The following is a 115,343-nucleotide window of genomic DNA, read 5'->3' as shown; positions in this document are numbered from 1 at the left end:
AAAGATCTTTGATTTCTCATCTGTCGTTCTTTGTTTATTGTTTTTCGTTCATCCTCTATCGAATAACAAACAACGACTATCGAAAAACGAGCAACGAAAAGCAATCGAACAATGGATATTACAAGCAGAAAGGATATAGAAAACGTCATCAACTTATTTTACGATAAAATTAAAACTGACAAAACACTTAGTTTCTTTTTTACAGAAGTAATACAAGTAAACTGGCCGAAGCACTTAGCTGCTATGACTGATTTTTGGGAGAATGTGCTTTTCTTTACGGGTGACTATGAAGGTAATCCCCTCGAAACGCATAAAAGTATTTATCAAAAACAGAAAACAAAATTGGTACATTTTGAAAGATGGCTGAAGATTTTCTACCAAACCATAGACAAACATTATAAAGGACCAAATGCAGAAAAGATGAAAACCCACGCTAAAGGCATTGCATATGTGATGCAGGAGCGGTTAAAAAAGGAAAATATCTGAATCACAGATATAGGGATTAAATGATTTCACGGAAACTGGTACACAGCCATACTTTCAGTCAAGCTGAGGTCCTCGATGCCCTCAATCTGTGTAATCCAATAATCTTTTTTAAATCCGTGATCCAGAATATTATTTGTCTGAATCACAGATGGCACACAGATTAAATGATTTCACGGATACTGATACACAACAAACATTCTCCCTGTCAGGCTGAGGCTCTCGATGCCCCCAACCTGTGTAATCCTATAATTCTTTTTTAATCCGTGATCCAGACTACTACAACACCAATCTTTTAAAAGTTAGACTTTTACTTCCAAAGTTGATAAGCAGCCCTACTTCTAATTTATAAGCTTTTAAATAATTCAGAACCTGGGCTAAATGTACATCCTCTAATTGTATAATGGCTTTCAGCTCTACAAGCACTTTTCCGCAGACTACAAAGTCTGCTCTTCGTGTGCCTATAGGCTCTTCTAATTCTTTATAGTAGATCTGTTGTTCTATTTCTCTTGCGAACTCTAACCCCATCTTATACATTTCATAAGCCAATGCCCGCTGATAGATTACTTCCTGAAAACCGTTCCCCAGAAACTTATGAACTTCAAAAGACGCTCCAATAACTTTTTCTGTTATATCTTTATATTTCAAATCGACAGTCACAATAAAACACTTAAAACCAACACTATAACATTAAAGTTAGTCTTTTATTTGTTTGAATCACAGATTATAGGGATTAAATGATTTCACGGAAACTGGTACACAACCACACCTTCTGTCAGGCTGAGGCTCTCGAAGCCCCAATCTGTGTAATCCAATAATCCTTTTTAAATCCGTGATCCAGAATATTACTTGTCTGAATCACAGATGGCACACAGATTAAATGATTTCACGAAAACTGGTACACAACCACCCCTTCTGTCAGGCTGAGGTCCTCGAAGCCCCAATCTGTGTAATCCAGTAATCCTTTTAAATCCGTGATCCAGAATATTACTTGTCTGAATCACGGATGGCCCACAGATTAAATGATTTCACGGAAACTGGTACACAACAAACATTCTCCCTGTCAGGCTAAGGCCCTCGAAGCCCCAATCTGTGTAATCCAGTAATCCTTTTAAATCCGTGATCCAGAATATTACTTGTCTGAATCACAGATGGCACATAGATTAAATGATTTCACGGAAACTGAAACACAACCATACCTTCGGTCAGGCTGAGGCTCTCGAAGCCCTTAATCAGAGTAATCCAATAATCTTTTTTAAATCCGTGATCCAGACTCAATATTTTATTACCCTATAAGTCTTCGTTTCTTTGCCTTGTAACCTGATCAAATAAACTCCGCTAGCATAGCTACTCAAATCAAGCTCTAGCTGTTTCTGGTCAGCTTGTATTTCCAATACCTTTAATACACCACCATTCACATCTGCCACTATAATAGCGGTATAATACCCCTCCTTAAAAACAACATTCACCTTATCTGTGGTTGGGTTGGGATATAAGTTGACAGGAGTAGGTTGAAAGTTAAAAGTGACTGCTCTTTCTCCTAAATCTATGCTTTTGCCATCATCATCAATCTGAACCAATTTATAATAGTTATTGCCGTTTAAGGGTTGCTGATCGGTATAAGTATAGTTAAAAGTAGAAAGTGGAACATTTAAAGAAGTACGTACATCTCCTATTTTTACAAAGGCTTTATCATCACCACTTCTGTAAACTTCAAACCCTTTGGCATTTTTCTCGTTAGCGGTTTCCCATTGCAGTTTGGCGTGGTTGCCATCGGCTTTGGCCGTAAAGTTTAACAATGTTACAGGCAGCGTACCAGTAATTTGTAGTACTTGCGATACAGCGGTAGCGGCAGCATAATCGCCATTACCAGACTGTGAAGCAATAATATTAGTGTTCCCCGAGTTTTTAATGCTTACTGTATTACCAATAACAACTGCTACGCTGGGATTGCTGCTGGTATATGTTACAGGCAAATTGCTACTGGCTGTTGCTGTTAAGTCAAAATCGGCATCGCCAACACTTCTGCCCTGCAGCGCATTAAAGGTAATACTTTGCGGCAACAATTCCTGATATTCATAAGCTCCCATATCAATAGTTCCGTTATTGGCATGGTTATAAACCCTCGGGTTTCCTGCTAAATCTTTAGCATCGATAGTCAATCCTGAAAAATAGCTATTATTACCTTTGGTTATGGCGGTACTGCCTGTCTGCAAACTAAAATCCCCATTAACAGCGTCTGTAAACAACGGATTGGTGCTTCCGTTGAGGTTGCCGTTATCGGTAGTCGTGATACCCTGCACCAAGCTGTGGTAATATTCGGGTATGCTTGTGGGGTTTCCTCCTCCGCTGTTGAAAATATTGTTGGTGCTTCCGTTGGCATTTTGGTTGCCCCAAACGATGGTATTGTAAAATTTAGGGTGCGAGGTTATGTTACGCATTGCCACTCCGTTGTTGGCGTTGTCTGTTCCGGTGTTGCCCGAAAAGGTACTGTTGATGAATACAGGCGAAGAAACGTTATTATAAACCGCTCCGTATTGGGACGTATTGCCCGTAAACAGCGTATTCACGAATGTTGCGTTACTTCCTGTGCTGTGCGATACCACACCTGCATACGTTCTGTGTCCAGTAAATAGTACGTTGCGTATTTGCGGAGAGGAGGCGGTAAGCGACAAGCCCGAACCACGCTCATACCGAACCAGCGAACCGTTTACGGTAATTCCCGTGTTCCCGTCTGCGGAAGTGATATAGCCTCCGCTTACGGTAAAGCCGTCCAAAAGTGCCGAACCTACGTTACCGACCGAAACCATAACGTGATAGACATCGTTTGCGGAAAGACCGTTGGTGCCGTCAATATCTCCGCTCAGAATGGTTGGGTTTGTGGCATAGTTTCTTTCTTCCAAGGTGGTTTCGTTACCTGCAAAACCTCCGAAGATTTGTACGTTTTTGACCATTACGAACGCATTGTCCCTGTCCTGCGGATTGCTTCCGTCTAAATTATCTGCCCTGTAAAGCGGTTTGTACGTACCTGTTGCCACGTAAATTTTTAGCGGAACGGCATCAAAAACGGTATTATCTGCATCGTATTTTTGTTTTGCCCATTTGAGGGCAACGGCTAACTGCGGAATGGCATTTGCCCAGCTGTTTCCTGATTGGGTACTTCCCGATACGTTGTGGTTTACGTACAGAATGTTATCGTCGTCGGGAGTGATGTTGCTCCAGAAACAGGCATTGGTTACCGCCTGTACGCTGATACAATCTCCTGCATTACCGCTTATGGTTCTCGCTCCCGAACCTTGCAGGTAGGTACAGAAATTAGGCAGGTTACAAACGGCAAGCTGTGGGTTGTCGGTAATCCTCAAACCTATTGTTCCTGTTATGGTAGCGGGATTGATATTTGCTAATCCCGAAATATCGGTTAAAGCATTATTTTCTCTAATATAAAGCCCCCCTCCGATACTCGTTAAAGCCGACAATCCGTTTAAATTGGTTAAAGCATTATTACTTTTAATATAAAGATACCCTCCGATACTCGTTAAAGCCGACAAGCCGTTTACATCGGTTAAAACACTATTTTGTCTAATATAAAGATCCCCTCCGATGCTTTGCAAAGCTGATAATCCGTTTACATCGGTTAAAGCATTATTATCGTAAATATCAAAATACCCTCCGATGCTCGTTAAAGCAGATAATCCGTTTACATCGGTTAAATTGGGGTTGCTTCTTATTCTTAAATATCCCGTAACTGCCGTAATGTTCTGCAAAGGCGTAAGGTCGGTAATGTCAGAGGTGGAGGCTCCCGTTGCGTAACCGATAACCACATTGCCCAAGGTAATATCGCTACAATAACCGTACAATGCCCCGAACTCATCTATCTGTGCCTGTGTATTGAAAGTGTAATCTCCCGTAGGGCAGGTGCAGGTAGCCTGTATGGCTGTTACATTTAGGCAGGTGGCTTTGTTACCGCTTATGGTTCTTGCTCCCGAACCCGAAAGATACGTACAGAAATTAGGCAGGTTACAAACGGCAAGTTGTGGGTTGTCGGTAATTTGCAAACCATTTCCTGTTATGGTAGCGGGATTGATATTTGCTAATCCCGAAATATCGGTTAAAACAGCATTTGATAGAATACGAAGAGACCCTCCGATACTCGTTAAAGCAGATAATCCGTTTACATTGGTTAAAGCAGGATTACTTTCAATATTAAGATACCCTCCGATGCCCGTTAAAGCCGACAATCCGTTTACATTGGTTAAAGCATTATTTTGGAGAAAATAAAGACTCCCTCCGATGCTTTGCAAAGCCGACAATCCGTTTACATTGGTTAAAGCATTATTATTGTAAATATCAAGAAACCCTCCGATGCTCGTTAAAGCAGATAATCCGTTTACATCGGTTAAAGCAGGATTATTTTGAATAGTAAGATACCCTCCAATGCTCGTTAAAGCCGACAATCCGTTTACATTGGTTAAAGCATTATTTTCTTTAATATAAAGAAACCCTCCGATGCTCGTTAAAGCCGACAATCCGTTTACATCGGTTAAAGCAGGATTATTCCAAATATAAAGACTCCCTCCGATGCTTTGCAAAGCCGACAATCCGTTTACATTGGTTAAATTGGGGTTGTTTCTTATATATAAATATCCCGTAGTACCCGTAATATTCTGCAAAGGCGTAAGGTCGGTAATGTCAGAGGTACTACCTCCCGAGAAGTAACCGATAACCACACTACCCAAGGTAATATCGGTACAATAACCGTACAATGCCCCAAACTCGTCTATCTGTGCCTGTGTATTAAAAGTCCAGTTTCCCGTAGGGCAGGTGCAGGTAGCCTGTACGGCAGATACGTTTAGGCAGGTGGTTTTGTTTCCGTTTATGGTTCTCGCTCCCGAACCTGCAAGGTAGGTACAGAAATTAGGCAGGTTGCAGACGGATAGCTGTGAGTTGTTTTCTATATACAAACCGTAACCTCTGCCTATGCCTGACGGGTTTACGTTTTGCAGTCCTGAAATACCGGTAAGCAACGGATTTGAAATAAGGGCAAGATAACCGTTTATGCTTGACAGAGAAGACAATGCGTCAAGGTTGGTAAGCATTGGGTTGTTACGGATATCAAGGTGCTGACCTATGGAAGTAAGCGATTGTAATCCGTTCAGGTTGGTAATACCTGTGTTGTTGATGACGACCGAACCTCCAATAGTAGTAATTGACGACAAACCGGCTATATTGGTCAGCAAAGGATTGTCAAACAAATTAAGATACTGTGGGATACTTGTCAGGTTATTTAATCCGTTGAGATTGGTCAACGCTGAGTTATTATGGAAAGAAAGATACCTTCCGATGCTCGTTAGAGCCGACAAGCCGTTTACATCAGTTAAAGCATTATTATTTTGAATAAGAAGATACCCTCCGATGCTTGTTAAAGCCGACAAGCCGTTTACATTGGTTAAATAGGGGTTGTTTCTTATCAGTAAATATCCCGTAAGTGTTGTAATGTTCTGCAAAGGCGTAAGGTCAGTAATATCGGTTGTATTGGCCATCGGATCTCCGTAACCGATAAGCACATTGCTTAAGGTAATATTGGTGCAATGGGCATACAATGCCCCAAACTCGTCTATCTGTGCCTGTGTGTGAAAGGCAAAACTCTGTGTGGGGCAGTTTACCTGACAGGCGTTGGTTACGGCAGATACGTTTAGGCAGGTGGTTTTGTTACCGCTTATGGTTCTCGCTCCCGAACCTGAAAGATACGTACAGAAATTGGGCAGGTTGCAGACCGAAAGCTGTGGGTTGTCGGTAATTCTCAAACCTGTCGGTCCCGTAATGGTGGCAGGGTTTATGTTCCGCAATCCCGAAATATCAGTCAATGCAGGATTACTGTTGATGATGATGTTTCCGTTGATGGCGGTTACGTTTTGCAGTCCGTTGAGGTTTTGCAAAACCGGGTTATCAAACACCTCTATATAAGTGCCTATGCTCGTCAGTGACTGAAAAGCATCTAAATTGGTCAGCTGTGCATTACTGCGGATATACAAATAGCCCGAAGTGCTTGTGAGGTTGTGCAGTCCGTTGAGGCTGGCAAGCACCGCATTGTCCCTGATGTTAAGAAACCCTACCGAAGTGATGTTTGACAAAGCGGAGATGCTGGTAAGCAAATCGTTTCCTTCTATCCTTAAATTACCGTTAAACGAAGTGATGTTTTGCAGTCCGTTGAGTGTTGTCAGTTGCGGATTTCTTCGGATAATCAGCTCTCCCGTAATGCCCGTGATATTCTGTAAGGGTGTAAGGTCGGTAATATTGGAAAAGCCGTCATTTGTTGCATAACCGATAACGAGGTTGTTGAGCGTGATGTTGGTACAATGGGCATAGTTTGTGGCAAAATCGTTTATCTGCTGTTGGGTGTTGAAAGTGAAATCCTGTCCTGTAGCCGTATTACAAGGCAATGCAAAACCTTCCAAATAGTGGACTCTACCATAAACTGCGCTGTTGGGGGAGTTTATTCCCTCCCCAAAAAGAGCACTTTTGGCTATGCCACCGGTAATATCCAAATCCGAATTAGTTGCAATTGTTGAATTTGACGTTTCTGAAGGTCTGTACACTGTCCCAGCAACACCACCCTCAAGTTCTCTATTGATGTAAAATCCATACGTTTGCCCCGCAGGAATGTGTACATACACGTCAATTGGAATAGGTGTTAGGCCTCCCAACGCAGTCAGACCACTAACTTCTCCCGCTTTAATCCACGAAGCGGAACTGTTCTCATATCCTTGAAAAGGGCCTTGCCTGTAATAAATCTCGCAGACTCCTGTATGGGCCAAAGCGATATCAAAACAGGTAATGGTAAGATTTTTCTTTGCGGTAATATTAAACATAATACCGCTACCGTGAATATGTCCACCCGAATTGGTTGTAGCCAATGAAGAGCCTTCTGTGGTACATTGTGCCTTTGTTTGTGTGCTACATAAAAGAGCAAAAAAGGCAAAGCAAAAAGACTGTAAAAATATTTTCATAATTTAATGAGTGTATCTAAATAAGAGTAATCCTGAGATTTATTTTTTGATGTATAGATTTTCCTTTTTTCTTTCTACAAGTGGAATATCATCTCCACCTAAGTAAAAAGCTATCAATACTACAGGCTCTGCCCCATTGTTTATTCCCTGATGGTAGGTATCCATTATTTCGGCAATGGCTGTACCTGCTTCAAATTGCTGATATTCTCCGTTTTCACGCGCTACGGTCAATACGCCTTGTAAAACATAAGCAAACAAGGGTATCTGGTGTTTATGCCAGCCGGTTGTTACCCCAGGTTTTAAGGTTATTTTCAACATACTTACCTCAGCCCGCTCAACCTGCGGATAACTTATCCGCTGACCTATTATAGTGGTATCGGTTTTCAATAAAGGTTCTATGATTAGGTCATCGGTATATGGTGTTTTTGTCGTAAATGCAAAAACAACAGAAAAAAGAAAGGAAAGCTGCAAGAGTAATTTTAGTTTCATACCTGGTTCTAACTAGGCTATCTGTAGCTAGTATAATTTGAGGCAAAGTAAGAGAAGACTGTACAGAAAGAAGATTAAACAAGATGAAAGTCTCTATAACGGTTGAACGGTTATAGAAAGTTTTTTGTCTGAATCACGGATTATAGGGATTAATAGATTTCACGGATACTGGCACACAACAAAACCTTCTGTCAGGCTGAGGCTCTCGAAGCCCCCAATCTCTGTCATCCAGTAATCCTTTTTAAATCCATGATCCAGAATATTACTTGTCTGAATCACAGATAGCCCACAGATTAAATGATTTCACGGATACTGGTACACAAACTATACCTTCGGTCAGGCTGAGACTCTCAAAGCCCCAATCTGTGTAATCCTATAATCCTTTTTAAATCCGTGATCCAGAATATTACTTGTCTGAATCACGGATTATAGAGATTAATAGATTTCACGGAAACCGGAACACAACCATACTGTCCGTCAGGCTGAGGTCCTCGAAGCCCCAATCTGTGTAATCCAGTAATCCTTTTAAATCCGTGGTTCAGAATATTGTCTGAATCACGGAGGATACACAGATTAAATGATTTCACGGAAACTGGTACACAACAAAACCTTCGGTCAGGCAGAGGCTCTCGAAGCCCTCAATCTGTGTAATCCAATAATCCTTTTTAAATCCGTGGTTCAGAATATTATTTGTCTGAATCACGGATTATAGGGATTAATAGATTTCACGGATACTGGCACACAACCACATCTTCTGTCAGGCTGAGGCTCTCGAAGCCCCCAATCTGTGTAATCCTATAATCCTTTTAAATCCGTGGTTCAGAATATTGTCTGAATCACAGATGGCACACAGATTAATAGATTTCACGGAAACTGAAACACAAACTATACCTTCGGTCAGGCTGAGGCTCTCGAAGCCCTCAATCTGTGTAATCCAGTAATCCTTTTAAATCCGTGATCCAGAATATTAGTTATCTGACTCACGGAGGATACACAGATTAAATGATTTCACGGAATCTGGGACACAACAAAACCTTCTGTCTGGCTGAGGCTCTCGAAGCCCTCAATCTGTGTAATCCAGTAATCCTTTTAAATCCGTGGTTCAGAATATTACTTGTCTGAATCACAGATGGCACACAGATTAAATGATTTCACGGAGACTGGTACACAGCCATACTTTCAGTCAAGCTGAGGTCCTCGAAGCCCCCAATCTGTGTAATCCAGTAATCCTTTTAAATCTGTGATCCGGAATATTATTTATCTGAATCACAGATAGCCCACAGATTAAATGATTTCACGGATACTGGTACACAGCCATACTTTCAGTCAAGCTGAGGTCCTCGATGCCCTCAATCTGTGTAATCCAGTAATCCTTTTTAAATCCGTGGTTCAGAATATTATTTGTCTGACTCACAGATGGCCCACAGATTAAATGATTTCACGGAAACCGGAACACCACAAAACCTTCGGTCAGGCTGAGGTCCTCGAAGCCCCCAATCTGTGTAATCCTATAATCCTTTTTAAATCTGTGGTTCAGACATTATTATCCGCAAAATAAATTTTTGGCATTCGTCCGGTTTCCTTTTTAAAAGCATTATAGAAAGTAGCGGTATTTTTAAAGCCTGACTGTAAAGCTATTGCTTCTACCGTCATTTTATCAGCTAACATCGGATACTCTTTAATAAAGTACTGTACACGATAGCTATTGAGCCAATCTCTAAACTTCTTTCCGATAATATGGTTAATCACTAATGAACAGTGATGTACTGGAATATCTACTGCTGTTGCCAGATCTTTCATCTGAAAATCGGGCTGCAAAAACAGCTGTTCCTTTTCCATCAACTCCTGTATCGCCTGTACATATTCCTGATGCTGGTGTCTATTCAACTTTTCTTTCTGAATAGGAGCCTGTTTTTTACTTTCTTTCTCAATCTCATTTATTAATAAACTATTGCTACCACCTGCCGATACCATAATATAGCCATATAAAATACGTGGTTGGTACAATACAAACACCATCATAAACAGTATCACCAAGCCACTGGAGAGTAAAAACAACGGACTACTAAAAAATGAACGTTCTGCTGTATTGGACAATACTGCTACAAAGCCTAATATTTTGAAAAAAGATCCCGTTATCAGGTAAAAAACCAACCATGTCTTACTTACGTCCCATCTTCCATCCCACAAGAAGCCTGATTTCAACAAGACATACCATGTTGCAACTAAATACACTAAAACAATAAACAACAAACTTTTAGCATAAATTATCTGCGGAAAAAGACCTGTGGTTTGGGTAACAGAAAATTGCCCTCCGTCAATAATTTGCTTAGCTACCACCTCCCAGTCTACAACAGCCGTAAAAGATATTGATACGTGTATAAGTGCCAATACTAAGGGTAAAAAATGCCATAAATCTTTTTTATATAATGCAGTTTCTCCCTTAATAAATTTACTGGTATACAAATAAGTACAGACAGGAGCAGCAAAAAACAGCGTCATACTTAACTGTTGAAAAAAAGGAAATAGATCGAGATGATTAGAGAATATCAGAAAAAAGGCACAAACCTGTCCAAGGCGCGCCAAAAATGGAACACTCAACAATCTGTTGAGTATAGGAACACCTTGACGGGTAAATAAAAGGTGCAGGGAAAACGTTAATAGCAAAAATGCTACCGCACTCAATAAAAAGCTAAAAACATGCATAACCAGCATGCAATATAAGCTTAAAATTAAAAAACAAATAATTTAAAGTAACCGTAATTCAGAAAAACACCGTAAAAAGCGAATTTATTATTTATGCTTACACCTAACCAGGTCTAAAACTTTTCTCTTATCTGCGAAAGAAACATTCCTAAAGCCCCACCAAACAACATTATAGCAGCAATAAAGAGTAATTCATTAACATAAGGAACCAGCATCAGAAAAAAAGATGCAAAACCTTGTATACCTAACAGAATTTCATTGACAATAACCCCTATCACAAATAAACAAATGGTAACTATAGCCAATTTATTCAAATACACCCATTTATTTGCAAGCATATAGCCCATAAAGAATAAGGAAAAGCCACCTAATAATACCAAATGCAGATATGCAATGACTATAGACCGCATTCCAAAAACAAAATGGCTTAATTGGGGAATAACGGATATTGCCTGAAGCACAAATTTAATAGTAATAGCTATTGCCGAAATATAAAACAATAATACTATGGATTTGGGAGCATTAGTACGCTTTTCCCAAAAACTGCTTTTAATTTTAGTCAGCATAGCCAGCCAGGCAATCAATTGCATCAGTGCCGCAAAAACAGCTATTGAGTAAAGCCATACCGGCAATTTTACCCAAAGTATAGAAAGTTGAAATGTGGGGATAATGGTCATTAAAAACCAACGAAAATATCGTTGGAAAGCTGTATCAATTTTTGGCAGACTATGAATAACTAAAGCCATTGCACCAAAGAAAAACCATCCGTTATACTGAAAATGGAGGTAGTAATATACGGAAGCCAGGTAAATATCTTGTTGGATATGCTTTGTAGCCATCATGTATCCAAGTGAAAGTGGCCCCGCAGCAGAAACTATATTAAGCAGTAATCCGGCTACTGCCCATGCCCGCGCTGGTAATACAGCAGACAATGCTCGGGTATCTCTGATAAACAACCAGGCATATACTACTGCGATGATGATCGAAAATGTTGAAAAAATAATAGAGATATTTCCATACCCTTGCCTGGTAAAAAAAATCAACATCCCAAAAGCCGCAATTAAATTAGCCCCTATAAGTAATTTGTATTTTTTATGCCCGGCTGCGCTCAGCTTATTTTTAATAATCAGGAAAAGTCCAATATATAGTAAATGATTTATCCAACCACTAAACGCAAAGTGAGAATGTGCATGTAACAGGTTCTTTTGTTCAAAAAAAGGAAAATCAAAGGCAATTTTGTAACGCATTAATACGCCGTATAATGCCACAAGTGTTAAATTGAACAATGCAATTTTACACCAGTTGCCTATAGTATTATCTCTCATTTTACCAGCTAACAATAAACCTTGTGATCTTTAATGAACACTTTTCCTTCTTCATGCATTTTTAAAAGGGCTCTTATAACCGTCTCTACACGTAAATTGGTATAATCGGCTATTTCCTGACGTGTATAAGGCATCAGTATTTTTTCATTACAATCTGCAGATCTGACTTTATTGAAAAAGCCCAATATTTTCTCCTCAGGGGTTCTGCCAATCAATATTTTTGTGGATGTTGCTTTATTATAAAGCCTTCTGGCAAAAGTTTGCAATAAACTTAAAGCTGTACTAGGGTAATCCTGCAATATGTTTATAAACTTATCTTTTGATATTTTAACGATTACGCTGTCTGCACTTGCTTGTGCAGTACTGGGATAACATTTTGATGCCAATAACGGAGGTTCACCAAAGCTGTTTCCTCCGGTAAAAACACCCTGAATAAATTCTTTCCCTTCTATATTGGTTGAAAACATCTTCACCTCACCTTCAACCAGTTGAAAGAAAAAGCGGGGAGTGTCGCCTTCCATAAAAATGAAAGAACCTTTAGAAACCCTCTTTGATACACCTCCGTAAGCTATTAGTATGTTATGATCTATTTGCATTTACCATAAAAAGCTTAAATTCAAAATACAATCTAGCGGAATTCAATAACATACTATTAAATTATTCTACAATTAAAGTTCCTTTCATAAGTCCCACATGTCCGGGAAAAGAACATAAGAACTCATAAGTACCTTTAGCAGGCGCAGGAAATTCAATAGTATCAGACTCGCCTCCCCCTAATAATTTGGTATGTGCGATAATATCTTTTGTATCTGCCGGTATATAATCGGTAGCTTTATCGCCAATAACTTTCATAGCAAAATCTGTTGCTGAAACACCAACTGCCAACAGTACAAAATTATGTCCCATCACATCTTTCGCCATTTCACCAGTATGGTGTAATGTCAATTTTACGGTCTGACCTTCTTTTACGGTAAGCAAAGTCTGATCAAATTTCATGTCATCACCTGCGTTTAAGGTAATTACTGCTTCTTTAGATGATGGCTCAACTGTTTCCTGAGTAGTAGCGGTAGTGCTTTCTGTTGTACCCTCTTGTTGTTTATTCGAATTACTACTACATGCAGCCATAATCATCATGATGGCACTCAAAAAAATTGTTGTTTTTTTCATTATATTATTTATTTAGTTGTTTTCCTTTTAGTTTATTAGTTGAATTAGTAGCTGGTTCATGAGTCCTGTTCTCGCTTTAATCATAGGTATCTTAAGTTTCACTATAAGCCATAAACTATGGTCAATGGACTATTGACCATGTACCAATCAAACCAGTTCTTCTTCTAAAGCTACTGCCTTTGGAAAAAGTATATTATTTTCTAAATGAATATGTAGATGCAAATCGTTTTCAAAAGCCTTTAAAGCATCCATAGCTACTTTATAAGTACTACATCCATCTGCCGGAAGTGCGTATTGATTGGAAAGTTGAGCTATTTTCCGGAAACGCTCTCCCTCTGCATCATGTTCATGCATCATCATACCTATAGGATTTTGTACTGTTCCAAAGGGTACTGTCAAATTAGCATCAGCAGATTGTTTAACGGAAACCATATTGCGCACAAAAGGGAACAATACCTTTTCTTCCTTTTGCATGTGTGAAGTGAGCTCTATAGCACACTCATCAAATAGCATCTTGATTTCTAAAAGTTCGGGATGCCTGTCACCATGTACGTTGCTTATTTTTTCAAGATAAGCTTTTAATAAAGGGATTTGTTGTGAGACATAACGGTGATGAGTTTTCTCTATATAATCAGCCAAAAGATCTATGGGCCATGCGTTATAATCAATATTGGATTTATTTTCTCCTTCTATTTGTTTCAAAGCTGTTAGTAAAGATTCTACATCTACACCAGATGCATCACAAGCCGACTCTATAGATTGATTACCTCCGCAACAGAAATCGAGGCCATATTTTTCAAATACCGGGGCTGTGCGAAAATCTTGTGCAACCACCTCGCCAATGGTTTGTTCTTTAGAAAGTGTCATCATTCAATTTTTATTTTGTAAAACCGCAAAGGACACGAAGTTCTCAAATGTTAAAATCCATATTTAATTCTTTGAGTAATCTGCGTTCTCTATGGTTAATAAACCTTTTTTATTTAAATAAATAACCTTTTACTTCTCTTTCCGAAGTATAAAGTTAGTAAAGCATTTTTAATAAAAGATAAAAATATCTTTTATTTTATCGTTACTCTCCTATTCTACGATGTGATAAAGATATTATGATATTCTGTTTACAAAAATGACTTCTGTCACGGTGAATAGTGAGGAAAAATAAGTTTTGGTTCTCAAAAGAATCCTACCAACTAGTGTTAATTTCATAATGAGCAAAATGGCTATCCTTACTTATCAACATCAGTTTATTATTAATAGCTTGTGCTATAATTATTCTATCAAAAGGATCTCTATGATAAAAAGGTAACTCAGTTATCAATAAGACATCCTCAAACCCAATAGGGAGAATCTGAAAACCATTATCATCAATAAGCTCTTTAAAATTGTTAAAACTACCGTGTAGTATAAGCTTCCCTAAACTGATTTTAATTGCTACTTCCCATAGAGAAGCTACACTGATAAAATTGGAGGCTGGAGAGCCTTCGATAATCTGTCTCGCTGTCTTTGAAATAGATGCATCACCAAACATATACCACAAAAAAGTATGAGTATCCAATAAGTTTCCTTCCATTTACTTATAATACTCTTTAAAATCGTCTAATGGTTCTTCGAAGCCTTTTTCAATAGTAAATAGACCTTTAGCACTTCCAAACTTTGGTTTAGGTCCTAAGTTTTTATTTTGCTTTTTTTTGGCTTTGCTTTCTAAAAGCTCTATAAAATCTGCAACTTCTTGCTTCATAGCAGCAGGTAATGCACTCAATTTCTTATATAGGAATAAACTATCCATTATAAATTCTTTTTATTAAAATGCCATCCTTAAACAAATATACTCAAAATCAACATAAATTGGTAATTACCAATGCATAAGGATTCCTGGAACAGCCTCATCTTAAAAAACAAAATCACATATCTTCAATCATCTATATCCCCAATTGCTCTTTACCTTCAGGTGTCAGCATATCATAACCCCACGGCGGATCAAATACCAAATCAATCACTACTTTTCTGTCAGGAAAAACAGCCTCTAACGCATTCTGTACTCCATTGGTTATGGCTTCACCCATTGGACAATGTGGTGTAGACAACGTCATAGTAACCTCAACAAGATCGCTTTTGTCAAAAACTAAATCGTATATCAAACCTAAATCTATTACATTAACAAACAGTTCAGGATCTATCACCTTGAATAAGGCTTGCTGCGCTTTCAGCTTTTCTGCTGAATATGGTTCTGTTAAAGAAATTATCATGACAAGATTTGTGTTTTATGAAACAATACCTTCATTACATTGAAAACATATAGTACCGATAAAGTCAGCCAAATAAATGCCGAAAAACGAATAATCCAGACGTCTGCCAATGCAACCCCTATTATTATTGAAAGCATAGCCGGAGCAAACAAACGGACTTGCCACATTAGCAGTTTCTCGCTATAAAGATCTTTTGGTAAAGGTATTTTAACCTTTCCTGACAGGTTTTTATAATGTTCATTCCACACTATAAAAGGCAGAGTTTTAAATGTTTTCCCTAAAATTAATCCGGTTATCCATCCCATAAACAATAAAGTGCCATACAATACTGCCCATTGATTCCCCTGTACAAAATTTATAACAGGTATCATCAAAACTGCCATTATCAGGAATATAAACGAGGAGAAACTTTGCTTCATTTGTATATCTATTTTTTTACGTATTCTGCTTTTAAAGGCATCATATAAATAGGACAACCATAACAAAATTCCAACTGCTACTATCGCCATGTAAAACATTACTCTTGTTGCTGCTATACCCAAAAAATATCCATCGCACAGGAATAGTATCAAGCCTGCATTCTGTAATATAAAAGCATATTTTAGCCTGCTTTCTTTTTTTGATTTACCAAGCAGAAACATCGGGACTAGTTTACTGCTTATACCGACTATCAATTGCAGAAACCATCCCACAAGTCCGGCATGTGCATGTAATTTGAGTATCTCCAGATGATTTCTGCTAAAAAACGGATATTGTAAATTAATAGTCAATAATAATCCAACGGTTACTGTAAATAACAGCCAGAGCGCAGAACTCAGGATAAAAAGTTGTATGGTTGAATGGTGTAACTGATGTTTGCCTGTAAACCATGTATTTATGAGGAAACAAGCTGCTGATAGCCAGATTAATGTTCCGCCACTAATCATCATCCAACCGGTTCTAAAATTCCAGAAAGAAGCAACCAATAGCACTGTACCAAACAACAGCATATACCAACTTAAAATTGCCATTTTTGGACTGAATAAATTACGTTCGCTAACTACGGGCAGAAGTTGATAAGCTGCACCAAAAATAATCATGGTACCCCAACCTAATGCAGCAGTATGCACAATGGTTAACAAATGTGGATTAAAATAATGAGTAGACAGACTATCTGCTCCAATGAATAACAGCAGGCAAAGCACACAAAAAACTACGGAAGCCGTTGCATAAAACGGAAGCACTACGCTCCCATCTACCGTTTTTCCTATATCTATATCTGACATTTAATTACTGGTTGTTCGTTTTCGTTTTTCGATGCTCGTTATTTGATAAACGATAGACGATAGACGATAGACGAATAACGACATTTAAAATAAAAGCATCTTTACGTTTCCTTCTTCTATATTGTGGATGTGGATTTTTAAATCTCTATCAGCCAGTTCTTCTAAAAGATATACAGGTACACGTTTATGATGAACAAATAATGCTTCGTCTTTAGCTAAATCTTCCAGATTACTCAAAATAGTTTGCATAGGTAAAGGCATTTCCAGTTCCCTAACATCAATTTCTCTTACTTTTTCCTTTGCAAAGCTTTGACAAATACGATTAAAGGAATCGGCATCATCCATAATTATCTTATCATTGCTTCTTTTCTTATCCAATTGAGATTCGGCTTTTTTCAAAAAATAAGTGTGATATTCATTATCATTAATGGTATCAACAAAACTTGCTTCTGCCTTTTCCTGTTTTAACAAATGAATTAATGGCGTAGGAATAAAATTATTGATAATGCATAAAATATTTCCAGGTTTCACTTCTTTAAAAGCAGCCAGTATCTCTTTTAAAGGATCTGTCCCTGATTCTATAATAGAACGGACATCAAACCATTTAATAGCTTCCCGATTCGCACTTGTTAACCATTGCGGTTTTATTTCAGCCTGCTCTGTTTTCTTATCAAGTATTTCATATTCAAACCCCAGAGGCTCCAATGCTTTCACAATGTTGGCCACCGTAGTCCCTCCCATTTTTGCAGCTTCGGCAATACTCACCCTTGAAGCCATTACTTTTCTGAGCACTGGAATTTTTAGACGTTGCAGCGGCTTGGAAACCTCTGCAATGGCATCTATTGCCGCTGTTTCAGCTTTGATAATCTCGGAGATCCTGGTATTATCATTTATTTTCATTTTATTTTCCATAACACCCTATTTTTTGTCAGGTTTTAAGACGCTAAAACTTCCTGTTCCAGAGCCTCTACTTTAGGAAAAAGAATATTGTTTTCTAAATGCATATACTGTTGCAGATCATTTTCCAATTCCTGTAATTTATGATATAAATAGGCGAACGAATTACAGGCATCTTCCGGTAGTTGATAATTGTTAGCCAATTTTCTGAAATATTGAAGATCTTCTGCAAAAATAGAATGTTCTTTCTCTAACAATAAAGCTGATTGCTTTAGAAGTGCCGGTTCTGTAACATGAACAGATTTATCGATTTCCTTAGCCACCAATTGTTTGATTATCGGAAAAATAGCCTGTTCCTCTTTCCTGATATGCACTGTCAGACTTTGCAGAAAAAGCTTAACGGATTGTTCCAAACGAATCAGCTGAGGATGCTGTTCGCCATGATGTTGTGCCACTTTTTCTGCCAATCCGCCAATAATTTCCAGATTTTCCATTACATAACGATGATGAGTTTTACTGATATAATCCGCTAAAAAGTCCAGATCCCAATCATTAAAATTCTGAGAAGCTGATAATGATCTGTTCACTGCATCTTCCAAAGCTTGTTTCAATTCTTCTTCATCTATATTTACTTCGGCACTCACTTCTTTCAAAGTTTTATTACCTCCGCAGCTATAATCAATACCTTTTTCTTTAAACACGGCAACTTTCCGCATATCTTTAGCCGCAATCTCGCCTATTGTTTCCCCATTATCTTCTTTAGTACGCTTTGCTATCCGTACCTGCCAGCGAACTGGCCCTTGCGACAGGTATTCCCATGTAAAAATATTTCCACGTTCGCCTAAAAGCTGGTAATACAAAGGTTTCGGGTCATGGTCATTGTCTATAATGAAACTTTCGCCCGCATCAAGCTCATCAAAGTGTTTAAAAATAGTTGGATGTTTGAGCTTTGGCTCTATTTGCGTCACATCCAGAATCTCAACTGTTACCATCGTTTTAATTTTTAATTATTATTTCAGTTTACTACTCTACAAAGAGAGGTATAAAAACAATAAAAGACAAATTTGTCTTTTATTGTTTTATCATATTAAAATCATTTATTCAATAGATTAATTTCAGAGATTAAACCTTCGATATTTACATAGTTATTTATCTATCCTTCAGTCTCTTTAGTTAAGCACTGGTTTATTGAGGAATCATTGGAGTATTTCCATCCTTCGTTCATCTTTCGTTAAGAGATGCTTTAGAGATGCTTCATTATAATAACAAAGCTTACTTGTTTAAAGTATTATGTATTATTCTATAATCTTGATATATTACAAATTAGGCTTGTTTTACATATATTTTTCCAATATTAGCTGTTTAATCCTAAACCAAAGATGAATAGTACTAGTCCAGGAGCTTTAAATACAAGACAGCATTTCCAAATTCTTGATGGCTTAAGAGGTCTTGCAGCTATATGTGTCGTAATCTTCCACTTTGCCGAGTGCATCATTTTTGATTACAGCAAACTATTTATTGGACATGGTTTTTTAGCCGTCGATTTCTTCTTTTGTCTCTCTGGTTTTGTAATAGCTTACGCTTACGACCAACGTTTAGAAAAAATAGGTGTGTGGCAATTTTTTAAGAGGAGATTAATCCGCTTGCACCCTTTGGTTATAATAGGCGCTATATTAGGATTATTAGGTTTTCTGTTTGATCCTTTCTCTGCTATTGACCAAACTTATAGTATTGGCAAAACTGCTTTGCTATTTCTTTCTACCTTATTTTTAATTCCTCTTCCTATAATGGAAGATCGTTATTTTAATCTGTTTGGATTAAATGCACCGGCATGGTCGCTCTTCTGGGAATATATCGCCAATATTGTATACGTTTTTGTACTTTATAAAATAAACAGAAAATATCTTCCCGCATTGCTCCTCATTTCTGCCATTGGGTTAATTTATGTTGCTTATACTTCTGGCAACCTTGCAGGAGGCTGGAGTGGCGATAATTTCTGGCAAGGCTCTGCCCGTATTTCCTATTCATTTCTAGCGGGATTATTTATTTACCGAAGCAATTGGATTTTAAAAAACAATCTGGGCTTTTTAGGTTTATCTATTTTATTAATTGGTGCATTTATAGCGCCTCACTTTTCTTTTAATTGGTTAACAGAACTATTAATTGTCTTGATTTATTTTCCACTTTTAGTATCACTGGGAGCAGGGGCTACAATTTCTAAAGGTAAAGCTATTTGCAAATTTCTGGGAGATATATCTTATCCTCTTTACATGACCCATTATTGGGCTTTATGGATCTTTGTTGGTTACTTAAACACCTATAAACCCGATTCTACAACGCTTACTTTTGTGGTTATTGGTGGGGTTATTTTCTTAATACTTTTCGCATACCTGATTATGGTATTATATGATAAACCTATCCGGAAATATCTTAGCAACCGAAATCAGAAGTAATATTCTTTGATTTAATACAGCTCAACGCTCATTTTTCATCAGAAAGAAATTCATCTGTAAAATGGGCGTTATGTTTTGATTGTTCAAACTTGTGCTCGTTATATGTTTGAGAGTTTCCTTTAGGTATAGATAAACTTTGCCATGTATGCTTAAGCAATGTTTTACCGATATAAACAATCTGACCAATATGATATGGATAATGCGCCAGTTGCCTGTTAATTGCATCTATAACTGTATGACCTTGATTTCTTATAAAAACAATACGCTCCAAGTCCTCGGGTTTTAAACTGTCTAGCACATTAAAAAAACAATCCCAGCCATTTTCCCAATGATTTAAAAGCTCTGATCTATCCAGCCTTCTATCTTCAAATTCCAGATCTCTCTTACGCCATTCTTTCTCTCCATCAGACTGAAAGAAGTCTGTCCATCTGGATAGCATATTTCCTGAAAGGTGCATGATTAAATTAGCAATGCTATTGTCAGACTCATCTGCCTTCCAGTACAACTGTTCTATAGTCAGTTGATCAAAAGTTTTATCAGCAAGCAGTTTATAATATCTAAATTGTTTTTTCACCCCATTTAAGTATTCTTCTTTCATAGCTGTTTTTTTTCGGAAAGCCCAGATAGGCTATTCACTCGGTATATCCATAAAAATAAGTATTTCTTTAAACCAATACATCCAAAAAAGAGTCATCTTTTGGGATGACTCTGAAAAAGAGCAGTGCTCTTTTATACCACCAATTATCTGCCCCGCAGAGGAGTAGTACTTGACTTATTGCGGGATATTTGAGAGAGGGAATTTTATATTCTTAATTTATTTTTTTATAACCTGTTTCTGACATACAGCTAATGAATCGTCTATAGACATTCTTAATAACCTGAAAATTTTCCTTTAAAAAGCATATTATTTATCACATTTATTTTGCAGCAATATCTTTTCCCGTTAACCTCAAAGCCAATTGAGCTTCAAACAATGACTGAGGTTTTACAGCTTTATTGAATGAAACATTCATTCCCTCATTCTCGAAAGTCACTTTTGTATCTGCCTGAAAACCTACCAGAATTGGATGGGCCATAGTATAATTTCTTCTTCTTTGCAGATCCCAGAAATTGTAATGAAAATCTTTAGATGATTTATGCTTGAAGTTCCAAAAAACCATAAACTGTCCATGATGCGGATGCCCTGCTTCCGGACCACCCAAATTGGTAAATATTCCACCATCAATATCATCAAGCAAAGTAGCATAAGGCTGTCCGCCATGGCTATCAAAATGCTGATCTTTATCCATTTGACATTGCGTAACCACAGTTCCTGCCGCGCTATATCCTGTTCCGGGACCATGATGCTGAGCCCCATTGAAACTGCATTTTTTCACTAAAACCCCATATCCAGACCTTGCATGCAAAGACGTATGTCCCTTTTTACCTGTAAATCGTACACTCTCTACAGTAACAGCATAACCAGCTCTAAAAAACAAACAGTCATTCCAATCTCTAAACTCGCAGTTTCTAACCCAACTGTTCTTCACATTTTCCATCCCAACAGCTATATAAGCATTATCATGAATAGCATTTTTATGATGTACAAACTCTTCCGGATAAGATTTCCAATTGGAAGAAAACAGAATGTCTTCTACTCCACATTCTTCTAAAGCCGAATAGCTATATAGTTCGAAAGGAGCTGATTTTACTAGGGTAACATCTAAATGCAACGGATTATGAAAGGTCACTTTATTTCCATTGATACTTTTTATGGTATGTATCTCGATAATTTGCATTCCTCCTTTTTCTCCGACTAATCTTGTCCATTGAGGCTTCAAATCCTGAGGAGCAAAATATTTACGCGTATATTCCTCACTTCTATGACGAACAATAACATCTTGACCAGGTTTTAGTTTACTAGCATTATCGACTTCAACTACAAAAGTTTCTCTTGGTGCATCTTTTACTATAGTTGCTAATTTAGCAGACGAATTGGTTTCTGCTTTAAATAAAACAGAACGATTATTCACCCACATTTCAGGTTGATAAATCTCCGTCCCACCAACTCCTGCACCACTTCCTTTTAAAACAATATTACTTTTCTTTATTCTAATCTGATGTCGTTTTAAAGTATCTCCATTGATGATGAACTTACCCTTAGGAAAAAACACCACAGCACCTCCCGGATGCTTTTCTGCTGCATCTATTGCTAATTGTATAGCCTGCTCATCAGATAGATCATCATTAGGCTTTGCTCCAAAATCCACTACATTAAAATATTTGCGTATGCTAACGTCCGGAATTGGCTTTTCTGAGAAATGATATCCTGCATAAGAATAGTCGGGAAGAAAAGGTATTTTGCCTTCTTTTTTATCCCTCACATAATCTGACCAAAGCGGAGCTACGGTTTGTGCCTGAATAGCTCCAACAACAGCCAATTGTATTATTATTGTTGATATAAATCGCATTTTTTTATTACCTGGTTACTTTAACTCTTTTTCACACTCCTCAATTGATTATTAACAACATATAGAAACAGTTCTGACATACCTATATTTAATTTCGGCATACTTATCTCCTTTTCCTATTTTTAATGGGATATAATCATAGAACAAAACCTCTTACTTACTTTATGCAAGGAGGTGATTTTTACGCTAAAAACACTTAGTGATTTTTACAATTCATTATGCTTTATCAGCATTTTTTCTTTCTAACATAAACTGGACATCCCCCTCACAGGGGAAAGCTTAGTCAGTAATTGAAAATCAATTATCAAATAATAGATAGATATACAAATTCTTTAAACAGGTAAAAAGGCCAATTTAGCCAAAGGTGTGTTGTCCACTCGGACAAAGCATCCTTGTTCGTTCGGACAATGCGCTCTTGTCTGGATATTTTTTTCATCATGTACTATAAAGTTTTTCTCACCGCCCCCTATGAAAAATAATTATCTCACCTCTCATTAACTTCGGACTGTGGCCTTCCGTCTTTATCCAACTTATAAGGCGTTCCTTTCCATCTCTCACTATAATACACCGCATTTTTCACGCTAATATTATCCGCATCTTTCTTACCTATTAACTCTTTACTGTCTTTTCCTTTCATCATTTCAACGTCCGTTATTTTAGCCCCTTTTACGTCATCAAAATAAAAAACATATCTATTATCATTTGTCTCAAAATTGAAAGAGCTATTTTTGATTTCGACATTTTTTGCATGACGAGCCCACAATCCATAAGATGGTTGTACTCCTAAATTAGAGACGTTATATTGGCCCACCCCCAACTCTTGAGGTACTCTCTCTTTATCCGATGCGAGATTTCCCCCTTTATACAAAATATGAACATCATTAAAACTAATATTCTGAATATAACCGGTATGTTCGCCGTTAGGCAATTTAAAACCTAAACCACCCTCTACGGTAGAATTATCTGGCAAAGCATATCCTGCTACAATGGCTGTCGCTTTTCTTTGTTTGCCATCATAAGCTTTCCATCTTACCGTTGCATTTCCAAAAGAACTGCCGCCATAGACTTCAGTAATGTCGACGCCATTTAAAATGATATTTTCAACTTTACCGATGCCTACATTATTCACCAAAAGCTCATCATGCTTTACTCCATTTTCATCAAATTTGTGTCTACTCACATTGGCTCCCAAAATTCTGGCTCTATTAGAAATAGATATAAAAAAGGGAGTAGTCGTTCTTCTCATTTGTGAACGAGAATGTAAAGTCCCAGTATGTCCGCAATTTAAATGGATATCTTTAATATGAGCACCGTCATTGGTAGAAATTGAAAAACCAGCTTTGTTCGCTCCAAGTACAAAAATATTATCCACACAGGCATCCATAATATCATCCGCCGTTTCCGATCCGATTTGGAATAAATTACAATTGGTGTCACCAATGATGTTTCTTACCCTGAATTTCTTTGCCGGACGGGTAAAGCCTAAAGAACAGTCAGAACCAGGTTTTACAATATCATCGGAACTTACTTTGCAATAAATATTGGTCGCCGTAACATCATTACAAGCCATAAAATCGTAAATATCACGTACGTTAGATGTATTGTATTTTCCAAAATAGGTATTATGTACAAAAATATGATCTGTTCCGGTAGCCAATAACACGAAATGTCCGCCTCGATCAATATCCAACATGTTTTCTACGTCAAAATCTTTCGCTCCGTTTGCTTTTATATAATATGGTTGATCCTTACCCTCGTCATACCACAAGTCTTCTTTACGTTCTATCCCCCCAATTTCTATGTTTGTACAAAGTTTTAAAGCAAACATTTTATCTGCCCTGTTATTAGGTTCGTTGTTCATCACCTTGTCACTGGTCACCAAATTCCCATCTCCGGTAATTCGGCCATTTCCTATAATTTTAATATTATCTTCCCTTTCGGCAGAGAACATTGCATTCTTAAAATAAGTATGCCCAACATCCTGCTTCGTTAGCCAATTTTCTGGGTTTTCATAAGGACCTCTGTCCGTTGGTGATAAGCCCGATCTATATTTTCTATCACTAAACCAGGTTAATTCAGGTGCATCTGCGCCTTTTATCGCTTTAATAGTTGCTTCTTTAGCAACATACAACCAAACATTACTTTTTAGGTGTACTGTTCTCACCAAAAAAGTTCCTTTATCAAACAACAGAATCCCACCGCCATGATTACTGATTTTGGCAATTGCCTCGTTTATTTTATCAGTATCATCTGCAATACCATCACCCTTTACACCAAAAGTTTTCACATCTTGCTTTCCAACGAAATGCGATATGATCTTAGAAACAGGCTTTTTCGCTGCATTGAGTAACTGAAATTGATATTGCCGTCCTTCTATCAAATCTATTACCCGAGTTTTTGCATTACCTGTTGCAGTTTTACTTACAATCCAATTTTTCCCATTATCAGATGATTGATAAACCCGAAGCCCTTTTTGCGATGATGTCCAATCGAAGTCTAGCGATTTACCGCTTTGCTGACTAAATGGAGCACTTGAGATTACTTTTCTAAAATCTGCAACTCTGTTTACAACTTGTATAGTTGCAGTTTCTGATCCATTTCCGGAACTGGAAAGCTTTTCCGGTTCAGTTACAAAATATCGAGATTTAAAAATATAGTTTCCTGCTCTAGCAGCTACAACATCTTTAAGTTTCAACTGTACATCTATTCCATTATCAGGCCTTAAGTCTAAAGCATTTAATTTGATTAACTGCGAACCGTCTGTTTGCTTCTCGATTTTGGAAGTTCCTACTTTACTATAAGAATAATTTGTCCCGACACGACCAATAGACTGCTTATCTAAATTTGCCAGCAGAACTTCTCCTCTACCAATAATATTGACATAAATATTCTCTGCTTTAACCTGAATTCCTTTAGGAATAACCAGCTCAAAACTTGCATTGGGACTACGCTGTCCTGCTTTGAAATTTAAAACTATTTCTTGCTTTTCTGATTGCGAAATCTGTGGATTAACTATTGACAAGATTCCATTTAATGCTCCTTTCTCTAATTTAATTAACAGTTTTTTACCATTCGGGAATTGTAAAACATCACCATCTTCTACTATAGATAAAGTTTCTTGCTTTTTTCCATTTCGATAAACAAAAAGACCTCTTCCTTTTACCTGACTTAAAAATGCCTTTATTGTTGGAATAGTTGAGATTTTTCCTTCCCCATCTTTTGTATCAACACTATAGCTAAATGTTTCTGCATTTGATACTTTGATAGTTGTTGATGAAATACCAATGATATTTACCGCAGGATTGATGGTTTCTGTAAAACCATTTACAAATACATTCTGTCCAAACGATTTGATAAAAAAAATTGTAATTAATAACAAAAGCGACAAACACTTACACATAGTCCAGATTAATTTAATAAGAAAGGGCTGTATCAAAAGTAAAAGTGTTGTCATTTCGATGAGTACAGCGAAAAGAAATCTCTTTCCTAAGTACTTCTGAAAGAGATCCCTCGACTGCGATCGGGATGACAAGGTACTTTTTGATACAGCCCCCATCCCTTTTAAAACTTAATTTTTATTTCGTCATCGCAGTAAAACTCACCTTTCCAACAGTATTTACTTTACCTTTTACTGGAGAAGATATTGATCCTTTTAGTTTACCATTTTTATCTTTTTCTACCTTTATCGTTCTCCATGTAAAATCACCCTTCTCATAATTGAATGTCTCACCGTCATCATCATATAATTTAAATTCACCCGGTTTATTTCCGTAATAGCGAATTTCCAAATCTACTTTCTGATTGGATTTTGGTGAATTTAATAAGGCTGGCATCATAGGTATAATTCCGCCATCTCTAACATAAACCGGAATTTTATCTAATCCTGGAGTAACATCTAATACTTCTCCGTCACCAGCATACTCTCCTGTATAGAAATCATACCATTTACCTTTAGGCAAAACAACTTTTCTAGATTTTTCACCAGCAAACATTGGAGCCACTAAAAGATCGTCCCCCGCCATATATTGATCCTTAATCTCTTTAGAAGCTGCCTCTGCGTAAGGGTTCTCTTCTAAATTCACCTTGTTTAACTTTTCTACCTTAGCATCTTGTCTAAATCCTTCTTCCAATCCCATTCCTCTAAAAGGCGGCATACCTTCAAAATGATACCTCGCAAAAGCTGAATACCAATAAGGCATCATCTGCATTCTCAACAAAGCAAACTTTTTCACATCTGCCTCAACTTCCGGATAAGACCACGGCTTTGTTCCGCTAGCCCAGGCATTAATCATTGCCATTGGAGAAAAGACATTGGATTGGAATCTTCTTAACCATTCTTCTCCACTCTTTGAAGCTCTTACTTCCGGAGTCCATAAAACACCCGCAAAACCACTATTGATTAAAGCAGTAATAAAATCCTGGTGATTGTAATAGTCATTATAAATTACATAAGGGAACGACGTTCCTCCGCCATTAGATGCTCTTACTAAACCAAAAGTCCTTTCATTTCGTTGTTTATAAAGCTCGGCACTATATCTTTGAACCAATAAGCCGTAAGTTTGCCTCATTTGCTCTGCGCTCAAACCAGACGGGAATTTTGCAGCATCTGGCCATAAATAATAATCATAGCCATCTACTTCGTCAATTTTATAGCCACTAACGCCTCTTTCTATCTGATCTTTTAATAGTTGATTGAAGAAAGGTTTTCTGGCTTCGGCCATCGTAAAATCGGGAACCAAACCTAACCAAACTGTATGTGAACCGGTATATGGTTTAATTTCCTTATAAAATGGCGCATCGGGTGAAATATATGGATTGATCCATAAATTCAGACGAATCCCCTGATCTTTCATTTTCTTCACAAAAGACGTTGGATCTGGATACCTGTTTTTATCCCATGAAAAAGTTCCTGGATAAGCTTTGCTCTGCCATCCTGGTTCCAGGCCAACAAAATCCAATGGATATCCCTTTTCTTTAAAATCATTAACCTCTTTCTCTACATCTTTATCCGTATAACGTGTCATCACACGCTGCGTAAAACCTAATCCCCAACGCGGAGGTAAATAACCGCCACCGTTTAAAAGGTTATATCTTTTCACTGCATCTATCGGTTTTGGACCACCAAAAACGTACACTTCTACCCCTTCCGCAGGGACCAAAATTTCTACTGCATCAGAGTAAGGTCTCGAACTCCACGTTTTATCTGTATTCCTGTCTTTAGGCGTCGGAAAATTCTCGCTATCTTTTCTCACTCCCGTTCCCGCCCAAACCTTAATATATCTGGCCGAGTTTATAAAAACTCCATATCCATTTGAAGAAACATAAAAAGGTGTTGGCGCATGTGTTCTTCCGTTATCCTTACCTCCATAATGGTCTACATGCAATTCTAATATTTTCCCTCTTTGATGTACAGTTTGAAAGTTTAGACCGAAACCATAAAGCTGTTCTTCTTTCTGTAAAGGAAACCTTAAAAAGGTTTTTCCGCCACTCACTTCTAAACTAACTCCACCATTTGCAAAAGGGAAAGATACTTTTTCGGCCTTGGAAAGCGCATCTTGATTAGGTTGAGCTCCCGCTGCTTTCAACAGATCATACGACTCTGGCTTTCCCACAATAGCCTTCCATACACCGGGATAAATTTCTGTCCAGTTAGCTGTTTGCGCACTCGAACTTTCAAAACACAAAACAATAAACAGTAAACAAAACAATTGCGATAATTTCTTAAACTTATTCATTTGACCTACAAAATACTTAATACAAAGACTATTACATATCAACCTACAATAAAAAAGATTTTTCTTATTTATTTATTCAGCTATTTTGTCTTTTCGATATACTTTATTTACACCTTAGTAGTATTGACTTACCAATGTCTCTACAACAGAAAGGAGAGTTAAAATCCCCCTCAACTCTCCTTTCTGTTATAATTACTTTAAAAATTTATTGCCATCCAGGATTTTGATCCCAAATTCCCTTCATAATATCCATTTGTTTTAAAGGTACCGGAAAGTAATATGACTTAAACTTTCTTTTTGCATTTGCACTATTGTGAATAAGTGTTGGTATTATCTGTTCCGCAGTTTCCCAACGTATTAAATCATTATATCTCAGTCCTTCAAAAGCTAGCTCTACTCTTCTCTCGTTCCTGATAATATCTCTGGTCAAGCTTGTTTTTTCTGGCATATTCACTCCCGGTCTGGTTCTAACATCATTTAAAGCTTTTAATGCTCTTGGATCAGCTCCCTGTCCATCTTCAAACATGGCCTCTGCATACATCAATAATAGGTCAGCATAACGTATTTTCACCATGTGTTGATCGCTCAATGTTGCGCCGGAAGCGTTTGCTTCGTTAAGATTAACCCATTTCTTAAATGCTAAATCGTTAAACGGGATTGGACTTTCTGCTTTGCTTCCCTGTCTTTGAAAACCTGCCGGATTATATGCCCAGGGCTGACCTGGTTCCAGAATTGTCATCAGTCTACGAGGATCATTGGGTTCATAAGCGTTTAGTAACTCAACTGTAGGAAACACAGCCATTCTTGACCCCACTATCTGATCTAAAGAATGATAATCATTAGGAGCTTTAAATTGAACGGAAAACATTATTTCCTTATTATTATCCTGCTCTTTAAAGAAAATACCCGCATAATTATTATGGAGAGCAAAAGGGTTAGCAGGACTTCCTATTAAAGACCATGCTGTTTCTGCTGCTGTCTTAAATTTTTCATTATTTAATAAAACTCTCGTTTTCAACACAATTGCAGAGCCTTGTACAGGCCTGCCATTTGTGTATGCTGTTTTTGGCAAATTGGCAATGGCAAAGTCTACATCTTTCAATATCTGATCAACAACTACACTTTTAGGTGAACGAGGTTGTTTCAATTCCTCTGTTAATGTCGCTGGTGTTAATCTAATCGGTAAATCACCATATAATTGAGTTAATTCATTATAATAATAAGCTCTTAGAAATAAGGCTTCAGCCTTCATTTTATCTTTCTTATCTTGAGCTAAATCTGGAACCTTATCTAAATTCGCTAAAAAGTAATTACAATCACCAACTCCACTAAAAAGTATATTCCATGTTTTTTCAACTATACCTCCTGTAGATGGAGTGTGCTCCCCTCTCATTACTACATCAAAAGATTCATAATTAGAAGAATTCAAGGCATTATCAGAAAGGGCTTCCCACATCAAAAAATTCCCACTTTGATTTGGACCATTAGATATAATTGGTTGTTTTAATGCATTATAACAACCAATTAAAACCCTGTTTGCTTCAGCTTCATTTGTAAAAAACTTACCGGAATTGGTTACTGTCAGAGGGTCCTTTTTTAAAAAGTCAGAACATGAACTTAGTACCCCAACAGTCAATATATATGTTATTAGTTTATTTATCTTTTTCATAATAGTTTTTTATAGAGTTGCTTTCAGACCAAATGTATACAACTTGGCTTGTGGATAAATTGCTCCTCTGCTTGTTGCTGCAGCCCGTTCAGGATCAATACCATCAAAGAATTTAGTAAATGTTAATAAGTTATCACCCGACAAATATACTCTCAGTCTATTAATACCAACTTTTCTTGTCAATTCGGATGAAAAATTATATCCCAATTGCAGATTCTTTAGCCTTAAATAAGAAGCATCCTGCAACCACCATGTTGAAACCTGGGTATTTGGTGTATAATTCTCATTAAAGATATGAGGAATGGTATTAGATGTCCCCTCTCCATCCCAGGCCCCTCTCCAAAATGTAGACGGAACGGATCCTTGCCTGAACGGTGCAATTCCCCATTCACTGATATAGATTTTCTTTCCCTGAACACCTTGCCAAAACATACTAAAATCAAAATTTTTGTACTCCGCAGTGAATGTTAAACCATAATTAAATTTAGGGAAAGCGCCTCCAACAACAGTTCTATCATAATCATCAATAATACCATCAGGCACTCCATTGGGACCACTGATATCTTTATATTTCATATCTCCTGGTTTAGGTGTCCAACTTGCCGTTTTAGGTGAATTAGCGATATCTGCTGCATTTTGATAAATACCATCAAACACAAACATATAGTATGAATTATAGGGTAAGCCTTCTTCTCTCACAACTCCCGTTCCCGTTTCTCTCGCGCCAAATTTCACTAAAGTATTTTTATAGGTCTCAAAATTGGTAGACACTGAATATTTAAAGGCATTAGCTCTATTTTGATATCCTATTAAAAATTCAAATCCTGTATTTTTCATTTCCCCATCATTTACCATAGGACCATCTACACCAATATTTGATGGTACTTGTAAAATCCTTAATATATCTGAAGTGTTTTTCGTATACCAATCTATATTTCCAAATAATTTAGAACCGAACATATCAAAGTCTATCCCAAAATTGGTTATGGTTGTTGTCTCCCATTTTATATTTTCATTATTTATATAGGGATATCTTAGACCTTGCTGAAGAACACCATCGATATAATAAGTAGTGGGTGTTAATATTGATTGATATGGATAAGGCTCATCCTCAGCAACTAATTTTCTATTTACATTTTGGTTACCTAGTTGTCCCCACGAAGCTCTTAATTTCAGGTTATTTAACCACTCGGTTTGCTTCAGAAATTCCTCCTGATTAATTCTCCATCCGGCTGATGCTGACGGAAAAAATCCCCACTTATTAGAACCTATAAATCTGGAAGATCCATCATAACGAAAATTAGCTTCCAAAAGATATTTTTCTTTATAGTTATAATTAACCCTTCCAAATAAAGAACGTAAAGCCCATTCCCATGCATACCCTGTTACCTCTTGACCAATTGGGGAATAACCAACCAGCTCTGTCATATCTGAAGTAGGTGCATTTCTTTTAAAACCTTGTATTCTATCGTATTTATAGTTTTCCTGGCTAACTCCTAATAAAGCATTAAAGTTATGTACTTCATTGAAAACCTTTTTATAATCCAAAGTTCCAAACAAAGTATATTGAATATCCCGATCTGTTCTGATTGTCAGATTATTCTCTCCAACTGTACCATTTATCTGACCATTACGTGTAAAGTCATTTGTCACCGCATCAGCAATGTATAAATACGTAGGTACACCAATAACATGCACATTCGTCTGACCTGTATTAAACTTAACTCCCCCTCTTACTTCTCCGGTCAAACCAGGAAGTATATCTACTTTTAAATTAGAAGATGCCAAAGCATAATAATTCAACAAATCTCTACCTCCATTTTCTGCAATAGCCACAGGATTTTTATTTCCTCCTTCTTTTAAAAATGCTTTACTGGTAAAGCGCCCGCTTCCATCTGGTAAAGTGGGTTTATAAGTAGGATGTGCTGCCAAAGCACTTAAAATTTGATCTTCAGTAGGGTTCCCTTCAAAATTCCCGTTCAATGCCGACTCATGTCTCCCTCCCTGAGAAAACGCAATATTTGTCCCAAAAGTTACTTTGTTGGATAGATTACTATTTAAATTAAATTGAGCATCGTACCTCTTATAATTAGTGTTAATCAAGATACCTTCCTGATTAAGATATCCTAATCCAAAATTATAAGTTGTTTTTTCTTGCCCACCATTAACACTCAAATAGTGTTGTTGCATAGGCGCTGTTCTAAAAACCGCATCCATCCAATTATAACTAGGGTATAATTCAGGATCTCCGTTTCTATACAAATCAATCTCTTGTTGAGTATAAGCCTGCGTCGTACTTAATCCTGTATGAGCTATTGCTTTATTTAACAACTCCATATATTCAGGAGAGTAGGTAATCCCATCATAAATCGAAGTTGCTTTTTGACTACTTAAATTTAAAGTATAATCTACATTCAACTTTCCGGCCTTTCCATTTTTTGTAGTCACCAGAATCACTCCCGCCGCAGCCCTTGAACCATAAATTGAGGCAGAAGCAGCATCCTTTAAAACCGATATACTTTCGATCATATTCGGATTAACATTATTTAAGCTTCCTTCAACCCCATCTATCAATACTAAAGGGTTATTTCCTGCTGCTGAAAATGTTCCTTGCCCTCTGATTTGGATATTAGCACTTTCGGCACCTGGTTGTCCCGTATTTTGAACAATTCGTACACCAGACATTCTACCTTGTAAAAGAGATGTTGTATTTGGTGCTTGTCTCGTAATTAACTCATCTCCTCCAATCGCACTAACCGCCCCTGTCAAATTCACTTTTTTCTGTGTACCATATCCTACAACAACTACTTCATTTAGTGCTTTAGATTCTATTTTTAGCTGTATTTTCAGGTTTAATAAGTTGTTAATTTCAACTGTCTGCGTAATGTAACCTATATAGCTCAATGTAAGCCTACCTTTACTCAACGCTTTAATAGAAAAGTTACCATTAACATCCGTAATAGCCGTATTGCTTGTTCCTTCTGCTTTTAAAAAAACTCCGGCCAAAGGCCCCTGTTCATCAAAAACGTTTCCTTTTACAGTAACTTCCTTATCTTGAAATTGTCCTGTAATTGCCGTTTTGGTTTCATTATCCAAAATATCTTTTGGTTTCATGTGAGAACTTGCATTAGCGCTTAAAATCCCTGAAAAAATAACGAATGGGATTTTAAAAACTAACGAAAGTGGTTTCCATGTTTTTCTCATTTTTTAGTAGTTTGATAATTGTGGTTTAAACTTGAGAAGCACTAAGCTTCGGTCAAACACAATAATGATGGTTTTAAAAACAAAATTAATCTGAGCTATAAGCCAAATTGTAAACTATATTGGCATATTTAAAACATAGTTAACTTAATGCTAATGATGAATTAGTTAAATTTGGAAAACACTTATTTTAAAACAATGCTAAAACAACTTACTGTACTTCTTTTCCTTTTCATAAGCCCGTATGCTTTGAAAGCACAACAACTTATTGTAGGTTCTTTCAACCTAAGACTGGATATTCCCAAAACGGATGTTGGCAACGAATGGAGCAACCGATCTCCTATGGTGAACTCGTTAATACAGTTTTACGAATTTGATATTCTAGGGACTCAGGAAGGTTTATATAACCAGATTATAGATCTGGAAAAAGCACTTCCTAATTACACCAGATACGGTGTTGGACGTGATGACGGAAAAAACGAAGGTGAGCAATCCGCAATATTTTTCCGCAAAGACAAATTCGAGCTGCTGGATAGTGGTACGTTCTGGTTATCCGAAACTCCTGAAAAACCAAGTTACGGATGGGATGCCCAAAAATACAGACGAATATGTTCCTGGGCATTGTTAAAAGATAAAGCATCTAAGAAAAAATTCTATGTTTACAATTCGCACTACGACCATCAGGCTAACATCGCCAGAAAGGAAAGCAGCAAATTAATTTTAGATAGAATAAAGAAAAACAGCAAAGGTTTACCTGTAATTTTAACGGGAGACTTTAACGGAGGATATGATACAGAATGGTATAAGGAAATAGCTAACTCCGGTGTTTTATTTGACTCTCAGACCAAAGCTGCTATAAAACTGGGAGAAAACCCTAGTTTTCATGAATATGGTGAAGCCAGACGCTTAAAAGGCAACTCTATTATCGACCATATTTTTGTAAGCTCTAATATTAGTGTTAAAAAGTGGGGTATTCTATCCAACACCTTTCATGGAAAGTATCCATCAGACCACTTCCCTATCATCAGTGTGATAGAGCTAGGTTCTAAATAACTGCTGGTGAGCTGAACCTTGATCATACTAATATATATCCAATATCAGTCCATAGTGAGTCCATGTTTTTAATATAAAACATGGACTCACTATGGACAAAACATAGATTGAGTATGGTAACTATACGAAGATGGTACCCTTCTGACATGATGAATCTGTACCATACCTTATGCTCCATATCCATCATGATGAGGCTGTCTCAAAAATAAAAATATTGTCATTTCGATGAGGACAGCGAATAGAAATCTCTTTTCTGGATACTTCTGAAAGAGATCCCTAGACTGCGCTCGGGATGACGAGGTCATTTCGATGAGGACAGCGAATAGAAATCTCTTTTCTGGATACTTCTGAAAGAGATCCCTAGACTGCGCTCGGGATGACGAGGTCATTTTGATACAGCACCGTCATGATCTGTATTTTTCTGTGAAGATTCTTTTAAATAGAAATTTGTTTTATCGTCTCACACACCTGAATCCTAAATTACTGGTTCCTGAATCTGGTGAGGTTTTCATTCTTCTGGCTACACGATAGCCGGAGCAGTAACTATCATTACACATAAAAGAACCTCCCCTGGATACTTTTTTAGCAATATAAGGTTCATCCGGATCGTGGCTATCTGCCGGTCCCTTGGGATTATTTATACCATTGGGCTGATTTGCTGTTTGGTAATAATCATTACGATACCAATCAGAGCACCACTCCCAAACATTACCTGCCATATCATATAAACCATAACCATTGGGTGCAAAAGATTTTACTGGTGCTAAACCTTCAAAACCGTCTTTTTTAGTATTGACATTTGGGAAATGGCCTTCCCAGGAATTAGCCTTTGGTTTTCCTTTAGAAATATGTTCATTACCCCATGGGTAAATATTATTGGTTAAGCCTCCACGGGCAGCAAACTCCCACTCTGCCTCTGTAGGCAGGTCTTTTCCAGCCCATTTGCAATAAGCCATAGCATCATCCCAACTCACCTGTATTACGGGATAGTTATCTTTGCCTTTAATATCGCTATCCGGCCCTTCTGGATGCTTCCAATTGGCTCCCGGAACCCATGCCCACCATTGCGCATAGTTATTTAAATCTACGGCTTCGGAGGGTGGAGTAAATACTAACGAAGCAGGAACCAGTTTACTATCATCGGGTTTTGGTGTTCCGGGAGGGAGTTGTTTTTTGATTTCTTCCCAATCCGGTTTTCTTTCTGCTGTTGTAATATAACCTGTTGCTTCTACAAATGCCGCAAATTGAGCGTTTGTTACTTCATGTTCGTCAATCCAAAAAGGAGAAACTGTTACTTTATGTTTAGGATACTCGTCTTCACTGGCCTGATCATTATCGGCTCCCATCATAAATGTTCCTCCGGGAATATAAACCATCCCTGTGCTTGAGGTATCTCCATTAAACTGGATATCTATTTCTGATGCCTTAACCGCAGTATCTCCTTCTTCCGAAGTTTTGTTTTGATTATTGTTGCTACAGGCTGCTATTATAAATATTATACCACAAGTGGCACTCAATAGCATTTTTTTAATTTTCTGATTTTCTTTCACTTCCTATTTCTCCTAAATGGGTGTATTTAAATCCTTTATTATATTTTAGACCATAACCAAATAATCTGTCCATGGCACTATGTCCCCAAAGAATAACACCTGCCAGTGATATTTTTGGATCTAATAATAAATAGCCAAATGCAATCAGGAACAACGCTACTCCCTGATGATGGAACAGATTATATAAAAATGCCCCAATTTTATTATTAACGATATAACCTAACATACTGATATCCGGTAATAACAATAATGCAAAAAACAGCCACCATTGATATCCCAGATAGAGGGTTAATAAAAATGCCATGATCAAAATGGCTAACTGTTCTAATTTCAGTAGCGTTTTCATGGGTATTTAGTATTTTGTTAATTCTCCTCTAATGGATGTACTTAACCTTCTTAACAATCTATCTTTTGGATATTTACGACCTAACAGATACATGAGTTTGGTTACTGCGGCTTCATAGGTCATATCATAACCATTGACTACTCCCATTCTCATCAGCTCGCTACTGGTTTCGTAGCGGCCCATTTCTACTGACCCTACTTTACATTGGGAAATGTCTAATATAATTTTCCCTTTTTTGATGGCGGCTTCCAGTTTATCTAAAAACCATTTGGCTGTTGTTGTATTTCCGGTACCAAAACTTTCCATAATAATGGCTTCGGCATCTGAGTTTAATACGGCATCTACAATTTCGGGGCTAATACCGGGATAAAGTTTTAAAACCCCCACATTGTTACTTACATTGGAATGGACTTTTAACAAACAGTTTTCACATTTACCTATAGCGGCATCGTTATACTTAATATGTACTCCTGCTTCTACTAAAACGGGATAGTTTGGCGAACGAAATGCTTCAAACTTGGCTGAGTTATATTTAAAGGTTCTGTTACCTCTGTATAATTTATTTTCAAAATAAATACATACTTCGGGTACTCTTGCTTTGCCATCTATTTTTGCTGATGCAATTTCTAATGCTGTAATAAAGTTTTCTTTTGCATCGGTTCTTACTTCTGATATTGGCAATTGGGATCCTGTAAAAATAACGGGTTTGGTTAACCCTTCCAGCATAAAACTTAAAGCAGATGCTGTAAAAGCCATGGTATCTGAACCATGCAGGATAAGGAACCCATCATGATCGTCGTAATTATCTTCTATCAGCTTTGCTAAAAATGCCCATATCTCCGGCGTCATATTGCAGGAGTCTATAATGGGATCAAAGGAATGAATGGTAAGTTTGCAATTCATCCGTTGCAACTCGGGAACGTTTTCTTCTATCTGTTCAAAAGTAAAGGGTTTCAACGCTCCCGTTTTCGGATCTGTAATCATCCCTATTGTTCCGCCCGTATAAATCACAAAAATCTTAGTCATACTTTCCTTTTAACTAGGTTTAGTTACAAATTAATACAAATTGGACTCACGCCCCAAATATTTTAACAGAATTAGCTGTTGTTACTTCTGCTATATGCTCTATGGTTGTTTCGTAAATTTCGGCTACCTTATCTGCTACATGTACTAAATAAGCGCTTTCATTCTTTTTTCCTCTATGCGGAACGGGTGCCAGGTAAGGCGAATCTGTTTCCAATACAATATCTTTCAGGTCTATTTCTTTCAAAACGGAATCTAGCCCGGCCTTTTTATAGGTTACTACTCCACCTATTCCTAAATAAAACCCTAAGTCTATGGCTCTTTTAGCCTGTTCTAGATTTCCAGTAAAGCAATGAAATATTCCTCTTAACTTTTCGTCTTTCTGCTGTTCCAGTATTTCAAACACTTCATCAAATGCTTCTCTGCAATGAATTACTATGGGTAATGCTAAAGATTTTGCCCACTTAATCTGCTCTGTAAAAGCAATACACTGCATATCGAGGGTTGATTTATCCCAATACAGATCGATTCCTATTTCGCCTATAGCATATACTTTTCTGCCTTCCATTGCTTTTTTAATGATAGCAAGCTCCTGCTCAAATCCATCTTTTACATCGCAGGGGTGTAAGCCCAACATTCTGAAACAATGAGTGGGATATTCATTACACAATGTATCTATTAACGCAATGGATTTGCTATCTACATTGGGCAAGAACAGTCTGGACACCTGGTTATCTAAACACCGTTGTATAAGCTGCTTTCTTAATTCCGGATCTTCTTCGTAATAGGTATGGGTATGGGTATCTGTCAGTATCATTACTATTCTTGATTTGCTGTTTTAAAGCTATAATCTTCTGCTCCGTTTATTTGCTTTATCTGGGTTCAAATATAGATGATAAAATTTTAAGGAATTTACCTAAACAAAAAAACCCTTTCGAGAGGAAAGGGTTTTTATATTTTTAGTGGTTGTGTCCTGCGTGTGCATCAGCCGTTGGCGCTGGCTGTGGAGTTGCTGCTGGTTTTCCCGGTACCACATCTACCAATTCGATTTCGAAAATCAAAGGGGTATATGGACCAATCATTCCACCTTGCATTCCGTGTTCACCGTAACCCAATTTAGAAGGGATAATCAGTATAGATTTTCCACCTTTTTTCATGGTTAACACACCTTCATCAAAACCTGGAATTACGTTTCCTTCGCCAATAGCCAAATCAAGTGTATTGTATGGTTCTCTGGCCGGGTTGTAAAGGTTGTTCTTTTTAGCTACTTCAGGGTTGCTGGTATCAAATACTTTACCTGTTGTTAGTTTTCCTGTATAATGTACTTTTACAGTATCACCTGTTTTTGGTTGTACTCCAGTTCCTTCTTTTTCAATAGCTACTTGTAAACCTGAAGGATATTTTTGTGTTTTCAGACTGTTTGAAGACACATATTTATCTATTTTAGGTTGCTCTGCTTTTTGCAATTTGTCGCCTTCTGCTTTAAAGAAAGCTTGTATTTTTTCTTCAAAACCTTGTTCGTTTGCAGTATCTTTCTTAATAATATCTTCTACTTTAAGAGTATATATTACATATTTACCTTTGATACCTTGTGGTCTAGGCTGACCTTTTTTCTCTGCCGAGTCGATGTCTATTTTAATAGTAGCACTATCGCCTTTAGACATTTTCATAATAGCATAGAACAAATCTCCATCGTACATTGGTTTTGGTACGAATGTCTGAGAAGCTCTGCCCATCTCATAAGAATTGTATAGCACAGAGTCTGCATCTGTTTTTGCTATAATATTAAGGCTGATGAAATCTCCTTCTTTGATAGAGTCTCCGGCAGCATGGTGATGAATTTTGTAAAGCAAACCAGAAGGTCCTTTTTCATAACCTCCCTGACAAGCTGCAAAACCCAATGCAGCCATACTCATGATTAATAATCCTTTTTTCATTAATTAGCGTTCGTTCTGTTTTATTTTTGTTTTCTAAATAAAGGCTTTATTTTCAGCCTTCACATTTTTTAACTTTATTTAACTTGTTTATAAAATCTACTGCAATAATAAGTTTTTATATTCAGGTAATATGGCCTTAAATTTCTCTAAAACTTCTAACAATGGCAAATCTGATTGACCACCGGCAGCATTTCTATGTCCCCCGCCTTCAAAATAGCGTTTACATATTTCATTGGCAGGAAAATCTCCTGTAGATCTTAAAGAGAGCTTTACTTTATCATCACGCTCTACTATAAAAGCGGCTAAACGGATTCCGTTAATAGATAAAGCGTAATTAACAATACCTTCTGTTTCTCCTGTTTTAATATTAAACTTTTTGATTTCTTCTTTAGAAATATGGATAACAGCGGTATTATACTCACGTAAAACTTCCAGTTTATTGCTCAGACAATATCCCAAGAATTTTAATCTTTCTTCTGATGAGTTGTCGTAAACCAATTGGTGTATTCTCCAGTTTTCGGCTCCTGCATCTATTAAATCTGCTACAATACGATGCAATTCTGCAGTTACTGTAGGGAATCTGAATGATCCTGAATCTGTCATTATCCCTGTATACAAACAGGTTGCAATATCTTTATTGATTGCTTTTTTATCTCCCAGTTGATGTACTATAAAATCATAGATCAATTGTGCTGTAGCACAGGCTCCAATGTTCCAATGTCTGTAGTCATCAAATCCTTCCGGTTCCAGGTGATGATCGATCATTATTTTTATACCACTGGCTTTTCTTACTTCGTCTCCTAATTCATTAATTCGTGACAGGGTATTGAAATCTAGACAAAAAATCAGATCAGCTTCGGCTACCAGCTGATTACTTTTCTGAACCTCGGTAGGGTATATAATAACTTCAGGATTATTAGGTAACCAGTGTAAAAAATAAGGGTAGTCTGACGGAGCTATTACCTTGACAAAATGTCCTTTTTGTATAAAGTAATTGAACAGACCCAGTGAAGAGCCCATGGCATCTCCATCCGGACGGTGATGCGTCGTGATTACTATTTTTTTTGGTTCTGCTAATAAATTCTTAAGCGTTTCTAAATCAATCATCAATTACAAAATTCTTGCGAAGTTACATAATAGATTGGAATAATAAATGCATTACTTTATGTTGTAATTTTAAAACCTTATTTTTGTGGCAACTTTTAAAATTATGGCGACAAACAGAACTTTTACAATGATTAAACCTGATGCTGTTTCTAACGGGCACATCGGAGCTATTTTAAATGATATTATTGCGGCGGGATTCAAAATCGTAGCAATGAAATATACCAGCTTAACTGCTGAAACTGCAGGTCAGTTTTACGCGGTACACGCAGAGCGTCCTTTCTACGGTGAGTTGGTAAAATTCATGTCATCAGGACCTATTGTGGCGGCAATTCTTGAAAAAGATAATGCTGTTGAAGATTTCAGAAAATTGATTGGTGCTACTGATCCTAGTAAAGCTGAACCGGGAACTATTCGTAATAAGTATGCAAAATCTATTGATGCAAATGCTGTTCACGGATCTGATTCTGACGAAAATGCAGAAATTGAAGGTCGTTTCTTCTTTAATGCTTTCGAAAGACATTAAAATTCTGCTTTCTATAAAATTTAACACAAAGAGGATTTCTGAACAGAAATCCTCTTTGTGTTTCCTTATAGCGCTTGATTCACTATAAAGTAAAAAACACTTCAATAAACTTTCTTTTTAAATACAAACTGTGTACTAACTACATTTAGGACATAAGCCTGATACCGTAAAGTTTACTTCATTAACTTTATATTTTTCCGGTAATTTAAAAACCGGTTCTACGCCTTCTAAACAAGTTACTTTTTTACATTTCTCGCAACTGAAATGAATATGGTTATGGCGATGCATTTGCGAACATTCATGACAATAGGCATATTTAACCACGCCATCCATATTGATAATTTTATGAATCAAGCCTTCTGCCGTTAACCTATCTAAAACCCTGTAAATAGTAACTCTATCGCACAGACCATCTAAAGCAGCTTGAATCTCGGTATGTGATAAAGCGGCTTCCGATTTATTGATTAATCCTAAAATCTCTGTTCTTGCAGCGGTATTTCTTCCTGGTCTCATTTTTAAAAAAACAATATCGCAACATAGTTGCACTTACAAAGATAAGATTTTATATTTGCAACATAGTTGCATTAATAGATTCTTTATGATACCACAAACTTTTGACGAATGGAGAAACTGCATCACTCAGTATTGCAAGGTTAACCTTAATAAAGACTTTGCTCTACAACGTCTGGTGGTTTATCTGGACGCTGATCATCCGGAGACTCAAAAATTTACAGCTTTATATGGCGAACAACACCTTTTAAATATCATTCTATGGCTCAAACAAATATGACTAGTACTCAAAAACTACCTGTAACTGTCTTAAGCGGCTTTTTAGGGAGCGGAAAAACGACACTACTTAATCATATCCTGCACAATAAAGAAGGTATGAAGGTTGCGGTTATTGTTAATGATATGAGCGAGATTAACATTGATGCCAGACTGGTTGACAATGGGAATACTTTATCGCGCACCGAGGAAAAATTGGTAGAAATGAGTAACGGATGTATCTGCTGCACACTGAGAGAGGACCTGATTTCCGAGGTTAAAAACCTGGCTAACGAAGGTCGTTTTGATTATCTGCTGATAGAAAGTACGGGAATAAGTGAGCCTATCCCTGTGGCTCAAACTTTTTCTTATGTGGATGAAGATAGTGGAATTAACCTCTCTGATTTCAGTTATATAGATACCATGGTTACCGTGGTGGATTGTTTTAATTTTTTCAATGATTTTGGTTCTAACGAATTGCTACAGGATCGTAATATAACGGATATGAAGGATGATTTCCGAACTATAGTTAATCTGCTTACCGACCAAATAGAGTTCGCCAATGTTATTATCCTGAATAAAACAGATCTGGTACCTCATGATGTTACAGGTCTTTTAAAGGCTGCTTTACATAAATTAAATCCTACAGCTAAAATTATTGATACCAGTTTTGGTAAAGTGGCCCTTTCCGAAATACTACACACTCAGCTATTTGATTTTGAAATGGCTCAGCAATCTGCCGGATGGCAAAAAGAACTGGAGACAGAAGAACATACTCCTGAAACGGAAGAGTACGGTATTGGCTCTTTTGTATTTCGCAATCCTAAGCCTTTTCACCCCGACAGGTTTTGGCAATATTTAAACCAAAATTATCCTGGTAATATTATAAGAGCCAAAGGTTTGTTTTGGTTAGCTTCCAGACCAAATGTAGCAATCAATTTCTCGCAGGCTGGTGGTTCGTCCCGATTGGAATATGCAGGTGTTTGGTGGTGCAGTATGCCTTATTCTGATCGGCTACATTACCCGGATTACATTTATAACCAAAAGTTTATAGAAAGTAAATGGAGTAAACAATGGGGAGACCGTATGAACGAGCTGGTTTTTATCGGACAAAATATGAATCAAGATGAAATAGCTTCGGAACTGGAGAAATGTCTTTTACAGGATCACGAAGAGTATCTTTTTGAAAAGGGGATTTATTTTAATGATCCTTTTCCCACAAATATTTAGATCTCTTACAAGATCAATGAAACGGGTTATCAGTAAAAAAATTAAAAGTCTGCTCAAGTGTCATTCAAGAACTTGATTGCTTCGTTGTACTTTCTCCAAAAACGAAAATGAGAAAGTAATAGCGAGGCATACAACAGGCTCTGATCTCCTACATTTTAAATTGTTCATTTTTTAAACAGGATTTAAGGTAATTTTAATTTTATGGAAAAACAAAAACATGTTGATGTCATTATTATCGGCGGCAGTTATGCGGGTCTGTCTGCTGCAATGGCCTTAGGCAGATCTCTACGACAAGTGGTAGTAATTGATAGTGGCTTTCCCTGCAACAGTCAAACGCCACATTCACATAATTTTATTACTCAGGATGGAGAAACACCTGCTGCTATAGCCCAAAAAGCGAAAGAACAGGTATTACAGTACTCCACTGTTTCTTTTATAAAAGATATAGCTATTGGCGGAGAAAAAACAGAGAGTGGACTAAAAATAGTTACACAAAAGGGTGAAATTTTTACGGCAAGAAAGCTGATTTTTGCCACAGGTATAAAAGATTTAATGCCCGGTATTAAAGGTTTTTCCGAATGCTGGGGAATATCGGTTATACATTGTCCTTACTGCCATGGCTACGAAGTCAGGAATAAAAAAACGGGGATTATCGCTAACGGAGAACGGGCTAGTCATTATGCTCAGTTAATTTACAACTGGAGCAAAGACATCACCATTTTCACCAACGGACCGATAACTTTTCCGCCAGAACTGGTTACTAAATTCAGACAAAAAAACATAGCAATAGTCGACACGGAAATTGTGGAGATACAACATAACAATGGTCAGTTAAATCATATCCTGTTTAAAGACGGATCTATTTTTAACCTGAGTGTTATATACGCTGGGTTGGATTTTATTCAGCATTGTAAAATTGCAGAAGAATTAGGTTGCGAATTAACAGAACTGGGACATATAAAAGTAGATGCCTTTCAAAAAACAAATATGGCCAATGTTTTTGCCTGTGGTGACAACTCGAGTATGATGCGATCTGTAGCCAATGCAGTAGCTACAGGAAATTTAGCGGGTGCCATGGCTAATAATGAAATGGTTAGCGAAGATTTTAAATAAAACACCATACTACAAAAATGTTGAGACTAATCTATTTTACGATGAGTTGCTGTTTTAAAAACATGTTTTTGAGTAAATAGGTTTATAAATAATGACGGATAAATGCCTATCAGCATCAATATCTGGTTTAACATAAATCATCAATAGAAATGACAAATACCTGGCTACAAAAATGGAATGAAAGATATAAACAGGATGGATATGCGTATGGCATATATCCTAATGAGTTTTTAAAAAATCAATTAAAGAAATTAAAACCCGGCAAGATTCTTTTCGCCGCAGAGGGCGAAGGCAGAAATGCTGTATTTGCAGCAAAAGAAGGATGGGCAGTATCTGCTTTTGACATTAGCCCTTATGCCCAAAAGAAAGCCCTACAACTGGCTTTAGACAATAACGTTTCTATTGATTATAAAACTGGTGAACTTCCCGATTTAGATTATACCAAGGGAGAATTTGATGCTATTGCTTTAATTTACGCTCACTTTCCATCCTCTATAAAATCACAATATCATAAGTTATTAGCGCAACTTGTGCGTAGTAACGGAGTTATTATTTTTGAAGCTTTCAGCAAAAAACATCTCAAGTACCAACAATTAAATAAAAGTGTGGGCGGCCCATCTGATCTGGAAAGCCTGTTTTCTATGGAGGAAATACAATCTGATTTTGATGATTTCGAAATTATCGAGTTAACCGAAAAAGAAATTGATTTAAAGGAAGGAGCCGGCCATAACGGAATAGGATCTGTGGTAAGATTTGTTGGACGAAAGAAATAGTTATTTGTTATTATACTATAAAGCTAAAGACTGTTTTTTATCATTAAACAATATCTTTAGCTTTATATATTTTTCTCTTCAAATGGCGCTTTAATGAAAACTTACGAAAGCTTACATGAAACATTGTCTTTTTATGGTATAAACTGCCATCAGCCCTATTATATTTCTTCTGGTAATCCTATTTTTAATTTTCCAAAGACACCTTTTCGGATAGATTTTTATGCACTTTGTATTTGTACTGCCGGCAACATTACGGTTGAAATAGATAACCGGGAATACCATATCAGTAAAAACGGATTGTTAATATCGGCACCTTCCACTATTCTTAAGTTTTTAAACATAGGAAAGGAGTTCAGGATGAAACTGCTTTTCTTTGAAAAAAACTTCCTGCTCAAAAACATATCCAATCCATTCTTTTTAGAAAGACTGGGGTTATTTAACCAGGCATCTTTTAACGTAATCACTTCAGACGACCAACATTCAGACAAACTGTCTAAATTATTAGAATACCTGCACCTTACCACTAAAAGAAAGGGAAGGTTTACAGAAGACATTATCCGCACCATTATATTTAACCTGTTATTAGAAGTAGCCGAAATTGCTCTTGTGGATAAAGACAATACTATCCAGGAACAGGACGACAACAACTGCCTTTTTTTCAAATTCTCGCAATTAGCCCAGCAAGAAGCTTTTAAGCATAAGGATGTTAAATATTATGCAGAAAAATTATTCGTTTCAAACAAATACTTAATCAATATTGTTAAGAGAGCGTCTGGTAAAACACCTCATCAAATTATTGATGAGTGCTTACTGAAAGAAACCTATATTCTATTGGCTAACCCCGAGTTAACCATCTCGGACATTGCCTACGATGCGGGATTTAATTCAGTATCGGCTTTTGGCCGTTTTTTTAAGAAATATGCTTCTATCTCTCCTTCTGAATACCGGAAGCAGCAGCATGTCTAGCTTAGAAAAGCAGCACAACATTAGCGAATTTGGGGATAACCAGACATTTGGGGATATATCTAACTTTACATCTATATAAAAACAGTCAAACTATGAAATCAATTACTTCAAAATTCGACAAAGTACTCGATACCTCAACTACTTACGGACATGTTGACCATCAACCGGATGCAAGCAAGGAAAGACAAAGGAATACTCCCGAAAAGTCAATGCCTTTTTCGGATCAGATTGGTAATTATCAAAGAAACAAAGGCATACCTACAAAGTCTTATGAAAACAGTAAAATTTATATAGTTGGGAGTGGTATAGCAGGTATGGCCGCCGCCTATTATTTTATAAGAGATGGACATGTTCCTGCTAAAAACATCACTTTCATAGAACAATTGCACATAGAAGGAGGATCGCTAGACGGAGCAGGCAATGCCAAAGACGGCTACATTATCCGTGGAGGGCGTGAGATGGATATGACCTATGAAAATCTGTGGGATATGTTCCAAGATATCCCGGCTTTGGAAATGCCCGCTCCTTATAGTGTTTTAGACGAATACCGTTTGATAAACGATAATGACTCTAACTATTCAAAAGCAAGGTTAATACACAACAAAGGTCTGGTAAAAGACTTTAGTAAATTTGGTTTGAGCAAAAAAGATCAGCTCACCATTATCAAACTATTACTAAAAAAGAAAGAAGAACTGGATGATATTACCATTGAACAGTATTTTGACGATTCTTTCTTAAACAGTAATTTCTGGACTTTCTGGCGTACCATGTTTGCTTTTGAAAACTGGCATAGTTTGCTGGAATTTAAACTCTATATGCACCGCTTTTTACACGCTATTGATGGTCTGAACGATTTATCGGCACTGGTATTCCCTAAATACAACCAGTACGATACTTTTGTGACTCCACTAGGAAGGTATTTAAAAGAAAAAGGGGTAAAAATACAGTACAATACTTTGGTTAAAGATTTGGATATGCAAATTAACACCGAAGGAAAAGTAGTTAAAGGCATCATCATAGAAGAAAATGGGGTAGATAAAACTATTGCCATCGGAGAAAATGATTATGTGATTGTGACAACAGGTTCTATGACGGAAGATACCGCATACGGAGATAATAAAAAGGCTCCTATTCTGGCTATCGACAATAGCACCAGCGGACAAAGTGCCGGATGGAAAATATGGAAAAACCTGGCTGCAAAATCAGAAATATTCGGAAAGCCGGAAAAATTCTGTTCTAATATCGAACAATCTGCATGGGAATCAGCCACATTAACTTGTAAGCCCTCTGCATTAATTGATAAGCTAAAGGAATATTCTGTTAACGATCCTTACTCCGGAAAAACTGTAACCGGAGGTATTATTACCATCACAGACTCTAACTGGTTAATGAGTTTTACCTGTAACCGTCAGCCGCATTTCCCCGGACAACCGGATGACGTGTTGGTACTTTGGGTATATGCTTTATTTATGGATAAAGAGGGTGACTACATTAAGAAAACAATGCCTGCATGTACCGGAAATGAAATTCTGGCAGAGCTATGTTATCACTTAGGCATTATTGACCAGCTAGACAACGTAGTAAAAAACACCATTGTACGCACTGCTTTTATGCCTTATATCACGTCCATGTTTATGCCCAGGGCAAAAGGTGACCGTCCGAACATAGTACCGGACGGATGTAAAAACCTGGGGCTGGTGGGTCAGTTTGTAGAAACTAATAATGATGTGGTATTTACTATGGAAAGTTCGGTACGAACAGCCCGGGTAGCTGTTTACGAATTATTGAACCTGAACAAACAGGTTCCGGATATTAGCCCATTACAATACGATATCCGACATCTATTGAAAGCAGCAAAAACACTTAATGATGATAAGCCTTTTGTAGGCGAAGGTTTACTCCGTCGTGTACTGAAAGGGACTTATTTTGACCATATTTTACCGGGAACCCCAGACGAAAAAGAAGATCACGAATCTTTTATAGCAGAACAGATGGGCAAGTTTAAAGACTGGTTAAAAGGGATAAGAGGATAAATTATATTAACTAAACGGTCTGCATAAAACCAGACCGTTCCAAAATCACTTTGGCTTAAATAATAAATAAAATGGAATTTAAAAACGTAACAATAGCAGGTAGTGGTGTATTAGGCTATCAGATAGCCTTTCAAACAGCTTTTCATGGTTATAATGTCACCGTTTACGACATTAACGATGAAGTACTGGAAAAAGCAAAAGCTAAATTCGACGGCCTGAGCCAGGCCTATAAGAATGATCTTAAAGCAACTCAGGAACAGCTGGACGCTACTTTTAAACGTCTCGCCTATAATTCTGATCTGGCTATTGCAGTAAAAGATGCAGATTTAGTTATAGAGGCCGTTCCGGAGAATCCGCAGATTAAAATAGACTTTTATCAGAAGCTAAGCAAAGCGGCTCCTCAAAAAACAATATTTGCAACCAACTCGTCTACACTTTTACCAAGCGATTTTGCAGATGCAACAGGTCGTCCAGAAAAATTTCTGGCACTGCATTTCGCTAACGAAATCTGGAAACATAATACAGCAGAAGTTATGGGGCACCCCGGAACTGACAAAAAGGTTTTCGATAGCGTGGTAGCATTTTCCAAATCTATTGGCATGGTGGCCTTACCTTTACACAAAGAGCAACCGGGATATATTGTTAACTCTTTACTGGTTCCTTTGCTAACTGCTGCTACTGATCTGTTGGTTAACGAAGTGGCCGATGCAGAAACTATAGACAAAACATGGATGGTAGCCACCAGTGCTCCTATTGGTCCTTTTGCTATTCTGGATATAGTAGGCATTACAACGGCATATAATATCAATAAAATGGCTGCCGATGCTACAAATGATCCTTTAAAAATAAAAACAGTAGAATATCTGAAGAAAAACTTCATAGACAAGAATAAACTGGGAGTTTCTACAGGAGAAGGTTTTTATAAATACCCAAATCCTGCTTATTTAGATAAAGATTTTATGAAATAGCATTTAGAAAATTAGTTTAGTGTTCATATTCAGGCATGAATTATAAGCCACTTTTGTTAGAGCTTGTTTAAATTTATATTGTAAATTTTAAACAGGCTCTTATATTCCATACTAACTAAAAGTGGCTTTATTTTTATTTAACATGATTAATTATAGATATGAAGATTGGTTTGAAATACAAACTTGGAATAGTTAGCTTCATACTGTCTTTTGTTTTAACAAGCCAGATTTACGCAAAAAACTCTAAAAACATGGTTATACAAACCTCGGGTTACAGAAAGCAAAATATAGATAGCAATAATGCGCAACAATTGTATTTCAGACTTTTTAAACCTGACAATAAAGAAGTTAAAGCCACTTTACTAATTTTACATGGTATGCAGGAACACAGTGGTCGTTATACTGATTTTGCTGAATACATGGCCAAAGAGGGCTTTGCTGTAATTACCTACGACCATATAGGACATGGCAATACTGCACAGACCTCAAAAGATCTCGGCTTTTTTCAACATAAAAAACCTGCTCAGCAATTAGTTAATGATGCAGAAAACATGACCGATTACCTGTCTGATCTGTTCCCTGATGTCCCCCATTTTCTTTTAGGACACTCTATGGGTTCTTTTATTGCCCGCTGCCTTTTGCAACAAGCATATCAGAAATTCAACGGTGCTGTTATTGTAGGTACCGGAGGTAAAACACCGGGTGCCGGATTGGCTAAAACCTATTTTGCTTTGATGAATCAGCTTGCGCCAAAACATCGCAGCAATTTTGTCAATCAGTCTTTTTCTAAGATGAATAACAAACGTTTTAAGAATGAACCGAACAGCGATGGAACAAACTGGTTAAGTGCTGACAAAAACAACCGCATTGCATTTACTCAAGATAGCTTATGTGGCGTACCTTTTAGCTATAATGGTTTTTACGCTTTACTTTCATTAAATGTAAAGTCTACTAAAAAAAATTGGGCTAAAAACATTGATCATGATTTTCCTCTTTTATTTATCAGCGGAGCTGATGACCCCATCGGAAATTACGGAAAGGGCGTTACAGAAACCGTATCTAATTTAAAACATAAAGGTTTTACCAATGTAGAAATGAAGCTATACCCTCATATGCGCCACGAAATCCTTAACGAAGGAATAAAAGAAGAGGTTTATAATGATATAGATTTGTGGTTAAAAGGGCGTTAGCTGATTCATAAGACCTACATTATTTATATTATTGTTTTGGAGAATTTCAAATAAAAACTACATTTTTGATACTCCCGATTAATTCTTTTATTTTTGCGCCACAAAAAAATCCCCTGTACTAAGATGACGTTGGAGCAAGAAATCGGTAAAAGAAGAACTTTTGGTATTATTAGTCACCCCGATGCCGGTAAAACAACCCTTACCGAGAAATTACTTTTATTTGGAGGTGCCATCCAAAAAGCTGGAACTGTAAAAAGGAATAAAGCAGAAAAAACGGCTACCTCCGACTTTATGGAAATTGAAAAGCAAAGAGGTATTTCTGTTGCTACATCTGTAATGGGATTTGAATATAAAGATGCCAAAATCAATATTCTGGACACTCCCGGCCACAAAGATTTTGCCGAAGATACTTACAGAACTTTAACTGCGGTAGACTCAGTAATTTTGGTTATTGACTGTGTAAAAGGAGTTGAGGAGCAAACCAGAAAGCTAATGCAGGTTTGTAGAATGCGTAATACTCCTGTTATTGTATTCATCAATAAGTTAGACCGTGAGGGGAAAGATCCATTTGATTTACTGGAAGAAGTAGAAAAAGAGTTACATATATCTACCCGACCATTAAGCTGGCCTATTGGCATGGGCGACAGGTTTAAAGGTGTTTATCAGCTAAACAATCAGGTTTTAAACTTGTATAGTGCCAATAAAAAAGAAATTGCCAATGATAATATTACCTTTAACGATTTATCGGATCCCAAGCTGGATGAAATTATAGGTGAGCAAGCGGCAGATAAATTAAGAGAAGAGGCTGAACTGGTAGAAGGTGTTTTTGAACCTTTTGATGTAAACCTTTACCGCTCGGGATATTTAGCCCCTGTATTTTTCGGATCGGCTATCAATAACTTTGGTATTAAGGAACTTCTGGAAACATTTATTCAGATTGCTCCGTTTCCGCAAGCCCGTGAATCCGATTTAAGGATGATAGAGCCTATGGAAAAGAAGTTCACTGGTTTTATCTTTAAGATACATGCTAACCTGGATCCTAATCATAGAGACAGGATTGCTTTCTGTAGAATCACGTCCGGGAAGTTTGAAAGAAATACATTTTATCTCCATACCAGACTTAATAAAAAACTAAAATTTGCTTCGCCTACCAGTTTTATGGCAGATAGTAAAAGTTTGGTGGAAGAGGCTTACCCCGGCGATGTTATTGGTTTATACGATGCCGGAAACTTTAAAATTGGAGATACTTTAACCGAAGGGGAAAAGTTACAGTTTTTGGGTATTCCTAGTTTCTCCCCAGAGATTTTCAGGGAGTTGGAGAACACCGACCCAATGAAAACAAAGCAACTGGAAAAAGGTATTATGCAATTAAGTGATGAAGGTGTAGCCCAGCTCTTTATTGTAAATCCGGGAAACAGAAAGGTAATTGGTACAGTTGGAGAACTACAGTTTGAGGTTATTCAGTTCCGCTTATTACATGAGTATGGGGCTTCTTGTCAGTTCAGAGGTTTAAATTACTCCAAAGCCAGTTGGGTTTCTGCTGAGACACCTACTGATATGCAAAACTTCTTAAGAACACAGGCTTCCAGAATTGGATTTGATAAAGAAGATAGACCTGTATTTTTCTCTTCGTCTGCCTGGGATTTGGAATATACAGCAAAACAATACCCTGCTATTTCATTCCACGACAACTCGGAATGGGATAGGTAAAATATAAAATCAGAAGCCTAAAACTAAAAGTACTTATTAGGTGTAAAAACTTTAGGCTTCTGATCATTTTCTCTCAACTTCAGCTACTACTTTGTTTTAAATTGCGTTAAACCGCTATCTAGAAAACCTAAATAACTTTCCGGATTATAATCTGCTCCGGTAGGCTTTACCAGCATTTGCCCATCATGATCTAAAAGAACATAGAAAGGTTGCGAGTTGGCATTATATTCCGCTGCCTGAAAATCGCTCCACTTGTTCCCTATTGTTTTAATTTTCTTTCCGCTAAAAGTCGAAACAACTTGCTCTTCTACAGGTAAGGCTGTTTTATCATCTACATAAAGTTGAATAATAACATAATCATTGGCTAAACGACTGTAAACATTTTTATCCGGCCATACGCTTGCCTCCATTTTTCGGCAGTTAACACAAGCATGTCCGGTAAAATCAATCATCACCGGCTTATTAACCTCTTTGGCATAAGCCATCCCCTCTTCATAATCGAAAAAGACATCTAAATTTAATGGTGCATGAAAAATGTCGCTATACTTTTTGTGCTTGCTTACTTTTTGAACAGATGCAGCTCCTCCCCCAGTTAAAGAAGGCGTATACAAATCAAAATCCTGGGTGGCTTGTGGTGGTAAAAAAGCTGAAATTGATTTTAAAGGTGCTCCCCATAATCCCGGAATCATATAAACCGTAAAAGAGAAGGTAATAATGGCTAAAAACAACCGGGGTATTGAAAGATATTCTAATTTACTATCATGCGAAAAACGGATCTTTCCTAATAAATACAGTCCTAAAAGTCCAAATATCACAATCCATAACACTAAAAAAACTTCCCTATCAAATAGTTTCCAATGGTAAGCGAGATCTACATTACTTAAAAATTTAAGTGCCAGAGCCAGTTCTAAAAAACCCAGTACTACCTTAACGCTGTTTAACCAACCTCCTGATTTAGGCAGACTTTTTAACCAACCTGGGAACATCGCAAAAAGAGCAAATGGAATAGCTAATGCCAGTGAAAAGCCAAACATACCTATTGCTGGCCCTAATAATGCCCCCATAGAAGCTGCCTGTACCAGTAAGGTTCCTATAATAGGCCCGGTACAAGAGAAAGAAACCAATGCAAGGGTGGCTGCCATAAAAAACAAGCCCAACAATCCTCCTTTATTAGATTTCTCATCAACTTTATTCACCCATCTGGAGGGCAATGTAATTTCGAACGCACCTAAAAAGGATACCGCAAAAACTACCAGTAAAATAAAAAACAGGAAATTAAATATGCCGTTAGTTGATAATTCGTTTAAAGCATCGGCACCAAAAGCAAGGGTTACCAACAAACCAATAGCTACATAAATTACAATAATGGAGGCTCCATATATTAAAGCTTGTCCTACTGATTTAGACGTGGTTCCGCTTTTCTTGGTAAAATAACTTACCGTCAGGGGTAACATAGGAAATATACAGGGCATTAAAAAAGCAGCAAATCCCCCCAGGAAACCAGCAATAAATATGGCCCATAGAGACGACTCGTCCGATGTATCTGTATCCTGATTAAATGAAAAACTTTCTGCTTTTACACTATCTACCTGCGATTGGGTCTGCCTGTTTGCTGTAACGGTATCTGTAATATCTGTTGCATTTTCATCTATATCTGTAAACTCAATATTTTCGTATGATATTGTATCTGCACTCTGCTGGGCATAACCCGGCATAACTCCCCATAACAACAGTATACAAAATAAATAAAACCTTATTTTCTCCATTTTTTAACAGCTACTTCTTTATTTTATTACTACACTAAATTTCACCTCTTTTGGCGGAAGGCACTGTTTATCATTACACGCCATATATTCCAAAGTACCATCTACTGTAGTTTCTTTAGCATTCAGTTTTACCTTCTGCTGAAAAACAGCTGAATTTTGAAAATATTTAACATTCATATTAAAAGTCTTTTCAAACTTTGAAGCAGGTTTAGGTTCACCCGTTTTTCCTACCAGACTATAGTTCTTTGAAGGGCTAAAAACAAAACTCGTTGGTACAGGTCCTCCCTCGTCCACAAACTGCGAATAAATATTCCATCCGGGCTGAATGGTAGCTTTAAGAAAAACAACAGCCTCTTTATCGTTTATTTTCTTTGCCGCATAGCTCCATTTTACAGGATTTAGAATTTGCGACTGCACACTTAAACTAAAAAACAACAGAAATGTAAAAGATAGAATATTCTTCATAATGTGAGATTAATTTTTCAAACAATCTATAAATTTATAAATTTTAGGAGAGCTTGCTCGCTCCTTGTCTGTTTTTTAACGGTTTTATGATATAATTATGTTAGCAAGAGGACTATATTAGCATAACATTTCGGTTACAATATGATCTCGCTCTGAAAAACCTGCAAATTATGAATGTAACGAATTATTTTTATTTTTATCCAGCATATTTGACAAGTATCTACAACAAATGAAGGTTATTTTATCTATAGATGGTGGTGGTATAAAAGGTATTATTCCGGGCATGGTTCTGGTAAATTTAGAAGAAAGACTCCGTATCAAAACAAATAATCCCAAAGCCAGTATTACAGATTATTTTGATTTTTACGCCGGTACCAGCACAGGTGGTATTTTGGTAAGTCTTTTACTTTGCCCTTCGGAAGAGGACCCTACCCGCCCAAAATTCTCTGCTCAGGAAGCACTGGACCTTTATTTAAAACATGGCACAGAAATATTTCAAGCTAAAGGTTTTAAAAAAATACTCGCAAGCTTTGGTTGGGTAACAGAAAAATATAACGATAGGGCGTGGGAAAACATACTTGAAAAATATTTCAAAAAAACAAAGCTTAGTGAGCTGATAAAACCCTGCATTATTACTGCCTATAATATTGAACTTAGAAAAGCTCATTTCTTTAGACAAACAGTAGCCAAGTCCAGAGGTACCCACCGAGATTTTTATGTAAAAGATGTATGCCGGGCCACGTCTGCAGCTCCCACCTATTTTAGTGTAGCAGAAATATATTCTCTTGCAGGAGTGAGATATCCACTCTTAGATGGCGGTATTTTCGCCACCAATCCTACTTTAAGTGCTTTTGTAGAGATAAAAAAAGATCCTGAAGAAATTGTAACTAAAGATGTTTACATTCTTTCGTTAGGTACCGGTATTTCAAAAAAGGCTTATGATAGTGACGAAATAAGACAAACTAAAGCTCTTTTTGTAGTACCCGCTCTGTTAGACATGATGATGAGTGGCGCTACAGAAATAAGCCATTTCTATATGATGCAGATTTGCGCTTTCTTAGGTATTTCCAGACAATATGTACGTCTTGAACCTAAAGACATGCAAAGCGTAGATGAAAGTTTAGATGCTGCCAGTCCTAAAAACATCAATAAACTGGTTTCTCTCGCCGATAGGTTAATCAGCGAAAGAAACTTATTACTTGATAGAATTGTAGATAAATTAATTGATTTGAGAAAACACCCTGAAGAATTGAAGATTTAGTTATTTCTCCAGAGAAGTAAATTTATTCCAAAAACCATCCCTAGGGAGTGGCGCATTAATAACTACTTTCTCTTGCTTTACCGGATGAATAAACTCTAATTGCTTTGCATGTAAAGAGATACTTTTGGTACGACTCCCTCGGGGATATCCATATTTGTTATCTCCTACAATAGGGCTGCCTAAGCTAGCCAACTGAACACGTATTTGGTGCGGACGGCCAGTGATAGGATCCACTTCTATAACATAATATCCATCGATATGAGCTATAACCTTAAAATTCAGTTCAGCTCGTTGCCCGTTAGAAACTTCATGATTATAGGCTGTAGTAATATTCTTTTTTGGGTTTTTAACCAACCAATGCACCAGGTTGCCATTCATTTTTGAGGGTTTGTTTTTAACCACCGCCCAATAAGTCTTCTTCATTTCCCGCTCTTTGAACATTTTGTTCACCCGGTCTAATGCTTTAGATGTTTTGGCAAATAAAATCACACCACTTACCGGTCTATCCAGCCTGTGCACTACTCCTAAAAAAGCTCCATTAGGTTTTTTATATTTTTCAGCAATATAGGTCTTTACCATCTCATCCAATGGCTTATCTCCTGTATCGTCTTCCTGCACAATCCAACCTGCTTTTTTAAAAACCCCAATCAGGTGATTATCCTCGTAAAGCACATCCTGATCTGCTAACTTATAAAAGTTTTTATCCATTATCCCCCAACCCGCTCTTAATATTGTTCCTTTTCGTTAGGAAAACTCCTGCTCTTAACATCGCTTACATAACCCTCTGCCGCACCTTTTATTTGCCCGTACAGATTAAGGTACTGACGTAAAAACCTTGGTGTAAAACCTTTTGTTAATCCCAACATATCGTTAACTACCAAAACCTGTCCATCACAATCAGGACCTGCACCTATCCCTATTGTTGGAATATTCAGGCTTTCCGATACTTCCTTCCCTAATGCAGCAGGTATTTTCTCAATAACAACAGCACAACAACCAGCTTCTTCCAATGCTTTGGCATCACTTTTTAGTTTCTCTGCTTCGGCTTGCTCTTTTGCCCTTACGGTATAAGTTCCGAATTTATAGATTGATTGCGGAGTAAGTCCTAAATGTCCAACTACGGGAATGCCAGCAGTAATAATTCGTTGTACCGACTCAACAATTTCTACTCCACCTTCTAATTTAACACCATGTGCACCAGATTCTTTCATTATGCGTATTGCAGAATTCAATGCTTCCTTAGAGTTTCCCTGATAGGAACCAAAAGGCAAATCGACTATTACCAAAGCTCGTTTTACGGCCCTTACCACAGACGAAGCATGATAAATCATTTGATCCAACGTAATCGGTAAAGTAGTTTCATGTCCAGCCATAACATTAGAAGCCGAGTCCCCAACCAACAATACATCCACACCCGCATCATCTAAAATAGTTGCCATCGAATAATCATAAGCAGTAAGCATCGCAATTTTCTCATTCCTAAGCTTCATTTCCTGCAAGCTAAATGTAGTTACTCTTTTAACTTCTTTATGTACCGACATAATATTGCGTTTTTAGGTATTAACAAATTCTAATATTTCATTCTATGCAAAGGTAGAAATTTGAAAATTGTTTCAACATTTTATTCCAAAAGGTATTTCTCTAATATGTGCCTGTAAATGCATTTTAAGCATGTTCATAAAAATTTGTTAAAGATTATTTAAAACTTAAGCCAAAATCCTTTAAATTTGCACCCCGATATGAAAAATAAGGAAGCTCTTATTTCTACTCTTAAGATCGGAGGTTTTACTTCGCAATTTCCTTTTTTTCAAAACCACCAGCATTTTAATAATTTAAAATATAACGATCAGCAATGAACGCAATTTACACCAAATTACCTGCGGTTCTTTTATTAGAAGATGGTACAGTTTTTTACGGAAAAGCAGCCGGAAAAATTGGCACTACTACAGGGGAAATCTGTTTCAACACCGGCATGTCTGGGTATCAGGAGGTTTTTACCGACCCATCTTACTTTGGGCAAATCATGGTAACAACTAACGCGCATATTGGTAATTACGGAATCCACTCAGATGAAGTGGAATCTGATGGAATTAAAATTGCGGGCTTAGTTTGTAAAAACTTCAACATTACCTACAGCAGAAAACAAGCTGACAAATCTATCCAGGACTATTTCCAGGAAGAAAACATAGTGGGAATTTCTGACATTGATACCCGTGAACTGGTAAGATATATCAGAGACAAGGGAGCTATGAATGCTATTATTTCTTCAGAGATTACTGGCATTGATGAATTGAAAGCTAAATTGGCTGAAGTTCCATCTATGGAAGGGTTAGAGCTTTCTTCTGTGGTTAGCACAAAAGAACCTTATACATACGGTGATGAAAGTTCAGCTATAAAAGTAGCAGTACTTGATTTAGGGGTTAAGAAAAATATTCTAAGAAATTTTGCCGATAGAGGTGTTTTTGCAAAAGTTTTCCCTGCAAAAACTTCTTTCGAGGAAATGGAAAAATTCAGCCCTAACGGATATTTCATTAGTAATGGCCCTGGCGATCCTGCTGCAATGCCTTATGCTGTAGAAACAGTTAAACAAATACTAGCAACAGAAAAACCATTATTTGGTATTTGTCTTGGACACCAATTATTAGCTTTGGCTAACGGTATTGGCACCATGAAAATGTTTAACGGACACCGTGGCGTTAACCACCCGGTAAAAAACATTATCAAAAACAGCTGCGAGGTAACTTCTCAAAACCATGGTTTTGGTGTTGTTCCGGAACAGGTAAAAAATTCTGACAAGGTAGAAATCACTCACATCAACTTAAATGACGAGTCTATAGAAGGTATCAGAGTTAAAGGTAAAAATGCATTCTCTGTACAATACCATCCTGAATCATCTCCAGGTCCTCACGATTCCAGATATCTATTCGACGAGTTCGTTGCTATGATGAAATAAAAAACTAAAGCCGGGACAAATGTCCCGGCTTTTTTATTGAATTAATTTTCCATGCTGTATTACTTATTTATAATCTTTCAATGGTAAATCCTGTTTATCTTTAAGATATATAACATCAAAACAACAACATCATGCCTGAAAAAGAAATAGACAAGTATTTGGCTCAACATTACATCCATAAAAGCAATTGGCTCCGCGCAGCGGTATTAGGTGCTAACGACGGCATTCTATCCACCGCAAGTATTGCTGTTGGTGTTGCTGCGGCAAGTACCACCAGAGAACCCATAATTTTAGCTTCATTAGCTGGATTAGTTGCCGGAGCTCTTTCTATGGCTGCTGGAGAATATGTATCGGTAAGTTCCCAGACAGATATTGAAAAAGCTGATATAGAACGGGAAAAACGTGAATTAAAAGAAATGCCAGAAACGGAACTAAAAATGCTGGCCAACATTTATGAACAGAGAGGCTTGAAAAGAGAAACGGCTTTATTGGTTGCAAAAGAGCTTACCGAACATGACGCCCTGAATGCACATGTAAGAGACGAACTGGGAATTAACGAGCTACACCAGGCTAACCCTTTACAAGCGGCACTGGCCTCAGGAGCTTCTTTTACTTTTGGCGCTGCTTTCCCTCTGTTGGTTTCTATTTTCTTCCCGCTTGACAATATGGTCTATTACCAGTATGGTTGTGCTATCTTATTTCTGGCAATACTTGGTGCTTTAGCTGCTAAAACCGGAGGTTCTGGCATGGGAAAAGCCATTATACGTATTACATTATGGGGAACCATTGCTATGGTTCTGAGTGCATTGGTAGGGTATTTATTTGGAGTAAATATTTAAGATTTTCAACAAATAAAAAAGGGTTGTTTTAAAATAAAACAACCCTTTTTTTAAATCAGTATATTATATTGAAATATTAATATCTATAATGTTCTGGTTTAAATGGTCCTTCTACAGAAACACCTATATAAGCAGCCTGATGTGGATCAAGTACATCCAGCTCAACACCTATTTTCTCCAGGTGTAAACGAGCTACCTTTTCATCTAAATGCTTAGGTAATGTATACACTTTGTTTTCGTAAGCTGAGGTATTTGTCCATAACTCTAACTGCGCCAATGTTTGATTGGTAAAAGAGTTACTCATTACAAAACTTGGGTGACCAGTAGCACACCCCAGATTTACTAACCTACCTTCTGCTAAAAGAATAATATCTTTTCCATCGATAGTATATTTATCTACCTGAGGTTTAATCTCTATTTTGGTATTACCATAGTTTGTGTTTAACCAGGCTACATCTATTTCGTTATCGAAGTGACCAATATTACAAACGATGGCCTTATCTTTCATAGATTTAAAATGCTCTGCCCTTACAATATCGCAGTTTCCTGTAGTAGTTACAATAATATCTGCTTCTTTTACGGCATTAGCAAACTTCTTCACTTCATAGCCTTCCATTGCAGCTTGTAAAGCACAAATCGGGTCTATTTCTGTAACAATAACACGTACACCTGCACTGCTTAAAGATTCTGCTGACCCTTTACCCACATCTCCGTAACCTGCAACAACAGCAACCTTACCTGCTAACATCACGTCTGTTGCTCTTCTGATAGCATCTACCAAAGACTCACGACAACCGTATTTATTATCGAACTTAGATTTAGTTACAGAATCATTCACGTTAATTGCAGGTAAATGCAATGTTCCATTCTTCATTCTTTCATACAAACGATGTACACCTGTAGTCGTTTCTTCAGAAAGTCCTTTAATACCAGCTATTAACTCAGGATATTGATCAAAAACCATATTGGTTAAATCTCCACCATCGTCTAAAATCATATTTAACGGTTGACGTTCTTCTCCAAAATAAAGCGTTTGCTCAATACACCAGTTAAATTCCTCTTCATTCATACCTTTCCAGGCATAAACAGAAATACCTGCTGCTGCAATAGCTGCTGCTGCATGATCCTGAGTTGAGAAAATATTACATGAAGACCATGTAACCTCTGCACCTAACTCTACCAAAGTTTCGATAAGAACAGCTGTTTGGATAGTCATGTGTAAACATCCAGCAATTCTAGCTCCTTTTAAAGGTTTCGCAGCACCGAATTCCTTTCTTAATGACATTAGTCCCGGCATTTCTGCTTCTGCTAATTCAATTTCTTTTCTTCCCCATTCCGCAAGGGAAATGTCCTTAACTTTATAAGGTACGTAAGTTGTCTCTACTGATGACATAGTATATATATTATTTTTTTGCCAAAGTTACCCAATAAGCTCATCAATACCAATGCTTTAATCAATTATAAATCACCCCTAAACTATTTTTACATTCGATTGATAAGCTAAATCATTTCCAAACAGAAAATTATGTAATTTTGTGTATTAAATATAATTGAGTTAAAAAAATAACGCTAATGTATCCAGAATATTTAGTTGCTCCTATGAGAGCAGACCTTACCAATGCTGGTTTTGAAGAGCTTAAAACCGCTGATGAAGTAAAAAATGCTATTGAAGGTGAAGGAACTACTTTTGTTGTAGTAAATTCTGTTTGTGGTTGTGCCGCAGCAAATGCCAGACCTGCTGCCAAAATAGCTGCTGAGAATGCAAAAAAACCCAACAAACTGGTTACTGTTTTTGCAGGGATGGAAAAAGATGCGGTAGATGCTGCCAGAGAATATATGCTTCCTTTCCCACCTTCTTCTCCGGCCATGGCTTTATTTAAAGACGGTAAATTGGTACACATGATAGAAAGACATCAAATAGAAGGCAGAGGTGCACAAATGATTGCTGATAATTTGATCGGTGCTTTTGAGCAATACTGCTAAATATTACAAGAAAAGACTATCTAAAAAGATTTTTGTCTTACTCAACCCCGAAAGTTTTCGAAAAAAGGTGGAGACAATATTTTCTAGCTTTTTAGATAGTCTCCCTTCTAAACATTTTTTTTATTCATAGAGAAATAAAAAGTGGTACCTTCTCCCAATTCACTTTCCACACGTATCTCACCTCCATTTAATTCTACAAATTCTTTACATAACAGCAATCCTAAGCCTGTGCCTTTTTCTTCATTTGTCCCTTCGGTACTATTCCCCGAAAAAGCAAATAACTTAATCAACCTATCTTCTGAAATCCCAACCCCGTTATCTTTCACATAAAACTCATTCAATCCGTTTTCGGTATGCCCTATTGTAATTGCACCATTTACCGGAGTAAATTTTATAGCGTTAGAAATTAGATTTCGTATGATAAACAAAAAATGGTTATAATCTGCTGTTAGCACTAAATCATCAGGCACATGATTATAAACCGATATATTTTTTTCCCTGATATTCCCTGAAAGGAATTCTATATTTTTATTTACTAATTCATATGCCCTGATAGCAACCGGGTTCAATTGCCCTCCTCCCTTAATTTGTGCATACCCCCACATCAGAAGATTGTCCAGTGTCTCAATAGCGCTATAGGATTGGCTAATAGCCTGATTGATCCATAACTCCATATCTTTCTCATTAAGTTTCTTCTCTTTAATCATCTGTAAAAGCCCCAATGTTCCAGAATATGTACTTCTCAGATCATGCCCTATAATAGAAAATAATTTATCTTTTACCTGATTACTTTCCGAAAGCTGGTTTTTAGTTTCCATATTTTGCTTATTCAACTGTCTTATTCTATGATAGGCTAAAGCAAAAACAAGCATAAAACCAAAGACAAAAACAGAAAAAACTATACTTAAATCTCTCTGTCGGGTTCGGGTTTCATTCATCTCATTAGCTATCTGCAGTTTTTCTTCCGTCTTCTCTAGCTGATACAGACTTTCTAATTCTTGAATATCCTTCTCATTTTTACTTTCATTATAAGTATTCAGCTTCTCGTAATATTCTGTTGTAAAACTTAACGCTTTCTTATATTCACCTAATTGCGTATAATTATCTGTAATTAGCTTCAACTGACTCATTTCACCAACTTCGGAGCTTATACTTCTACTTTTCTCTAATGCCAGCAAAGCATTTTTAAGGCTATTTTGGTGGTCGCCCAAATCGTAATATATAGTAGCTATATTCTGGATACTTTTCAATTCAATATCTGGTACATTATATTTTAATGACTCGTCCAATGACTTTTTAAAATAAGACATTGCCTGATGGTAATCTTTTTTGCTTTTATAAACCATTCCTATATTCAACAAAGCTGATGGTTTCTGAAAATCATCTATTTCAGGATTATTTTGTGCAATCTCATAGATCCTGTTAAACATAGCTAAAGCTTTATCCAACTGTTTTAGCTCTGCGTAGGCAATTGCTTTATTATTCACAATCCCAATTTCCAGTTCTTTTCTTTTTAAGGTTTTATGATTTATAGAGTCGGCTATATTAGCATAGGTAATTGCTTTATCGTATTTCTTTAAATCTACAGATATGGCACTCAATTTCATATATGATGCAATTATTCCTCTTTTATCATCTAATTCCTCATTAACCCTTAACGATTTCAAAGCAAAATCAGTAGCCTTTACATAGTCCCCTTTTTTCCCGTAAACTACTGTAATAAGATTATATCCGCGGGCTAAGTCTTCCTGAAAACCGTATTTTTCTGCTATTCGTATTCCCTCCTTACAATAACGCTCTGCTTCTGCAAATCCGCTATGAAATAGCATTACGTTTCCCATATTCAGATTCACCAAACATTCTCCTTTATAATATTTTTTTCTTTGAGAATAAGCCAAAGCTTCTTTTCCATAAAACCTAACGGAATCTATAGCTTTAGCATCAAAGCTTTTCATAAGTCCGGTATAAGCTGCTACAACAGTAGAATCATCTTTGGGATGTTTAATGATGGCTTTAAAGTCTTGCCCATGAGCTAACCCAGACACAAAAATCAGTAAAGCAAGCAGAGGTGAATAATTATTAACCATTATTATACAATAATAACAAAAAGCGACTGTTTAAATTAAATTAACAGCTACAATAAAAAATTTAAAATATATTCGTTATTTCAAATGAAATCTGAATGAGTACATCCATTATAAAACATTTATTACTGAGTTTCCTCCTATCAATATACTGCAGCTTTACATGGGCACAGGATGATAAAAAGGACAATCTACTTGTTTACAAAGCCGCTAATGAAAAGATAAATGAACTTGTACATACTAAACTTGATGTATCTTTCAATTATCCAAAAAGACAATTAAACGGTAAAGCCTGGATTACCCTAAAACCTTATTTTTACAGTACAGACTCTTTAACCCTGCATGCCAAGGGAATGGATATAAAACAAGTAGCACTTATTACAGGAAATACAAAAAAAACACTTCGATATTCTTACGACAGCCTTTTTTTAAAAATACAATTAGACAAAAAATACGAAGCTACTGACCAGTATGATATTTTTATAGATTACGTAGCAAAACCGGATGAACTAAAAGCCAATGGAAGTCGAGCTATTACATCTGCAAAGGGCTTATATTTTATTAATCCGGACAGCACCATTTCGGGTAAACCTGTACAAATATGGACACAGGGAGAAACAGAAGCTTCTTCTGTATGGTTTCCTACCATAGATAGCCCCAACCAAAAAACTACTCAGGAAATTTATATAACGGTTCCCCGACAGTACAAAACGCTTTCTAATGGTTTATTACTGAAACAAACTGAAAATAAAGATGGTACTCGAACGGATTACTGGAAAATGAACCATCCGCATGCTCCATATCTTTTTATGATGGCAGTGGGCGATTTTAAGATCGCAAAGGATCGATGGAAAAACATTCCGTTAGAATATTACCTCGAACCCAAATACGCACCTTACGCACAGGCTATTTTTGGGGATACGCCTAAAATGATGGAGTTTTTCTCTCAGAAACTAGGCATTGATTATCCCTGGGAAAAATATGCACAAATAGTGGTTCGCGATTATGTAAGTGGAGCTATGGAAAATACAACTGCAACGTTACATGGCGATTTTGTACAACAAACGGACCGGGAAATTATAGATGAGCATGCGGGAGAAGAGGTCATTGCCCACGAACTTTTCCACCATTGGTTTGGCAACTATGTAACGGCAGAAAGTTGGGGCAACTTAGCTATAAACGAATCTTTTGCCAATTTTTCTGAAATGCTTTGGATTGAGCATAAACATGGAAAAGATGAAGGTGATGCCAAAAATTATGAAGACATGCAAAGTTACCTGAATGATTTATCTGCTATTAACAAATCTCTCATCAGGTTTTACTATAAGGATAAAGAGGACATGTTTGATGTGGTAAGCTACCAAAAAGGGGGACGAATTTTGAATATGCTGAGAAACATCATAGGAGAAGATGCCTTTTTTAAATCACTCCATATTTTCCTTAAGCAGCATGCATTTAAAACAGGTGAAGCCCATCAATTCCGTTTAGCAGTTGAAGAGGCCACTGGCAAAGACATGAACTGGTTCTTTAATCAATGGTTTTTTGGTGCAGGCCATCCCAAACTGGAAATCAGATACCAATGGAATGAAACTGCAAAAAAACAATATGTTTACCTAAAACAAACTCAGGAGAATAATACGTTTACTTTACCTTTTAAAATTGATATTTACAGAGGTAAAGACAAAGAAACACTGACTTATACGCTACAAAAGAAATCAGATACTTTAACTTTTTCCCTAAACGCTAAGCCTGATCTGATTAATATAGATGCTGACAAAGTGTTACTTGTAGAAAAAGATGACGAAAAGTCTATGGAACAGTACCTGTTTCAACAAAAAAATGCACCTCTTTATTTAGACAGATTGGAAGCTTTGGAAACAGCCATAGCTAAACCTCATGAAAAATATGCTAATGAAATTATTTTGAATGCTTTAAACGATCCTTCGTACAGGATCAGGATTAAAGCCATAGATGCATTAAATTTCCAAAAAAAGGCGCATTCTGCAGCTATTCCTTTACTTAGAAAAATAGTAGAAAACGACCCAAAAACTATTGTACAGGCTACTGCTATAGATGCTTTGGCAAAAAAAAGAGATAAAAATGATCTCCCTTTATTTATGAAGGCATTGCATAGCAACTCCTACAGTGTACAGGCTGCTGCCCTCGCCGCTATTACTTCTTCTGATTTTAATGTTGCATTGGATAAAGCCAAAGAATTAAAAAACCAGGCCGAAGGTTCGCTGTCAAATGCTATCGTGTCTATACTGGCCAGCAATGGAGATATTAATGATTTCGACTTTATTGTTCAGGCTTTTAGAGAAGCCTCTCCGCAAAGTAAAATTCAGATGTCACAAGATCTGATTCTGATGCTTGGAAAAATAAATGACACCCATCTTGTAAAGAGTAATATTGATGAGCTCTATAATTGGGGATTACAGTACAAAAATTACGGATTGGATAAATATGCTGTAGGATTAATGGATACGCTCATATCTTTCAAACAAGATTTATTAAAAACATCTATTCCACAAACAGATAAAAAAGCGATTCAGGAACAAATAGATTATACCGAAAAAACAATAGACAAACTCTTGAAATAATCACTTTATTACTCAACCCGGAAAAGGAATAAATACACATTCTGTAGATATTATCTACAACAACTTTAGCAATTAAATTTTATAAACGATTTAATGTCGCTATTTCCACCAGATAATTTCAGTCTTTCTTATGACCATAAAACAGGATAATAGCATAAAGGAAGCGGATAAACACCTATTACTAAAACGGTAACAAACATATTATTCTATAAAAAATAAAGATATAGAAAACAGGTATATTCCTTGTAAAGTCAGAATAATATTAATAACTCAATTCAATATTTTTTATGACAAAATCAAATTTCTATCGGTTTGTATTCCTTTCCAGTTTCGTATTTGGAGCTTTATTTCTATTGGGAAGTTGTAGCAAAAGTGACAACAACACATCAGGTTCTGTAAAGGTTACTTACAAAATCATCGGTTCTTCCGACACTAACATTACAACGGTTGTATATTACAGTGGTAACAGCGCTGTAACGGCTACAGGCGATTTTGGTTCTTCATGGGAAAAAGAAGCCACCGTTGATAGCAAACTATTAACTATAGCAACTGCAAATGCCTTAGGTGGTTCAGATAACTCAACGCTACAAGGACAAATCTTAATTAACGGAGAGGTTGTTAAAGAAAATACCCCTTCTACAGGAAAATACCTTTCTACCACTATTTCTCTGGGTAATTAATTTAAAAATAACTCCTACAAGAGAGGTATAAAAAATAAGCAGCAGATTTTAAAATCTGCTGCTTATTTTTTACACCTCAAACATCAATTATTTACTTCTTATTGTTTTTCCTGATCATTTGCTCTAACTGATCCCACATATCATCCGGAACCATTTCTAAAGCACTTAACTGTCCTGCTCCCTGCAACCACTCTCCACCATCTATAGTAATCACTTCTCCATTAATATAATTAGAATAATCTGACAATAAATAAGCGGCAAGATTAGCCAATTCCTGATGATCGCCAACTCTTTTCAATGGAACACGATTTTTAAAATCAAACTTCTGTGCCATATCTCCCGGCAACAATCTATCCCAGGCTCCCTTTGTAGGGAAAGGTCCCGGAGCAATCGCATTTGTTCTTATCTGATGCCTGCCCCATTCTACCGCTAAAGAACGTGTTAAAGCTAACACACCTCCCTTTGCACAAGCAGACGGAACAACATAAGCCGATCCTGTAAAAGCATACGTAGTAACAATATTTAATACAGAAGCAGGCTGTTTTTCAGCAATCCAATGTTTCCCAAAAGCTAGTGTACAATTTACCGTTCCTTTTAGTACAATATCTATGATGGTACTAAATGCATTGGATGAAAGTCTTTCTGTCGGAGAAATAAAATTCCCCGCAGCATTATTCAGTAAACCATCCACTTTTGTAAATGTTTCCAGCGTTTTTTCCAGCATCTGCTGTACCTGTTCGTCTTCCCTTACATCACAAGCAACGGGCAAAACCTGACCTCCTGTTTGCTCTTCCAGCTCAGCAGCCGTTTTTTCAAGAACATCCATTTTTCTGGATGTAATCACCACATTTGCACCTAACTGCAATAAATAGGTCGACATCGAACGCCCTAAACCCGTCCCACCACCGGTAACCACAAAAGTTTTCCCCTTTAGTGCGTTATCTCTTAACATAGGTTGATTGTAAGCCATAAATATCTTTATTTTACAAATGCAACAGCTAAATTAATCTTATTGTTTAGATTTTAGATTATCTATAATGGTTTTCACGATTAAACGAGTGCGTGGTGCCCACCATTGCTCTAAAACCTTATTTAAAGTTACCGATTGATCTGCTGTAACTTTCTCTATCAGTTCTCTTCTCAGATTAAGCTTCGTTTGCTGCCAGGTAGTGTAATCGTATTGCAGGTAACTTTGTATCTTTTTCTCTGCAACAGTCATCAGGTAAGAAATATCTGCAACCTCGTCCACCAAACCTGATTCTTTTGCTTCTTCTACCGTTAACAATTTACCCTCTAAGATATATTGATATGCTTTACGCTTTCCTATCCAAAATGCATAAAGCTCAAAAATACTATCCGGAACTATAATACCTACAGGCACTTCGTTAAGGCCGATAATATATTTACCTTCCGCCATTACCCTGTAATCGCTACACAAGGCCATAACACATCCTCCCGCAGGACTGTGCCCGCTGATTACAGATATCAAAGGTTTTTTAAAGCAGGTCAAGGTAGAAACCAATTTTAGAAAATCCTCCCAAAACGCTCTAATCTCCACTTCGTTGTAATCATACAATTCAATCAAATCCAATCCCGCTGTAAAAAAACCACTTTTACCGGTTAGTATTACACCTGCAATATTCTGATCTTGCTCTATGTTTATTATCAGATTTTGCAGTTCGTTTACCAATTCCCTATTCATTGCATTAGACGAACCTCTGTCCATAGCAACAATGGCTACTTTTTCTCTTATAGTAACTTTCAGTGTATTCATTCTTTATCCTCTCAACTGTTAATTCACATTATAGCGAACAACTTTCCTACCAATATGTCCATTTAAGTCCGTTCCTTCTATAACAATTCTGTACGTACCTTTTCCGTCCGAATTGACGATATTAAATTTAGCTGTTCCGTCCTTTTCTGTAATCACTCTAGGGTTCCAGTAAATGGTACTTCTGTAATCCATCATCGTACTGTTGCTGTGTTCTGGTTTATCATAAACCGGCGAGTAAAACTCTTTACCCCTAAACAACCCCAGAGGCATATAAGATATGATTCCCGGCGAATAGCTATTGGAAAAACCACCACCACCGCCACGCTTGGTATTGATAACAATAACACCACCTCCTCCTCTGGAACCATAAATTGCCGTATAACTAATACTTTTCAATATCTCTACACTCTCCACATCATTTGGATTAATCGAGTTGAGCATTTCTGACTCTACATACATTCCATCCAAAATAATCTGTACCGGGGCATCTCCTCCATTACGCATAAAATATGGTTCGCCATCCCTAAACATCAACCCAGCTACTTTTCCCATTAATGCAAATTCCATGGTAGGGGCATTTTCCAGTTCACTAGCTGTTATAATACGATCCGCATTTCCCGGACCATTCAGATTTGAAGAATTATCTAAAGCCTGAGTGGCTTTATCTACCACCCTTACCTCGTCAAGCATAATTGTTCTGTCTGCTAAACCAAATTTCAACAGTTCCTCGTAATGTGTTTTGCTGTTTTTCAGATAAGCCATCATAGAACTGCTTATGTTTACAGACAGTTCACTTCTATCTATTTTAGGAATTTCCTGAGTAGCTATATCATCATCCATCTCTATCTCAACAAATTTCTTCCCTTTTTCTGACCTTGCCTGTATTACAAATTTGGTACTATCCGGGAATAAAAGACTATCTATCACAAACTCTCCCATTTCATTGGCCTTGGCTTGCAATATGGTGGATAGTTTTGTACCGAAAACTATAATACTTGCATTTGGAACAACTTTTTTGTTGTTTTTAACCTGACCACGTAAAGCTAACGTAAGTTCTGGTTTGTATTTTAATGGAGCAGGAGTAGCTCCACCTATATCTACCCAATTAAATCTTCTCCATCCTTGTGTTAACATTAACACATCTAACTGATCTCTTTTATCTCTATCGTAATTAACAAAGTAATAATTTGGCGTTTCTATATTACCTCTCAAATCTGAATTGAGCAGAATTTCTGAAAAAATAGTCACTTCTTCTTCCTCTTTTACAGGCACTTTTATTTCATCTGTTACTGCTACCGAGAACGACCCTATAAATGGATTACCTGCTTTATTCTTCACTTTTAACTCAAGTCCTACCTTCTCTCTTGTTTTATAAGTCTTTTTCAAGCTTTCGCTGACATCTAAATTCAGAAAATCATCTTTATAGATAAATGCCAAACGCTCTGCCAACGGCTGCTGCTGATCATTAAAAAGCGTAAACTGCGCTATTCCTAACGGAAACTGCGAAACCGGAAACCTAACTACAAACCCTCCTACTTTTGAAAGTGTGGAAGCAGCCGAATAAATCAGGTTACCGGATGACTGAGCGACCAATGACAAATTTCTTCCGATATTTTTTTCGGAAAATGACTGATTGGACAATACTCTGATAATGATACTGTCAGCATTTTCATTAAAATTAGCAGAAAGGGTTATTCCTTCTGGTTTTATTGATGGCAGATTATATTTTTTCTCGCTGCCATCTGCAAATTTTAATACAGCATAATAGTTTTTTCCAACCTCAGGGACAAGAGAGAAAAAGCCCATCCCTTTATACTTCGGGTTAATGACTGCAATGGCATTTCCTCCTTCTTCCTCTACAAACCCTTTAACATCTAATCCCAATCCGTCTGATTTCACAATTTTAAATCCTACTCTGGAACGTACACCGCTTATTAAATCACCACCTTCCGGAAAAAACTGCATATCTACTTCTCCGGAAATCTGATTAATAGGAATCCATTTATTTACCGTTGTCCTATCCGATATTTTAATAGATGTGGCAATTAAACCTGTACCAACTTTCTCCGATTTAGGCCTGCTAAACTTGACTATAATATTTCCATTGCTATCGGTTACCCCTTTTCCTTTAGCTATTTCTTTTCCCTCCAGATCTACTTTATATACAACCTCTTTATTACCGTAAGCATTGCCTTCTATATTTTTATAATTTATTTTAGCAGTAACCTCTTCTGTATTACCTGCCGGTGCATAGGTATATTGGGTTTCTACAATAGTCTGATTGGTTCTTACATCGCCAACTTTATAAACATGATCAAAAAAGTAACGGGTATCAAAATTCCTCATCCAATTAGTATAGGCTCTGATACGATAATTCCCTTCTTTCAGGGTATCTGGCAAAGTAAAATTTCCCCAGCCGGTACCTGCGGCTAAAGAAATCTTTATACGATTTCTCACTTTATCTTTCTGATCCAGAAACTCTACATACAACAAGTTACTTTTAGGTGTAGGGCCTAATGTTTTCGCATCAAATACGTAGGCTTTAAACCAAATATCATCTCCTGCGGCATAATAAGGTTTGTCTGTATGTAAATAAACCTTTTCTTGCACCCGTTCATCATTGTACTTTTCAAAGGCGCTAATCAGATTTTCTAGTGAAGTGATATTGCTGCCCGCAAATCCTAAACATATTGCAGCAAACAAGCCGGCTACAATATATTTTGCTTTTGTTTTCATTGGCCTATAATTAAAATATTTATTGAGTTGATTAAATACAAAGAAGTTTTTACTGAACGGGCACTTAAATTCTAATGATTATAAATAACAAAAAAACAGCTCCTTCATATCTCTTATATTTTTAAAATTTATTCTTCCACATCATGCTTTCAACAGGCTTTGTAGTTTTATTGTTGTACTTTGCGTTTCCTTTAGAATTGTACATTGTTTCTATATCTCCCTCAACCACAAAATAAATCAACTGACCTATAGGCATTCCTGTATAAACCCTAACAGGCTGTGCTACCGATATCTCCAACGTCCAGGTATTACAAAAACCCACATCTCCTTTCCCGGCAGTGGCATGTATATCTATCCCTAACCTTCCCGTACTGGACTTTCCTTCTAAAAATGGCACATGCCTATGTGTTTCGGTATATTCTAACGTAACTCCCAGATAAAGCGTATTGGGTTGTAACACAAATCCATCCTTAGGAATCTCAAAATGCTCTATTTCATTATGCTTCTTTGCATCCAACACCCTGTCTTTATATACTGCCAGGTATTTCCCCAGATGAACATCATATGAATTTGTGCCTAAACATTCTCTTTTGAAAGGTTCTATAATAATGCTGCCTTTTTCTATTTCTTCTAAAATCCTTTTATCGGAAAGAATCATCTTATATGCATATTTAATTCTCTAAATTATGATTTATTTAAAATAGTTTTGTGCAAAATATTTAAATTTAACAAATGCCCCTGATACACCTTGAGGAAGTAGCCAAAGAAACTTTTTTTGGACTTTGGAAGATAGAAGAAACTCCCGGAGAGCTTGAAAAGCAGCTTCAACTGAAAGAACATGAATTGCTTGTTTTACGGTCTTTACAAGGCGAAAAACGTAACTTGCATTGGTTAGCTACAAGAGTACTTTTAAGGAAAATGTTATCTACTGATGATTATATAGATTGCCAGGCTGACGAAAACGGAAAACCTGTATTAATTAATCTTCCTCACCAGATTTCTTTAAGTCATTCTTATGACTATGCTGCGGTAATGATAAGCCGAGACAAAAAAGTAGGCATAGACATAGAAGTAATCAAAGATAAAATTGATCGGGTAAAACATAAATTCCTTAATAACTACGAGCTTAACTTTATCAATCAGGAGCATAAACTCGAACATTTATACGCCTGCTGGTGTGCAAAAGAAGCACTATATAAGCTGAATGGGAAAAAAGAAACTTCCTTTAAAGACAATATCCGGCTGGATGCTTTTGACTATACTGAAACGGGAAAAATATCATCCCGTATAGAGAAAGATGGCGCTAAAATGAAGCATTACACTGTATATTATCGTAAATTTGAAAACTATATGTTAGGCTACGTTAATGAAGATTAATGAGGCATTTATTCACATGCAGACATATTATTAGCTAAAAACATATTGGGTGAGATTATTTTGTAGATATGCAGAAAAATAAGCGTGTTATTTTTGAAGATTGGGGTCTGACTTCTTATGAAGAAGCCTGGCAAAAACAGGAAGATATTTTTTCTAACACCATTGCTATTAAAACAGCAAATAGAAATAATCCGGATAATGAAGAACCAACCGACAACTATCTGATATTTACGGAACACCCACACGTCTACACTTTAGGAAAAAGTGGAAAACCCGAGAACCTGCTATTAGACGAAAAAGAGCTGGAAGAAAAAAATGCCACTTACCATAAAATAAACAGAGGTGGCGATATTACTTACCACGGTCCCGGGCAAATTGTTGGTTACCCCATTTTAGATCTGGATAATTTTTTCACCGATATACATCTGTACCTAAGAACATTAGAAGAGGCTATAATTCTTACGCTTAAGGATTATGGTATTAATGCTGGTCGCTACGAAGGATATACAGGTGTGTGGATTGATGGCGACAATGACAAAGCCAGAAAAATCTGTGCCATGGGTGTACGTTGTAGCCGTTGGGTTACCATGCATGGTTTTGCTTTTAATGTAAATGCCGACTTAAGTTATTTTAAAAATATTGTGCCTTGTGGTATAGATGATAAGGATGTAACCTCTATGGAGAGGGAGTTAGGCTCTAAGGTTAACATTGATAAAGTAAAAGAGGTGCTACAAGGACATATTTTTGCGCTATTTGGAATGCAAACTCCCTAATAAAATCTTTAATAAAAAAGAGATCGTTTCAAAAAAGTAAACCTATCATCCCACATCCTGAAAGAAGTCAAAGGATTTCTCTTTGCTAAACAGGAATAGTCACTCCTAAATCTTGTGCTAAGCTATCGGGATAACTAAGTTTTTATTATTTCTGAAACGACCCCTTTAATTTTTAAAACATTGTGTAACTATTAATGAGAATTAGGACTTTTAAAGTTATGTACATCACCCATTGTCATTCCTAAAGCTTTTGCTACCCCTTCCCCATATGCAGGATCTGCTTTATAGCAATTCAAAATATGTCTTACCTGAATAAACTTTTCTGCCTGACCTACTTCTGCAGCTGTATTTTTAAACAGTAATGCTTTTTTCTCATCTGTAAGCAACCTGAAAAGATTACCTGGCTGAGAATAGTAATCATCATCGTCCTCTCTAAAATTCCAGGCATCTGCATCACCATAAAGTGGCAAAGGTGGCTCTCTAAACTCCGGTTGCTCCTGCCATTCTCCGTAACTATTAGGTTCGTAATGCTTAGTTCCTCCAAAATTACCATCTACACGCATAGCTCCATCTCTATGAAAGCTATGATAAGGGCATTTCGGCGAGTTTACAGGTATCTGATAATTATTTACCCCTAATCTATAACGTTGTGCGTCTCCGTAAGAAAACAAGCGTCCCTGCAACATCTTATCCGGAGAAAAACCTATACCGGGTACTATATTTGTAGGATTAAAAGCAGCCTGCTCTACATCCGAAAAATAATTTTCAGGATTTCGGTTTAGCTCAAATTCACCAACAGGTATCAGTGGATAATCTCCTTTTGGCCAAACCTTAGTTAAATCAAACGGATGGTAACGATAGGTTCTGGCTTCATCTTCAGTCATAATTTGCACATACATCTTCCACTTAGGAAAATCGCCACGCTCAATAGCATCAAATAAATCCCTCTGATTACTTTCTCTATCCGTACCTATTGTCTTTATAGCTTCTTCATTACTCAGGTTTTCTATACCTTGTTGAGTCACAAAATGAAACTTAACCCAAAAACGCTGATTTTGTGCATTATAAAAACTAAATGTATGACTACCAAAACCATGCATATGACGGTAGGATTTGGGTATTCCTCTATCACTCATTACAATAGTTACCTGATGTAAGGCCTCCGGTAATGAGGTCCAAAAATCCCAATTATTATTGGCACTTCTGAGGTTTGTTTTAGGGTCACGTTTTACAGCATGATTCAGGTCCGGAAACTTCATAGGATCTCTAAAGAAAAATACAGGCGTATTGTTGCCTACCAAATCCCAATTTCCCTGATCTGTATAAAACTTCATGGCAAAGCCACGAATATCCCTTTCAGCATCAGCAGCTCCTCTTTCTCCTGCTACAGTAGAAAATCTGACAAACATTTCCGTCTGCTTTCCTATCTGCGAAAAAATGCTTGCTTTCGTATATTTTGTAATATCATGGGTAACAGTAAAAGTTCCAAATGCGCCCGATCCTTTTGCATGCATTCTACGCTCAGGGATAACCTCTCTATCGAAGTGAGCCATTTTTTCAAGGAACCAATAATCCTGAATTAACATAGGACCTCGTGGTCCTGCGGTTTGTACGTTTTGGTTATCAGGTACCGGCGCGCCAGTAGTCCTGGTCAACTTTTTTTTATTCTCCATAAATGTAAGACTTTTTGCCCTACTCAATTTACGTTTAAATATCTTATTATCAAAGCACAGCGATTTATTTTAATTCAATCTTAATATCACAAAAGGGTTGTATCAGAAGTAAAAATATTGTCATTTAGATGAGCACAGCGAAGAGAAATCTTATTTCCTGGTACTCCTGATACAGATCTCTCGATTACGCTTGGGGTGACAAAGTCCTTTTGATACAGTCCCTTTATTAAAAATCAAATTCAAGAATATTCTTATCCTGTAACATGGTTTCCACAAAAAAACTGTGCTGCTCTGGGCTACCTGTTGCTTCCCAGGTTCCTGAAATTACGCCATTTGCCAATCGTTGGCTTCCTCTTTTTATTTTTAGTTTAAAGGTTTTTAAAGACTCTTCATATTTTTCAAGACTTTCCCCTTCATACCGTTGCACTATTCTATAAACACGTTTGGTATATCTTTTTTCAAAGAAATTTTCGACATAAGGAAAAATAATCAATGAGATTATTACAATAAATGTTACTCCAACAGCCTGTTCAAAAAAACCTCCGCCTACCGCCATTCCAATAGCAGCAACAATCCAGATTACACAGGCGGTTGTAAGGCCCGACACTCTGTTATCCTCTTTAAAGATAACACCCGCACCTAAAAAACCTATTCCTGTAACTATGTTCGCTGCAATTCTATCATGACTGTTAACGCCTATTTCTATGGAAAGTATAGTAATAAGTGTTGCGCCTAAACCAATCATAATCATTGTTTTCAGACCAGCTTGCTTATTTCTAAACTCTCTCTCTGCCCCAATAACACCACACAGCAGGGTTGTCAATAAGAACTTATTGATTTCGGGTTGCGTTAAAATATGCCTTCCCCCTAATAAATCTTCGATCATGGTCATGTCTATAAACATATCTTAATGAATATAACTATTTTGAGAAATAAAAACAATTACCCTATAAATGTTTTAGTATCTCCTAAAAACCTCATGTATAACTTGTCTGTAAATCATTCAGGGTGCATCTTTATCATGTTTTAAACAGCTAATAGCAATTCCTCATTAGCTGACATTAAAACACAAAAAAGCCAGACGAAAATCGTCTGGCTCAATATATACTTTAGCGAATGTTATATTACATCATTCCGCCCATGCCACCACCCATAGGAGGCATTGCAGGAGCTGCTCCACCTTCTTCCGGTTCGTCAGCAAGAACACATTCTGTAGTCAATAACATTGATGCAATGGAAGCTGCATTTTCTAATGCTACACGAGAAACTTTAGTTGGATCGATAACTCCAGCCGTAATTAAGTTTTCGTAAACATCTCTACGAGCATTATAACCGTAATCTGCAGTTCCTTGTTTTACATTATGAACAACAATAGATCCTTCGATACCTGCATTTGCACAGATTTGACGTAAAGGTTCTTCGATTGCTCTCTTAATGATATTAACACCTGTTGTTTCGTCTTCGTTTTCTCCTTTTAAATCCTCTAAAGAAGCAACTGCTCTAATGAAAGCAACACCACCACCAGCAACAATACCTTCTTCTACAGCAGCTCTTGTTGCATGTAAAGCATCATCCACACGGTCTTTCTTTTCTTTCATCTCAACTTCTGTAGCTGCACCAACATAAAGTACGGCAACACCACCAGATAGTTTAGCTAAACGCTCTTGTAATTTCTCTCTGTCGTAATCAGAAGTGGTTGTATCTATTTGAGCTTTGATTTGGTTAACACGAGCTTTGATATCGTCTGCATTACCAGCTCCATTAACTACAATAGTATTGTCTTTATCTACTACAACTTTCTCTGCCTGACCCAAGAAAGAAAGATCTGCGTTTTCTAATTTAAAACCTCTTTCTTCTGAAATTACAGTACCACCAGTTAAAATAGCGATGTCTTCTAACATAGCTTTTCTTCTGTCACCAAAACCCGGTGCTTTAACTGCCGCTACTTTCAGAGAACCACGGATTTTATTAACTACCAATGTAGCCAATGCTTCGCCGTCTAAATCTTCAGCAATAATTAAAAGGGGTTTTCCTGTTTGAACTTGTTTTTCTAATACAGGCAACAATTCTTTCATGTTGCTGATTTTTTTGTCGTAGATTAAAATATAAGGATTTTCTAATTCTACTTCCATTTTATCAGCGTTGGTTACGAAGTAAGGAGAAAGGTAACCTCTGTCAAACTGCATACCTTCTACAGTTTTAACCTCTGTTTCTGTACCTTTTGCTTCTTCAACAGTAATTACACCGTCTTTACCAACTTTACCCATTGCTTCTGCAATTAAAGAACCGATTACATCATCGTTATTTGCAGAAATAGTAGCTACTTGTTTAATTTTGTTATTGTCTTCGCCAACCGCCTGAGATTGAGATTGCAAATTTCCAACAACTACAGATACCGCTTTATCTATTCCACGTTTTAAATCCATTGGATTTGCACCAGCAGCAACGTTTTTAATACCTGCTGTAATAATAGCTTGCGCCAATACTGTTGCTGTTGTTGTTCCGTCACCAGCAATATCAGCAGTTTTTGATGCCACCTCTTTAACCATTTGTGCACCCATATTCTCTAAAGCATCTTTTAATTCGATTTCTTTAGCGACAGAAACACCATCTTTAGTTACTACAGGAGACCCGAATTTTTTATCGATAATTACGTTTCTTCCTTTTGGGCCTAATGTTACTTTTACTGCATTAGCTAATTTATCAACACCATTTTTTAGAGCGTCTCTAGCCTCTACGTTATATTTAATTTGTTTTGCCATTTGTTTTTTAATGTTTAGTACTTAGGTGTAAGTGCTTAAAATCACTTACGATCTGGATACTCTATTTAAATTTTATAAAACTTTAATATTGAACCTAAAATCTTACTACTACAGAATAGCGTAGATATCAGCTTCACGCATAATCAAATACTCTTTACCTTCATAAGTAATTTCAGTACCAGAGTATTTTCCGTACAACACTTTGTCGCCAACCTTAACAGTTAAAGGCTCATCTACTTTACCGTTACCTACTGCTACAACTGTACCGCTTTGAGGTTTCTCTTTTGCCGTATCAGGAATGTAAATACCTGAAGCTGTTTTCTCTTCTGCAGGAGCAGCTTCTACAACTACTCTGTCTGCGATAGGTTTAATGTTTAACGCCATAATATATTTTATTTTTTATTTTTTTTGATTTATACACTCTCTACCTATCATACAATATGCCAAAGCTATTTTATGACATATTTTCACAAAAAAACCAACTCTTTACACAAAGTTACAGGAACTCCGGTGTCAGCTTGACAGCCATCCATAACTAAAAAACTGACAGGTACTGTAACTGAACGGGCGGAAGATAGATATTTATTTTATAGATATTGTTATGATACCTATTAAAAAAGTAAGTCAGAAGTAAATTCTTAGCAAAAGACCGGATAATAAAAAAGCCACTATTTCAGTGGCTTTTCTTCTATTTCTTTAAAGGAATATGTATTATTTCTTTGTTGTATCTGAATTATTTCCTTGTGGCATTGCAGGTAATGATGAAGGCACAGTTGTTTTGTCTATCTGCTCCTGAATTTTCGAATCCATTTTAGCACCTGATTTTCCTGAACCACCAGTAAGACTGACATTGATAAGTACCGAAAGAACAAAAAGAGCAATAGCTAAACCCCAACTTCCTTTTTCTAAAAAGTCGCCCGTTCTTTGCACTCCCATAATATTGTTAGACGATGAAAAACCTGAGGTTAAACCTCCTCCTTTTGGGTTTTGAACCAATACAATCAGTACCAATAAGATTGAAACAAGAATTGCTATTATTACTAAAAACGTTATCATATATATCTTTAATTAACCTTTAATTCTAAATATTTTATTTGGCTCGCAAAATAAGCGTTTTTTTCCGGATATTTCAAACTTAATTTTCTGTAAATATCTAAGGCTTTGTGATAAAGCATTTGTTCTACATAAACTTTAGCCAAAGTCTCGGAAACAAGTTCATTATCATCTTCCGAACTTCTCTTAGCTTTATTCTCCGTATCTATCTTATTTGCAGGGGGTGGCGCAGTAATATGTGGTTCTTCTTTTATAAACCTTTCTATAATCTGGTGTTCCTTTCTCATAAAGTCGAACGGAACTGTTGATCTGTTTCCGCCATCCTTATCTAATTCGTCCGTAGAAGTCAGATGAAATATATTCTCTGCTATCTGATGGTCCAGCACATTACTTTTCTTTTCTATAGGCAGAGTGGTATCCAGATAAAAATCTGCATAGGGTCTGATATTTTCATACTGCTTTCTGGTTTTATTAAGCCACCACAAAAACGTATAAGGTAATCTTTCTTCGTGATACCTGAATATATTAGGCTGACTTACTACCGGCAGGTTAGTTTGTCCCGAATCAGTAAAACCAGTTGTATTTACATCCAGCTCGTCTTCCTGAAGGTACTCATCTCCCAGCGTCTCTATATAAGGAGCTTCTGTTATAGTTTGTTCCTCCAATTCCTCAACAACCTCCTCTACCAAGACTTCTTCATCGTCAATTTCAGGTAAAGCTTCTTCCTCTACTAAATCAGCAATTGGTTGAGTTAATATTTCTATAGAAGTATCTTCTTGCTCTATCTCCTCTAAAATAACTTCATCTTCTGGCGCTACTGCTTCCTCAGTATCTTCGGGTTCTGCTACAGGGATTTGTTCTGTAACAGTTAGCTTTTCAGGATGATGAATTACATCATACAGAATATTTCTGGACGGAGCTATAGCTGCAGCTTCTGCCAAGTATTTATCATACGAAGACGTTCCTACAGCACTTTTGGCAGCTAATAAATAAAAGGTATGACAATAAGGATATTCCTGAATCAGCATTTTCAACTGTTCCAAATTTGTTTCTCCTAATTGTTCTAACTGAAATATTGCGTTCAACTTTTCTTTACTTGTATTTATTTCTTCTTGCTGCACTACTTATCTTTATCTTATGTGAAAGTAAGAAAACCCTTACCAATTAGCAAAAGCCCTATTATAAATATCTTCCGTTAATTGTTGGCTTATGTCTTTAATCAGGTTTTGTTCTATACTTGCAAAAGGCGTTGTAGCCGAAAAATCCTGATATCTGGTAAAACTCTGATCAAAACTTTTATCAGCCTCTATGCTATTAACATACTTCACCTGTACGGTAATCGAAAGCCTGTTCTGTGCTGCCGTAGGCATATTCCCACCCTGTATAGACACGGGTTGTACTGAATATCCTGTTATTTTACCTTCAAAATGTGCGTCGCCATCTGTACGTAAAAAACTTAAGGAAGTTTGCGTTCTGATACGCTCTTTTAATGCTTCTGTAAAGTTCTGACTTAAAGACGGCACCACTAATGGTGATACATTTTCAAAAAGGGAGACAGAAACGGTTTTCATCCCGGCTGAAATGGAACCTCCGGTAAAAGAATAGATACCACAACTGTTTATTAAAAATACAATTGGCAGAATTACCAGCAATAAAACTTTACTTTTCATTTAGTTGAGGTTTAATTCTTTGATTTTGCGGTACAATGTTCTTTCGGAAATACCCAATTCTTCTGCTGCTGATTTACGCTTACCTTTATGCTTTTTCAAAGCCTTCTTTATCATATCAGCTTCTTTATCTACCAGAGACAAAGACTCTTCTATTTCTTCAGCGTCTTGTGTTTCTGCAATTCTAAAATCATCGTTACGGGTAACCAAAGGTGGCTGAATGGTCAGCTGCTGCTGATCGGGAAGGTGCGTTATATCATTTTCGTTATCATACAGAGTATTAAGAATATGTTGATGGTTTTCTGCAAAGGTTGCAACGTTACCACCATTTCTTATAATTTCTGCCACTAATTTTTTCAACTCCACCATATCCTTTTTCATATCGAACAGGACTTTGTAAAGAATATCTCGTTCCGAAAAATCGTCTTTCTTTGCCCCCCCTACCATCATAGGTAATGAGGTCGTAGGTTGTTCCATCGGAATATAATTCAGCAAGGTAGCTCCCGTAATATGACGTTCTTTTTCTAAAACACAAACTTGCTCTGCAATATTTTTTAATTGCCTTACGTTACCCGGCCACGAATAGTTTGTTAATATTTCTACAGCATCGGGTGCTAATGTAATGTTAGGTGAACGGTATTTGTCTGTAAAATCGGCTACAAATTTCCTAAACAATAAATAAACATCTTCTTTTCTTTCTCTTAACGGCGGAATTTTAAGCGGAACAGTATTCAACCTATAATAAAGATCTTCTCTGAATTTACCTGCTTTTACAGCTTCGAACATGTCCACATTAGTTGCAGCCACAACCCTTACATCTGTTTTTTGCACTTTTGAAGAACCTACTCTAATATACTCTCCGGTTTCTAAAACACGTAGTAAACGGGCCTGCGTACCTAAAGGTAACTCGCCTACTTCGTCCAGAAATATAGTCCCTCCGTTTACGACTTCAAAATAACCTTTTCTGGCCTCATGTGCTCCCGTAAAAGATCCTTTTTCGTGTCCAAAAAGTTCTGAATCTATTGTTCCTTCTGGTATAGCCCCACAGTTAACAGCTATAAACGGTCCGTGTTTACGGGCGCTTAGCTGATGAATAATATGAGAAAAAACCTCCTTCCCAGATCCACTTTCGCCGGTTATAAGCACAGTAATATCTGTAGGGGCCACTTGTCTGGCTATATCAATTGCCCGGTTAAGCAAGGTAGAATTGCCTATTATCCCGAAACGTTGCTTTATTTCCTGTATATCCATCTATTTTTTTCGATGTTTATATCCTGATTCCCGATCGATAGGTTATGCTATTGCGCAATTTTACCAATCAGGGTAGCAGAAGTAGCTCTTTCTATTAAGACATTTACATACTGACCTGGTTTGTACTCATCAGAAACAGGGAATACAACCATAAAGTTTTGGTCGCTTCTGCCACAATAATCTGCTTTAGATTTTTTTGAAAAACCTTCTATCAAAACTTTTTCAACCTTACCTACCCTTTGCTGGGTTCTATAATTACCATGTATTTGTTGCAAGGCAATTACCTCTTCCAGTCTTCGTTTTTTAACATCTTCCGGCACATCATCCTTAAATTTCTTTGCAGCTGGTGTACCTGGTCTTTCAGAATAAGAGAACATGTAAGCAAACTCGTATTTAACAAATTCCTGCATGCTTAATGTATCCTGGTGTTCTTCTTCTGTTTCTGAACAAAAACCTGTTATAATATCTGTAGAGATTGCACATTCAGGAATGATTCTGCGAATAGAGTTTATTTTCTCCATATACCACTCCCTGTCATAAGTTCTGTTCATCACTTCCAGTATCCTGGTGTTTCCGGATTGTACTGGTAAGTGAATATATTTACAGATATTTTCGTACTTAGCCATAGCATACAGTACTTCGTCTGTTATATCTTTTGGATGCGATGTAGAAAACCTTACTCTTAAATCGGGACTTACCAAAGCCACTTTTTCTAATAGTTGAGCAAAGTTTACACTTATTTCTTCGCTATCCGCTGATTTCCATTTATAAGAATCTACATTTTGCCCCAATAAGGTAACTTCTCTATATCCCGCATCAAAAAGGTCTTGTGCTTCTTTTACTATAGAGAATGGATCGCGACTACGCTCTCTTCCACGGGTAAACGGTACCACGCAAAAAGAACACATATTATCACAACCTCTCATGATTGAGATAAAAGCAGTAATTCCGTTAGAATTTAATCTTACCGGACTAATATCTGCGTAAGTTTCCTCTCTGGACAATAATACGTTTACCGCTTTACTTCCATCATCAACTTTATTGATAAGATTTGGTAAATCTCTGTACGCATCCGGACCTACAACCAAATCAACCAACTTTTCTTCTTCCAAAAACTTGGACTTTAAGCGCTCTGCCATACATCCCAGCACACCAACAATCATATCCGGTCTTTTTGCTTTGGATGCACTAAACTCTTTCAGTCTGTTTCTTACTCGGGTTTCGGCATTTTCCCTGATAGAACATGTGTTAATAAACACAACATCTGCTTCGTTAAAATCTGGTGTAGTAATAAAACCTTCTTCTGAAAGAATGGATGCAACAATCTCACTATCAGAAAAATTCATAGCACAACCATAGCTCTCAACGTACAGCTTTCTTCCGTCATTATTTTTCGAGGAATCTAGCACTAACGCTTCTCCCTGTCTGCTCTCATCGTGTTCTTTAGAAGGAATATTCAATTCTAACATCTCTATTAATTTGGGATTACAAAAGTAATCTTTTTTTTGAAACAAAATGACAGTTTGTCAGTTTTGTTAAACCTTTTAAATCTATTTAATAGGAGTTAGGTTGAAGCAGCAGGGAATAATGATTTCCTCTGGCACTCTTCAACCTATATCTTTTAAAAATCTAAATTTCAGGAAAAGTCCCCATTCTGTACCGACACAAGTAGCAAACATCTTATCTATCTTTCTATTATAAATCAATATTTAGTCTATAGTGAGTCCATGTTTTCAGTTAAAAACATGGACTTGGAATGGATACTTATCATTATTACCTTAAACTAAGGTAAAATCTGTTCACCTTCATTCCTTAATCTGTATTCTTTTAGCAATAAAGTATCTTTAATTCAAAACAGCTGATGTAGTATTTACTTTTTTAGCTATAGAAAAAGAACCTCCTAAAACCGTAAAAACACATAAGCAACTATGAATTAACACATTGAAAATACAGGCTACCCTGTCTTCCAAAAAATTCACGCTGTGGTATATACTTGAAAGGAAAAGATTTATGAAGGTTAAAAACACCTTGACTAATATTTTTTAGTATGCAAAGTAAGACAACCTCCGTAAAAGATTTATTATCTCTTGCTATTAAGCCTAATCTACTTTATAGGCATAATTAAAAGAGTCCCATTTTAAATGTATATTATCTTCACCTGTTAAAGTGCCTCGTCCATGGCATTTAGGACAAGAGTTTCTGGTTTCGGTAACACTATCTGGAGTTTTTTCATATCTGGTTACCGGGGTAGATTTCTCTACTTTATAACCGTCATAACTATTGGTTGAAGGATTCCATTTCCTTTCATAAGAAGTAGTAGTCTTATATTCGGTAACCGCTCTTGTGCCACCGCTTTTAGAATTAGAAGTCAGAGAGTATCCTTCTCCTCCACATTCTGTACATCTTAATTTTTCCTTTTCATTTATTTCTATGTAAACAGGACTAGGTTTAGCCAATGTAGAAACAATAACTTCTCTGTTTTCTCCAAATCTAATTATGCCATTGTTATAAGTAATAGATTCATAATAAGGAAAAATCAAAACCTTATTTCCTTGTCTAAGTCCAACCCCATTAAATGCATCCTTATAAACTGATTTATACACCTCTAACTTGCCAACAGGCGTATCAAAAGACTTCACTAAATCGCCTTTAGAAAGATCTACACTTTTACCCGATTTATCTATATACCCCCAGGTTTCTACATCCTGAGTACGCAATACTTCGGCTAATCCTTTATTAAAAGGGCGTACTTTATAAAAAGAGACAGCTATTTCATTTCCCTTCAAGTCCACATACCCCATTTTATTATCTCTTTCTACTACAAAATATCCTTCCTGTAACAAAGTTTTCTGTTCATCGGAACCATAAAATATCTTATCATATTTGAGAGGCACTATTTCTTGTCCTTCATTATCCACAACACCTAATTTAGTTCCTTTTCTTACTGACGAATAACCATCTTCGGCCCGGGTTGCTTCATCGTATACAGGCAAAACAAGTTGTTTATTGCGTCGCATAAGCCCAAACTTCCCGTTATTACCTTTCACCCATTCACCGGGATAAATACTTTTATTTGTTCCTTTTATATTAAAAACGGTATCTACTTCCCATTTATTCCCTAATTTATCCATTATGGTTGCCACTCCATTCACAAAAGGACTGGCTATCTGTAAAACAGGAGGAAAAGCAATTGCTCCATTGCTATCGAGATAACCTCGTTTCTTTTCATGCTTTATATAGTCTTCTATGGTATAAAATGGGATATAACCTCCGGACAATGGACCATCTACATAAATACCTGGTTTCTCGTAAAACATAACTTTACCTGATTTATTGATAAATGCTTTTTTGTCGCCAAGCTCTACAAGTGCCAATCCTTCTGAAAATGGCTGGGCTGCTTGATATTTTAGTGCAATAACTTCTTGTCCTTCTTTATTAATATACCCAAACAAAATATTTTTATGTCCGTACTTATTTTTAATTTCTTTGGAAACAACAGCTAAACCATCAGAAAATGGCATAGCACTTTCATACTCTATAGGAATTACTTTTTTTCCTGATTTATTTATATACCCCCATTTACCTCCACTTGCAAAATAATTTAAAGGAGAAACAATAACCCTTTCCCCTCCTATATTCACTATAGACATTCCATCAAAAAAATGACTTGCTACCTGATATTTTGGTGCTATTATCTCCTTTCCTTCTATATCTACAAAACCATATTTATTACTGAGTTTTACTCTTGCCATTCCTTCGTAAAAAACACTGATTTCATCATATTTTGCAGGACATATTATATTGCCTGTCTTATTAACAAGTCCCCATTTTCCATTTGTATCTTTAAAAAATTCCTGGGCGTGTGTATTCATTATTACAATACACAAAAAGATAGTTAGCAGGGACGCTTTCATGTTTATATGGCTTAAACTCAAAAGTAGAAATTCATATTCATAAAACACTCATATTATTAAAGTTAACAACACTTTTTCATTGATTTAATGTGGGTTAGTTTTTCAACAACATGTTCTTAAATATTATAGTGATTTTCTTATGTAAAACACACCAAATTACTATTCACACACAATACTACTTTTGTAGTATTGTGCAACAAATACTGCGCATTTATTTATGGCCAAATAATTGGAGGTAATTTTATTTATATATTTATGCTGATGATAAAAAAAATTGCCCCGTTTAAGAAGAAACCTATCAGGGTAGTCTTTATTGTGATTACTTCCCTGTTTATTACGCTATCAGCCATAATCATCTTTATTGGGGTAAAATGGAAGCCAATCCTTAAAGAAACTATCAAAAACACGGTTATTGATGTTTCTGATAGCTTGTATCATGTCGATTTTTCAGACATTAAAATGAACTTATTTACGGGAAGTGTTTCATTCAAGAATATAGAAATCAAAACCGATTCTATCACCTATCAAAAAATGGTGGCTACCGGACAAGCACCAGAACATATCTTTCACCTAAAAATAAAACAACTCCATATCAAAAATATTAAACCTTTTAAAGTTTACCTTCACAGACGACTGGACATAAACAGTATAAAAATAATTGAACCTGAACTAACTCTTACCTACAACCGACTAAAAAACAAAACAGACAAAAGTATTGACACCAGAACAACATACGAAAAGATCAAGAATACTTTGCAATCTGCTAAACTGGAGAATTTATTCCTGAATGAAATTGCATTTGTTTATATAGACAATTCTTTAAAACAACCCGAAATCACTAAAATAAATAGGGTAAGCATACATGCAAATGATATATTGATAGATTCTATTTCTCAGTTTGATACTACACGTATTTTCCATTCTAAAGACATTAATGTACAGCTCAATGATTTTGAGTATACGACGGTAGATTCTTTATATGACATACAAATTAAACATTTAACAGGATCTACCAGACAGAAAAAACTGATAGTAAACGGGGTCCAGCTTACTCCCAGATATAAAGAAATGGCCTTTTCTAATCTTTTTGAAAGGCAACATGAAAGGTATAGCCTTAAAATGGACACCATTAAGCTTGAAGAAATTGATATCTCTCAGTTAATAGATTATAGAAATGTAAATGCAAGAAAACTGCAATTGATTGATGGTAACCTATCTGTATTTTTAAATCGGTCAAAACCAAAAAAAACAATTGATAAGGGGATAAATTTCCCTCATTTGGCTTTGAAACGAATAAACTGGACTATAAACACGGACACTATTGATATTAAAAAAATAAATGTTGCTTACACAGAATACAACCCTAAAACCAATAGTAATGGTACTGTTTTCTTTAATAATTTACAGGGAAAAATTTTAAACGTCACCAATGATTCGGCCTTACTACAAAAAACAAAATTCATTGATGCTAATTTGCATAGTTTGTTTTTAGGAAAGGGCTTATTAAATGTAAATATAAGATTTGACATGCTAGCCTCAGACGGAGGATTTAGTTATAGCGGTAGTTTAAAAAATATGGAACTGCAAGCGGTTAATTCGTTATCTAAACCATTGGCTAAAGTAACATTTGGTTCGGGAAAACTAAATGAACTGGATTTTTCAGTTAAGGGAAATCTTAAGGGTGCCGGCGGAACCGTTAAAATTCTCTACGAAGATATGCGCATTGGCCTGATGAAAAAAGATTCTGAAAACGAAAACTTCAAAAGAATGGCTTTATTATCCTTTTTAGCAAATAATTTGGTATTAAAAGACTCCAATCCTTTAAAAGGTGAAGCAGTGAGAGTAACTCATCCGTATTATGAAAGACCAAGAGAAGGCTCTTTCTTTAACCTCATGTGGAAAGTGTTATTTTTGGGATTTAAAGAAACCATTGGTATCACAAAACAAAAAGAAGCCCAAATAAAAGAGGCCTCTCAAGCATTCAAGGAATTAATGAAGCAAAGAGAAGAACGAAGACTTAAAAGACAATTAAGAAAAGAACAAGAAGATAAAAATTAGTTTTATGACAAAAATAAACTTAAAATATGCCCTTTACATCTCCTTATCAGTTTTTGCATTAGGTGCATGCAGCCCAAAGCCTACTCATAAACTAGAAGCGGCCACCAATCTCAAAAAACTAGGTATCAATGAAGATAATCTTTATAGCATTGATAGCTTATTGGGATCTGCCCTAATAAACAATTGGATTGCCGGGACTACAGCATTAATAGCAAAGAACGAACAGGTTGTTTATTATAAAGGTTTAGGATTCAGAGATAGGGACAACAAATTATTAATACGTCCTACAGATCTTTTCAGAATCGCTTCTATGACAAAACCCATTGTTTCTGTTGCTGCTATGCAACTTATTGAAGAAGGAAAGCTCAAACTTGATGACCCGGTTTCTAAGTATATCCCACAATTTCAGAATATGCAAGTATTGGAAACATTCAATAAAGCCGACACAACTTATACTACGGTTCCTGCAAATAAAGAAATTACAATAAAGAACTTATTAACACATACCTCTGGAATTGGCTACGGTTTCAGCAATAAAAAACTAGGTGCTATTTACAAAAAAAACGGCATTCCCGACATTACGGTCACCTATAAACTAAAACTAGACTCAGTTATACAAAAATTAGGAACTTTGCCTTTAGCTGTACAGCCTGATTCTGAGTTTTTCTATGGTTTAAACACCGATGTTTTAGGAAGAGTGATAGAAGTTGTTGAAAATAAACCTCTGGACTCCATTTTACAGAAAAAGATATTTGATCCGCTTGAGATGAAAAGTACTTTTTTCTTTCTCCCTGCACAACAAAAATCTAGATTATCCACATTATATAGCGAAACTAAAGAAGGGAGATTGATCAGAACACCAGCTATACAAAACGGTTATGCTATAGATTATGCTACCAGTGGCGCCCAAACCTATCTGTCTGGCGGTTCCGGATTGATTTCTAATATAGATGATTATGCTAAATTTCTTCAGATGATTTTAAACAAAGGAAGCTACGGTGGTAAAACTATCCTGAAACCTGAAACAGTGGATTTAATGAGCAGTAATCATACCGGAGAGCTTAAAGTGGAGAATAAGCCAAACCATTTTGGTTTAGGTTTAGAAATAACAACTGAGGAAGGAGCTAAAAACGGGGCTAAAGTGGGCAAGTTAAGTTGGAGCGGAATGTTTGGCACCACATTCTGGATAGACCCGGAAAGAAAAGCTATCGCTATTTTAATGACACAGGTTTACCCTTCTGTTCATAAAAAAGAATTATATAACAAATTTGAGGCTCTGGTAAACAAAGCATTGGACGAGGCTCCTAAAAAGAAATAGAAAATGATATAAAAAAGGAAAGCCGGATTTAAAAAATCCGGCTTTCCTTTTTTAACTCTTTATTTATACTATAAAGTTCCAGCCAAACTCGTCGGCTATTCTTCCGTATCTTAAATCATTCAGGTATTTTAGCACTTTATCCGAAAACGATCTACCTTCAGCTCCCGGCAATTCATAAAGCTTACCTTCGTAACCAATGGTAGAAATTGGAGTAATTGTAGCGGCTGTACCTGCAGCAAAAGCTTCTAATACTATTCCTTTTTCTATACCTTCAATTAACTCCTGTACAGAAACCTTTCTTTGTTCTGCTTTATAGCCAAAATGCTCTGCCAACTCAATAATGGTTCTTCTGGTAACGCCATGCAAAATAGTATCACCGTGTGGAGTTATAATAGTATCACCAATTCTAAAAACCAGATTTGCAGTTCCTGCTTCTTCAATATACTTATGCTCTTTAGCATCCGTCCACATTAACTGGTCAAAACCTTCATCATTAGCAATTTTGGTTGGATATAAAGATAATGCGTAGTTTCCTGCATTTTTAGAAAAACCTACACCACCATCCGCAGCTCTGGTATAATGTGTTTCTACCTTTAATTTCAACGGTTTGCTGTAATATGCTCCAACAGGACCAGTAATAACCACAAATTTATATGATATTGATGGATGTACCCCCAGGGCCACTTCTGTTGCAAACATAAACGGTCTGATATAAAGCGATGTTCCATCTGCAGACGGCACCCAATCTCTGTCTAAATCCAATAGCTGCTTTAGCCCATCCATAAATATCTCCTGAGGAACTTCTGGCATTTCTAACCTTGAAGCAGATTTATTAAATCTTTCCCAGTTTTTATCTGGTCTGAAGATGCTGACCGTTCCATCTGCAAATTTATAAGCTTTAATCCCTTCAAAAATCGCCTGTCCGTAATGAAGAACAGATGTAGCAGGATCTAAACTGAAATTGCCATAAGGGACAATTTCACAGCTTTGCCATTTACCATCGGCATAATCAGCGACCAGCATGTGGTCAGAAAAATATTTTCCGAATGATAAATTTTCAAAATCCACAGAGGATAAACGAGAGTTCTGTGTTCTCGTAGTCTTAATTTCAAGCATCTCTAACATGGGCCTATTATCCAAGAATATAGCTACAAAAATACAATATTTAACAGATTAAAAAATGCACAAACAAGCATTTTTTCACATTAAATCAATTCCAAATAAGCTAATTCTCCTAATTTGTCCGTACGTTAAAAAATTCATGCAATTAAATCTCCTTCAATATCCGAAATATTTGCAGTTTGAAATTCATTGTATTGCCTATCTGCCTGTTAATTCATCTCTATGGAAAAATCTATTTTCGAATTGAAACTGTATGTACTTTCTGTCGTTTTCCTTCCTTTTACAGGTAATTCTCCTTTGCTGGTAAAGCGCAATTTTCCACTGTGTTTTGAAACGTACAATTTCCCACTTGTAGCATGATAAACAGTATTATACGGAGTATACCCATTTATTCCTACATAAACAGAATCAGGAGTGCTAGTCGTAACACCGGCTCGGGTAGAAGGATTAACAGTTATCGGATATTCTTTATATCCTCCTTCCGGAATGCCCTCCAAAGGACTTGATGGAATTCCATTATCTTTTGTACCAAACAGCGCAACTGACAATTGACATATTCCGTTATTAAAAGGATTATCAAACCCCGAAGCCATGGCATAAAAACCATCTCCATTTAGTGACACGGCCCCCATTTGTGCAGGTTTCCCATCATCTATACGCCAATAATTTTCTGTCGGTGGCGTAAATATCCCAGTATCTTCGTTCTTTTCGTTATTGCTATCTTTTTTACATGATGTCAGTAAGATTGTACAGACAAACATGCAGTATAGTATCTTTTTCATAATTGCTCTAATTTTAGTTCATCGGATCTTATAATGTTCTCTTCCCTTTAACTGTAACAGTAGTATTACTTGCATCTTTAAAAGAACCGGAAAATTCATCACCATCTATCGGAGCTATAGTGGCTCCTGATGCATCTATTAATACATTATTCACATAGGTTCCTGATATATTTGTTGCTGTTTGCGAGCCGTTCTCTCTTGCTTTTCCAGTCCATCCTTTTAACAAAGTCGAAACGATGATATTAAAAGTTCCTTTTTTATTATCAGAAGTTTCATAAGTTCCTTCAAAACATCTAACCAAAGCTGTTGAAGTTTCTTTTGCTATACTGAATATGGCATTGGCATGTCCAGGAATAGTTGCCGACGTAATGGTAGCTCCCGAACCACTTGCTCCAACAGAAAAGGTAATAGTTACCTCCTGTCCGTTTAAAGTACCTTTAAATGGTGCTACATACAGTTGTCCCGCATTCCACGCTGTCGTTGTCGTCAATGTTACCGTAGTACCATCTATAACCATAGTAGCGGTAATTGAATTACTGCTGGTATTTGCAATATCAAATTTTATGGTACCACTAGAGCCTATAATCACACCTTTATAAATACCTTTACTACTATTGTCGTTAGCTGCTTTTCCTTCCGGAGTTTGCGTACATGTAGTACAGGTATAAGGTTCTTCTTTATGATTACTGCCTTTTTTGCATGATGTTAGTAACATGGTTCCAACTAAAATGCCATATAATATCTTTTTCATAATTTTATTTTTTAGTGTTAGAATTAAAATCCGGTCAATCCGGCAACAACTGCATATTCTTTATTAAATGGGTATTTGGTAAATCTGCCACCTAAAAACAGATTTTTGCCAAAGAAATATTTTACTCCAACAGAATTCGCATATATATCTTTGCTTTTGGGACTAGCCCAACCAATGAAAACACCTTCTCCTTCTCTGCTATAAGTAACCTGAAAATCGGTAATGCGTACTGCAGCCTGTACACTGCTTCCAAAGAAAGCCATATCCTGATAGCAGTATATCCCTAAAAAAGAGTATTGCGCTCCTACTTCGATATCCTTTTTGATAAGTTTACTCGACCAAAGGCCTATATCCAGATCATATCTTCCCGCTCGGGATTTGGTCAGATTCCAGCCGCCGGCAAAATTTGCATTCCATCCCAGCACAAAATCTTTATCTTCAAAACTTTCATAAGGCACATTCCAATAAGCTATCAACCCAACAGTATGACCGGACGAAGACGAACTTCCGTTATTATATTGAGTAGAGCCATTACTATAAAATGCTGCCCATTCTCCAAATGTCAGTCTGCGCTCGTGTTTTTCATCCTGAGCCTTTACGTAAGATGTTATAGCTACAAAATTACAGAGCATCATAATCAGTATTATTTTCCTCATATTTATGGATGATAATAGATAAAAAGCACTTAGTTAATAAGGTTTCACTTCAACATAAGTAAAGTTCCAACCGCAGGTGGTACAATCTTCCTTATCTCTTATCTTACATTTCAAGTCTGCGTAAAGAATATTAAAAGTTTGCGTGGCTCCTGGTTTAAGTTTTACCTTGTGATAAACATATTTATTGTCTACAGTGGTGTAATCGTTACGTGCTTCGAAAGCAATACCTTGTTTATCCGACAGATTTTTTACCTCTACCGTGAAATGGCAGGCTAGCAATAGCTTTTTCTTTACGATTATCCTAAACTGTAATGGCACAGGCTCCAGTCCTTTATCTTTAAACTTTTTTGAACTAAGCGTAAAAGATACAGGATCTGACCATTCGTTTGCTCCATTAGGAAACTGAAATGGTTCGGCCTGACTGCTTGCATAAATTTGTGCTTTTGCAAATTGCATACATACTGCAAAAACAATAAGCATTGCACTAATACGGATTAATAGTTTAGTTTTCATGTTGTTCTACATTTAATGTTTGTTTTTTGGCTTATATGATATGTAAAGATTCTCGTTCAAAAATAGAGTTACACGGCTTCTTAAAAGTCCCACTTTACAAAGTGAGACTTAATTTTCATACTCCTTTCACTATTTCCATATACAGAACTTTGATAACAACCGGAAACAGTGGCAAGAATTCTAACGGGGTGTAATTTTATAATGACACCCCATGAATGTTATTATGGTATTTTATCCTGTTCCTGATGTTTTCCTACGTTACATAAAGGAATAACAAATATTAAAAACACGACAACCAGAGTTTTCACCTTTTTACTTGTTAATATTTCTTAGAACCACCAGGAGCACTAAGTTTGCAAAGAATTAATTTCTCTGCCTACTTTATGCGCTTTGTAGTCAACACAACAAATAAAAAGAGACACTTCTTCTTTTTCAATTACACTTAAGTAGTATTTTATTTGGATTTATTGCGATATTCTTTTGGTGACATACCTGTATGCCTTTTGAACATGCGCTGAAAAGACGCTTTTGAATTGAAGCCGCTCATATAGGCGAGACCTTCTATTGTAATATGGTATTGTGCCGGATCTACCAGCTTTTGCTTCAACGTTTCTACACGATATAGATTTACATAATTCGGGAAGTTTTTACCAAATCGCTGATTAATAACCTGCGAAATATAATGCATAGGAATATTACTTTTTTCTGAAAGTACTTTGAGACTTAACTCAGCATCTAAAAACCACTGTTCCTCTTTAAATCCATTCTCTATTCGGGTACTGTATTCATCTATTTTAGCTTGCGATAATGACGATGTTCCGTATTTTTTCCATTCTTTGTTTTTTAGATGTTTCGCCTTCTTACGGGGAAAAAGATATTGATCATCCAGATAAGGATGTTTAACATCTACTTCCATATAAGACGGTTCCTTATCCATTCCTATATAAGAAATACTTGGGCTACCATATTTTTTAATATGTGATATATCAGTTAAAACCACCAAAGTCCTGATAATTCCACCATCATTATCTACGTGGACCACAACAGACTGAAGCATTAACTTTGCATATTTCCCATTTCTTTTCCTTAACCTTAAATCGTACTGCACTTTGTACTTCATCTTTTTATCCAAAGGCAAAGTAGTCGAAAATTGTGTTGCATGATCCTGGCAGGCTAAAAACCATCCTCTATCTTCAGCATGTATATTTTCCAACAAAAATGTAGAGGTTACTTCGTCCGTCCTGTATCCAAGTAAAGTTTCCACATCTTCACTTACATAGTCAAAACACAAATTCTGAAAATTAAAAATAAAATAACAGCTTTCCCCTATCTGAAAATAGATAAGCAGCTTCTTATACAGTTCAATTTCCAACTGCAACAGATCGTTTGGTGCATTTCCCGAAATACTTTTCCAGACTTTTTCCGTCTCAGTATTAAATAGGTCAAGCTTCATAAGAACTTAATTTACACAATAAAGCACTTTTCTTAAGTACAATAACAAAGAAAATGGTCTAAAATCGATTAATACGTGTAACTATATAAAATCTAAAGTCAAAATTAAAAACTAAAAATACAAACTGTTCTATCCCAAAGATGCCTAACCTATCGGCAAGTAAGTAATTATTAAACAGGATCTATATTACCTATAAAAATAGTATGAGTAGTTTAAAAAAAGGACTCATTTTATAAAATGAATCCTTTTTTTTAAAACAGTTCAATTAATTATCCATACAGGTTTTACGATATTCTCTAGGTGACATACCTATGTTCTTTTTAAATACTCTTTGAAACGCTGCTTTGGAATTAAAACCACTCATATAAGCCAAACCTTCTATTGTAAATTTGTTTTGTGACAGGTCTGCTAATTTTAATTTCAGCTCTTCCACCCGATAAGAGTTTACATAATCGAAAAAGTTCTTCTCAAATTTCTGGTTAATAATCTGTGAAATATAATGAATAGGGATTTCTGCTTTCACAGATACCGTTTTCAAATTAAGTTCGGGATCTAGATACCATTTCTCCTCGTTAAAACCTTTTTGTAAGATTACAGCATACATTGCTATTTTTTCTTGAGATAATCCTGAAGATGCATATTTATCTTTTTTTTCAGCTCTAACAAAATCGTTTAATGGCTGGTACAGCTGTTGATATTTCCTGTAATCCTCTTCAGAAAATATTAAGGCGTAATTATAGGCTTTATAAATTATATAGAAATAATAAATATTATTAAGAATAGGCAACCAAATCATTTCCACATCTTCTATCGGAAAAACAATATAACAAACAAACAGAGTAAATAATTCTGCAAGCATGAGCCCTACAAACTGTTTTATATAGTTTATTTTAAGCTTTTCTACATTGGTATACACCTCTTTTACCGATGCAACATACTTAAAAACGATTTGGCTGGTATATATAAAATACGGTAATGCAAATAATGGAGGTGTAACAGAAGCTACCAGCATCCTCCAATTCAGGAAATCCGGATCTAGATAATGAATTACAAAGCTGTGCTTTTCAGGTTCTGAAAGAAGTAAAAAGTCTATCCAAAAAATAACTGGAAAAACTGCAGGTATTAAATGTAATAACTTGTTTTTGTTAAAAACAAAAGGCCTGCCTATCATTTCCATACAATAGAAATAAAAAACAGGTCCTACCATATTTCCAAATATCTGATAGATAAAAATCAGATGAGGAAAGTTTTTCACACCTCCTGTATAAATAATATAATTACTTAAAACAGGAATTGCAGAAAACAGAATAAGTACAGAAAGAAACCTATTGGAAGCAGAATTATTCTTCTTAAACCAAAATAATGAAAATAAAACAAGTTTATTTACAATGGTAAAAGCGTTCAAGAACAGGATCCAGTCCATGGTTAAATTTTATCCCATCAATTCTTTCATCAGCTTATTAAAAGCTTCTTTTAGCTCTGCCAATTCTTGTTCTACAGTAGCTAATCGTTGTTCTAGCTCTCCTACATTTTTTCTGGCAGGTTCTTCCGGCAAAAAGTCGCTTTCATCAAATTCTATATCCCCTCCTAACAGGTGAGCATATCTGGCTTCTTTTTGTCCTGGTCTTTTGGGTAGCTGTTTAACATACGTTATTTCTCCTTCGGCCAGTTTTTCCAGATTTTGAATCACATCTTCTATAGATTCAAATTCATACAATCTGCCAGAATTGGTATTAATTTCCCCTGGGGTTTGTGGACCTCTTAATAAAAGTAAACAAACTATTGCCAGATCTGACGGAACCAAAGGAAACTGTATTGCTAAATTGTGTTTGTATTTTACTACTCTGCTTCCTCCACCGGTTACTGTAGAAACCAAACGCTTTTTCTTTAACGAATCCAGTGTTATTATAACCGTTTCTTCATCATAACTTACAATAGGCTTTCTGGATGATTTTTGATTACAAGCCAGCGTTAATGAATTTAATGTCATTGGATAGTAATCAGGTGTTGTTCTGCTTTTTTCAATCAGACACCCTAGTACTCTTTGCTCTTCGGCAGACAATAAGGGTAATGTTTCTTGCTGTTCCTGGTTCATGTAGTAGGTTTATTAAAAATAAAAAGGCATTATGTAGATACATAATGCCTTTTCTAAGTTATTTAAATTAATAGAGAATCCTAAATTTTATGGTATTTTCTATTTTCTTTAATTCTTTGATTACCGCTTTATCATATTGGGTATTAATATCTGTAATTACGTAGCCTATATGTGGCGTGGTCATCAAAAACTGACTCACTATGTTAATTTTGTGCTTAGCCAGTACTTTTGTAATTTCTGACATTACACCCGGCACATTTTTATGGATATGAATTAACCTATGCGACCCGTCTATTTTTGGCAACTGCAAATTAGGAAAGTTTGCACTTTTATAGGTGGTTCCTGTATTTATAAAATCTGCAACCCTTTTTGCAATTATTTTCTTGTTTGATGTTGCTGATTTTGCACTTTCAAAAACCACAATTCCCATTTCGTCACAGATATCGAAATTAACCCTTCCGTCTACTTTCCCAAAATAACCTATGGTTTTTAGTTTTACCGCTTTACGTAATGTCTCGTCAGACAAGCTTTCGCCATCTGCCAAAAGCAACATTCCTACATCTTTGATATACTTTTCTTCAAAAGTATCTTTATGACGAATAGAAAATCCGTCTGCTTTTAGATAATCTACACTTTTTTGAGGAACATCCCCCACCAATAAGCATAATATCCTGTTTTTGGGATATGATATTGCTCTTGGCAATTGATTTACATAAAGAAATTCATCAAAACTTGGTGTAACATAATCTGCTTTTTCAGCTACGGTTTTCCTTTCTATATTTTCTGTATAGGCAAAAAACTTCTTAATCAAACCTGATTCTTTCAGCTGAAAATCTGAGTATCCGTCTCCTATACCAAATATATCTCCTTCCAGTTTAAGATGGTTTTGTAAAAGCTTCACCTTTCCACCTTCTTCAGAGAGCGGATTGTTTTTATCGTAACCGACAATATTACCCTTTTCGTCAAAAACGAAAGTATTGGCATAAATATTTTCTTTTTTTATTCCGTAGGGAGTAACTACCGGTGTAATAAATTCTTTAAAACCGCCCGAAACAATTAACACTTCTTCAGAATGATCTTTAAAGAATTTTTTGTTTCTGGAAAACGATGAAGAAACTTTTGTTTTCAAATGTTTCACCAACTCTTTCAAATGCGATTTATTTGCCTGAAGAAGTTTTACACGCCCTTCTAAACTTTCAGAGAAAGACAATTTCCCTTCCATTGCCAAATTGGTAAGGTCTTCTATCTCTTTGTAAATTGCTTCTCTCCTGGGATGATCTTTTAAAGAAATCCTTGCTAATTCATCTAACGCCTCTACCTGTGTAAAGGTGCTATCAAAATCTATAATAAAGTACTGATTCAAAACCTAAAAAAATTTTTAAGCCCAAAGTTGCATAAAATGATTTAATAAATTGGAAGAATTTAGAATTAAATGATTTTGAAATATATAAACCATTAAAAACACAAAAGGCCGTCCTTTAAACCGAACGACCTTTTGTTATAATCTAAAATGCTAGCTCACCTTATATTCCCAAAAACTGGAATGGTGCAGTTACTTTAAAATGCTGATTGGTTTTACCACTAAAGGTTGCATTATTTGACAAATCCAACTTCATTACTTTCCCTTTTGCACTTAAATCGAATCCTTTAAGGTCTACCCAAAATGTATTAGGAGTTAATGCTGTCTCGAAGTAATAAACAAGGTTTTTTTGATCTGAAACAGATCTCCAACGAGTTGATGAAATATTAGGTTCTGTTGGAGATGAAATTCCAAAAGGAACAGAACAATTTCTAATTACACTAAATACACTTGCTACAGCCACACGCTCGTCTGTTGTTTTAGGAATAGCCTGGATATAGTAAGAAGCTCTCACAAATCTGTCCGCAGCTCTGTTAGTACCGGGCAACATAATTGTTCCTGGAATTCCTTCCCAATATTTATTCAAAGCCAATTGTTGCTCAAATACGGGAGAATTGGTCATTATTGCATAAGATGGATCGTGGTGGATAACCAATTTACCATTGATGTATTCGAAAATAGCGTTATCACCTGTAGCATCAGACAAAGAAAGGTGTAAAGTAGTGAACTTTTGAGTTCCCGGAACGTAATCACTCACTACTGCAAATGATTCATTTTTCAATTCATTTACGGCCTCTTTTACCGTAGCAAAATTATCCAGAGCATATTGTGCCCATGCTGCTATGGTAATACCTTTTTTAGAACCTTTTGGATCAAATTTAGGATATTCTGACTCTACTAACCAAAGTACATTGGCTACCATGCCTTTCTCGTTAATACCGTCTACTGTAGCAATATCCCAGGCTGTACTAACTACACTACCGTATTTAGAAGTCCAGGTTTGCGATTGAGGGCCAACTTCTCCGTTTCTTTTCATTCCTTTAGGAAAAACCCAAATATTAGCGGCTATTTCATCTTTCCAATCCATAGAACGGGCAGTAATATAATGTCCTTGCGGACCTTTATATACTACTCTGGTACAAGCATCGGAGTTCAAAGATGAGCTTAAGCAAATTGCTACTGCAGTAACTAACGTTGTAAATAATTTCATATTTTTAATTTTATATTTTCAAATAAGTATTGGAGGTATAACAAGAAAACCTGTTTTTGGTTTTTACGAAACCCAAATAAATAGGTTTCCTATTATGATGCATTAAATAGATTACCTCATCAATTAAAAGAATCCAGCACAAAAAACTTTCAATCTAGAAAATTTCTTGTACTGTACACTTAATGCTTTCAGATACTGGTATAAACTGTACTTGTAATGCTGTTTTAATTTTATCATTAGTATACCTGGTTTGATTAAAAGCGGCAGAAACAACCTCTTTAGTCAAACCGTTTATATTACCTACCAGCATATTAGCAAAAACACTGGCTTTAACCGCCAGCTTTAATTTCCACTTCGCAATAGACTTAAAACTATCTGTAATACCATACGCGGCAGCTATTTCTTTAAAGAATTTCTCATAGGTGTAATTCTCGGCATTCAGTATAAATCGTTCACCGCTAATATTACTTGCCATCAATTCGATCATATTTGCAGCCACATCTTTCACATCAACCAAACCTATATTACCTGCTGTATAATATCTCAAACCTTTGGCTATCAAACTAAATATCTGTCCACTTCCATTGGTTCCCACATTCTCTCCTATGATAACCGATGGATTAACAATAACAGCATTCAACCCTTCTTCAATTCCCCGCCAAACTTCCATTTCGCTTCTATATTTAGAGATAGCGTACCTGCCATTTTTATCATAAGCATCCCAAAAGTTTTTTTCCGTAACAGGTTCATTTGCTTTCGGATTACCTATTGCTGCGATGGAACTTACATGAACCAACTTTGCTCCAAAATCCAAACATAAATTCACAATATTAGCTGTTCCTTCAACATTGACAGCATTCATTAGCTTTTCATCTTTTTTATCAAAAGACACTTTTGCAGCACAATGATAAACCTTTTTAACCTCAGAAAAAGCACTCTCAAGATCCGAAAGATCCAGTACATCTGCATTTACCCATTCTATTTTATCTTCAAGTGGAAGCAGGATGGATGGAATTTCAGAATTTATTCTTTTGGTACACCTCACCCTTTCCCCCTTTTTGATAAGCTGAAAAGTTAACTCCGCACCTAAAAAACCTGTAGCACCGGTAATTAAAATCATAACTATTGTTAATTTAATGGCAAAGTAACGTAAATACTTAAAATTTCATAGCAACACTTTCAGGTATTCGTTCCTTAAGTTTAGATAAAAATCAGATATTTGGTAAAATTCTAAACATTACTATGTCTTTAGCAGATTTCTTTTCTCCTGTAAATAAAGAAAAAATCACTCCCAAAAACGGCTATTTTAACAGCCAATTAGGGTCAAAAATAGAGGTGTACGAGCAACGATTCCCCGATCTCTCATCCGGTGATTTCAACGTGGTTATTTTTGGGGTTACCGATGATAGAGGAAGTTGCAACAACAATGGTTGTGCTCTGGGACCTGATTATATCAGGGAACAATTATACCTTTTACACGAAGGAAGTTTCAAATCAAAAATTGCAGATTTAGGGAATATTCTTCCCGGACATCAGCTTTCTGATACTTATGCTGCTATAAAACATATTGTTGCGGAACTGATTAAAATAAATATCCTCCCTATAATTATTGGGGGAAGTCAGGATTTAACCTACGGCCAATACATGGCGTATGAACAGCTTGAACAAAAAGTTGATCTTTTAGTTATTGACTCGCATTTTGATATGAACGAGATACATGACGAACAATCTAATGAAACCGATTCTGAATCCTACCTTAACAAGATATTTTTACATCAACCCAATTACCTGTTTAACTTTAGTAATCTGGGTTATCAGACATATTATGTTAGCCAGGACAGCTTACGGGTTATGGAAAAGCTTTTTTTTGACACACAACGACTCGGAGAAATAAGCGGAGCTGTATATCTGGCAGAGCCAAGTATACGAAATGCATCTATGATTAGTTTTGATATGGGAAGCATTAGAGCGTCCGATGCTATGGCGCACATGCAAACACGGCCCAACGGATTTTATGGAGAGGAAGCCTGTCAAATTTGTCGTTATGCAGGTTATTCGGATAAACTAAACTCTATTGGTTTCTACGAATTTAATCCTGCCTGTGACAAAAATGGACAAACGGCTATGTTATTGGCCCAAATGATATGGTGTTTTCTGGATGGCTTTTATAACCGTAAAAGCGATTTCCCTATGCAACCCAAAACAGATTACGTAATATATAAAACTACATTACAAGAAAACGAGCATGAACTCGTTTTTATAAAAAGCAAGAAAACAGACAGATGGTGGATGCAGGTTCCTTACCCCTCTGCAGGTTCCAAAAATGAACGTTTTCATTTTATACCTTGCTTATACGAAGATTATCAAATTGCAGTAAGCGGCGAAATGCCCGATTTATGGTGGAGAACTTATCAGAAACTACATTAATTTATTAAGATGAAAAAACTATTTTATATACTATCCTTACTTCCGTTTTCTACTTTTGCCCAGCAGAACCTCACTATTACGGGGCAAATATCTAACAAAAACGAAAACAAGAAAATCTACTTTGTTCATTTGGCAGACAGGGCTGAGAAATTAGATTCGGCAACTGTAACAAATGGCAAATTCACATTCAGCACACAATTAGAATCTCCTACAATTGCCGTCCTTATTCTTAGCCATAACGGAAAGTCTTTAAATCAGGAAACGCCAAAAGATGTATTTAAATTCTTTGTAGAACCTGGCCAGATAAATATCACTGCAAAAGATTCTATCAATACTTCTGTAGCTTCTGGTGTAAAAGTTTTAGAAGACAACCTTAAATTTGACGAGTTATTAAAATTTTCCAACAATAAATTAGAGCAGCTTAATATAGATTTTTCTAAATTATCCGACAATAAAAAATCGGACCAAAATGTATTAATGGACTTTCAGGACAGGTACCAAAACTTAATCGAAGAAAGACAAAAGACCATTAAGGAGTTTATTGCCCAGAATCCTAAATCCTTCATAAGCCTATATTATTTAAATAACGAGCTTACAAGCGATGACATGAATGTAAAAGAAATTGAGTCGCTTTACAATGCACTGGACGCAAACCTTAAAAAGTCTTTATTTGCCAAAATGGTGGAAGAGAAAATTTCCTTAGGAAGAGTAACCGGAATTGGCGTAAACGCTACTGATTTTGAAGAAAAAACTCCCGAAGGGATATCGGTAAAACTATCTTCCTACAAAGGACAGTATGTTCTGCTAGATTTTTGGGCTTCTTGGTGCAATCCTTGCCGACAGGAAAACCCTCATTTAGTAAACGCATACGAAAAATATAAAGATAAAGGTTTCACCATTCTAGGAGTTTCTATCGATCAGGATGCCTCTGCGTGGAAAAATGCGATAAAAACCGACGGATTACTATGGGCACAACTTATGGATACATCTAAACAAATAGCCTCTACTTATGGTATTGATGCTATCCCCAAAAACTTCCTTTTGGATAAAGATGGTGTCATCATTGCTAAAAATCTGAGAGGTCTCGCTTTAGAAGAAAAGCTAAAAGAAATTTTTGACAGTAACACAAAAGGAGGTAAATAACCTCCTTTTGTGTTTTTATGAATTGGGTAATTTCTTATTCATTTTCCTATTGATAAGCAAGAATCCACCTAGAATTAATACAAATAAGGCGAATCCTATCAGAAAAAACTCACGGTTGCTCTCGTACAACAAGAAATGGTTGTCATCGTCCTGCCCCTGTTTCTTTTTTAGTTTTTGATTATCTATAACCTCCGACCTTTTGGGCTGTAACCTGATAAGCCCTCTGTTCAACTGGTTTTCCTCTATATCCTCATCATTATATATATAATCGCTCTTTTTATAAGCTTTCTTTGTATTATTATTCCTGCTTGTGGTGTTTAAATTATTATTAATTTTCACCTGATGAGCTTCAAAAAAATCATCACTCGCAGCATAATACAAAATCCCCGTGTTTTTTTCTTTTAACTGTACCAGAATATCTACTGTGTTGGGTCCCTTACCACTTTGCTGACCTGTCTTTACCTTAGCACTATCATAAGCCTTCAGTTTTATCCATTCAAACTGCCTTCCCCCGGCACACCCTATCAGGAGAAATAATAAACTCAAAAACGGTATAAACTTAATTCTGTCCATCTGTGGCAAAAGTTACCTTACAACATCTGCATAATCAACAAGACCCCGGTTTAATACCGAGGTCCCGCAATTTAATATTCATTTTTCCAATTTATAAAAAAAACCTCATGATTTCACAAAAAAGTTTCTTTATTAAATTAAATCAAAACCGATATCTTTTCTGAAAGTAGCTCCATCAAAATAAATTCTTCCTGCATCTGCAGTCGCTTGTTGCAAAGCCTTAAAAATATCATCCTGCAACGTACTAACAGTTAACACACGGCCTCCATTTGTTTTAACCACATCTCCGTCTGCTTCTGTACCTGCATGAAAGACCATAGACTGTTCTACATTTTCCAGTCCTGCTATTTCTTTTCCTTTGATATAATCGCCCGGATATCCTGCCGAAACTACCACAACCGTAGCAGCTGTTTTTGGAGATACTTCTAGTTTATAATCTGCAATATTTTGCTTTGCTACCGACTGAAACATTTCTACCACATCACTTTCTATTCTTAAGAATACACTTTCCGTCTCCGGATCTCCCATTCTACAGTTATATTCTATTACATAAGGATTTCCATTATCATTCATTAATCCAATAAAGATAAAACCTCTGTAATCAATTCCGTCCTTCTTTAATCCATCTACTGTAGGTATAACTACCTGTTCTTTTACTTTTTGTAAAAAAGCATCATCTGCAAACGGAACTGGAGAAACAGAGCCCATTCCTCCGGTATTTAAACCTGTATCTCCTTCGCCAATTCTTTTATAATCTTTGGCCTCCGGTAAAACAATAAAATCTTTACCATCCGTTAAAACAAAAACGGAAAGCTCTATTCCTTTCAAAAACTGCTCTATCACAACTTTAGAACTTGCCTCACCAAATTTCGCATCAGCAAGCATCAGTATCAGTTCTTCCTTTGCTTCTTCTAAAGTAGAGCAAATTAAAACACCTTTTCCTGCCGCCAAACCATCAGCTTTCAATACAATTGGTAATGACTGAGTCTCCAGATAAGCTAAACCTTCTTCCAAAGTATCTTTGGTAAATGTTTGTGAAGCTGCCGTAGGCACTCCGTGTCTTTGCATAAACTGCTTAGAAAAATCTTTACTTCCCTCTAATTGTGCTCCGTCTTGTTTAGGACCAATTACCGGAATATTTTTTAGTACAGCATCTGCTAAAAAGAAATCGTGGATACCTTTCACCAAAGGTTCTTCGGGACCAACAATAACCAGTTCTATATTTTTATCGATAACCAGATTTTTAATAGCTGCAAAATCTGTTACTTTAATATCTACATTTTCTCCGTATTGTCTTGTTCCTGCGTTACCAGGGGCAATAAACAATTTTGTACACAATGGGCTTTGAGCAATTTTCCAGGAAAAAGTACTTTCTCTTCCTCCTGAACCAAGGATAAGGATATTCATTCGCCAAAAATAATATATACTTCTTATATAAAACGAAATTATTTTTGCCAAAGAGCCAGACTTACTGTTTTGTACACCAGATATAATTTGGATTCCACAGAAAAGTCCCTCTTTTCTGATCTACTGAGAAAGCACACTTTGGCCAAACCTTGTACAAATCATTTTATTACTTTCTCGTAACTTTTCTGTAAACCTCCAGTCTTAATATGGAACAATTATTGACATGATGGGATAAATGAAAAGAATAACAAATTTTTTCTGGTTTTGCTCAGGAGCACAAATAGAGCTACTAAAAAAATATCCTACAGAACATAACAAGTTTGTAGGTATTGGTGCAACAATTTTCTTTACAGCACTTTTTGCTAGCTTATCTGGCGGCTACGCTATGTATTTTGTTTTTTCAGGAAGTCAGGCTGCTATATTTTTTGCGGTTATTTTTGGACTATTATGGGGCTTGGCTATATTTAATATGGATAGATATATTGTATCCAGCATTAAAAAAACGGGGTCTTCTGGCCACCAAATTCTACAAGCATTACCCCGAATTTTACTGGCAATTATGATTGGTATTGTTATCTCCAGACCTCTGGAATTAAAAATATTCGATAAGGAGATCAGACAGAAACTTAAAACCAGTTATCTGAACGGACAAAGAGATAAAATTGACACTTTAAACAAAGCTTTTTCTAATAAATATCTACTGGAGCTAAAAAAAGTTGAGGAGCTAAAAACAGAAAAAGATTCGCTGGAAAAAGACATTAACAAATCCAGATATGTACTCAATCAGGAAGTATTTGGTGATAAAACCAACCAGACCAGTGGCGTAATCGGATTTGGCACTTATGCTAAACAAAAACAATCTGTAATTGACCAAAAAGAACAACGACTTAACATTGTTCGTAATAATCTGGATCAGATTGAGAACATTATTGATAGAAGGAAAGAACTTGAAGGACTCAACAGCACCAAACTTTTTAATGAAAGGGAACTGGATAGCCTGGCCTATGTAGCGGGCTTTGCAGACAGAAACTACGCTTTGGGACAACTGTCGTTTAATCCGGACGGAACCCGGGATGTGGATACTTATCTGGCAATCTCTTTTATTTCCTTTTTATTTATCCTTTTAGAATGTTTACCTGTATTTGTAAAGTTAATGTCTGACAAGGGTCCTTATGACATTGCTCTTGAACACGAGGAATCGACAGCAGTTTACAAAAGCGAAAGAAATAAAGACCACGAAATTACAGTTACGGACAACATTCAGGACACTTTAAACGATACCGAAACCTCAAAAAGGAAAACGTTTATTCAAAGAAAGGCAAAAAGGGATTTGGACGATTTTGAGTATTAAAAAGGCTGAAAGGTATAATTAAACCTCTAAAACAATTTTTCCAAACTGACTAAAACTGTCCATTAAATGAATGGCTGTTTCGGCATCTTGTAAAGCATATTCACTATCTATTTCGGGATGTATTTTATGATGGTTAATAAAATCCAGCATTGCTGCAAAATCTTTGGGCGAGCCCATCATCGTTCCCAGAATCTGAATCTGTTTCATAAATATAATTCTGCCGTTCAATTGAGGTAAATTTCCTGCTGTTGCTCCAAAAAACACAATTCTAGCTCCGGGATTTGCATAGTTTAAATGTTTGGCAAAACTATCTCCTAGCACACTATCAATAATGAGATCAAACCCCGAAACTTTGACCATAAGCTCCTGATCCCAATTTTCATTTTTATAATTAAATCCTTCTATTGCTCCTAGAGCTTTTGCTTTCTGAATTTTCTCTTCACTACCTGAAGTCACATAAACATTAGCTCCTGCTTTTACTGCCCAATGCAAAGCAAAGGTAGCTGCCCCACCTCCGGCTCCAACAATCAACACATTTTCTCCTTTTTTGAGTTTACCTTTCTGAAATACGGCCCTATAAGCCGTTAAACCTGCCAACGGAAATGCTGCTGCCTCTCTAAAACTTAAGTGTTCTGGTTTTTCGTAAATATTTGTAGCATCTACTTTTACAAATTCAGCAAATGTACCATTAGTGGGTAATCCTAAAATATTAAATTCCTTTCCCTGATAATCTTCCTCTCCACCCCATTTTAATGCAGGGTTAATAACGACCTCTTTTCCTAACAGGTGTCTATATTTATCGTCATAAACTTCCTCAACAACACCCGCCCCATCAGACCCCAATACTATAGGGAATTTTAAACCGGCATATTGTCCCTTTTTTATCCAATAGTCCCTTCTGTTTAATGCTGCTGCTTTTATTTTTACCAACACTTCTCCAGATTCCAATATTGGTTTTTCTATATCTTCAAATACAAATGGCTCATCTATCGCTTTTAACACCAGTGCTTTCATCTCTTAACTTCTTATTTTCGACACTATAAATAAAACAATCACCAATATAGCTATAACTACAAAAATACCGACATAATACCCTGCTTTAAAAACTCCTTCAAATACAGAGCAACTACCTAAAAACAGGATACACGACCAGGTCAAAATTAATAACGTTCTATTCTTCATTGCTAGTCAAAAAAAAAGCGGAAGAGTTAAGTTCTCATCCGCTTTTTTGGTATCAAAATGATGCCAAATTATTTTGCTTTAGCGAAACGCTCCGCTACCGCATCCCAGTTTACGACATTCCAGAAAGCAGAGATATAATCAGGACGTCTGTTTTGATATTTCAAGTAATAAGCATGCTCCCAAACATCCATACCTAAAATTGGGGTCCCCTGTACTTCAGCGACATCCATTAATGGATTATCTTGATTAGGGGTAGAAGTTACTGCTAATTTACCGTCTTTTCCGACAATTAACCACGCCCATCCAGAACCAAAACGTGTAGCACCTGCATCAGCAAATTTTGCTTTGAAATCTTCGAAAGATCCAAATGCAGCATTAATTGCTTCTGCTAATTCACCTTTAGGAGCTCCTCCTGCATTTGCTCCAAGTACTGTCCAAAACAAAGAGTGATTATAATGACCACCGCCATTGTTTCTTACCGCCATTGGATATTTAGATATGTTTTTGTTGATTTCTTCTAAAGATAAATCTGCCCCTTCTTTGCCCTCTAATGCCTTATTTAAATTAGCAACATAAGCCGCATGGTGTTTTCCATGATGGATCTCCATTGTTTGTTTGTCGATATGCGGTTCTAATGCATCTGATGCGTATGGTAACGCAGGTAATTCAAAAGCCATAATTTTATATTTTAAAGGTTATACAATAATATTTGTTTTCTTACAAAGATAAAGTCCCCTGATTAAAAATTGTTGTAGAAGTGTTAAGTTTTACTAATTCTTTTATTCAGAAAAAAATTTCGCATCAGTTCTGCACATTCTTTCTCCATTACACCACTAACAATTTCAGTTTTGGGATGAACAATATTTCCATTAAGGCTGTGATAGCCTCTTTTCTCGTCAAACGCCCCAAAAACTATCTTACTGATTTGAGTCCAATACGCAGCTCCTGCGCACATAACACAGGGTTCTATCGTTACATATAAAGTACAATTATGCAGATACTTTGCTCCAATATAGTTACTGGCTGCAGTAAAAGCCTGCATTTCTGCATGAGCCGTTACATCATTCAGTCGCTCGGTAAGATTATGTCCTCTACCTATTATCTTTCCATTAGCCACAATAACCGCACCAATAGGAACCTCATCCGCTTCGTAAGCCAAAAGAGCTTCCTTATACGCTTCTTTCATAAAAACCGTATCTAAAGGAACGGAGGGTTCTTCCCCAAATGAATAAACTTTCATTTTAACACAATTTAGTACCGTTGGGTACTTTCTTATCAACAGTAGTAATTAAAACCTCTCCATTTTCGTCATGAAAACCTGTCAATAAAAACTCAGACATAAATTTCCCTATCTGTTTTTTAGGAAAGTTGACTACCCCTACAATCTGTCTTCCTATAAGTTCCTCTTTAGTGTAGTGTTTGGTAATCTGAGCACTCGTCATCCTGATTCCGAATTCTCCGAAATCTACCTTAATTTTATAAGCAGGTCTTCTCGCCTCCGGAAAGTCAAAAACTTCCAGTACGGTCCCTGCTCTAAGTTCCACCCGCTCAAAATCTTTCCACTCTATTAATTCCATTATTTATTTCTTTTGTTGATCTGCATACGCAAATACTTTTTGCATAGTCGCTGTAGATCTTGCATTTACATTTTGTCTGATTTTTAATTCCTCGGTCGCAATCTCTACAAAAAGTCCTGCAATAGCTTTATCTGTAACATAAGAGGTGAGATCTGTAGTTACAGGTTTTACTGTAGGCACTTTATTATATGCTGATGCTAAATCTGACCAATATTTTGTTGCGCCTACCTTACTGATGCTTGAATTGACAATAGGTCTGAATTTTTCTGCCAATGCTGCTGAGGTTGTCCTTTTAAAATACTGAGTTGCCGCATCACTATTCCCCAACAATATATTGGTTACATCCTGAAACGTCATTTGTTTAATAGCACTCACAAAAATTGGTTTAGCTTCCTTTACTGCATCTTCTGCCGCTCGGTTCAAACTCGTAATTACATTATCACATAAAGAGTTCAGACCCAAAGAACGCAAGGTAGACTCTACTTTTTGAGCTTCAGGAGGCATCAGAATCTTAACAGCAGCATTTCCCAAAAAACCATTGGTTGATGACAATTTCGCTGTACTTATGCCTGTCCCCTCCTCCAGAGCTTGCCTTAAAGCCGTTCCTATTTCTATGTTTGTTGGAGTAGTAGTTAGCACAGTGCCTAAAGAACCTCCATATTGATTAGCCACCTGATTTAAGCTTTCGCAACCAGATAACCCCAACACACTAATCAAAAGAAATGCGATTCCCGTTTTCTTCATTTTTCTTTAATTTTTCACAAAATTAATAAAACTTATGTCGTATAATAAATGTAAATGATTGCAAAACATACATTCTTATTTTCCGATGCAATAAAGAGGTAATAAAAATCCAAGAAACCAAGTCGTTTCTGTTGGTTTTCTATACTTTATTTTCTACCTTACAAACAACATTGTAACAGTTTACCTCTTTTTTACGTTTAATTAGGTAAAATGAACATGGTAGATTTTTTACGCTTTATTTTAGGTCCATCTTTCTAATCCGTATTTTTATTTAGTGAAATAATTTTAAATGAGCTTAACAAACTCTAATAAACCAAACGTATTAGACAATGAATGGATCTCGGAATACAAAAATTCCGGAGATATTGAAGCTCTTGGTCAGCTTTACGACCCTTATATGCCTTTAGTTTACGGTATTGCATTAAAATATTTCAAAGACGAAGAAAAGAGTAAAGATGCCGTAATGAATATTTTTGAAGAGCTGATTATCAAAGTCAAAACGTATGAAATAACCAATTTTCGAAGCTGGTTATATACGCTGTCTAAAAATCACTGTCTGATGGAGCTACGAAAAGAAAAAAAACATCAGTTTTTTTCAATTGATGAATATGAGTTTATGGAATTTGGTGATACAATGCATCTATTTGAAAAAAGAGAGAAAGACGACAGAATTAATGAGGTGGAAGCTTGTATGGAGTCTTTAAGTAAAGAGCAACGATGGTCTGTATCTTTATTTTATCTGGAGAACAAATGCTATGCAGATGTTGCAGAAGCAACAGGATATGACCTTAATAAAGTAAAAAGCTATATACAAAACGGAAAAAGGAACTTAAAAATCTGTTTGGAGAAAAAAGGTGAATAAAGATATTCAAGATATCGAACTTATAAAAAAGTACGTCAATGGTGAGTTGGATACCAAGACTATGCATGAACTTGAAAAAAAGGCTCTGGACGATCCTTTTTTATTAGAAGCATTGGAAGGCTATGAACATTTTCCTGACAGTACCAACAATATCACCGAGCTTAAAGTGCGTTTACAGAACCGCTTACAAACAAAAACTCAAAAACCAACTGTTGAAACAAAAAAATTCCATTATTGGTCAATAGCGGCCAGCGTAGTCATATTAATAGGTTTGGCAACCATGTATCTCAACCAACCCAAAGAAATTAATTTTGCTGAAACAGACAAACTACCTACTGTCCCCACTCCTTCTTTAACACAAAAAAAAGGGGCTGATTCATCTTTTATTTCTCAGGATGTTCCACGCGAAACAAAGCTAAATGATATTATTTCCGAAGCAGAACTTGCCGCTTCAAAAAAACGGAATCCCGTAAAAGAAACAAACGAAGATCCTGATTTATTATCAAGTGAGATTGTGGTAGAACCAGTTTCCAGAACATCTAATAAAAAGCTTATAGCCAGTTCTAATGAGAAGAAGAACATTAACTACAACAGTAAAGAAAATTCATCTAAAGACCTGGCACCTATCTCTTTATCTGCAGCTTCACCTCCTGCTGCCGCAACTGCAAAATTATCCCGGGAAATTATTATTATAGACTCCACGATTACAAAAGGTATAATTACGGACGTTAACACCTCAAAACCAATATATGGAGCCATTTTAAAGGATATAAAAACCAATATTAAGGTATTAACTAATGAAAATGGAGAATACACTTTTCCTTTTAAAGCAGGAAAGATAACTATTACAGCCGCAGGTTATGAGTCTAAAGATGTTGACTTAAAAAGTTTTTTAGAAAGCACCAATATAAACCTGAAACCTAAAACCGCAGAAACGGCCGATCCTTTAACTGTTTATGTAGGTAATTTAAGAAAAAGCACCAGCGCCAAACCTTCAGAAGGATGGTCTGCATTTAAAAAATACCTAAACGACAATAACGAACTGGAAAGTGGCGAAACTGGTCAGGTTATTGTAGAATTTATTATTAAACCTAACGGAGAACTGGCTGATTTTAAAATCCTGAAAAGTTTGAGCAAATTAGCTGATGCCAGAGCCATAGACCTTATAAAAAACTACCACTCGTGGACAGGTGCCGCCGATGGGTATGCCAACAGGGTTAAAGTGTCTGTTAGATTTAAATAATATGATAAGAAAAATCAATATCTTACTATTCTGTTTATTAATTTTTTCCTGTAAACCCAAGCAGCAGAAAACAGAATCCGGTACAGATCCGCATAGTTATGCAGAGCCCGAAAATGTGATAGTTAAACATCTTGACCTAAAACTGGATGTCAATTTCACCCTCAAAACAATAACCGGCATAGCTACCTGGAGCATTGAAAATAAAAACGGATACGATGAAATTGTATTTGACACCAAAGATTTAAATATCTCTAAAATATATCTGGATAATAATGTTAATGAGGAGGCTTTTTTTGCATTGGGCGATAAAGACAATATTTTAGGGGAAGCTTTAAGTGTACAAATAAAACCCGGGACCAAAACAGTTACTATTGAATATACAACCTCTGCCAATGCTGAGTCTCTACAATGGGTTGCACCGCAACAAACAGCCGGTAAACATCATCCTTTTCTGTATACACAATCTCAGGCAATTCTTGCGCGCAGCTGGATCCCTTGTCAAGATAGTCCCTCTATTAGGTTTACCTATAATGCGGAGGTTAAAGTTCCGGCAGAATTTTTAGCTTTAATGAGCGCTAAAAATCCTCAACAACTGAATAAGAACGGAATTTACCATTTCGAACAACGACATCCTATTCCTTCCTACCTGATGGCTTTGGCCGTAGGTAATATTGCTTTTCAGAAAATAAGTGAGAGCTCTGGTGTTTATGCAGAACCCGAATTATTAGAGAAAGCTGCCTATGAATTTGCAGACATCAATAAAATGATAAAAGCTGCTGAAGATCTTTACGGAAAATACTTATGGGAAAGATATGATATTCTGGTGCTTCCTCCCAGCTTTCCTTTTGGCGGAATGGAAAACCCAATGCTAACCTTTGTTACGCCTACTGTTATTGCCGGCGACCGCTCTTTGGTAAATTTGCTTGCCCATGAATTAGCCCACTCCTGGAGTGGAAACTTGGCTACCAATGCATCATGGAACGATTTCTGGTTAAATGAAGGTTTCACTGTATATTTTGAAAGAAGAATAATCGAGAAAATTTACGGAAAAGATGAAGCTGAAATGCAGGAAGTTTTAGGCTTTAAGGATTTGACAAATGGCATTGCCGAATTTGGAAAAACACATCCTGATACCAGGTTGAAACTAGATCTCGCAGATAGAAGTCCGGATGATGCGGTTACTGATATTGCCTATGAAAAAGGATATCTTTTTCTAAAAAATATAGAGCTGACTGTAGGAAGAGATAAATTTGATGCTTTTCTAAAAAAGTATTTTGAAAAATATGCCTTTAAGAGTGTTACACTAAAAGATTTTGAACGCGACCTGAATGCTGATTTGATAAGAGATGACGAGAGCTTAAAATCATCAATTAATGCTTACGGATGGATTTATCAACCAGGTATACCCAAAACTGCACAATTACCGTACAGTTCAAGGTTTGATGCTATAGATAAGCTAAAAGACAAATTTATAGGTACTGAGGATATCAGTCATTTAGAAAAAAACTTACAAAGCACTAACGAAAAATTATATTTTATTCGTTCGCTACCAGATAGTATCAGCAATAATAAACTCGAAAAAATAGACAGCATTTTTCATTTCACTCACTCACATAACAGCGAAATCCAGTATGCCTGGTATCTTCTGGGATTAAAAAGAGATTATTCCCCTGTGTATCCTCAGATAGATACTTTTTTAAATGTTGTGGGCCGTCGGAAATTTATGGAACCACTTTATGCGCAACTGCTAAAAACGCCTAAAGGAACTGAAATAGCGAAAGAATCTTACGCCAGAAACCGGAGAAACTATCATTCCGTTTCAACAAGAACCATAGACAAACTATTCAATGGAAAATAAGCCGGCAGAAGCTATAGATGTATTCAAACAGTATATTCTGAAATCATCAGATATAACTGAAGAAAAATTTAGTGTACTCACCCCTCTCTTAAAATCAAGAAGAGTAGCAAAAGGTCAATTTTTATTACAAGCGGGCGATATTTGTAAATCATCTTTTTTTACAGCCAAAGGAATCTTACGGTCCTACACTATAGACTCTTCCGGTAAAGAACATATTATTCAGTTTGCTCCCGAAAACTGGTTAAGCTCTGATCGAAGCAGCGCATTTTTCAATGAACCTTCTTTACTTTATATAGATGCTGTGGAAGATTCAGAAGTTGTATTTATAGAACATGCATTTTTTGAGGAGCTTAGTAAAAGCAGTTCTAATTTCTCTACCTTCAACACCATATCTTTACATCATCATATCAAACAAATACAAAACCGGGTTAATTTATTATTAGGTGCTACTGCCGAGGAACGCTACCTTGACTTTATAAAGCTGTACCCTCAGCTTACTATGCGTGTGCCTCAATGGATGATTGCTTCTTATTTAGGAATTACACCAGAATCGTTAAGCCGTATCAGAAAAGAGCTGTACAGGAAGTGATTCTGTTGATAGTTCCAGGTAGATAAAAGATAAACTAGTCACTATAGACAATGAGCTATGAACTCTATAAGCTATAGGCAATTGAACCATCATCCATGCTCTCTTTCTTAACATACATCAATGCACAGCCTATTTATCCTGATTAACTTTGTATAACATAAGAAAGGAAGATATCATGAAAACAAAAAAAATAGAAGCTGTTGTAGCTCCAAGAGATCCTCACATGGTAGGTGATGGCTTTAGGGTACATAATTTTATTCCAAGTACATATCCGTTAACCCGGGATAGAATGAGTCCGTTTATCATGCTTGATTATAACTCAAAATTCTATTTTCCCCCAACCACAGAACCCAGAGGTGTTGATGTTCATCCGCACAGAGGTTTTGAAACAGTAACTATTGCTTATAAAGGTAGTGTAGCACATCATGACAGTGCCGGGAATAGTGGAATTATTAAAGAAGGTGACGTACAATGGATGACAGCTGCTTCTGGTATTTTGCATAAGGAATACCATGAAAAAGAGTTTAGTGCTAAAGGAGGTTTCTTTCAAATGGTACAGCTTTGGGTAAACTTGCCTGCTAAAGATAAAATGTCTGCACCAAAATATCAGGAAATAACTCATGAAAACATAAGAAAAGTAGAGTTGGAACAAGGTAATATTGAAGTTATAGCCGGAAACTATAAAGATGTTAACGGTGCCGCAAGCACCTTTACTCCTGTCAATTTATTAAATGTAAATTTAAAAAAAGATGGAAAAGCAGACTTTAACTTCCCTGCAAAACACAATACTGCTTTGTTAGTTATTGAAGGAACAATTATCGTTAATAACTCAAGAAAAGTAGCTGCAGACCATTTCGTATTATTCGAAAATGAGGGTGAGGATTTTCAGATAGAAGCGGTAGAAGATGCCAAAGTTCTGATTTTAAGTGGTGAACCTATCAATGAACCTGTAGTATCACACGGTCCCTTTGTAATGAACACCAAAGAAGAAATCAATCAGGCTTTTGAAGACTTTTATACTGGAAAGTTTGGAACTTTAGTCTAAAAAATTAAAATTCAAGCAAATGACACAGGAGGTTAATCTTCTGTGTCATTTATATTTATGCAGATTGTAAAAAGAATTACAACTTTGTCCTATTTATTCTAAAATTTATTTTGCCTCTTTCCCTTATTTTCCCAACTTCGCTTCCACTTAAAAAGAAAAACAAATGTCAGACAAGCATATTTTCGTTGTTGCGCAGGAATTAAGCGTAGGAAGCAAACAGGTAAGCGCCACACTTAACTTATTAGATGAAGGAGCAACAATACCTTTTATTTCCCGATATAGAAAAGAGTTGACGGGAAGTCTGGATGAGGTTCAGGTAACTGCAATCCGTGATAGAATTCAGCAATTAAGAGATCTTGACAAAAGACGTGAAGCAGTTCTAAAGTCAATAGAAGAGCAAGGAAAACTTACTGACGAACTGAAAGCACAAATAGATGCCGCCGAAACGATGTCTGCACTAGAAGACATTTACCTTCCGTACAAACCAAAACGCAAAACCAAAGCTTCGGTAGCTCGGGAAAAGGGCTTGGAACCTTTGGCTTTATCGATTTTGGAACAGGATAAAAACTCACCAGAAGATGAAGCAGAAGCATTCATCAATGAAGAGAAAGGTGTTGCTTCTGTCTCAGAAGCTTTACAGGGAGCCAGAGACATTGTTGCTGAGAATATTGCCGAAAATGCAGAAGCAAGAGCTAAAATGAGAGAGCTATTCCTAAAAAAAGGCACTTTCAAATCTGAGGTTTTCAAAGGTAAAGAAGAGGAAGGCATTAAATATAAAGATTACTTCGAATGGGAAGAGCCTATTAGTACAGCACCTTCTCACCGGATCTTAGCTATGCGCCGCGGAGAAAAAGAGCTCATATTAAAACTGGATGTTCTGCCCCAGGAAGAAGATGCTATTGATCTTTTAGAAAAGCAATTTATTACTGCCAACAATGCTAAATCGGCACAGGTACAACAAGCTTTGGAAGATGGTTATAAAAGATTACTTCGCCCGGGAATGGAAACCGAAGTACGTTTGTTAACCAAACAAAAA

98 protein-coding genes (2 of these 98 running past the window's edge) are annotated in these 115,343 nt (G+C 36.4%); 33 read left to right on the top strand and 65 right to left on the bottom strand.

From position 1 onward, the window contains the following. Nucleotides 1–12, top strand: partial view of an ABC-2 transporter permease gene (locus tag ACFSAH_RS05925; RefSeq protein ID WP_379661789.1) — the 3' portion only. The gene continues 756 nt to the left of window position 1, outside the view; 12 of the gene's 768 nt are visible here — the last part of the coding sequence; its start codon lies beyond the left edge, outside the window; the stop codon is at nt 10–12. Between the two features lie 99 nt (nt 13–111). Then, on the top strand, nt 112–486 hold the full coding sequence (locus ACFSAH_RS05920; protein WP_379661788.1) for a group III truncated hemoglobin: 375 nt from the start codon (nt 112–114) through the stop codon (nt 484–486). A 276-nt stretch (nt 487–762) separates the two neighbouring features. Here the strand turns inward: ACFSAH_RS05920 and ACFSAH_RS05915 are convergent, their stop codons facing one another. The 14 genes from ACFSAH_RS05915 to ACFSAH_RS05850 all read right to left on the bottom strand — a co-directional run bounded on the left by ACFSAH_RS05915 (nt 763) and on the right by ACFSAH_RS05850 (nt 18,574). Next, nucleotides 763–1,131 carry a GxxExxY protein gene (locus tag ACFSAH_RS05915; protein WP_379661787.1) on the bottom strand — a complete coding sequence of 123 codons (369 nt, stop codon included), beginning with the start codon at nt 1,129–1,131 and terminating at the stop codon, nt 763–765. Between the two features lie 626 nt (nt 1,132–1,757). Further along, nucleotides 1,758–7,490, bottom strand: coding sequence for a leucine-rich repeat protein (locus ACFSAH_RS05910; protein ID WP_379661786.1), 5,733 nt, complete (start codon nt 7,488–7,490; stop codon nt 1,758–1,760). 39 nt (nt 7,491–7,529) lie between these two features. Further along, nucleotides 7,530–7,979, bottom strand: a complete 450-nt coding sequence (locus ACFSAH_RS05905) for a cupin domain-containing protein (RefSeq protein WP_379661785.1) — start codon at nt 7,977–7,979, stop codon at nt 7,530–7,532. A gap of 1,533 nt (nt 7,980–9,512) precedes the next feature. Continuing rightward, entirely contained in the window at nt 9,513–10,481 is a 969-nt protein-coding gene (locus ACFSAH_RS05900) for a helix-turn-helix domain-containing protein (RefSeq protein WP_379661784.1), read from the bottom strand. A 317-nt stretch (nt 10,482–10,798) separates the two neighbouring features. Continuing rightward, nucleotides 10,799–12,010, bottom strand: coding sequence for a hypothetical protein (locus ACFSAH_RS05895; protein ID WP_379661783.1), 1,212 nt, complete (start codon nt 12,008–12,010; stop codon nt 10,799–10,801). An 8-nt stretch (nt 12,011–12,018) separates the two neighbouring features. Continuing rightward, a complete protein-coding gene (locus ACFSAH_RS05890) occupies nt 12,019–12,606 on the bottom strand; it encodes a Crp/Fnr family transcriptional regulator (RefSeq protein ID WP_379661782.1) in 588 nt (195 codons plus the stop codon). 61 nt (nt 12,607–12,667) lie between these two features. Further along, entirely contained in the window at nt 12,668–13,177 is a 510-nt protein-coding gene (locus ACFSAH_RS05885) for a plastocyanin/azurin family copper-binding protein (RefSeq protein WP_379661781.1), read from the bottom strand. Nucleotides 13,178–13,324: 147 nt separating this feature from the next. Next, nucleotides 13,325–14,047 carry an iron-sulfur cluster repair di-iron protein gene (gene ric / locus ACFSAH_RS05880; RefSeq protein ID WP_379661780.1) on the bottom strand — a complete coding sequence of 241 codons (723 nt, stop codon included), beginning with the start codon at nt 14,045–14,047 and terminating at the stop codon, nt 13,325–13,327. 310 nt (nt 14,048–14,357) lie between these two features. Continuing rightward, a complete protein-coding gene (locus ACFSAH_RS05875) occupies nt 14,358–14,744 on the bottom strand; it encodes a type II toxin-antitoxin system VapC family toxin (RefSeq protein WP_379661779.1) in 387 nt (128 codons plus the stop codon). Next, nucleotides 14,745–14,960, bottom strand: coding sequence for a type II toxin-antitoxin system VapB family antitoxin (gene vapB / locus ACFSAH_RS05870; protein WP_379661778.1), 216 nt, complete (start codon nt 14,958–14,960; stop codon nt 14,745–14,747). Between the two features lie 133 nt (nt 14,961–15,093). Then, nucleotides 15,094–15,420, bottom strand: a complete 327-nt coding sequence (locus ACFSAH_RS05865; protein WP_379661777.1) for a metal-sulfur cluster assembly factor — start codon at nt 15,418–15,420, stop codon at nt 15,094–15,096. Continuing rightward, nucleotides 15,417–16,685, bottom strand: a complete 1,269-nt coding sequence (locus ACFSAH_RS05860) for a hypothetical protein (RefSeq protein ID WP_379661776.1) — start codon at nt 16,683–16,685, stop codon at nt 15,417–15,419. Before ACFSAH_RS05860 ends, ACFSAH_RS05865 begins: the two co-directional genes overlap by 4 nt. Before the next feature lie 84 nt (nt 16,686–16,769). After that, nucleotides 16,770–17,597, bottom strand: a complete 828-nt coding sequence (locus tag ACFSAH_RS05855; protein ID WP_379661775.1) for a DUF2249 domain-containing protein — start codon at nt 17,595–17,597, stop codon at nt 16,770–16,772. 23 nt (nt 17,598–17,620) lie between these two features. Beyond that, a complete protein-coding gene (locus ACFSAH_RS05850) occupies nt 17,621–18,574 on the bottom strand; it encodes a DUF542 domain-containing protein (protein ID WP_379661774.1) in 954 nt (317 codons plus the stop codon). A gap of 387 nt (nt 18,575–18,961) precedes the next feature. Here ACFSAH_RS05850 and ACFSAH_RS05845 point away from each other — a divergent pair, with 387 nt between their 5' ends. Further along, entirely contained in the window at nt 18,962–20,035 is a 1,074-nt protein-coding gene (locus ACFSAH_RS05845) for an acyltransferase family protein (protein WP_379661773.1), read from the top strand. Between the two features lie 28 nt (nt 20,036–20,063). On the opposite strand, the gene ACFSAH_RS05840 is transcribed toward ACFSAH_RS05845, so the two are convergent. The 6 genes from ACFSAH_RS05840 to ACFSAH_RS05815 all read right to left on the bottom strand — a co-directional run bounded on the left by ACFSAH_RS05840 (nt 20,064) and on the right by ACFSAH_RS05815 (nt 33,093). Next, nucleotides 20,064–20,633: a DUF1572 family protein gene (locus tag ACFSAH_RS05840; protein WP_379661772.1), complete on the bottom strand. Its 570-nt coding sequence runs from the start codon at nt 20,631–20,633 to the stop codon at nt 20,064–20,066. Between the two features lie 319 nt (nt 20,634–20,952). Further along, nucleotides 20,953–22,485 carry a DUF4955 domain-containing protein gene (locus ACFSAH_RS05835; RefSeq protein WP_379661771.1) on the bottom strand — a complete coding sequence of 511 codons (1,533 nt, stop codon included), beginning with the start codon at nt 22,483–22,485 and terminating at the stop codon, nt 20,953–20,955. 484 nt (nt 22,486–22,969) lie between these two features. Continuing rightward, nucleotides 22,970–25,885 carry a glycosyl hydrolase family 28-related protein gene (locus ACFSAH_RS05830; protein ID WP_379661770.1) on the bottom strand — a complete coding sequence of 972 codons (2,916 nt, stop codon included), beginning with the start codon at nt 25,883–25,885 and terminating at the stop codon, nt 22,970–22,972. 175 nt (nt 25,886–26,060) lie between these two features. Beyond that, nucleotides 26,061–28,220: a glycoside hydrolase family 31 protein gene (locus ACFSAH_RS05825; protein WP_379661769.1), complete on the bottom strand. Its 2,160-nt coding sequence runs from the start codon at nt 28,218–28,220 to the stop codon at nt 26,061–26,063. Between the two features lie 205 nt (nt 28,221–28,425). Then, nucleotides 28,426–29,889 carry a RagB/SusD family nutrient uptake outer membrane protein gene (locus ACFSAH_RS05820; RefSeq protein WP_379661768.1) on the bottom strand — a complete coding sequence of 488 codons (1,464 nt, stop codon included), beginning with the start codon at nt 29,887–29,889 and terminating at the stop codon, nt 28,426–28,428. 9 nt (nt 29,890–29,898) lie between these two features. Further along, on the bottom strand, nt 29,899–33,093 hold the full coding sequence (locus tag ACFSAH_RS05815; RefSeq protein WP_379661767.1) for a SusC/RagA family TonB-linked outer membrane protein: 3,195 nt from the start codon (nt 33,091–33,093) through the stop codon (nt 29,899–29,901). Between the two features lie 195 nt (nt 33,094–33,288). On the opposite strand from ACFSAH_RS05815, the gene ACFSAH_RS05810 reads away from it, so the two are divergent. After that, nucleotides 33,289–34,143 carry an endonuclease/exonuclease/phosphatase family protein gene (locus ACFSAH_RS05810; RefSeq protein ID WP_379661766.1) on the top strand — a complete coding sequence of 285 codons (855 nt, stop codon included), beginning with the start codon at nt 33,289–33,291 and terminating at the stop codon, nt 34,141–34,143. 452 nt (nt 34,144–34,595) lie between these two features. Here ACFSAH_RS05810 and ACFSAH_RS05805 read toward each other — a convergent pair whose 3' ends face one another. The 6 genes from ACFSAH_RS05805 to ACFSAH_RS05780 form a co-directional block, all read right to left on the bottom strand. Beyond that, on the bottom strand, nt 34,596–35,666 hold the full coding sequence (locus ACFSAH_RS05805; RefSeq protein WP_379661765.1) for a formylglycine-generating enzyme family protein: 1,071 nt from the start codon (nt 35,664–35,666) through the stop codon (nt 34,596–34,598). 4 nt (nt 35,667–35,670) lie between these two features. Then, the gene (locus ACFSAH_RS05800) at nt 35,671–36,039 is read right to left on the bottom strand and encodes a DUF4260 domain-containing protein (protein ID WP_379661764.1); all 369 of its coding nucleotides are present in this window, start codon (nt 36,037–36,039) and stop codon (nt 35,671–35,673) included. A gap of 6 nt (nt 36,040–36,045) precedes the next feature. Next, on the bottom strand, nt 36,046–37,065 hold the full coding sequence (locus tag ACFSAH_RS05795; protein WP_379661763.1) for an asparaginase: 1,020 nt from the start codon (nt 37,063–37,065) through the stop codon (nt 36,046–36,048). A 46-nt stretch (nt 37,066–37,111) separates the two neighbouring features. After that, nucleotides 37,112–37,879, bottom strand: a complete 768-nt coding sequence (locus ACFSAH_RS05790; protein ID WP_379661762.1) for a TatD family hydrolase — start codon at nt 37,877–37,879, stop codon at nt 37,112–37,114. A gap of 142 nt (nt 37,880–38,021) precedes the next feature. Beyond that, nucleotides 38,022–38,999, bottom strand: coding sequence for an FKBP-type peptidyl-prolyl cis-trans isomerase (locus ACFSAH_RS05785; protein WP_379661761.1), 978 nt, complete (start codon nt 38,997–38,999; stop codon nt 38,022–38,024). A gap of 96 nt (nt 39,000–39,095) precedes the next feature. Next, a complete protein-coding gene (locus ACFSAH_RS05780) occupies nt 39,096–40,106 on the bottom strand; it encodes a DHH family phosphoesterase (protein WP_379661760.1) in 1,011 nt (336 codons plus the stop codon). 103 nt (nt 40,107–40,209) lie between these two features. Here ACFSAH_RS05780 and ACFSAH_RS05775 point away from each other — a divergent pair, with 103 nt between their 5' ends. Then, a complete protein-coding gene (locus ACFSAH_RS05775) occupies nt 40,210–40,629 on the top strand; it encodes a nucleoside-diphosphate kinase (protein WP_379661870.1) in 420 nt (139 codons plus the stop codon). A 135-nt stretch (nt 40,630–40,764) separates the two neighbouring features. On the opposite strand, the gene ACFSAH_RS05770 is transcribed toward ACFSAH_RS05775, so the two are convergent. Further along, the gene (locus ACFSAH_RS05770; protein WP_379661759.1) at nt 40,765–41,142 is read right to left on the bottom strand and encodes a Fur family transcriptional regulator; all 378 of its coding nucleotides are present in this window, start codon (nt 41,140–41,142) and stop codon (nt 40,765–40,767) included. Nucleotides 41,143–41,227: 85 nt separating this feature from the next. Here ACFSAH_RS05770 and ACFSAH_RS05765 point away from each other — a divergent pair, with 85 nt between their 5' ends. The 9 genes from ACFSAH_RS05765 (at nt 41,228) to ACFSAH_RS05725 (ending at nt 51,377) form a co-directional block, all read left to right on the top strand. Then, the gene (locus tag ACFSAH_RS05765) at nt 41,228–41,419 is read left to right on the top strand and encodes a hypothetical protein (protein WP_379661758.1); all 192 of its coding nucleotides are present in this window, start codon (nt 41,228–41,230) and stop codon (nt 41,417–41,419) included. Then, nucleotides 41,401–42,624, top strand: coding sequence for a GTP-binding protein (locus tag ACFSAH_RS05760; protein ID WP_379661757.1), 1,224 nt, complete (start codon nt 41,401–41,403; stop codon nt 42,622–42,624). The genes ACFSAH_RS05765 and ACFSAH_RS05760 overlap by 19 nt, the downstream gene beginning before the upstream one ends. Before the next feature lie 201 nt (nt 42,625–42,825). Further along, entirely contained in the window at nt 42,826–43,737 is a 912-nt protein-coding gene (locus tag ACFSAH_RS05755) for an NAD(P)/FAD-dependent oxidoreductase (protein WP_379661756.1), read from the top strand. Between the two features lie 149 nt (nt 43,738–43,886). Beyond that, nucleotides 43,887–44,510 carry a class I SAM-dependent methyltransferase gene (locus tag ACFSAH_RS05750; RefSeq protein WP_379661755.1) on the top strand — a complete coding sequence of 208 codons (624 nt, stop codon included), beginning with the start codon at nt 43,887–43,889 and terminating at the stop codon, nt 44,508–44,510. Between the two features lie 93 nt (nt 44,511–44,603). Continuing rightward, nucleotides 44,604–45,476, top strand: a complete 873-nt coding sequence (locus tag ACFSAH_RS05745) for an AraC family transcriptional regulator (protein WP_379661754.1) — start codon at nt 44,604–44,606, stop codon at nt 45,474–45,476. Nucleotides 45,477–45,568: 92 nt separating this feature from the next. Beyond that, nucleotides 45,569–47,509 carry an oleate hydratase gene (locus ACFSAH_RS05740; protein WP_379661753.1) on the top strand — a complete coding sequence of 647 codons (1,941 nt, stop codon included), beginning with the start codon at nt 45,569–45,571 and terminating at the stop codon, nt 47,507–47,509. 71 nt (nt 47,510–47,580) lie between these two features. Next, a complete protein-coding gene (locus tag ACFSAH_RS05735; protein ID WP_379661752.1) occupies nt 47,581–48,477 on the top strand; it encodes a 3-hydroxyacyl-CoA dehydrogenase in 897 nt (298 codons plus the stop codon). A 251-nt stretch (nt 48,478–48,728) separates the two neighbouring features. After that, complete coding sequence (locus tag ACFSAH_RS05730) at nt 48,729–49,667, top strand: alpha/beta fold hydrolase (RefSeq protein WP_379661751.1); 939 nt, start codon at nt 48,729–48,731, stop codon at nt 49,665–49,667. Nucleotides 49,668–49,790: 123 nt separating this feature from the next. Next, complete coding sequence (locus ACFSAH_RS05725; protein ID WP_379661750.1) at nt 49,791–51,377, top strand: peptide chain release factor 3; 1,587 nt, start codon at nt 49,791–49,793, stop codon at nt 51,375–51,377. 86 nt (nt 51,378–51,463) lie between these two features. Here the strand turns inward: ACFSAH_RS05725 and ACFSAH_RS05720 are convergent, their stop codons facing one another. Together ACFSAH_RS05720 and ACFSAH_RS05715 are read right to left on the bottom strand one after the other, a co-directional pair. After that, nucleotides 51,464–53,143, bottom strand: a complete 1,680-nt coding sequence (locus tag ACFSAH_RS05720; protein WP_379661749.1) for a protein-disulfide reductase DsbD family protein — start codon at nt 53,141–53,143, stop codon at nt 51,464–51,466. Nucleotides 53,144–53,161: 18 nt separating this feature from the next. Beyond that, nucleotides 53,162–53,608 (bottom strand): protein-disulfide reductase DsbD domain-containing protein, encoded by a 447-nt coding sequence (locus ACFSAH_RS05715; RefSeq protein WP_379661748.1) that lies wholly within the window; start codon nt 53,606–53,608, stop codon nt 53,162–53,164. 229 nt (nt 53,609–53,837) lie between these two features. Here ACFSAH_RS05715 and ACFSAH_RS05710 point away from each other — a divergent pair, with 229 nt between their 5' ends. Further along, nucleotides 53,838–54,869, top strand: coding sequence for a patatin-like phospholipase family protein (locus ACFSAH_RS05710; RefSeq protein ID WP_379661747.1), 1,032 nt, complete (start codon nt 53,838–53,840; stop codon nt 54,867–54,869). On the opposite strand, the gene ACFSAH_RS05705 is transcribed toward ACFSAH_RS05710, so the two are convergent. Together ACFSAH_RS05705 and panB are read right to left on the bottom strand one after the other, a co-directional pair. After that, on the bottom strand, nt 54,870–55,577 hold the full coding sequence (locus ACFSAH_RS05705; RefSeq protein WP_379661746.1) for an RluA family pseudouridine synthase: 708 nt from the start codon (nt 55,575–55,577) through the stop codon (nt 54,870–54,872). A gap of 17 nt (nt 55,578–55,594) precedes the next feature. Continuing rightward, nucleotides 55,595–56,410 carry a 3-methyl-2-oxobutanoate hydroxymethyltransferase gene (gene panB, locus ACFSAH_RS05700; RefSeq protein WP_379661745.1) on the bottom strand — a complete coding sequence of 272 codons (816 nt, stop codon included), beginning with the start codon at nt 56,408–56,410 and terminating at the stop codon, nt 55,595–55,597. Nucleotides 56,411–56,721: 311 nt separating this feature from the next. Here panB and carA point away from each other — a divergent pair, with 311 nt between their 5' ends. Both carA and ACFSAH_RS05690 read left to right on the top strand, forming a co-directional pair. Continuing rightward, nucleotides 56,722–57,822 carry a glutamine-hydrolyzing carbamoyl-phosphate synthase small subunit gene (carA, locus tag ACFSAH_RS05695; RefSeq protein ID WP_379661744.1) on the top strand — a complete coding sequence of 367 codons (1,101 nt, stop codon included), beginning with the start codon at nt 56,722–56,724 and terminating at the stop codon, nt 57,820–57,822. 131 nt (nt 57,823–57,953) lie between these two features. Further along, entirely contained in the window at nt 57,954–58,661 is a 708-nt protein-coding gene (locus tag ACFSAH_RS05690) for a VIT1/CCC1 transporter family protein (protein WP_379661743.1), read from the top strand. Nucleotides 58,662–58,737: 76 nt separating this feature from the next. Here the strand turns inward: ACFSAH_RS05690 and ahcY are convergent, their stop codons facing one another. Continuing rightward, on the bottom strand, nt 58,738–60,054 hold the full coding sequence (gene ahcY / locus ACFSAH_RS05685) for an adenosylhomocysteinase (RefSeq protein ID WP_379661742.1): 1,317 nt from the start codon (nt 60,052–60,054) through the stop codon (nt 58,738–58,740). A gap of 179 nt (nt 60,055–60,233) precedes the next feature. Here ahcY and ACFSAH_RS05680 point away from each other — a divergent pair, with 179 nt between their 5' ends. Beyond that, entirely contained in the window at nt 60,234–60,644 is a 411-nt protein-coding gene (locus tag ACFSAH_RS05680; protein ID WP_379661741.1) for a BrxA/BrxB family bacilliredoxin, read from the top strand. A gap of 107 nt (nt 60,645–60,751) precedes the next feature. Here ACFSAH_RS05680 and ACFSAH_RS05675 read toward each other — a convergent pair whose 3' ends face one another. Then, nucleotides 60,752–62,731, bottom strand: coding sequence for a tetratricopeptide repeat-containing sensor histidine kinase (locus tag ACFSAH_RS05675; protein WP_379661740.1), 1,980 nt, complete (start codon nt 62,729–62,731; stop codon nt 60,752–60,754). Between the two features lie 95 nt (nt 62,732–62,826). Between ACFSAH_RS05675 and ACFSAH_RS05670 the strand changes: the two genes are divergently transcribed. Both ACFSAH_RS05670 and ACFSAH_RS05665 read left to right on the top strand, forming a co-directional pair. Then, nucleotides 62,827–65,328 carry a M1 family aminopeptidase gene (locus ACFSAH_RS05670; RefSeq protein WP_379661739.1) on the top strand — a complete coding sequence of 834 codons (2,502 nt, stop codon included), beginning with the start codon at nt 62,827–62,829 and terminating at the stop codon, nt 65,326–65,328. 287 nt (nt 65,329–65,615) lie between these two features. Beyond that, on the top strand, nt 65,616–66,008 hold the full coding sequence (locus tag ACFSAH_RS05665; RefSeq protein WP_379661738.1) for a hypothetical protein: 393 nt from the start codon (nt 65,616–65,618) through the stop codon (nt 66,006–66,008). Between the two features lie 91 nt (nt 66,009–66,099). Here ACFSAH_RS05665 and ACFSAH_RS05660 read toward each other — a convergent pair whose 3' ends face one another. The 4 genes from ACFSAH_RS05660 to dcd all read right to left on the bottom strand — a co-directional run bounded on the left by ACFSAH_RS05660 (nt 66,100) and on the right by dcd (nt 71,176). Continuing rightward, nucleotides 66,100–66,978 (bottom strand): SDR family oxidoreductase, encoded by an 879-nt coding sequence (locus ACFSAH_RS05660; protein WP_379661737.1) that lies wholly within the window; start codon nt 66,976–66,978, stop codon nt 66,100–66,102. 39 nt (nt 66,979–67,017) lie between these two features. Beyond that, nucleotides 67,018–67,782, bottom strand: coding sequence for an enoyl-CoA hydratase/isomerase family protein (locus ACFSAH_RS05655; RefSeq protein WP_379661736.1), 765 nt, complete (start codon nt 67,780–67,782; stop codon nt 67,018–67,020). An 18-nt stretch (nt 67,783–67,800) separates the two neighbouring features. After that, complete coding sequence (locus ACFSAH_RS05650; RefSeq protein ID WP_379661735.1) at nt 67,801–70,518, bottom strand: TonB-dependent receptor plug domain-containing protein; 2,718 nt, start codon at nt 70,516–70,518, stop codon at nt 67,801–67,803. Between the two features lie 121 nt (nt 70,519–70,639). Next, nucleotides 70,640–71,176: a dCTP deaminase gene (dcd, locus tag ACFSAH_RS05645; RefSeq protein WP_379661734.1), complete on the bottom strand. Its 537-nt coding sequence runs from the start codon at nt 71,174–71,176 to the stop codon at nt 70,640–70,642. A 74-nt stretch (nt 71,177–71,250) separates the two neighbouring features. Here dcd and ACFSAH_RS05640 point away from each other — a divergent pair, with 74 nt between their 5' ends. Both ACFSAH_RS05640 and lipB read left to right on the top strand, forming a co-directional pair. Beyond that, nucleotides 71,251–71,895, top strand: a complete 645-nt coding sequence (locus ACFSAH_RS05640) for a 4'-phosphopantetheinyl transferase family protein (RefSeq protein WP_379661733.1) — start codon at nt 71,251–71,253, stop codon at nt 71,893–71,895. A gap of 68 nt (nt 71,896–71,963) precedes the next feature. Then, nucleotides 71,964–72,668, top strand: coding sequence for a lipoyl(octanoyl) transferase LipB (gene lipB, locus ACFSAH_RS05635; RefSeq protein ID WP_379661732.1), 705 nt, complete (start codon nt 71,964–71,966; stop codon nt 72,666–72,668). Nucleotides 72,669–72,859: 191 nt separating this feature from the next. Here lipB and ACFSAH_RS05630 read toward each other — a convergent pair whose 3' ends face one another. The 10 genes from ACFSAH_RS05630 to ACFSAH_RS05585 all read right to left on the bottom strand — a co-directional run bounded on the left by ACFSAH_RS05630 (nt 72,860) and on the right by ACFSAH_RS05585 (nt 84,946). After that, complete coding sequence (locus ACFSAH_RS05630; RefSeq protein WP_379661731.1) at nt 72,860–74,341, bottom strand: catalase; 1,482 nt, start codon at nt 74,339–74,341, stop codon at nt 72,860–72,862. A 226-nt stretch (nt 74,342–74,567) separates the two neighbouring features. Then, nucleotides 74,568–75,245 (bottom strand): MgtC/SapB family protein, encoded by a 678-nt coding sequence (locus ACFSAH_RS05625; protein ID WP_379661730.1) that lies wholly within the window; start codon nt 75,243–75,245, stop codon nt 74,568–74,570. A 220-nt stretch (nt 75,246–75,465) separates the two neighbouring features. Next, nucleotides 75,466–77,103, bottom strand: coding sequence for a chaperonin GroEL (groL, locus tag ACFSAH_RS05620; RefSeq protein WP_379661729.1), 1,638 nt, complete (start codon nt 77,101–77,103; stop codon nt 75,466–75,468). Nucleotides 77,104–77,211: 108 nt separating this feature from the next. Beyond that, on the bottom strand, nt 77,212–77,487 hold the full coding sequence (locus ACFSAH_RS05615; protein ID WP_379661728.1) for a co-chaperone GroES: 276 nt from the start codon (nt 77,485–77,487) through the stop codon (nt 77,212–77,214). A 327-nt stretch (nt 77,488–77,814) separates the two neighbouring features. Then, entirely contained in the window at nt 77,815–78,159 is a 345-nt protein-coding gene (gene secG, locus ACFSAH_RS05610; RefSeq protein ID WP_379661727.1) for a preprotein translocase subunit SecG, read from the bottom strand. Nucleotides 78,160–78,167: 8 nt separating this feature from the next. Next, the gene (locus tag ACFSAH_RS05605; protein ID WP_379661726.1) at nt 78,168–79,277 is read right to left on the bottom strand and encodes a hypothetical protein; all 1,110 of its coding nucleotides are present in this window, start codon (nt 79,275–79,277) and stop codon (nt 78,168–78,170) included. Between the two features lie 36 nt (nt 79,278–79,313). After that, nucleotides 79,314–79,826, bottom strand: coding sequence for an LptE family protein (locus ACFSAH_RS05600; RefSeq protein ID WP_379661725.1), 513 nt, complete (start codon nt 79,824–79,826; stop codon nt 79,314–79,316). Next, the gene (locus tag ACFSAH_RS05595; protein WP_379661724.1) at nt 79,827–81,074 is read right to left on the bottom strand and encodes a sigma-54 interaction domain-containing protein; all 1,248 of its coding nucleotides are present in this window, start codon (nt 81,072–81,074) and stop codon (nt 79,827–79,829) included. A 47-nt stretch (nt 81,075–81,121) separates the two neighbouring features. Further along, nucleotides 81,122–82,543, bottom strand: coding sequence for a tRNA (N6-isopentenyl adenosine(37)-C2)-methylthiotransferase MiaB (gene miaB / locus ACFSAH_RS05590; RefSeq protein ID WP_379661723.1), 1,422 nt, complete (start codon nt 82,541–82,543; stop codon nt 81,122–81,124). Nucleotides 82,544–83,173: 630 nt separating this feature from the next. Then, nucleotides 83,174–84,946 (bottom strand): WG repeat-containing protein, encoded by a 1,773-nt coding sequence (locus ACFSAH_RS05585; protein WP_379661722.1) that lies wholly within the window; start codon nt 84,944–84,946, stop codon nt 83,174–83,176. A gap of 303 nt (nt 84,947–85,249) precedes the next feature. Between ACFSAH_RS05585 and ACFSAH_RS05580 the strand changes: the two genes are divergently transcribed. Both ACFSAH_RS05580 and ACFSAH_RS05575 read left to right on the top strand, forming a co-directional pair. After that, nucleotides 85,250–87,046, top strand: a complete 1,797-nt coding sequence (locus tag ACFSAH_RS05580; RefSeq protein ID WP_379661721.1) for a hypothetical protein — start codon at nt 85,250–85,252, stop codon at nt 87,044–87,046. A gap of 4 nt (nt 87,047–87,050) precedes the next feature. After that, on the top strand, nt 87,051–88,364 hold the full coding sequence (locus ACFSAH_RS05575; protein ID WP_379661720.1) for a serine hydrolase domain-containing protein: 1,314 nt from the start codon (nt 87,051–87,053) through the stop codon (nt 88,362–88,364). A 63-nt stretch (nt 88,365–88,427) separates the two neighbouring features. Here ACFSAH_RS05575 and ACFSAH_RS05570 read toward each other — a convergent pair whose 3' ends face one another. From ACFSAH_RS05570 to ACFSAH_RS05520, 11 genes are all read right to left on the bottom strand, one after another. Then, nucleotides 88,428–89,489, bottom strand: a complete 1,062-nt coding sequence (locus ACFSAH_RS05570; protein ID WP_379661719.1) for a branched-chain amino acid aminotransferase — start codon at nt 89,487–89,489, stop codon at nt 88,428–88,430. A gap of 206 nt (nt 89,490–89,695) precedes the next feature. Further along, nucleotides 89,696–90,268, bottom strand: a complete 573-nt coding sequence (locus ACFSAH_RS05565) for a hypothetical protein (protein WP_379661718.1) — start codon at nt 90,266–90,268, stop codon at nt 89,696–89,698. Nucleotides 90,269–90,296: 28 nt separating this feature from the next. Next, nucleotides 90,297–91,019 (bottom strand): hypothetical protein, encoded by a 723-nt coding sequence (locus ACFSAH_RS05560; RefSeq protein WP_379661717.1) that lies wholly within the window; start codon nt 91,017–91,019, stop codon nt 90,297–90,299. 23 nt (nt 91,020–91,042) lie between these two features. Beyond that, nucleotides 91,043–91,675 (bottom strand): hypothetical protein, encoded by a 633-nt coding sequence (locus ACFSAH_RS05555; protein ID WP_379661716.1) that lies wholly within the window; start codon nt 91,673–91,675, stop codon nt 91,043–91,045. Between the two features lie 33 nt (nt 91,676–91,708). Beyond that, on the bottom strand, nt 91,709–92,188 hold the full coding sequence (locus ACFSAH_RS05550) for a hypothetical protein (protein ID WP_379661715.1): 480 nt from the start codon (nt 92,186–92,188) through the stop codon (nt 91,709–91,711). A 454-nt stretch (nt 92,189–92,642) separates the two neighbouring features. Continuing rightward, a complete protein-coding gene (locus tag ACFSAH_RS05545) occupies nt 92,643–93,641 on the bottom strand; it encodes a helix-turn-helix domain-containing protein (RefSeq protein ID WP_379661714.1) in 999 nt (332 codons plus the stop codon). Nucleotides 93,642–93,906: 265 nt separating this feature from the next. Next, nucleotides 93,907–95,064 carry a helix-turn-helix domain-containing protein gene (locus ACFSAH_RS05540; protein WP_379661713.1) on the bottom strand — a complete coding sequence of 386 codons (1,158 nt, stop codon included), beginning with the start codon at nt 95,062–95,064 and terminating at the stop codon, nt 93,907–93,909. Between the two features lie 9 nt (nt 95,065–95,073). Further along, a complete protein-coding gene (locus ACFSAH_RS05535) occupies nt 95,074–95,736 on the bottom strand; it encodes a YceH family protein (protein WP_379661712.1) in 663 nt (220 codons plus the stop codon). Nucleotides 95,737–95,803: 67 nt separating this feature from the next. Continuing rightward, the gene (locus ACFSAH_RS05530; RefSeq protein ID WP_379661711.1) at nt 95,804–97,099 is read right to left on the bottom strand and encodes an HAD-IB family phosphatase; all 1,296 of its coding nucleotides are present in this window, start codon (nt 97,097–97,099) and stop codon (nt 95,804–95,806) included. A 160-nt stretch (nt 97,100–97,259) separates the two neighbouring features. Continuing rightward, a complete protein-coding gene (locus ACFSAH_RS05525) occupies nt 97,260–98,306 on the bottom strand; it encodes a linear amide C-N hydrolase (protein ID WP_379661710.1) in 1,047 nt (348 codons plus the stop codon). A 154-nt stretch (nt 98,307–98,460) separates the two neighbouring features. Beyond that, nucleotides 98,461–99,426, bottom strand: a complete 966-nt coding sequence (locus ACFSAH_RS05520; RefSeq protein ID WP_379661709.1) for an NAD-dependent epimerase/dehydratase family protein — start codon at nt 99,424–99,426, stop codon at nt 98,461–98,463. Between the two features lie 122 nt (nt 99,427–99,548). Between ACFSAH_RS05520 and ACFSAH_RS05515 the strand changes: the two genes are divergently transcribed. Both ACFSAH_RS05515 and ACFSAH_RS05510 read left to right on the top strand, forming a co-directional pair. Beyond that, a complete protein-coding gene (locus ACFSAH_RS05515; protein ID WP_379661708.1) occupies nt 99,549–100,733 on the top strand; it encodes a formimidoylglutamase in 1,185 nt (394 codons plus the stop codon). A 9-nt stretch (nt 100,734–100,742) separates the two neighbouring features. Beyond that, nucleotides 100,743–101,876, top strand: a complete 1,134-nt coding sequence (locus tag ACFSAH_RS05510; RefSeq protein WP_379661707.1) for a redoxin domain-containing protein — start codon at nt 100,743–100,745, stop codon at nt 101,874–101,876. Between the two features lie 15 nt (nt 101,877–101,891). On the opposite strand, the gene ACFSAH_RS05505 is transcribed toward ACFSAH_RS05510, so the two are convergent. Continuing rightward, nucleotides 101,892–102,449, bottom strand: coding sequence for a hypothetical protein (locus tag ACFSAH_RS05505; protein ID WP_379661706.1), 558 nt, complete (start codon nt 102,447–102,449; stop codon nt 101,892–101,894). A gap of 132 nt (nt 102,450–102,581) precedes the next feature. Further along, nucleotides 102,582–103,856: a phosphoribosylamine--glycine ligase gene (gene purD / locus ACFSAH_RS05500; RefSeq protein WP_379661705.1), complete on the bottom strand. Its 1,275-nt coding sequence runs from the start codon at nt 103,854–103,856 to the stop codon at nt 102,582–102,584. Nucleotides 103,857–104,091: 235 nt separating this feature from the next. On the opposite strand from purD, the gene ACFSAH_RS05495 reads away from it, so the two are divergent. Next, complete coding sequence (locus ACFSAH_RS05495; protein ID WP_379661704.1) at nt 104,092–105,207, top strand: DUF4407 domain-containing protein; 1,116 nt, start codon at nt 104,092–104,094, stop codon at nt 105,205–105,207. Between the two features lie 18 nt (nt 105,208–105,225). On the opposite strand, the gene ACFSAH_RS05490 is transcribed toward ACFSAH_RS05495, so the two are convergent. The 5 genes from ACFSAH_RS05490 to ACFSAH_RS05470 form a co-directional block, all read right to left on the bottom strand. After that, nucleotides 105,226–106,221: a zinc-binding dehydrogenase gene (locus tag ACFSAH_RS05490; protein ID WP_379661703.1), complete on the bottom strand. Its 996-nt coding sequence runs from the start codon at nt 106,219–106,221 to the stop codon at nt 105,226–105,228. 236 nt (nt 106,222–106,457) lie between these two features. Then, a complete protein-coding gene (locus ACFSAH_RS05485) occupies nt 106,458–107,066 on the bottom strand; it encodes a superoxide dismutase (RefSeq protein WP_379661702.1) in 609 nt (202 codons plus the stop codon). A gap of 83 nt (nt 107,067–107,149) precedes the next feature. Continuing rightward, nucleotides 107,150–107,629, bottom strand: a complete 480-nt coding sequence (locus ACFSAH_RS05480; RefSeq protein ID WP_379661701.1) for a nucleoside deaminase — start codon at nt 107,627–107,629, stop codon at nt 107,150–107,152. A gap of 1 nt (nt 107,630) precedes the next feature. After that, nucleotides 107,631–107,966, bottom strand: coding sequence for a tRNA-binding protein (locus tag ACFSAH_RS05475; RefSeq protein ID WP_379661700.1), 336 nt, complete (start codon nt 107,964–107,966; stop codon nt 107,631–107,633). 3 nt (nt 107,967–107,969) lie between these two features. Then, the gene (locus ACFSAH_RS05470; RefSeq protein WP_379661699.1) at nt 107,970–108,710 is read right to left on the bottom strand and encodes a DUF4197 domain-containing protein; all 741 of its coding nucleotides are present in this window, start codon (nt 108,708–108,710) and stop codon (nt 107,970–107,972) included. 289 nt (nt 108,711–108,999) lie between these two features. Here ACFSAH_RS05470 and ACFSAH_RS05465 point away from each other — a divergent pair, with 289 nt between their 5' ends. The 6 genes from ACFSAH_RS05465 to ACFSAH_RS05440 all read left to right on the top strand — a co-directional run. Then, nucleotides 109,000–109,572: an RNA polymerase sigma factor gene (locus ACFSAH_RS05465; protein WP_379661698.1), complete on the top strand. Its 573-nt coding sequence runs from the start codon at nt 109,000–109,002 to the stop codon at nt 109,570–109,572. Next, a complete protein-coding gene (locus tag ACFSAH_RS05460) occupies nt 109,565–110,815 on the top strand; it encodes an energy transducer TonB (RefSeq protein ID WP_379661697.1) in 1,251 nt (416 codons plus the stop codon). The genes ACFSAH_RS05465 and ACFSAH_RS05460 overlap by 8 nt, the downstream gene beginning before the upstream one ends. 1 nt (nt 110,816) lies before the next feature. Next, nucleotides 110,817–112,673, top strand: coding sequence for a M1 family metallopeptidase (locus ACFSAH_RS05455; protein ID WP_379661696.1), 1,857 nt, complete (start codon nt 110,817–110,819; stop codon nt 112,671–112,673). Further along, nucleotides 112,663–113,262: a Crp/Fnr family transcriptional regulator gene (locus ACFSAH_RS05450; protein ID WP_379661695.1), complete on the top strand. Its 600-nt coding sequence runs from the start codon at nt 112,663–112,665 to the stop codon at nt 113,260–113,262. The genes ACFSAH_RS05455 and ACFSAH_RS05450 overlap by 11 nt, the downstream gene beginning before the upstream one ends. 175 nt (nt 113,263–113,437) lie before the next feature. Beyond that, nucleotides 113,438–114,307 carry a pirin family protein gene (locus ACFSAH_RS05445; protein ID WP_379661694.1) on the top strand — a complete coding sequence of 290 codons (870 nt, stop codon included), beginning with the start codon at nt 113,438–113,440 and terminating at the stop codon, nt 114,305–114,307. A gap of 163 nt (nt 114,308–114,470) precedes the next feature. Beyond that, nucleotides 114,471–115,343 carry the 5' end (the start) of a Tex family protein gene (locus tag ACFSAH_RS05440; RefSeq protein ID WP_379661693.1) on the top strand. The gene runs 1,395 nt beyond the window's last position, so 873 of the gene's 2,268 nt are visible here — the first part of the coding sequence; its start codon is at nt 114,471–114,473; the stop codon falls past the right edge of the window.

The organism is Pseudopedobacter beijingensis (genome assembly GCF_042678145.1).
Lineage (GTDB): Bacteria > Bacteroidota > Bacteroidia > Sphingobacteriales > Sphingobacteriaceae > Pseudopedobacter > Pseudopedobacter beijingensis.
This window is presented reverse-complemented; position numbering and strand designations above follow the sequence as displayed.

Coding starts and splice junctions, on each gene's coding strand:
- ACFSAH_RS05920 (WP_379661788.1), top strand. CDS start 112: ATGGATATTACAAGCAGAAAGGATATAGAAAACGTCATCAACTTATTT.
- ACFSAH_RS05910 (WP_379661786.1), bottom strand. CDS start 7,490: ATGAAAATATTTTTACAGTCTTTTTGCTTTGCCTTTTTTGCTCTTTTA.
- ACFSAH_RS05905 (WP_379661785.1), bottom strand. CDS start 7,979: ATGAAACTAAAATTACTCTTGCAGCTTTCCTTTCTTTTTTCTGTTGTT.
- ACFSAH_RS05900 (WP_379661784.1), bottom strand. CDS start 10,481: ATGACGCTGTTTTTTGCTGCTCCTGTCTGTACTTATTTGTATACCAGT.
- ACFSAH_RS05895 (WP_379661783.1), bottom strand. CDS start 12,010: ATGAGAGATAATACTATAGGCAACTGGTGTAAAATTGCATTGTTCAAT.
- ACFSAH_RS05890 (WP_379661782.1), bottom strand. CDS start 12,606: ATGCAAATAGATCATAACATACTAATAGCTTACGGAGGTGTATCAAAG.
- ACFSAH_RS05885 (WP_379661781.1), bottom strand. CDS start 13,177: ATGAAAAAAACAACAATTTTTTTGAGTGCCATCATGATGATTATGGCT.
- ric (WP_379661780.1), bottom strand. CDS start 14,047: ATGATGACACTTTCTAAAGAACAAACCATTGGCGAGGTGGTTGCACAA.
- ACFSAH_RS05875 (WP_379661779.1), bottom strand. CDS start 14,744: ATGGAAGGAAACTTATTGGATACTCATACTTTTTTGTGGTATATGTTT.
- vapB (WP_379661778.1), bottom strand. CDS start 14,960: ATGGATAGTTTATTCCTATATAAGAAATTGAGTGCATTACCTGCTGCT.
- ACFSAH_RS05865 (WP_379661777.1), bottom strand. CDS start 15,420: ATGATAATTTCTTTAACAGAACCATATTCAGCAGAAAAGCTGAAAGCG.
- ACFSAH_RS05860 (WP_379661776.1), bottom strand. CDS start 16,685: ATGTCAGATATAGATATAGGAAAAACGGTAGATGGGAGCGTAGTGCTT.
- ACFSAH_RS05855 (WP_379661775.1), bottom strand. CDS start 17,597: ATGGAAAATAAAATGAAAATAAATGATAATACCAGGATCTCCGAGATT.
- ACFSAH_RS05850 (WP_379661774.1), bottom strand. CDS start 18,574: ATGGTAACAGTTGAGATTCTGGATGTGACGCAAATAGAGCCAAAGCTC.
- ACFSAH_RS05845 (WP_379661773.1), top strand. CDS start 18,962: ATGAATAGTACTAGTCCAGGAGCTTTAAATACAAGACAGCATTTCCAA.
- ACFSAH_RS05840 (WP_379661772.1), bottom strand. CDS start 20,633: ATGAAAGAAGAATACTTAAATGGGGTGAAAAAACAATTTAGATATTAT.
- ACFSAH_RS05835 (WP_379661771.1), bottom strand. CDS start 22,485: ATGCGATTTATATCAACAATAATAATACAATTGGCTGTTGTTGGAGCT.
- ACFSAH_RS05830 (WP_379661770.1), bottom strand. CDS start 25,885: ATGTGTAAGTGTTTGTCGCTTTTGTTATTAATTACAATTTTTTTTATC.
- ACFSAH_RS05825 (WP_379661769.1), bottom strand. CDS start 28,220: ATGAATAAGTTTAAGAAATTATCGCAATTGTTTTGTTTACTGTTTATT.
- ACFSAH_RS05820 (WP_379661768.1), bottom strand. CDS start 29,889: ATGAAAAAGATAAATAAACTAATAACATATATATTGACTGTTGGGGTA.
- ACFSAH_RS05815 (WP_379661767.1), bottom strand. CDS start 33,093: ATGAGAAAAACATGGAAACCACTTTCGTTAGTTTTTAAAATCCCATTC.
- ACFSAH_RS05810 (WP_379661766.1), top strand. CDS start 33,289: ATGCTAAAACAACTTACTGTACTTCTTTTCCTTTTCATAAGCCCGTAT.
- ACFSAH_RS05805 (WP_379661765.1), bottom strand. CDS start 35,666: ATGCTATTGAGTGCCACTTGTGGTATAATATTTATAATAGCAGCCTGT.
- ACFSAH_RS05800 (WP_379661764.1), bottom strand. CDS start 36,039: ATGAAAACGCTACTGAAATTAGAACAGTTAGCCATTTTGATCATGGCA.
- ACFSAH_RS05795 (WP_379661763.1), bottom strand. CDS start 37,065: ATGACTAAGATTTTTGTGATTTATACGGGCGGAACAATAGGGATGATT.
- ACFSAH_RS05790 (WP_379661762.1), bottom strand. CDS start 37,879: ATGATACTGACAGATACCCATACCCATACCTATTACGAAGAAGATCCG.
- ACFSAH_RS05785 (WP_379661761.1), bottom strand. CDS start 38,999: ATGAAAAAAGGATTATTAATCATGAGTATGGCTGCATTGGGTTTTGCA.
- ACFSAH_RS05780 (WP_379661760.1), bottom strand. CDS start 40,106: ATGATTGATTTAGAAACGCTTAAGAATTTATTAGCAGAACCAAAAAAA.
- ACFSAH_RS05775 (WP_379661870.1), top strand. CDS start 40,210: ATGGCGACAAACAGAACTTTTACAATGATTAAACCTGATGCTGTTTCT.
- ACFSAH_RS05770 (WP_379661759.1), bottom strand. CDS start 41,142: ATGAGACCAGGAAGAAATACCGCTGCAAGAACAGAGATTTTAGGATTA.
- ACFSAH_RS05765 (WP_379661758.1), top strand. CDS start 41,228: ATGATACCACAAACTTTTGACGAATGGAGAAACTGCATCACTCAGTAT.
- ACFSAH_RS05760 (WP_379661757.1), top strand. CDS start 41,401: ATGGCTCAAACAAATATGACTAGTACTCAAAAACTACCTGTAACTGTC.
- ACFSAH_RS05755 (WP_379661756.1), top strand. CDS start 42,826: ATGGAAAAACAAAAACATGTTGATGTCATTATTATCGGCGGCAGTTAT.
- ACFSAH_RS05750 (WP_379661755.1), top strand. CDS start 43,887: ATGACAAATACCTGGCTACAAAAATGGAATGAAAGATATAAACAGGAT.
- ACFSAH_RS05745 (WP_379661754.1), top strand. CDS start 44,604: ATGAAAACTTACGAAAGCTTACATGAAACATTGTCTTTTTATGGTATA.
- ACFSAH_RS05740 (WP_379661753.1), top strand. CDS start 45,569: ATGAAATCAATTACTTCAAAATTCGACAAAGTACTCGATACCTCAACT.
- ACFSAH_RS05735 (WP_379661752.1), top strand. CDS start 47,581: ATGGAATTTAAAAACGTAACAATAGCAGGTAGTGGTGTATTAGGCTAT.
- ACFSAH_RS05730 (WP_379661751.1), top strand. CDS start 48,729: ATGGTTATACAAACCTCGGGTTACAGAAAGCAAAATATAGATAGCAAT.
- ACFSAH_RS05725 (WP_379661750.1), top strand. CDS start 49,791: ATGACGTTGGAGCAAGAAATCGGTAAAAGAAGAACTTTTGGTATTATT.
- ACFSAH_RS05720 (WP_379661749.1), bottom strand. CDS start 53,143: ATGGAGAAAATAAGGTTTTATTTATTTTGTATACTGTTGTTATGGGGA.
- ACFSAH_RS05715 (WP_379661748.1), bottom strand. CDS start 53,608: ATGAAGAATATTCTATCTTTTACATTTCTGTTGTTTTTTAGTTTAAGT.
- ACFSAH_RS05710 (WP_379661747.1), top strand. CDS start 53,838: ATGAAGGTTATTTTATCTATAGATGGTGGTGGTATAAAAGGTATTATT.
- ACFSAH_RS05705 (WP_379661746.1), bottom strand. CDS start 55,577: ATGGATAAAAACTTTTATAAGTTAGCAGATCAGGATGTGCTTTACGAG.
- panB (WP_379661745.1), bottom strand. CDS start 56,410: ATGTCGGTACATAAAGAAGTTAAAAGAGTAACTACATTTAGCTTGCAG.
- carA (WP_379661744.1), top strand. CDS start 56,722: ATGAACGCAATTTACACCAAATTACCTGCGGTTCTTTTATTAGAAGAT.
- ACFSAH_RS05690 (WP_379661743.1), top strand. CDS start 57,954: ATGCCTGAAAAAGAAATAGACAAGTATTTGGCTCAACATTACATCCAT.
- ahcY (WP_379661742.1), bottom strand. CDS start 60,054: ATGTCATCAGTAGAGACAACTTACGTACCTTATAAAGTTAAGGACATT.
- ACFSAH_RS05680 (WP_379661741.1), top strand. CDS start 60,234: ATGTATCCAGAATATTTAGTTGCTCCTATGAGAGCAGACCTTACCAAT.
- ACFSAH_RS05675 (WP_379661740.1), bottom strand. CDS start 62,731: ATGGTTAATAATTATTCACCTCTGCTTGCTTTACTGATTTTTGTGTCT.
- ACFSAH_RS05670 (WP_379661739.1), top strand. CDS start 62,827: ATGAGTACATCCATTATAAAACATTTATTACTGAGTTTCCTCCTATCA.
- ACFSAH_RS05665 (WP_379661738.1), top strand. CDS start 65,616: ATGACAAAATCAAATTTCTATCGGTTTGTATTCCTTTCCAGTTTCGTA.
- ACFSAH_RS05660 (WP_379661737.1), bottom strand. CDS start 66,978: ATGGCTTACAATCAACCTATGTTAAGAGATAACGCACTAAAGGGGAAA.
- ACFSAH_RS05655 (WP_379661736.1), bottom strand. CDS start 67,782: ATGAATACACTGAAAGTTACTATAAGAGAAAAAGTAGCCATTGTTGCT.
- ACFSAH_RS05650 (WP_379661735.1), bottom strand. CDS start 70,518: ATGAAAACAAAAGCAAAATATATTGTAGCCGGCTTGTTTGCTGCAATA.
- dcd (WP_379661734.1), bottom strand. CDS start 71,176: ATGATTCTTTCCGATAAAAGGATTTTAGAAGAAATAGAAAAAGGCAGC.
- ACFSAH_RS05640 (WP_379661733.1), top strand. CDS start 71,251: ATGCCCCTGATACACCTTGAGGAAGTAGCCAAAGAAACTTTTTTTGGA.
- lipB (WP_379661732.1), top strand. CDS start 71,964: ATGCAGAAAAATAAGCGTGTTATTTTTGAAGATTGGGGTCTGACTTCT.
- ACFSAH_RS05630 (WP_379661731.1), bottom strand. CDS start 74,341: ATGGAGAATAAAAAAAAGTTGACCAGGACTACTGGCGCGCCGGTACCT.
- ACFSAH_RS05625 (WP_379661730.1), bottom strand. CDS start 75,245: ATGTTTATAGACATGACCATGATCGAAGATTTATTAGGGGGAAGGCAT.
- groL (WP_379661729.1), bottom strand. CDS start 77,103: ATGGCAAAACAAATTAAATATAACGTAGAGGCTAGAGACGCTCTAAAA.
- ACFSAH_RS05615 (WP_379661728.1), bottom strand. CDS start 77,487: ATGGCGTTAAACATTAAACCTATCGCAGACAGAGTAGTTGTAGAAGCT.
- secG (WP_379661727.1), bottom strand. CDS start 78,159: ATGATAACGTTTTTAGTAATAATAGCAATTCTTGTTTCAATCTTATTG.
- ACFSAH_RS05600 (WP_379661725.1), bottom strand. CDS start 79,826: ATGAAAAGTAAAGTTTTATTGCTGGTAATTCTGCCAATTGTATTTTTA.
- ACFSAH_RS05595 (WP_379661724.1), bottom strand. CDS start 81,074: ATGGATATACAGGAAATAAAGCAACGTTTCGGGATAATAGGCAATTCT.
- miaB (WP_379661723.1), bottom strand. CDS start 82,543: ATGTTAGAATTGAATATTCCTTCTAAAGAACACGATGAGAGCAGACAG.
- ACFSAH_RS05585 (WP_379661722.1), bottom strand. CDS start 84,946: ATGAATACACACGCCCAGGAATTTTTTAAAGATACAAATGGAAAATGG.
- ACFSAH_RS05580 (WP_379661721.1), top strand. CDS start 85,250: ATGATAAAAAAAATTGCCCCGTTTAAGAAGAAACCTATCAGGGTAGTC.
- ACFSAH_RS05575 (WP_379661720.1), top strand. CDS start 87,051: ATGACAAAAATAAACTTAAAATATGCCCTTTACATCTCCTTATCAGTT.
- ACFSAH_RS05570 (WP_379661719.1), bottom strand. CDS start 89,489: ATGTTAGAGATGCTTGAAATTAAGACTACGAGAACACAGAACTCTCGT.
- ACFSAH_RS05565 (WP_379661718.1), bottom strand. CDS start 90,268: ATGAAAAAGATACTATACTGCATGTTTGTCTGTACAATCTTACTGACA.
- ACFSAH_RS05560 (WP_379661717.1), bottom strand. CDS start 91,019: ATGAAAAAGATATTATATGGCATTTTAGTTGGAACCATGTTACTAACA.
- ACFSAH_RS05555 (WP_379661716.1), bottom strand. CDS start 91,675: ATGAGGAAAATAATACTGATTATGATGCTCTGTAATTTTGTAGCTATA.
- ACFSAH_RS05550 (WP_379661715.1), bottom strand. CDS start 92,188: ATGAAAACTAAACTATTAATCCGTATTAGTGCAATGCTTATTGTTTTT.
- ACFSAH_RS05545 (WP_379661714.1), bottom strand. CDS start 93,641: ATGAAGCTTGACCTATTTAATACTGAGACGGAAAAAGTCTGGAAAAGT.
- ACFSAH_RS05540 (WP_379661713.1), bottom strand. CDS start 95,064: ATGGACTGGATCCTGTTCTTGAACGCTTTTACCATTGTAAATAAACTT.
- ACFSAH_RS05535 (WP_379661712.1), bottom strand. CDS start 95,736: ATGAACCAGGAACAGCAAGAAACATTACCCTTATTGTCTGCCGAAGAG.
- ACFSAH_RS05525 (WP_379661710.1), bottom strand. CDS start 98,306: ATGAAATTATTTACAACGTTAGTTACTGCAGTAGCAATTTGCTTAAGC.
- ACFSAH_RS05520 (WP_379661709.1), bottom strand. CDS start 99,426: ATGATTTTAATTACCGGTGCTACAGGTTTTTTAGGTGCGGAGTTAACT.
- ACFSAH_RS05515 (WP_379661708.1), top strand. CDS start 99,549: ATGTCTTTAGCAGATTTCTTTTCTCCTGTAAATAAAGAAAAAATCACT.
- ACFSAH_RS05510 (WP_379661707.1), top strand. CDS start 100,743: ATGAAAAAACTATTTTATATACTATCCTTACTTCCGTTTTCTACTTTT.
- ACFSAH_RS05505 (WP_379661706.1), bottom strand. CDS start 102,449: ATGGACAGAATTAAGTTTATACCGTTTTTGAGTTTATTATTTCTCCTG.
- purD (WP_379661705.1), bottom strand. CDS start 103,856: ATGAATATCCTTATCCTTGGTTCAGGAGGAAGAGAAAGTACTTTTTCC.
- ACFSAH_RS05495 (WP_379661704.1), top strand. CDS start 104,092: ATGAAAAGAATAACAAATTTTTTCTGGTTTTGCTCAGGAGCACAAATA.
- ACFSAH_RS05490 (WP_379661703.1), bottom strand. CDS start 106,221: ATGAAAGCACTGGTGTTAAAAGCGATAGATGAGCCATTTGTATTTGAA.
- ACFSAH_RS05485 (WP_379661702.1), bottom strand. CDS start 107,066: ATGGCTTTTGAATTACCTGCGTTACCATACGCATCAGATGCATTAGAA.
- ACFSAH_RS05480 (WP_379661701.1), bottom strand. CDS start 107,629: ATGAAAGTTTATTCATTTGGGGAAGAACCCTCCGTTCCTTTAGATACG.
- ACFSAH_RS05475 (WP_379661700.1), bottom strand. CDS start 107,966: ATGGAATTAATAGAGTGGAAAGATTTTGAGCGGGTGGAACTTAGAGCA.
- ACFSAH_RS05470 (WP_379661699.1), bottom strand. CDS start 108,710: ATGAAGAAAACGGGAATCGCATTTCTTTTGATTAGTGTGTTGGGGTTA.
- ACFSAH_RS05465 (WP_379661698.1), top strand. CDS start 109,000: ATGAGCTTAACAAACTCTAATAAACCAAACGTATTAGACAATGAATGG.
- ACFSAH_RS05455 (WP_379661696.1), top strand. CDS start 110,817: ATGATAAGAAAAATCAATATCTTACTATTCTGTTTATTAATTTTTTCC.
- ACFSAH_RS05450 (WP_379661695.1), top strand. CDS start 112,663: ATGGAAAATAAGCCGGCAGAAGCTATAGATGTATTCAAACAGTATATT.
- ACFSAH_RS05445 (WP_379661694.1), top strand. CDS start 113,438: ATGAAAACAAAAAAAATAGAAGCTGTTGTAGCTCCAAGAGATCCTCAC.